Consider the following 115,343-nt stretch of genomic DNA (forward strand, 5'->3'; position numbering starts at 1 on the left):
CTCGTAGAATATAGTTTAGATCAGTATTTCTGCTTTCTAATTACCCTGATTTTAAAAAAAATAGATAACAAGATTCCTTACGGAATTTGTTTCGATATTATTGAATTTCCCAGATACAATGGATGTATGGAAAGGATCCATCGGGAATTTGCTCATTTCCCCTGTAGCTCTGTCTACGATAAAAAGTCTGTTACCCGAGCCATTGCTATCACTACCAACACACTAGCTGTTTCGATAACTGATTGGGCTTTTGGATAGTAGTTCAAAAGGTAGCCCCCAAAAGTTGTCATTGTATTCTCGTAGGCGAGGTTGTGGTTACGCAATGAGCTTCTGGGAAATCCCATAGTATCGAAGCATATTCCAAATAACCAATGAAAGGAGGTCCTTCCAAATGAACTTATTTGTCGGATTAGATGTCAGCTCTGAGAAACTAGATGTGTGCTTTTTATCAGACGATAACCAATTGACAATTCTTCTTGAAGCGAGTCTCGGAAATGACGTGAAAGGCGCTCATCAAATTAAACAAAAAATTTTAGAATTTCAAAATGTGTACTCGTTTTCTCAAATCGTCATAGGCATGGAGTCAACTTCTATGTACAGCTTTCATCCTGCTACATTTTTTAATGAGGATCGAGAATTAAAGCGTATAAATACCGTCGTTACCATCGAAAATCCTTTTCGCATCAAGCAATTCAGTCGAATATTTGATGAAGATAAAACAGATAAAAATGATGCGATGCGAATCGCTGACTTTTTAAGAATCCAAAGATTCACTACGTCTCCCATTAAAGAAGAGAAATATATGGCTCTTCAACGTTTAACTCGCACACGTTACCAATTAATTGGACAACTTGTAGAAACGAAACAACATTTTCTCGAAAATTTAACTTACAAATGCAACACGCTCACGCGTGAGTTAAAGAATAGCGAAACTCCTTCTTCTGTATTTGGAGCTACCTTAATCGCTTTAATGACAGAAGATTATGGGTTAGAAGAATTAGCTCAAATGCCTTTAACAGATTTCGCCTCTTTGCTTCAAGAAAAAGGTAACGGCCGGTTTAAAAATCCAGAAGGATTAGCGAAAACGATTCAACGAGCCATTACTATGTCTTATCGTTTAGGAGAAGTCGCTCAAGAATCCATCAATATTATCCTGAGTATTCTTGCTCGCGAAATTCGTGCACTCGAAGCCAGTATCAAAGACCTTGATAAGGCAATTGAACAGCTCGTAATGGTCCTACCAGAATACCAATGCTTGACGAGTATTCCTGGTGTTGGAAAAGTGTATGCTGCTGGATTACTAGCTGAGATCGGACAAATCCAACGATTTGAAGACCAAACGAAACTAGCTAAATATGCCGGATTAAGCTGGAAAATCAAGCAATCTGGAAATTATCAGTCTGAAAATACGCCCTTAACCAAACAAGGCAATCGTTATCTTCGCTATTACTTAGTTGAGGCTGCCAATTCAGTAAGAAGATATTTGCCTGAATATCAAGCATTTTATCAAAAGAAATACAAAGAAACACCCAAACATCAACACAAAAGAGCCATCGTCTTAACCGCAAGAAAATTTGTGCGTCTGGTGGATACGCTACTACGTAACCATCAACTCTACACGCCACCAAGGAGCGTGATAGAAAAATAACACTTTGTTATTGACGCAATCTTGGAAACGGCCCGAAAAAATTTCATTTTTGGTCGGGTCTATTTCCGTATGCTGAAAAAATCGCACCTAGAAAAAATCAGTCTTGTTTTACTCTTGACTTATTACCACTAGACTTTAAAATATAATTTAAAGCTATTAACTAAAAAGTGCTTTCTAACCCCCGAAACCTTTTAGAAACCCATACCCCTTTTCTGTTTATTTAATACAAGACTCTATCCAGTCTGTATCACTTCTAAACTTTTTGTTTATTCACATTCCAAACAATTTCACTTTTTACAAGGAATATCCTTTTCTTATAAAGATTATTAACATATTCTTTACAACTAAAAAGTAGTTTAATATTAACTTATAAATTTAAATTTATTTATGCAATAATGCATATTTGATAAATACTTTAAAAAACAGTTTGAATAAAATGCATTCAAAGAAAACCGTGCCACAAAACAGATATGGTCTAAGACAGAAATAATAAAAATTAAGATGATAGCTCGATTTTTCCCTTTTCCATAACTATCTTTATTTTTGTGTAAAACCATTCTTTCTCTGAATAATACGTACAAAAATAGATTGGATACCATGTAGGCACCAATCTATTTTAATTAAAGAAACTGTGTCAATTCTGAGTTCACAACACGTTGTGCAGTAATAATAACATTTTCAGCTGTTAGTCCATAAACACTATATAGTCCACCAGGTTGATTAGGAACAATTTGAACTTCATATTCAAATGCTTGTCCAAGAGCAGGATGAACTAAACTTAGAGTTGCAAAAGTAGAAGCATTAGAATTCACATTGAAGTTTACCTGTTCAATTAATACTAATGAACCGTCAAGTCTAAAAACTCTAGCTACTCCAGTAAGTGGGCCCGCAGTACGGTTAAGGATCTTCACCCTAACTTTATTTGCATTAGCAGGTTGATTTCCTACGTTTTCAATTGGTCCTGTAGTAAGAGCCATATAACACCACCTCCATTATATTATTATTATATTCAATGACAAGCATTAATGTTATAGTCTAATTACCCAATTTATTTAAAATAAAATAATGTTCGTTTTTATCTCGTTAATTAATAAAAACGAACATTTTATAATGAATGAATTCGCAAAAAAAAATAAATTCATATACTAAACTAAATCAACCTACAACAACCGTTTTTTTTACAGACAATTACTCTTCCTTCCGACTTCCTCACTTTCGCCTAATATTGAGCCGGGAATCTTACTACCCGCATGTTGCGAGTTAAAATTTGTATCCAGCCAATTCACAATTATTTCTTCCAACTCTGGATGAAGTGGCTTTCTTGCCCCTTCTTCATAATTCTTTTTAAAATCTAATGCTTTAAACTCACCTTCAAAAACTTTCAAACTATGATCCATATTTTTTATTACATGTACTTCAGAATCACCCTTCACATAATCACCGATCCGCTTCGCTCTTTCAGGATCAGCCTGAATATCTTTATCACCAGCGATTGCTAATACCGGGCACGTTACTTTCATTAAATCTTTATAAATGTCATGCTGAAAATGCTCTCTAAACCACTTTGCGTTCATCGGTTTAAAACCAACTTTAATCGTATCTTTTTCTGTATTCATCATTTTCTCTTTTATTTTTTCCATTTGCTTCTCTCCACGTTTCTCTACATTGAGAAGGCGCATTAATTTTCCTTTTATTCCTTTCTGCTCCTTTAGTTCTTTATATGCAATTTCCCTTTGTCTTTTCGTAGCCTCTTCTAATGATTCCGCAGCTCCGGTAAGAAGGATGAGCCCATTAACTGGTGTTCTTGCATTGACTACCGTTGCCAACATACACCCTTCACTATGACCAGCCAAAATGATATTTTCTGGATCAACAAATGGTTGTTCTTTTAAATACGTAATCGTAGACTCTATATCACTAACTAAATCCCACACTCCAGTCTTCAGAAATTCTCCGTCACTCTTTCCTACTCCGCGCTTATCAAAACGGAGCGTCACTACTCCAAGCTTCGCCATTACATGCGCTAAATCTTTATAAATATTTGACGCCAGCTTTAATGGTACGATCATTCCATCACGATCAATTTCTCCAGATCCAGCAATAATGACAACCGCAGCATACTTCCCATCAACTTTCGGCCTTGTAATCGTTCCATGCAAAGTAAATTCACTATTTATCACTATTTCATATTCATCAAAATTCATCATTTTTTCCTCCCTCTATTCTTTTATATCCAATTTAAATTTCAAACTCGCTATTATATTTTTATACTCTCTTACATCTTTCATCGGAGCGAAAACTGGATTCTCTGCAATACTTTGTAACATGCTTCGCTTTATAATCTCTTCATTTCTAACTGTTTTAGCGCCGAGCGGAAACTCTGCAAACCATCCATCAATCGCATCAAAATAGGAATCACCGTGTAAATGCAGACTATTTACTGTGAAGCTTGCCGCACAAACTGCTACATATTTCCGTAACATTTCTAATGCTCTTTCAAAATTGCCTTGCATACAATATACTTGCGCAGCAGCATAGTATACTTTTAAAGTCATATTGGGATGTAATGTTTCTATTTCATATATATCTATTAACATAAAAGCTCTATTTAAAATTACCTCTACCTTTTCAGCGCTTGAAGCATTTACTACTACATAATTCGGTATTGTCGCAACGAGTTGTATTAAATGTTGATACATACTAATTTGCATTATTTCATTTGCTTTTTCATTATTTCCAAGTATTTGATACGCCTGTGCAATTAAATCCTCCTCTGGAACGTTAGGACGTATCGTTTCGCCAAGCAATTGCAATACTTCATTCGCTTTATTGAGTATAAGATAGCAAGTTGCTTGAAACGATATCGCCTCTTTCACAAGAGAAACATCGTTACTTTCTTCTTGCACTCTGCTAAAGAGATGCATTGCCTCTTCTAACATTTCAATTCTTTTATCCGTATCCTCTGTTAACATATGGTGATTAATAAAAAGTAGTCCCATTTGAAGTAATAACGAAAAACAAGAATAATATTTTTTGATGATTCCTCTGCACTCTATCATTACTTCATCAAACGGTCTTTCACTAAAAGCTTCCGCTAGTCTATGATATAAATCCTTAATATCTTCCGGTTCCATTTGCGGTGTATAACAGATTAGTTCATCTATACTTATATTAAAGTACGATGCTAACAGTGGTAAAAATGTAATATCCGGATAACTTTGCCCCGTCTCCCATTTGGAAACAGACGCCTTCGTAATACCGATATACGCCGCTAACTCTTCCTGCGTAATTCCCTTTTCTTTTCTCTTATCCGCAATTACTTTATGAATGTTTATCTCCTTCACATCATCACCTCATACTTTTATTATATGCTTTTATTTCACACAAAATATGGATTTGAAGTCGACTTTCGTTAACAAAATCAACTGTTAGGAAACATTTCTCTAAAATCAAAGGCAGGAACATATTTGATATGTTCCTGCCTTTTTATTGTGGGGTACCGATACATGGCAATCTAGCTAAGATTTTGAAGTGCTTCAAAATCAAACATTTCATCTCACCACAGTTTTCTATGGGAATCCAGTGAACATTTTATTTACATAATTTTCGTTATTGGTAGTTAATACATCTAGAAGTCTACAAAAATATCCTCCAGTTAAGTACTCTGGAGGATATTCATATTTACATAATCATTCTTAAAAGAAGCCACACAAAATGAAACCTCTTTAGCTCCCAAAAGGCTTACTCTTATCTATTAATAACTGTACATCGTCTTGCTCCTCTACAGATTAAACGCTCGGCTTCTCTTAATGAAATTGGAACAAGTACAGCTTCATCAACATCGTCTTCTACATCAAAAACCGCAAATGCTTCCCCACCCACGATTAAAACACAAATGAATTCTACTTCTAAATCATCATGAGACCTAGGAATACAATTAGAAATAGTACAACGTTGAATCCCCCCTGCTAACAATGTTCTAGCTTCTTGCTCAGATATTCGAATAAAAACAAATTCCTCTATGGCTACATTTCCAAATTCCACTTCAATTTCTACTAGAAGAAAGAATCTGTTTCTAATTCTCACTATACAATTTGCTCCAATTGAAATAATATCTTCATTCATTCTTTTCACCTCCTTTAATACTATAAAATTCACAAAGAGGTGAAATGGTGTGGACAAGCAAACAAAAAAGTAGTTTTTTTGAAATGTGAGAAATCAGTTAACAACTATCATCAAAAAAACAGAAAAAATACCCTACACAACAGGAAGTTTTCTCTGTTTTTAGTCTGTATACGATATTCAAAATTAGTTAACATAACGTCTCATTATCAGTAGCAATGAAAAAGGAGAACCCTGCTCTCACAAGTGAAACTTCTTTTTTAGTTCTATGAATCTAGACATTTTTTATACATTCCTATCCTAACGCGGTTTTAGTGTTCTTGTTTGTTACTGGATTAGCAAAAAAACTGTATAAAATCTTTCATACTTTTAGCCGATGGGGGCCAACACACTGCCCCCCAATACGTGCTTTCTTAGGGTATTTCTTGAACCTCCATTAAACACTCTCCCGTCACTTGTCTATCTTTAAGAGTAACTTATTTAAAGTCCTCGCACCGAGCCTTTGTCCTCCTCCCAAAGCCAAACAAACAATTCAGATTACATGCCTATATCAAACTAAACATTCAATCTTTATCCAGTTTGTAAATAAAAAAGGACAATCAGCCCCATAATGGACTAACTATCCTATAAATTATTATCTAAATTCAATAAAGTGAAACTTTAATCAGTGGGGGTTTTGTTCATCCCCACTGATTATCAGCCCTCACCAATCGTGCTTTTACGGGCAATTAATCCCCACCTAATTTCTTTGCTTCCGCTGAATTTTGAGGTGAGGGTCTTACTTACTGCCCGGCGAATAGCGGGATAAAACCAGAACTTCTTTTCCTATGTATATTTACTTCGTTACCTCTCCAAACTGCGCTCTCGTCACTTTCGCCAAGTCATCAACTTTCAGCTCAATTTGTATACCAATTTTCCCGCCGCTCACTATCATCTTATCAAGTAATTGGGCGCTTTCATCGATACATGTAGAAAATAACTTTTTCATTCCAACTGGTGAACAACCGCCGCGAATGTATCCTGACACTTTCGTAATATCTTTAACAGGAATCATTTCAATTTTCTTTTCACTTACTGCTTTTGCGGCAGCTTTTAAATTTAGTTCCTCATCTACCGGAATAATAAACACATGATAATTTTTACTATTCCCTTGAGCGATTAACGTTTTATATACTTCTCTCACTTCTCGTCCAATTTTCTCGGCTACTGATACGCCATCAATTTTCCCATCGTCTGGATCATATGACATCATCGAATATTCAATTTTTTCTTTATCTAATATTCGCATCGCATTTGTTTTATCTTTTTTCATAACGTTCTCCTTAAAACTTTATTTCATATCATTAAGTTTTCCTTTATTATACACCCTTTTCCATTTCTCCTACATAACTTCACGTATTTTTCAAAACTAAAAATATTGATAATTCAAAAATCATCTGATATAATTTGGAAAAACTTACGTTAAGGAGAGATTTGTAATGCGAAATTTTAATACTTCTTTCCAACTTCATCATCATACGTAACGCCGTGTATCCGAAGAAAAGTTTTTCTTCGTGGGTACAGGGCTTTTCCTGTTGACCCACGAAGCGTTCATAAAGCTATGTGGGTATTTTTATACCTGCATAGCTTTTTTTAATTTAAAAAAGGAGTGATTATGATGGAAATGAGAAATGTAAAAGGAACGAAAGACTATTTACCAGAAGAACAAGTGCTGCGAAATAAAATTAAAAGAGCTTGTGAAGATACGTTTGAACGATACGGATGCAAACCTTTAGAAACGCCGACGTTAAATATGTATGAGCTTATGTCTTACAAGTACGGCGGTGGCGATGAAATATTAAAAGAAATATATACACTTCAGGATCAAGGGAAACGTGAGCTCGCCTTACGATACGATTTAACTATTCCATTCGCAAAAGTTGTGGCAATGAATCCGAACCTCCGCCTCCCTTTTAAACGTTATGAGATTGGGAAAGTATTTCGAGATGGGCCAATTAAACAAGGAAGATTTCGTGAATTTATACAATGCGACGTTGATATCGTCGGTGTTGAGTCTGTCATGGCAGAAGCTGAACTTATGGGTATGGCGTTTGAACTGTTCCGAACGTTAAACTTAGAGATAACGATCCAATATAATAACCGAAAATTGTTAAATGGTATTCTTCAGGCCATTAACATCCCTACTGAGTTAACAAGTGACGTCATTTTATCATTAGATAAAATCGAAAAGATTGGGATTGATGGTGTACGAAAAGATGTATTAGAGCGCGGAATTTCTGAAGAAATGGCTGATACGATATGTAATACCGTATTATCTTGTCTAAAGCTTACTATCGCTGACTTTAAAGAAACTTTCAATAATCCACTCGTTGCCGATGGAGTAAACGAACTACAACAATTACAGCAATATTTAATCGCCCTTGGAATAAATGAAAATACGATATTCAACCCGTTTTTAGCGCGAGGACTCACAATGTATACAGGTACTGTATATGAAATCTTTTTAAAAGATGGATCGATTACATCTAGCATCGGTAGCGGTGGTCGATACGATAACATTATCGGAGCTTTCCGTGGTGATAATATAAACTATCCAACAGTCGGTATTTCATTCGGTTTAGACGTTATTTATACAGCACTATCGCAGAAAGAAACAATCTCATCTACAGCGGATCTATTTATCATCCCGCTTGGGACAGAGTTACAATGCTTACAAATTGCCCAGCAATTACGTTCCACCACTTCCTTAAAAGTCGAACTTGAACTAGCAGGACGCAAATTAAAACGCGCCCTTAATTATGCCAATAAAGAGAATATACCTTATGTGCTTATTATTGGGGAAGACGAACTTAGTACAGAAACCGTTATGCTGCGGAATATGAAGGAAGGTAGTGAAGTGAAGGTTCCGATTTCTTCTTTAAGTAGTTATTTATAATACGAACCACCCTCGTTTGGGTGGTTTTTCTATTTTATAGATACCTAACAATTAGTTTACATAAAATTATTATAATCTATTAAAAATACAAATAAACAATATCCAATTACCTATTATTTTTGGTAATATATAGATATGAATTGTTTTAGGAGGATTAACTTTGAAAACCTACATTCAAGCACTAAAGTGGACTACAGGGATCTATCATCTTTTATTACTTCCTTGTTATTATGTATTTCCAAGTCTTGTTAACCTATATGGGTTACCTTTACTACTATTGATTGTTTTTCATATCACTACTATTTTATTAGCTAAAAAAGAAGGCATGAATACGTACCCTCAGTATATCGGTATTATCGTTACTCTAGTTGCCTTCTTTCCTTATATAGACATCTTTCTACATATGATAGCAGCCATTTTCCTTTTATTAGATGCTGCTTCTACGAATGCAAAAGAAGTGTATGATTCATAGATGGATAAAATGAAACTTTCATCCATTGAGTTTTGAAATAGGTCAGCAAAAAGGGTTTACTTTTTAAGTAAACCTTTTTTCATTTTTAATTACTTTCCTTACTTCAGAATAATAAAAGAATATTCTGTTTAATTTTTATAAATTTCTAAATATTTATAAAACATTCAAATTAACATACATTTTAGTTATGTAAAAAATCTAAGTTTTAAGGAGATGAATCCATGCTGAAAAAGTTGGTAGCAGGTGCATTATTAACTGTCTCGTCGTTAACTGGAGGACTGGGATCAGTATCAGCTAGTACCGAAAAAGATTATACGATTTCCTCTTTCGAATATGTAACTGTAGATGAAAAGACTGTTGATTCGTTTAACAAATTGAGTGCTCCATCAAAGGAAGACGTAAAAATAACGTTAGTTCTACCGAAACAAAATCAAAATGGAGACTGGTTATCTTATGGATTTTCGAGCAAAGAAAGTTTAGAGTCTTTTATTGAAAAAGATAAACAAAGGTTGAATCATTCAATCACTCCCCTTGGTGTTGGAGGAAGCGGACCTGGTAGTACAGACTTCTATAAACTTACAAATCAAGGTAGCGAGTATTTTTCTCTAAGTAGCGGTTATAAAAACTTGTCTGCTAGTTGGCAAAATCAAATTGTTTCTGTACGTACAGCAGCTCCTACTGCTAGCTACTCAACAACACTATGGGAACGTACTTCAACTGACGGATATGGAAAAGGTGTTGTTTTTAAACATGCTGATTGGTATGGTCAAACTGCAAACTTAAATAACTTTCCAACTTCAGCAGTTGAAGTTAAAAAGTAAAAAATATAGAAATAAAAGGTGTTTTCACGTATGGAAACACCTTTTATTTCTACAACTATTTCACATAACTCGTCTATATCAATTTCAACTCTTAACTATTATTTTTCGTATTCCTATTCTCCAAAACCTTCTCCATATTATGAGTTGCCCATTCCATCATTAATAGAATCACTGGACGTAGTGATTCACCAAGCTCAGTTAACGAATATTCAACTTTAGGTGGTACTTCACGGTATACTTCACGATGTATAATCCCATCAGCTTCAAGTTCTCTCAGCTGCAGTGTTAACATCCTTTGTGTGATATTTGGTTTTAATCTTTTTAATTCATTAAACCGCTTTGTACCATCTAATAAATGATACAAAATTACCCCTTTCCATTTCCCTCCAATCACCTCAACCATAGCTTCAACTGGACAAGAATATTTATTTAAAAATGGGTAATTTATATTATTTTCATTTGAACAATCCATAATAAATCCCTTCCCTTATCAATAGTATCTTTTTTGATACTATACCACATAAATGTGCGTACTTGTATCTGTGTTACTTTAAAAATATAATTTACTTACAAAAATAAATTCATGAAAAGAGGAACTTTTATGACAAATACAAATGAAATTACAAAAGAAAAGATTATGGAGGCTTTTCATTTCAGACATGCATGTAAAGAATTCGATCCTATGCACAAAATTTCAGAAGAGGATTTCAAATTCATTTTAGAAACAGGCAGATTATCTCCTTCTTCTTTTGGATATGAGCCTTGGAAATTTATTGTCGTACAAAATAAAGAATTAAGAGAAAAACTACAACCGTATTCATGGGGCGCTGGTGGGCAACTTGCAACAGCTAGTCATTTTGTTATTGTTCTTTCAAGAAACATTAAAGATATGCATTATGATGCAGAGTATATTAAATATATGATGAACGATATTATTGGATTGCCTGAAGACACTCAAAAAATTAGATATGAATTCTTCAAAAAGTTCCAGGAATCAGATTTTAACTTATTACAATCCGATCGTGCTGTATTTGATTGGGCATCTAAACAAACTTATATTGCTTTAGGTAATATGATGACGAGCGCAGCTCAAATCGGTATTGATTCTTGTCCAATAGAAGGATTTGATAAAGAGGAAGTAGATTCTTTACTTCGTCAAGAAGGCATTATACAAGGCGATAATCTTGAAGTATCAGTTATGGTTGCCTTTGGTTACCGTAAAGAAGAGCCAAAGCGTGATAAAACAAGACAGACTATGGATACAATTGTTGAATGGATTAAGTAATATAGCACAGACAAATAATGCTCCTAATAGCTGTATACTCATACTAAAGAAGAATGAAGTGTTTTCTTACGTATGAATTTGGTTTTTCATGGAAAGATATGTTAGTATGTATACAGTTTGAGTGCTCTATTTTTAGAGTCGAACAGGAGGAGAATGAATATGTCTGATATTGAAGTTGGCGAAGTGTTTACTCTTAGTGATGAGAATAACGAAGAGCAAGAAGTAGAAGTACTTGGAGCGATGGATGTCGAAGGTGCAGAATATATTGCAGTTGCCTTTGTTGAAGATATCCAAACAGAAACTGAGGAAGACATTGATATTTTCTTTTTAAAAGTAGAAGAAGATAATGAGTTTTCATACATTGAAAATGATGAAGAGTTTGATAAAGTATCTGCTGCGTTTGAAAAGATTTTGGATGAGCAAGAGCAAGAATAGTATGAATGAAAAACACGCGGGCGGATGTATATCCGCCCTCTTTTTATTTATTACTCATCCAGAGACTCACGCAGTAATTGCAGTACATCTTTCATCGCAAAAGGTCCATCTTTTTTAACATGTTCCGCAAATTCTGAAACGAGACGTAATGTTCTTACACTTTCGATTGGATGCTCTCCTGATGCACTTTCAGCTGAAAGCATAACTGCATTCGTTCCGTCCAGTACAGCTTGAAACACATCAGTCACCTCTGCCCTTGTTGGAATAGAATGATCTACCATAGATTGAAGCATTTGTGTTGCTGTAATGACATATGTATTCGTTCGATTACATTCCTGAATCATTATTTTCTGTAAAAGCGGAATGCATTGATACGGTAACTCTACTCCTAAATCGCCCCTTGCAATCATAATTCCATCTGCTTCTTTACATATATCTTGAAAATTCTCGATTGCTTCCATCGTTTCTATTTTTGCAATTATATTAGGTGACGTTTCTTTATACTGTTGTATAAAATCTCGTATTTCTTTTATATGACTAGGTTTTCTTACGAAAGAACACGCGATAAAATCAACATTCTCCTCTAAAAGAAACTGAATATCTTTTTTATCTTTCTCTGTAATAGCTGGTAAACGAACAGCCGCATCTGGTAAATTAACTCCTTTATGAGATGAGATATTGCCACCTGTTTTTACCTTCGTTTCTATTTTGTCCGTACTTATCTTTTCAACAATTAATTCAACTTCTCCATCATTAATTAAAATTCTACTGCCTACTTTTACATCATTCGCAATTCCTTCATAATCAACACTCGCTTCTGTATTACTCCCTGTAACTGATTGTGTATGTAAAATAAAAGAATCTCCTGCCTGAAGTGTAATTTGCTCTCCCTTCACTTCACCTAATCTTATTTTAGGTCCTTGTACATCACCCAAAAATTTAATAGAGTCATCTAATGATTTCACTAAACGAATGATGTCTTTATGACTTTCATGCGTGCCATGCGATAAATTCAGTCGAACAATTTTCATACCATTCTTTATTAACTGTGCTAACGTTTCTTTATTATTACTTGCGGGTCCAATTGTACAAATTCGATCGATTGTCATTTTTGTCACCATCCTTTTTTTAATAAGTTTCCCATATGAACTTAAAAATAACAGAGATTCTGACATGAATAGATTTAAATTTACACGAATTTCATAAAGTTAAACCTGTATCCCTTGCTGGCTAAGCATTAGAAGATATATTCGCTTTTTTGCAAATGAAGACATGTTGAATCGAAAGTAAAAGAAAAGTTAAGTATGGAATAAACCATTGAGAGTTTCGAAATTTTCATATATTGTATGAATTGAGTTCGAACTCAAAAATTTAAAAAGGTGGGAAAATTAGTGAATATGAAAAAATCTTTATCGGTGACAACTTTAGGGTTAGCGGTTTTAGGTTTTGGTTTTACTAATAACGCAAGTGCTTCAGAGGTCGATACTGTAGACAAGCAGCCCGTTTTAGTTGACTTTGATACAATTCAATCAACAAAAACATCTAGTGTTCCTAGTTTGACTATTGCAGCTGCACCTAAGAATGACTCCAACATTAGCGTATATACTCCCTTTTTTGGTAACCCCTATGCAGTTGCTAAATCGAAATCAACTACGACCGAAGACTATGTTTATGCAAAAGCAAGAACTTTCAATGGCGATGGCTCATTAGTGAATACGAAAAGTAATAGTGCAAAAAAATCATCCTTTGTAAGTGCTACAGCGACCAACACAAGCATTTATTATGGAGATGATTACGCTATCGGTAATCATACCTATAAATTAAGCGGTTATAATGATGTGAATCACGAAACAAAAGCTTTCTGGTAAGAAAGAGAAAAAAGATATGCATCTTGCATATCTTTTTTCTCTAATATTTTACATATATTGAGGTGCTATTTATGAAACAAATATATATTATTAGCGGTGTTTTACTTATTTCATTACTTACAATTTATATTTTGTTCAATACTTCATTCATACAACCTCATCCACCTTCCATAGAAAATAAACGAGAGCAACAAACCAATACTATTTCTTACGGATTGAAGGATAATCAAGGCCAACATATTAACAATGGTAGTACAATTACTAGTGAGGATAATAAAATTAATGTAACATTATCATTCGTACATACTATTAATGAAAACCGAAAATATGGATTAATTGTTCTAGAAGATTACGAACAAAAACCTTTTAAAATAGAAGATACTACTAATGAAATATCACACTATTTTTTTGATATGAAACCAAACAGTTCAATTACTACGAAAATCTCTTTACGCACTTCTCCTAATGCAAGTGAATTAACCTTTTTAATAATTAAAAAACCTGAATACAAATTAAAAGATAATAACTTAAATAAAGCAGCTATTTTAGAAGACATTCTAAGTATGCGATATTCAATGCATCCTCTTCAGAAAGAAAACGAAAAAATAAAACTCTCCCTTATAAATCCAGATGCTATTTTAAAAGATGGTCTTTACGAACCAGTATTTGTTACGAACCGTGAAGAGAACTTACAAACTGTCTTCTTTGAAAAGGAAGGCAAGCAATTAATTTTATCAAACGGTAATGAAACAAATGATGAAATGACTTACGCAATCGTGGCTTTTAAAGATTGGAAACAAGTTGAAATATTTAACAATAGAAAAGTCGTTTATACTAAGGTTGCACCTGAAACAAGACAAATCTTTAATTTCACATTGCCTTCAGTGGATCAGGAAAGTAATTTGCAACTCGTCGCTTTTCCATTTCCTTATAAAGTTAGCGAAGAAGATTATATCAGTCAACAAGCATTCAGTTCCTTTCGCATCGTAATTGAAAATGAAAATAAATAAGTTATACTGTGCACATTACAACAAACTAAAAAAGGCCTACTCACACGAGTAGGCTTTTGAAACTATGAAAGTTTCGTCAATAACTGATTTAAATCTTTTTTCGTTTTCGTCGTTAATGATTTCATTTTATTAATATCGATTTTTTCTTTCTCCGCTCCTACAATTAACGGATACATACTTTGACCGATTGTTTTAGAATCCGTCGGATGTGATGCTTCTAGCTCTTTTTCAATCACATCCCACTTTTCATTAATTTGTTTGCCAAGCTTATTCACTGTTTCCAATTTTGGATTAGCAGCTAACTGCTTGTCCAAGCTATCAATTAATGCTACAACTTCTTTAACATTCGTTTTCACAGCAACACTTTTCTTCGGATCTTTCGTTGTCTTTCCATTATTGTTTGTGCTTGTACTTGTGCTTTGATCTGTTGTTTTCCCGCTAGTCGTTTGATCATTCGTTTTTCCTGTCGTCTCTTTTTCTTTTGTTTTTACATTTTCGTTTTGAGTTGACGTTTTGCCGTTACTTTCTGTCCCTGATGATTCTTTCGTATTTTTTGCATCCTTATCTGTTTTTTCATTTGAAGAAGTATTTGTTTCTTTTTCAGTATCTTTCGTTGTTTTTGACGCTTCATCTGCACTTGTCGTTTTTGCTTCTCCATCATTTTGCGCAGTTACTTGCTCTTTCTTTTCCGTTTCTTTATCTGCTGAAGGACTACAAGCTGCCATAGTAAGCATTGTACCAATTGTTATCGATGCGATAGCGACCTTTTTCATTTTCATATAAATCCCCCTATGTTTTACATAATTTATCCTCCCCTTTACGATTCGATTCCCCCTTAAAAAATCCCTTTTCATACGAATTATCATCTTTCCGACAGTAATCTTCATAATAATACGTACAAAAACTGATAAACTCATTTTAATATTCGAGTTTCTTCTACTTCATTTTTCTACTCGCAAGTAAAAGAAAAAGAGTATATTGTCACATTAAGAATTACTATCTTCATATGACGATATACTCTTCTATCAAATTTTTATCTTTCTTGACATTTTATTTATACAAAAAAAATAAAATTTTCTTTCGTTTTTTGTTTCTCAACATTTGTTAACATAATATTTTTATGAATAACCACCATTCGAGTGAATGACTTGCCCAGTAACCCATTTCGCTTCTTCACTTACTAAAAAAGAAATTAAGCGCGCAGCATCCACCGGTTCTCCTACTTTACCTTGCGGGAACTTCCATACTAAATGATGCTTCAGCTCCTCTGTAATCCATCCTGTATTCGTCGGTCCTGGATCTACAGCATTCACTGTAATCCCCTTCTCCATCGCAACTGGTGCTACTGACTTTGTAAATGCTTCAATTGCCCCTTTCGTTGCTGCATATGCTAGTTCATCTGGCATTGGACCTACTGACTGTCCTGAAGTAAGATTAATAATACTCCCGCCCGTTTTAAGTGAATAATGTTTTATAAACAATGAACTTAATAGCATAGTAGCCCGAACATTAACTGTATAATGTTTATCCAACTGCTCTACATCTAATTCCTCAATTCTCGTATGAGTAGAATATACTGCATTATTAACTAGAATAGATGGATCACCTAACCGTTCTGATACCATATAAAACAAACGATTTGGCGAATAAGACTGCGATAAATTGATTTCTGCCATTTCACATCGAACATCGTAACTTTCAATTTCCTTTTTCAGCAAAAAGGGTTCTTGATCACTCATTCCCCATGGCATCGCTTTATCATACTTTGGCCAGTACGTGAAAAAAATGTCTATCCCTTTTTGAGCAAGCACCTTGCATACAGCTGCACCAATTCCATTCAGACGAGTTGCCCCTGTTACAATTGCTATTTTCTTCACCTTTTTCTCCTCCATCTATACACAGATCCCCTGCATGAATACAGAGGATCTATCTTCTTATTAAATATTTGACAGTATACGTTCAGCACCTAATTTTAACATTTTAATAAAGATATAATTTACAATCGTAAACATTACAAATAAAACGATAAACATAACCCACAGTCCGACATGAAGGAAGAAGTATAATACACTTACTCCCCCCACAATAATTAAAGCTATTAAAATATTAGCTAAAAAATTCCACAAAGTTGTATATCGACTTTTAAATAATTTCTGCTCTGTATCCCAATGAATATCTGCAGTTTGCGCGTCCCAGCGTGTTCCGATTAAATTAATTAATAACAACCCGTTCGCACTTAGTAAAAACCACAGTATCATAAAGACTGGAGAAATCCCAGCTACAACTGCCATCGTAATACCGAATACTGCTAAAATGATCACATTAATTAACCAAGCAGTGATTGCTTTCGCAAAAAAGATATCCGAAGCCTTTACTGGTAAATAACGATTCACAAACCAAGAGCTTCCATCTCGCGAAAATGACGTTGTTGCAATGACGTTACTACCCATTAAAAATAACGATGCACAAAGGCCAACACCAATTGCAAATCCCGTTGTCTCTGAATTGTTAATATACTCTGTAATAAACTTTAAATTTCCATCTTGCACAAATAAAATAAAGAACAACATAATTGGCATAACGAAAGTTTGTACAATGCAATTTAAGAAAAATTGTGGTGTACGGAATAACGTTTTAAATTCTTTTTTCACATACGCTTTTAAATGCGAACTTTGTACTGTTGATTTCTGTAAACCTTCCGCCGAAATAACTTGTTTCTTTGCTGTACTCGTTGAAAGTCCAATAACCCCTTTTAAATATGTACGCTCTGCTATGTAATAAAACAACACAAAGAAGACAAATGAAATAACTGCAAAGATTATTACATATAAAGGTCCCTTCCAATTTGCATTTTCTACTAATGCTACTGCTCCAAAATATGTAGTTGGAAAATAGTTTGTCATTTGTACTAAAAGAGAAGACTGGTTGTTTGCAAGGTAATCCGCAATTGCATCTTCAGAAAACGAACTTTTATTTTTCCACTGCAAAAATACGTTAATTCCTACAATAAATAGTATACTTACGATTCCAATAAATATATTTCCTCGGTCTTTATTTTTCGCTATATTTGTATACCTCATAATAACTGTCATCAGTAACGAAGCTAGTACTAACGGCACAATTGGGAAGAGTAAGTAAATGAAAATCATATATATGTAATATGTAATAAATGCGCCACTTTTTAAACCGTACGTAATAAAGATCGGTAATAAAATAAATGAACTCATTACGTATTGTGTAATTAATACTGTTAAAAATTTGGCTGAAATAATTTGCGCTGGTTTTAATGGTAATGGTAATAACATTTCAATGTCATTGCTGTAGTAAAATACAGTTAAAATGTTCGTAATACTCATTAAAAATACCCATATACTCGCAATCGCAAGTCCCATTGCGATAATCATTCCTGGATCTTGCCCTAAATGTATCATTCCCTCATACATTGCATGCGTGATAGAACCAAACAGTAAAAAGCCGACAAATAAAATAGCTGCAAATGAAAATACATACGCCCATCGCTTCTTCTTATCTGTTATAAAATCTGCATAATTTAATTTCAATAATACTTTCGTTAACGTCCAAATTTTACTCATTGCCCGTCATCTCCAAGAACATTTTTTCAAGTGATTCATTGGATTTAAAATGATCTCTCATTTCATCTAAATTCCCTTTAAACTGAAGGTTTCCCTTATTAATAATCGCGACGCGGTCACATAATTTTTCTGCCACTTCTAATACGTGTGTAGAGAAAAATACAATCTTTCCTTTATCCGCATGCTCTCTCATCATTTCTTTTAAAATATATGCAGATTTCGGATCAAGCCCAGTTAATGGTTCATCTAAAATCCATACATCTGGCTCATGTACGAGCACACCAATAATAACGATTTTTTGTCTCATACCGTGCGAATAACTTTGAATTTGATCAGATAAAGCATTATAAAGATCAAACTTCTTCGCTAAAGACTCTATTCGTTCTTGTCGTACTTCTTTCGGCACTTCATACATATCGGCCATAAAGTTTAAATATTCAATTCCTTTTAATCGTAAAAACATATCTGGACTATCTGGTACATAACCAAACGTCTTCTTCGCTTCCATCGGCTCTTCCATAATATTTTTTCCGTTAATCGTAATAGTCCCTTTGTCCACCCCGTGAATACCAGTAATCATCTTAATTGTCGTTGATTTACCCGCACCATTCGGTCCTAAAAATCCAAAGATTTCGCCGCTAGGTACAGATAAACTTAAGTCTTTTACTGCATAGGTAGACCCATTATAACTTTTTGACACATTCGTAATTTCAATCATTTCATCCAATCCTTTCCTTAATTACCAAATAACTATATTGATATTATAGCATAGTTCTATTTTAAGATTTTTACATTTTTCAGTATATTTAACCTTTAAAATAAATATACACCCCTAATCCAACAACTAAAACGACAGCTAGTATAATATAAATCATTGTTAAGCGTTTAATATTCCCCTTTGTCGCTTTGCTATAATTTGCATCACCATTCCGCCCAATTAACACCGTCGCAATGACAGTAATCACTACAAGTAATACAACGATCATGATCCAAGTTAGCATTTCTTCCTCCCCCTCCTTACAACCATTTTACAATATTATCCTCTTTATTTCGCAGCATATTTCCTCTTTTTACTATTATTATGAACCAAACTGGAATACTATTATTACCATTTCTATCCATATGTGATATATTTATAACATAACATGATTTATTTCTAACACTATAAGGAGGAACTATCATGAAAACAACTTGGATAAAATATTTAGGATTTCTCGGTTTCTTCGGTTTCCTCGGATTTTTTTATGAAAAAGGATTGTTTACTATGTTCTGTTTCTTCTCCTTTTTCACATCGTATAGAACAGTTCAACACGATGAACTGTTTGAACAAATTGTCAATAAATCGTGTCGCAATGCATTTATCGTTACGTTACTAACTACCACAATCATTATGTTTATTGAAATGTTATTTCCAAACCCTACGCTACAAGAGATTGATATCGCTCTTATTTTCGGCACACTCATTCTTACATTCGGCTTTTCTATGTTCTTTTTCGATAAACCAATTGATGAAATGGAAGATGCACCATGGCATTCGTAACGAGAATAAAAGAATACCGTGCCAAATTGAACATGACACAAGAAGATTTAGCGAAGAGCGTTGGTGTGCGACGTGAAACAATTAGTCATCTCGAAAAAGGTAAATACAATCCTTCCTTACAACTTGCTCACGATATAGCGAAGGCATTACATAGTACGATTGATGAGATTTTTATTTTTGAGGATTGATTAAAGACGTCCAGTCACAAGAATCACAAAAAAAATACCGTCATTCTTTCCAAGAAGAATGACGGTATTTCTCATTGATTATCCATATAAAACCGCATGAAATACGCCTAATAGCAAGTATTGATCCTGCATGTAATCTTCATCATATACATTCATCTCAATGTAATACATATCTTCCTCAAGACGAATATTCCAATCTGCAATTACATAGCCCTTTCGTAATAACTTTCCCATTCCAAATAAAGTTTTATGAACAACATATTCTTCTGCCTTATATGTAAAGGTAAATAAGAAATTTGCATCCAATAACTTTCCGTCACATACAAGTATTTCATGCTCTGCATCATGATTATCTTTGTACATTACTAAAATCCTTCTTTGGCGCTGCCTACTTACATCCTTTGCAATGACGCGAATATTGTCCTTACTATCCTTTATTTCATAAATAATATTACTACCAATTTTCGGAATAAAATCCAGCACTCTCATCAGCGTATTTTTATAATAGCCCCTTACTACACCTACTTGCTCACTTCCATTATAAACCTCTATCGGTGTCGTATCTGCTTTGCTATCACACGGTCGTTTGTAAGAGAGCTGCATCATTCGCTCTCCTCTTAAGTACTGATCAAACGTCACAGGATATTCTATCATGCGCAGTTCTTTATTTAGCTCATACAAATAGCGTTGAACACTCTCTATTAATGTTGCAGTAGCTATACGCTCTTGAAGTTCAAATTCTTGCCAGCTGGAAAAAACAGTCCATTGATTATGATCCTCTTCATAGAAGAAACCAAGAATTACCTCTTCACGGTCAGCCGTTTCATATTTCATAGGCACGTTCTGCCCATGTTGAACTTGTTCCATCCACTGACCTAAATAAATCCCCAGCTCTGCAACCTTCATACATGATTTTTGAAAAAATACGCTGTCACTCGCGCAAATCGTTACATCTCCTTCGATAAAGCCCTTTGAATAAGCATCATACCGTGGCTCATCCTTCTGCGGGAGATTTTTGTCTAACTCAAATAAAAACGTTAACATCCTTTATTCACCTCTAGTTGTTACACTAATCATACATGACATCGCATCACGCTAGGAAACTATTTATATACGCATATTTAATTCACGCATTATAACACGTGAATGACCTTGTATAGTAGCTCTATTTTTTTGTTCTATATCTTAGTATATGAATTTATATGAGCGATTTTTCAAATATATCTATCGCAACTTACAATATATCAACGATTTTTTCAATATATCTATCGCAACTTACAATATATCAACGATTTTTCAAATATATCTATCACAACTTACAATATATCAACGATTTTTTCAATATATCGATTTTTCGACAAATATCAGCACGATTAAAATGAAGCTACCTTTTCTTCCGCCACTTCTACAATTTCTAAAATTTGTAGAAGACTCTCCACTTCATAAGTCGGATTAACACTCGTCTTATTCTCTTTCAAACTCGGATTATACCAACACGTATCAATGCCGAAGTCTTCTCCGCCTTTCATATCAGAAGTTAGCGAATCTCCGACCATTAGTACACTTAATTTATCCGTAATCCCAAACTTCTCAAACGCATAATCAAAAATCTCACGTGCTGGTTTTTGATGACCAACTTCTTCAGAAATAATAATATGATCAAAAAAATTACATAAAGGTGAATTTCCGATTCTTGATTGTTGCACCATCGTATATCCATTCGTAATAATACCTAACTTGCAATCTTGTAGATTTTCACATAATTGTACTGCGCCTTCTATAAGATGTACTTCTTTCCCTAAGTTTTCAAGATATACATCACTAAATTGCTGTGCATCTACGTCTATATTATGAAGTGCAAATAATTGTCTAAATCGATTTACTGCTAATTCACTTAGCGTAATCATTTTATTTTCTAAATCTCTCCATAATCCATTACTAATCTCTTTATAGCTTGCAAGATAATCATTATACCCTGTAGGCATATCAAACTGTACAAACGCATTATGTAATGCGTGTCTTTCCGTTTCGGGGAAATCTAATAATGTATCATCTACGTCGAATAATATAACTTTGTATTTCATGATGTTCTCCTCAATTCCTATTTTAAAAGCTTCGTTCTCATTGTTTAAAATTTATTTAATTCTTTTAACTAAAGCACACTTTAATTCAATTTTTATATAACTAAAACTACACCTCTGCGTTTAATAACTTATAATCATTATTAAAATAGGCATGTATCATGTGTCCACCAAATAAATCTCCATCATGATATTCACAGTATATATCATTTTCTCTAATTTCAATTTCATAGAGCGTAATTGCTTTTGCGAATTTTTCTTTCGTTATATCATATTCTCCTGCATCTACAGCATCCCAATTTAAATGTTCATCATTCTCATCATACTCAGGCCAAAAATCATTTTTGTAATTTATCAATTTTTCTGCTATGGCTACTTTAGCCTTTTTATCAAATTCTTCTATGCATAAAAAAAGCTTCTCTGCCCTTTTAATCATCTCATTAACATCTACATATTCATTTCTAATATCCAATTGCCAATGTATTTCCCCATTTTTTTGCTGATATGCTTTACATGTCTCATTAAAGGTAAACAATCCTATTAATTCACTTTTTATTGATTTCTCCATCTCCTAATTTCCTTTCTATTATGATAACCCTCCATCAAATACATAGACATTTTCTTGCTTTTTCCCTATAGTTCATTATAGAAATCATTATAAATCACACGACTTTACCGTCACTTAACATAATAACACGATAGTAATATAAGTTTATATATTTCATTATGAGGCGCTTAACCTGCTCTTTATTGAATACACCATTATCTTCTATTTTCAACTACGCTATAAGTAAAAGGAGGCTAATCCGCTCAGCCTCCTTTTACTTATTAATCTTCTAGTAATAACTCTTTCATTTCCTCTAACGACTCTTTCGTAAAGCCAAGAGCCCTTTCAGCGTATGCTTCAACTGATCCGTATTGCTTTTGAATTTCACCAATCGCAGCTTGCAAGTATTCAGCACGTGCTTCAAACATTGCACCTAATATCGCTCTGCTCTCATCGTTTTGTAATTTCGCACCTAAAAAGGCCATCATTTTTTCATTTAGCTTTTCACGGAATCCGTTACTCAGTAAGTAGTCTTCCATTACTGTTTTTTCTGGTACACCTAGTAAAAGTAGTAATAATGCTGAACCAAATCCAGTACGATCTTTTCCAGCTGTACAGTGGTTTACTAACGGTAAGTTTTCCGGGTTTTGCGCTAAGTTTAAGAAGCTCACGAATGCCTCGTTACCACTTACGAAATCTTGATTCATTTTCACAAGATACTCACCTGGTTTTCCTAACATAGAAAGGTCACCAACTTGGAAAAACTCATTTATATTTAAGTCTTTCACTAAGTCTTGCATAACTGGTAAGCACACTTGACGAGCACCTGTAATCTCAGGATTTGGCTTATGCTTTACCTCAAAGTCTGTACGATAGTCACAAATTAACTTTAAACCAGACTTTTGTAAATACGCAATATCCCATTCTGTTAGTCCTGCTAATTCTTCAGAACGGTATAATTTGCCCCATTTCACTTTACGGCCTTCTGTCGTTTCATATCCTCCCATATCACGGAAGTTAAACGCGCCTTGTAATGGCAGTCTACGCTCAGCTACTGTTACTGCTTGTCCATTACTTCCTACTAATCTAAAATATGGACGTTCATTTTCACTCGGGTTTTCAATTGTATATGATAATTCTCCATTTACCGTTGCAAGTAATTCTCCAGTTTCTTCAATATGTTCTGGTGAAGTACTCCAATAAATACGAACTTCTTCTATATTATTTTCCCATTTTATTTGTAACGTATTATCTTCATTTCTCTCTACAGTTGCTTGTAGCCAATTTCTTTGCTGCTCCATTCTTTCACCAACGCTTTCTCTTATAATTGAATCTTACCCTATTGTATTATGGGAATATCCATTTTGTCGTTCTCATTTTTCTTTTTATCTTACAAACAGGCAAAAAGTTCTTTTACTTGTTCAAAATTTGTACATAGATTCCCTCGAAATACGTATGCGATTTGTTCTTTTCCGTTAAGTATTCAAGGAAATATCGCCAGTTCTCTTGATATTGCTGTATGGTACGGGGCCCGCGTCCTTCCACATGTTTGATATGAATAAACATATTAAAATACTCTTGTAGAGTAGGGCGAGTGTGTTCGGTAATTTCATTTGAAATATCTTTGATTCCTTCGTGTTTCTCCATACCCTTTCACACCTTTGCATATTTTATATCTAATTATATAAGGGAAACTGTAGAATTCTCCACGGTACTTATTGGTTGAAAAAATAACAGGGGAAGAGCTGTGAGATAAAAGGTGGTAACATTAAAAAATAAGATATCCAATAAAGTTGAGATATAATATATTATTCGTAATGAAAATATTATATAGTGAAATTAAAAAAGCTATAAAACGATTCATATCTGTGTTGTAAGAAAAAAATCACAAAAGGGGTGAAACATCATTCGAGATTATTTTATACTAGATATTTTTTTGTGTTCTGCACTACTGATTGCATTCATTGTGGGATTGGTTGTTTTTTATAAAAAGAATAGAAAGCGAAAGAAGAGGGGATTCTGGCAAGGGATAGTAGTTCTGTCTATTTTCGTTGTCTCTTCAGTTTATTTGTTAGCTTCTACTCTTCTGGAATTAAATTATTATCTAAAAGGAAATGTTAGTAAGGTAGAAGGTGAATGCTATATCACTGTAAATGAAAACCACTATAAATCTTCAAGAGTAGACATTGAAATTGATGATTTGTTCTTAATAGCAGATCAATTAGAACTCCCAGACATAGAAGAGGATTATTACATGTGTAAAATAGAATATTTACCATTTTCAAAGGAAGTTACCCGTCTGGAGTATGAATGATGTTTAGAAATACATAGAATGATAACGTTAGCCGCTACGTTTCTTTTTACGAAGTGTACACTCTTCTATCATGGTCAGCACTAGATATTGCAAAGCAACATGGATACTAATCAGAATCAAATGATACGAATAGTGATGAACAAATGAAAGGTAAGCGGCACTTATCGGGATTCCAAGAAAGAGAGAACCCCACTTGTTTTTGGTGAAAAAGTAAAGGGATGTAGCAACTAAAACACCGATTAAGATCGCTTCCCAGTAAACATACCAACTTACGTCACGAACAAATATGTCTAAAAAGTAATACATGGATACTCACTCCTTTTAATAAACTTTCGATAGTTTTTTTCGAATCCTGCCAATTGGATAGATAAGCGTATTGTGTTGGAGGTATTTAGGTTATCTGAAAGAAAACTTATGTCAGTGGATTCACATAATGAATGCATGACTTCTAATTTTCCCCTACAAATACTTCGTATTATGTACCTTTCTCCATGGTTCAATATCTAAACTATGTTCTTCATTACGCTATCAGTCATAGTAATGACTGATAACGTAATTTTACTCATAAAAATGCCTATTAAAAACTTTAAGTAAATTTCATACATATAATTAGATATACACTATTTTTGAGCCCTAAGCTCCCGCTAAATGAGTTCGAGAGAGTGCATTCTTCCTCCTTTAAAACTTCCTCACATACCGCTCAGTACAACTCAGCAGCTGACATCCGTTCTTTTCAAAAACATCCTTCATCCACTCATTTTGCATATTTGTCTCACCAATATAATAAGATGCACCTATTTCCTTTAAGACAAACATCGCACCTGCAAATAACGCAGCTTCATATCCCTTATTACGCATATTTGGAGTAACTGCGAAGTACATAAGTTTCCCTTCTTCTAACGTACCTCTTTCAATATGCGGGATTACAATTCCTATCGGCTTTTTATCGACACTCGCTGTTAAGCAATGTTCTTTCCATTGCTCACCAATTTCTTGTAGCATCATATGCACAAATTGATCATGAGCGACTGGTTCTCCCGTTGCTTCATTCCACAGTGAATAAAAAGCCTCTTCTCCAACTTCTTCAATAAGCTTAAAATCAATTTCACTTTCTACATCTTCTACTTCGTATATATCTTTAAATACAATCATGTTTTCCGTAACATATTCAAATGAATACGTTTCAAAACATCTTTTATACACATCATAATTTGGACTTTTTGAAGAGATTTCAAAATGTAGTTTTTCTAATCCATCTTTTTTAGCTTCAGCAACGCAATATTGCATCATTTCCTCTAATTGCTCTTCTGTAAAAATCTCTGCATTATTTTCTTTTATCATAATAGAAGAAGCACTTCTTCTTATTTTAAAATATTTTTCTAACTGTTCTATCGTCGTCATATTCTTCCCTCATCTATATCATACTCGAATTTCTAATCGTTCTCCTTGCATGAGCAGGATTGTCCTTGAATATATAGAATACTAGAAAAGATCGCATCTTTAAAGTGCGGAGGAGGTTCTCCAGTGGATATTACAGCATTGCAACAACAGTTAGAGCTTATACAACAAAATGACTATACGCAACTGCAACATATAGACGTAAATGAGTTAACTTTGAACATGCTTCAGTATATCGGAACGACTGATAGCTACGTTCGTTACCAACTTATATATAAATGTTTTGCACATTTCATTCATCATGAATTCCTTATGGATGATCAACTGAAATTACTTCTGCAAACTTGTTTAAGTGATGAGTATTTATATTGTGACATTTACTCCCCACATACAGATGGGGTTTTCACACGTTCTTACACTGTTTCGTTAATTGCGTTAATACTCCAATTCGCTAATTCGCACTACTTTTGTACAGAGGAGGATATCGAAGAAATAAAAAATAAACTCATTACATACACAAACTTAGAAACGGATTTTCGGGGCTATATCGAAAATAAAGGATGGGCTCATTGTCTTGCTCACGTATCTGATGCTTTTACTGAAATTGTTCATAATACGTATACCACTTTTGAATGGTACGAAGAATTAATTCATTGTTTATTAAATAAAATCTTTATTCCATCTGACCTTTTTCATAATAACGAAGATGAACGCATTGTTACTCCATTACTAGCAATGCTGTATCATGATTTTCCTCAGAACGATTTAATTTCTATTATTCAAAAAAAAATAAAAAGGCTTCCTCAAATTAGAAAACGCCTTTCGCTTAATGAGTATTGTATTTTATGTGCCAATATTAAAACCTTTTTACGCACATTATTTTTCAGAACGAAAGATGACCATAACTTAGCCTTTACAGCACGTAAAACAGAAAGAATGTTAAAAGAACTTCCTAACTATTATTAAATACAAGGAGCAATGACATGGGTTATATTGAAGACATGAGAAATCTAGTAGGAATTCATCCACTTATTTTAATAGGATCACACGCCATTATATTAAATAAAAAAGATGAAGTATTGCTGCAGCTCCGTACAGATTTTAACCGCTGGGGCATTATTGGCGGTGCCTTAGAATATAATGAAACATTAGAAGATGCTTTAAAACGAGAAGTATTTGAAGAAACTGGACTTATTATTAAAAATCCAGAACTATTCCGTACATACTCTGGACCAGATTACTTTCAAATCTATCCAAACGGCGATCAAGTACACGGTGTACTCGTTGTTTATATTTGCCGAGAATTTCATGGTGAACTTGTATGCGATCAAAGTGAATCAAAAGAACTACGCTTCTTTTCACTTGATGAATTACCTAATAATCTTCCCCCTGTTATTGAGAGGATTATTACAGATTATCAAAAAAAATAAGGGGACGCTTAACGTTCCCTCTTAAATCCAATCCGTTTTTTAATTTCCGCTAAATTTACCTTTGCAATAGCGCGTGCCTTCTCAGCACCGTTTTCTAATGCTTCATATAATAAATCCGGCTCATTCATATACATTGCGTACTTTTCACGAGGTCCAGCTAACTCTCGCTCTACTACGCGAAACAACTCTTTTTTCACATCGCCCCATCCGATTCCAGTCTCATATTTTTCACGTAATGACTGTATTTCGTCTTCTGTCGCAAATTCTTTATAAATTGTAAATAAGGTTTCTAGTTCTTTCGGTTCATTTGGAAGTGAAGAATCTGTTTTGATTTTAAATATTAACTTTCGTAGTTTTTCTTGCTCTGCAAATAATGGGATTACATTTCCGTAACTTTTACTCATTTTCCTTCCATCAAGACCAGGTAAAATAGCTCCTTCTTCTTGTATGACATACTCTGGAAGTGTAAATGTCGTGCCAAATGTATGATTAAAATACGTCGCAATATCACGCGCAATTTCAATATGCTGAATTTGGTCTTTTCCGACAGGTACATGAGTAGCTTGAAATAATAATATGTCAGCTGCCATTAAAATCGGGTACGTGTATAACCCCATATTCACTCCCGCATCGACCTCTAACCCTGCTTCTTTATTTTGTTCCACCTTCGCTTTATACGCATGAGCACGGTTCATAAGACCTTTCGGAGTTAGGCAAGCTAAAATCCAAGCTAATTCTAGAATTTCCGGTACTTCTGTTTGTCGATAAAAAATAACATCTTCTCCAAGTCCAAGTGATAACCAAGTAGCTGCTACCTCTTTCGTATAACTGCTGAACTTTTCTGAATCATGCACAGCATTTAATGCATGATAATCAGCTATAAAGTACAATGCTTTTCCTTCATTATTCTTTGACATTTGTAATGCAGGTTTAATCGCACCAATATAATTTCCTAAATGTGGATAACCTGTCGGCTTAATTCCTGTTAACATTATTTTTTCACTCACACTAACTCCTCCTTTCTCAAAATAAAAAGAGCCTCTCATCCTTAAAAAGGACGAGAGACTCCCGCGGTACCACCTTAATTAGCTATCATTAGCTCACTTCATACTTCAATAACGTGAAGTAACCGTCTTTACCTACTCATTTCAGTTAGAAGCTCCAGAGTCCATTCCATATTCATCCCTTACTGATTCTCACCACATATCAGCTCTCTGAAAAGTTTCGAATATGTACTCTTCTCTTTCATTGCTTTTTCGTTATTTTTTACAGTTTATCACATTTCACTTCCAAACAAACCAAAATTTTCTATTTTATATAGAAGGAATTTCCACTTCAATTGTCTAATATTATATAGGTTTGCAGAAATATTCGAAACAACTTTGGAGGTTTTTTCATGGTAAAATATATATCCATTTTAGGTTCCGCAGGATCCATCGGCACATCTGCATTAGATGTCGTTTCAGCTCATCCTGAACATTTTAAAATCGTCGGTTTAACCGCAAATTATAATATCGATCTTCTTGAGCAACAAATCAAAACGTTTCAACCTCGTATTGTAAGCGTTGCGACAAAAGACTTAGCAGACAAGCTTCGTACGCGTATTTCAGCAAATACAAAAATCACACACGGGACTGATGGCTTAATTGCAGTAGCTACTCACCCTGATTCAAATCTTGTATTAAGCTCTGTTGTAGGTGTTTCAGGATTACTTCCAACAATTGAAGCATTAAAAGCGAAGAAAGATATCGCTATTGCTAATAAAGAAACTTTGGTTGCAGCTGGACATATCGTAACTGAACTAGCGAAACAAAACGGATGTCGCTTAATTCCAGTAGATAGTGAGCATTCAGCTATTTTCCAATGTTTAAACGGAGAAAATAATAAAGAGATTGAGAAGTTAATTGTAACAGCTTCCGGTGGTGCATTCCGTGATAAAACACGTGATGAAATACAAACATTACAAGCAAAAGATGCTTTAAAGCACCCAAACTGGTTAATGGGCGCAAAACTAACGATTGATTCTGCCACATTAATGAATAAAGGGTTCGAAGTAATGGAAGCGAGATGGCTATTTGATATTCCATATGAAAAAATTAATGTAATGATTCATAAAGAAAGTATCATTCATTCTTTAGTAGAATTTATTGATGGATCAGTTATGGCACAGCTCGGTGCTCCTGATATGAGAATGCCGATTCAATATGCGTTTCACTATCCTACTCGGCTACCTTCTTCCTATGAAAAATTAAATTTATTAGCAATCGGTAGTTTACATTTTGAAAAACCAGATTTAGAGAAGTTCCCTTGTCTACAATACGCATATGAATGTGGCAAAATCGGTGGTACTACTCCCGCTGTATTAAATGCAGCAAATGAAATTGCGAATGCGCTATTCTTAAAAAATGAAATTGCCTTTTTCGATATTGAAAAAACAATTTACAAAACAATTGAAGCTCATCATAACGTAAAAGATCCTTCACTAGATGCTATATTAGAAGCGGATCAATGGGCGCGCCAATATGCAAATGAATTGTTAATAAAAAAGCGCTAAAACAGTTCCCACTGTTTTAGCGCTTTTTTTCACGTATTCAACTTAACAAATCTATAACCGTGTGTAACTAACACTTTTAATATCGCATATCCTGGAATGGCTAAAATAATGCCCATAATCCCGAATAAGTTTCCGGCAGTTAAAATGATAAAAATGATAGTAATCGGGTGAATATCTAACTTTTTACCCATGACTTGCGGAGAAATAAATTTACCTTCTGCTAATTGTACAACCATCATAACAATAATTACTTTTAACACCATTGCTGGCGAGTCGATAAATGCGATAATTAACGCTGGTGTAATCGCGATAATTGGTCCTACGTACGGAACGATATTTACAATCATCGCTAAAATCGCAAGTAATACCGCATATTTAATACCAATAATAAGATAACCAATTAATAGCATAATACCGATAAATAAGCTGACGATAATTTGACCTCTAATATACGAGCTAATCGCATAATGCATATCATCTAGTATTCTCATTGCTGCTGGTTGTCTTTGCTCTGAAATAAACTTTAAAAAGTGATTCGGCAATTGCTCACCATCTTTTAAAAGATAGAACAATATAAATGGAACCATTACAAATGTCAAAACAACCTCTGTAACAGTACTCAAAAATCCAGTTACATTCCCAGTTACTGATGATAATGACTTTGTAAAATCAACTGTGTATTCTTTTACCATATTCGCAACATTAATATTTAAATTCTCTTGAATTTTACCGAGTAAATTACTTTCCCCGAATCTACGTGCTGCTTGTTCAATCTCATGGCCAAAATACGGTAAGTTATCAATTAATGCATCAATTTGATCTTTAATAATAGGGATAACCGTTACAACTAAAAATACAAATAATCCTAGTACGATTAAATATATGGAAGCTATCGATACGATTCTTGAAACACCTTTCTTTTCTAAAAGCGAAACGAATGGATGTAAAATATAAAATAGCACGCCTGCTAATAGTACTGGGAAGAAAATTGTTTTTAAAAATACGATAAACGGTGTAAAAACAAATGATATTTTTGTTAGCAATAAAATATTAATGAACAATAACGCAAATCCAAGTAATACCGCCAAATAATTTTGTTCTCTAAAAAACTTTCTTAACTTATCTCTTTTTCTTATATTTATTTTCTCCAACGAAACCACCTCTTCGAATGATGAAAAGCCCTTATTCAGGGCTCTTCATCATAATCTATATATCTATTTCTTTGTAGCTTTCACTACAAATGATACAATAAAAATTAACACGATTGCACCTAATAATGCTGGCACGACATGAATCCCACCAAATGATGGACCAAAGGATCCAAATAATCTACCGCCTAACGAAGCACCTAATAAACCTGCGATAATATTTCCGAACATACCACCTGGGAAATTTTTACCTGTTATAGAACTAGCAATTGCACCTATAATAGCACCAACTATTAATGTGATAATCCATCCCATTTTTAGTCCTCCATTTCTATTATAGTTTGTATGATTTAATACAAACATATGTATTTATCATTGCTAATCATATTTCACTATAGAAATATATTTACTACTATTTTACATATGGAGATACATATATTATATGCAAAAAAGAAAAATATTGTCAAACTCACCCATAAAGCAATTATATTCATATACCATATTTAAAGGAGGCTTCATTATCTATGATTCTTAAGTTAAATTCCACTTCTTTTGAAGTAGCAACATCCATTTTACAGGTTCAAATTCCAGCTTATAAAGTTGAAGCAGACTACTTAAATAGTACTGCCATACCTCGTTTATATGATACTGTAAACGATATTCAAAATTGCGTTGAAACATTCTATGGATATTTTTCTGAAAATAAACTTGTCGGTTTTATTTCTTTTGTACAAGAAGAAAAACTAATCGATATCCATAGGCTAGTTGTATCGCCCGATTTTTTTCAAAAAGGAATAGCAACGAAACTCCTAATTTATATATTTAACATGTTTCCCTCTTCAATGACATACATTGTACAAACAGGTAAAGCGAATACCCCTGCTATTACTTTATATAAAAAACACGGATTCATTACAGTATCAGATACAATACTTCCTGACGGTATGATTCTTACGCAATTAAAAAAGACAGAATACACAAAATAATTTGACTTGTTCGCTCCTTTATGTTATTTTTTACTTTATAAAACCTTTTGCTGAGTCCAAATTTTGGAGCGGGGGAACCATTTTTGTAGCTATGCTACTTGGGGCGAATCTTTTTTAAGTAGGGAAACTCTCACTTCCCGAGTCCGACAGCTAACCTCGTAAGCGTAATGGGAGAGGAAGGTGCTTTTTGCCTATGTTACACATTTTGCCTCCTTAATTATAAATATGGGATCGATATCAAATAGTCACCTATATTTATAGAAAAGGAGAATGTATTATGTTACGTTTATCTGATCACGCAATAAAAATGATGGAGCAAAGACTTCGAATTGAAAAACAACGCACATATCAAGCAAATAAGGTTGTAGATAACTTACATCACAAATACTTCTTTCAGCATATTTTTCAACCGAAAAGATGAAGAAAATGTTTATTTAATATTAAAAAACACAAGGTGTGTCTTACAAAGACATTCCTTGTGTTTTTTATATTCTTTATAAAATTCTCACTACATTTAAGCTTGCTGTAATCGCACCTGCTATAGTAGTCACATGCCCTACACCTAACGGGCCATTTTGTAATATTAATGTTGAATTGGCACTCGTCACATTCACAAGAAGTGTATTTGAAATGGCTGGTTCGATTACTACAGTTGATGTCGTTACGTTTTGTATAAAACTCCCTGTTAGTTGCGTTCCATTTAATAGCAATCTAACAGATACTGTCTCATTCCCACCAGTCGCATCCCCTTGAAAATAGTAGCTTACTAAATATATTCCTGGCGTCGCTACTGTGACTGTCGTAGCACTAGTTAAAGATACACCAGTTCCATATACAGTGGATCCAGAATTAATTGGGATGTTGGCATTTGCTGCAATTGTGCTTGTTGATGTAGAAAAGAAATATCCGCCACCTGTCGATATAGCAGATGATCCTGTTGCTCCAGTTAAGCCTGTTGGACCCGTGGCACCTGTTGGGCCCGTTATCCCCGTTACCCCTGTTGCTCCAGTTATTCCTTGGATTCCTTGGATTCCGGTCGGTCCTGTTGCACCAGTCACTCCAGTCGCTCCGGTTGCTCCGGTTGCTCCCGTCACACCTTGTGGCCCTTGGATTCCTTGGATTCCTTGTGGACCTGTTGCTCCCGTAGGGCCGGTCGCTCCCGCCTGCCCCGTTACCCCTTGTGGACCTTGGATTCCTTGTGGACCTTGAGGACCCGTTGCTCCCGTAGGTCCGGTTGCTCCTGTTGGACCAGTTTCTCCTTGTGGTCCTTGAATTCCTTGTGGACCTTGGGGACCCGTTGCACCAGTAGGTCCGGTTGCTCCTGTTGGACCAGTTGGGCCCGCCTGGCCAGTTATTCCTTGTAGACCTTGAGGGCCGGTTGGACCGGTTGGGCCTTGTGGACCTTGCACTCCTTGTATCCCCTGAATTCCTTGGGGGCCGGTTGGACCAATTGGACCTTGTATTCCCTGAATTCCTTGAGGACCCGTTGCTCCCGTCTGGCCGGTTGGGCCTTGTGGACCTTGCACTCCTTGTATTCCTTGAGGACCGGTTGGGCCTATACTTCCTTGTGGTCCCTGAATACCTTGTATTCCTTGAGGACCAGTTGGACCGGTTATGCCACTCGGACCTTGTACGCCTTGCACTCCTTGAGGACCGGTTGGACCACTCGGACCTTGGATTCCTTGTAGCCCCTGTAAACCAGTTGGACCGGTCGCTCCCCTTACTCCTTGCTCACCTTGTATGCCTTGTAGACCTTGAGGGCCGGTTGGACCGATTGGCCCCTGTGCCCCTTGCACTCCTTGTGGACCAGTCGGACCGGTTGCTCCTACCGGTCCCTGGATTCCTTGTAGACCTTGCGGACCAGTCGGACCGGTTACTCCTTGTATCCCTTGTGGACCTTGAATGCCTTGATCACCCGTTGGACCCGTTGCCCCCATTGGTCCCTGTACTCCTTGCAAACCTGTTACACCAGTTGCTCCGGTCGGTCCCTGGATTCCTTGTACCCCTTGAATTCCAGTCGCTCCTGTTGCTCCGGTCGCTCCTGTTGCCCCTGTTGCTCCAGTCGGACCAGTTGGACCCCCTGGTGATCCTGCTGGACCGGTTGGACCAGTTGGACCTCCTGGTGGACCAGTCGGACCTCTTTCTCCTTGTATTCCTTGAACACCTTGTATTCCCTGTGGGCCTCGTTCTCCCATAGGTCCTTGATTACCTTGAGAACCTTGTGGTCCAGTTAAACCAGTTGGGCCGGTTGGACCGATTGGACCTTGTACGCCTTGTATTCCTTGCGGTCCAGTTGGTCCACCTAAAGCACCAGTTGGACCGGTTGGACCAGTGGGCCCCGTAATACCTGGCGGTGGAAAAGGAATAGGTGCTTGAAACTTACTACACTTATCTTGATTCTTCACAAGCATCTCCCCCGTTATAACTAACGTATCAAACTATTTTTAATACATTTAAACTAGCTGTTATCACACCAGATAATGTCGTTACATGCCCAATAGCTAATGGGCCATTTTGTAAAGATAAAGTTGCATTTGAAGAAGTAACTTCAATGACCATCGTATTCGAAACTGCTGGTTCTAATACAAAAGTACCTCCTGTAACATAAAGAATAAAACTCCCTGTGACTTGTGTTCCATTTAAAGTAAGCCTCACTGAAATCGTTTCATTCCCCCCAGTTGGATCGCCTTGAAAATAATAGCTTACTAAATAAATTCCCGGCGTACTTAACGTTACAGTTGTTGCATTTGTTAAACTGACATCAGAACCAAAAACTGTAGATCCAGAATTAATTGGTATTAACGCATTCGCTGCAATTGTACTCGTTGAAGTAGAAAAGAAATAACCGCCCCCGCTAGGTAAGCCAGTCGCTCCTGTCGCTCCCGCTATTCCCAAGAAACCTATTGAACCTGCACTACCAGTTGCTCCTGTCGGTCCCACCACACCACTTGGGCCCTGACTACCTTGTGCTCCAACTGGGCCTATACTACCACTAGCACCTGTCACCCCACTTGCTCCAATTGGGCCTTGCAACCCTTGAATCCCTTGTATACCTTGTATTCCTTGCGGACCCGTTGCACCTGTAATTCCAACATTTCCTTGTGGGCCTTGACTACCTTGCGCTCCTTGGACTCCTTGTGGGCCTGTTATACCGACTTCCCCTGCACTTCCTTGGGGACCGATAATTCCTTGTGCACCTGTTGGACCGATTACTCCCAGCGGACCTTGTATTCCTCGAGAACCTTCTGCACCCGTTGGACCGGTTATACCTTGGTTACCTTGAGGACCTTGTGCCCCTTGTACTCCAACTGCTCCAACTACACCTTGGGAACCTTGCGCTCCTCTTACACCTTGAGGACCTGTTGGACCGGTTATACCTTGCACTCCTTGCGCTCCAATTGGTCCTATCCCACCGCTTACACCTGTTGAACCAGTCGCACCCGTTGGACCTGTTGGACCTCCTGGTGGACCGGGTGGTCCAGCTGGTCCAGTCACCCCACTAGATGGACCAATTGGACCAGTTGTTCCCGTCGGACCGCCCGGTGGTCCTTCTGAGCCTTGAATACCAATGCTACCTGTCGCTCCCGTTATACCTCTTATTCCTTTTATCCCTTGAAAACCTGTTGCTCCCGTTATACCTTGTATTCCTTGCACACCTTGTGGTCCTTGTAAACCTATTGCACCTGTTATCCCCTTTATTCCACTTATACCTTGGGCACCTTGCATTCCAGTAGAACCAGTTGGACCCACTTCCCCTTGTATTCCTTGAGCTCCTTGCGGGCCTTCCTCTCCAGTAATTCCTTGTATACCTTGGAAGCCGTCTTCTCCTTGTATACCAATAGCCCCTTGCTCTCCTTGTATTCCTTGAACACCTTGAGGGCCTTGTGGACCAGTTACACCCGAGACTCCAGTTATGCCTCTCTCTCCTTGCATTCCTTGTGCCCCTGTTTGTCCTCGCTCGCCTATTTCTCCTTGTATTCCTTGTGTGCCTTGTATACCTTGACTACCAGCAGGACCCGTAGCTCCTTGTATTCCTTCTAATCCTTGTACTCCAATATCACCAATTAGACCTTGGTTACCGATTAATCCTTGAGCACCTTGGAGACCAGTCGGGCCAGTTATACCTTGCTCTCCTGTATCACCAATAACCCCTTGTATTCCTTGTGCTCCTGTTGTCCCTCGGGGACCTTGTATTCCCCTGATACCTTGAGGACCTTGGGGCCCAGTTGCTCCCGTCGGTCCAGTCACCCCTGTAGGACCAACAGGACCTTCATGCCCTCCAGTTGGACCGATTGGACCACTATTACCTGTCGGACCCGTTGCTCCTATAAGCGGAAGAGGCAGTGCCACTCCAAATTTTTTGCACTTTCTATGATGACGCACAACAATCCCCCTTCCCCAAAATAATTACACCTTTTATATGAAATGCATTTTTATAACAAAAGTACACATTTAACCTGAATTTTATTAAAATAAAGAAGCCTATCATTTGTTTGAAATGATAGGCTTCTTTTATAAAAACAGTTTATTTTCTATCTTTAATAATAAAAGTAGTCGGCACCATTCTAGCTTTATATAAAGAATAATACTTCGTAGACGGCTCAGTTAGTTCTCCATCAAACGAGCTTGATGGTTCAGGCTCTTCTATTCTCTCAATTTTAAATCCCGCTCTATTTAACTCATTTATGTATGTACTTATTTTTCTCTTATATAATGTCGCTTGTACATTTTCTCCTTTAAATGTTTCAAACGTAATGGGCGTTTCCTCATGATAAGAAGACTTTATAACAACTTCTTCTGTACCATACTGTAAACTTGAACATACTGGGTGCTCCCAACTAAAAATAAAACTTCCTCCTGGCTTTACATATGAATAAATCAGTTCCAACGTTTTTCTTAAATCTGAAGTCCAACCTAATGCATAAATGGAATATACAATATCAAAATACCCTTTCGGAATATCTCCTTCCTCTTCCATTGCTCCGCATACTAACTTTGGATTCCATTCCTTTAACGTCTTATTCGCTATTTCAATTTGTGTACTCGAAAGATCAAGCCCCCATAATTCCTCTGCCCCTTGTTCCGCCATATATTGCAACGAATGCCCACTTCCACAGCCAATATCAAGAACCTTTTTCTTTCTGATTGAATCGAACAAACGAATCTCATCTTCAGACGCCGTATACGGACCATATTTAGGTAAACAATCCACTTGAAAGAAATAAGGTGCAACTGTATCCCAACACTTTTTATTTAAAGCTAACATTTGCGTACCTTTCATATTCTACATTCCCCCATCCATTTTTCTTTCTCTAATATTAATTACATATCATAACCAGATCGCCCTTTTCTCTTCGCCCGGTAGTTTTTCACTTTCGCAATCGTACCGCATGCTCTTCCTCCTTCTTCTCCAGCATACATACCGCACCATCTTTTACTTCCATTTCGCGAATGATCATAAAATACCCAGCGACAATCTGGACATGCTTTTAACCTTCCCCATACATTTTCTTGAATTGACATTAACACAATGCTTAACACTTTTGTATACACATTCTCTTCATATACCGGTTCATATGTAATATCTTTCATATCATCCTTTATATGTACATGAAATGGGTATTTCTCTAACCATTTTTGCAATGATCCTTCGCCTTCAATTGTCATCCGAATATCTTCTCGAAAACCTCTTAATTCCTCTATCGTATGAAATGGAAACTCTTCATCAAAATATTCTTTCATAAAAAGCTTTATGTCTTCTTCTGTTTGCAGCAAATCAATTGGCTCTCTCGTATCGTTTGGTATTCTCCATGTATTTAAAAATTCCCGAATATGTTCTAGTTCATTTGGAGCGTTTTGATTCAATTCGATCCACCTTCTTCTTAAAATTTACTTTTTTCTGACTTTATGTATAATTATAGTATAAAATAGTTAACCATCAAATGATTTTACTGGTTACATAATTAGGAGGATTTCTATGAAAAGTTTCTCAACACCGATACGTTTCATGCTTATTTCTTCATTTTTTATGTCTTTTGGGTATTTTGCAGTATACGCATTTTTAGCTATTTATCTATTAACCTTTCTTCATTTTTCTGCTGTCCAAGTAGGAACAGTGTTGACGGTTATGACAATTACATCACGAGTTATCCCATTATTCTCAGGGTTAATTGCTGACAAAATAGGCTATATCATTATGATGATATCCGGTTTATTTTTGAGAGGAATCGGATTTATCGCTTTAGGAATATGCTCTGATTTCTATACAATTTCTATTTCTTCTGCACTTATTGGCTTCGGAACTGCATTTTACGAACCTGCTGCGCGCGCCATATTCGGTTCACAACCAGCTCATTTGAGAAAAAATTTATTTACATATTTAAACCTTAGCTTTAATTGCGGTGCAATAATCGGACCAATTGCAGGAGGGTTCTTACTCTTACTCGATCCACTCTACGCTTTCTCTCTAACAGGATCTCTTATGCTGTTATTCGCTTTTATCTTTTACTTACTTAAAAATCACTTCCAAGTCACTACTGAAAACACGTCTATTACATTAGGAATACAGGCCATCTTACAAAATAAGTCTTTCCTTCTGTTTTCCTTTATCATGATTTTCTTCTATATTATGTTTACTCAGCTTACTGTCGCACTTCCACTTCATATGAAAAACATTAGTAATAGCAATCAACTTGCTACATTAGTCATTACGATAAATGCAATAACAGGCGTCCTATTTATGGTGTTATTCCGAAAACTCTTTCTCAAATACAACACCCTTTCCTTTATTAAATACGGTGTTTTACTAATGAGTATTTCCTTTTTACTCATTCCTTTATTTCAACACCCATATTGGCTCTTTATTTGTGTAATTTTATTTACAATCGGTGAAACACTTGTATTACCAAACGCTGATATCGCTATTGCAAATTACAGTAATGAATCATATACAGCCACTTTCTTTGGATTTTATCAACTATCACTCGCATTTGGTTTTATCATTGGTAATTATACCGGTACATCTTTTACATCCAACTTAAGCGGAGTGTATACACCATGGCTTATTTTTGGCGGAATAGGGCTTACTGGTTTTATTTCACTACATATTTTGAATATAAAAAAAGTGGCCTCTAAAGAGGATAGATATATACCTATGTAATACAAGCGTCCTATAATAAAAAAAATCGACCATCATATGTGACAGTCGATTTTTTTATTCTTCATATTCAAGATGATTATACCTTTTACAACCAAACAAATAGCACCCACCTATAAAATCCGTTTCAAATTCTAACCCTGGAACATATCCTGATTTAATACGCTCTATCATTGTTTTATAATCATTATTCGCTTCTGTATATTCCTCAATTAACTCTTTCTTATCTTTCTCTGTCCAGTTGTCTTCTACTTCTTCATTCTCGACATCTTTTATTTCTGCTGTTTTCGCTTCGATAGATTCCCGTATCACTTCATTTATACGCGAGAAATGATTCACTTTATATAGAGCATAAACAAATCTACTAATCCAATTAGGACTTTTCCAGCATTTTTTGTATCCCTTTTCGAACCATTCAATTGCTTCTTTATAGCAATTCAACTCAACATATAAATCTGCTACATGAATTTCCCCTAAAAAATTATCAGACTCCCTGTTAAAAGTATCTAACTTCTCTTTTGCTTCTGTCGTTCGTTCTAAATCAATTAAACATTTTACATAGCTATACATGATATAGTCCGAATCCCCTGCAACTCGCAAGAAAAATTCTGAAGCTTTTTCCAGCTCTCCAAGGTTATAATGCGCTACAGCTACATTATGATATGCTTCATCTGATGGTTGAATCGAAATAGACTTTTGTAATGCTTCTTTCGCTTCTGTCCATTTTTCTTGTTTCATGTAAATGTCCCCTAAGATGTTATAAGGAAAGTATGAAGATGGATTCAACTTAACAACTTCTCTTATTAATTCAAGAGCTTTATCATCATTCTCTTCCTCATAAAAATACATCTAGGCAAGATTATTGAGAGATTGTACGTCTCTAGATTCATGTACTGCTTGTTGAAACAGTTCCATTGCTTCCTCATATTTATTTTGTTCAAACATTTCAATTGCCTTCTCATTAATGTTCAAATAACTACCTCCGAAGTAAATGAATTCATCTATTCCCTATCATTATAGTAAAATGTAAAAATTATAATTTCTATAAAAAATTTCTTTTTCTCGTCTACATTTCGATTGAAATAGAAGCTAAAACACACGAATTTACAACAATAAGTAAATTTTTCAGTCTCTCTTACATTGGATATACAGCCTTTTTTAATTTACATATTATGGTAAAATAAAAAGAGTACTAGCTAAACATTTACGCTCCACACTAGCAGTCTAACAATGCCAAAATCAAAAATCACATAGAATCGGAGGGGATGTTATGAAAAGGAAATTACTTGTTCTTCTATTCACCGGAATCATACTATCAGGATGTTCAACTATAGCAGAGAATTCTTTAGAAAGCGGGAAAGGCAGTATGGAATTATTAACACCAACGATCACAGCAAAAGATAATGAGTTAGAAATTAAGACCGAGGGAATTGATGAAAATAAAGTAACTTTTATTTATGTTGCTAATAAAAAAGTGTTAGAACAAAAGCTAAAGAATGGTGAATCCTACAAGCTTAACATTAAAGATATCGAACACGCTCATCGGACAGACTACAAACCAAAAGTTCAACTTTTGCAAACGAAAGATGATAATGATGATGGAGAAATAGTAACCTTCAAACAAGTTAGATATACAGTTAAGAAAAACTAAATTTATAGTTATTTCATTATAAAGTGAAACTTTAATCAGCCCTCACCAATCGGGCTTTTACGGGATAATTGTAACGAACGAAAATATACTTTTAACAGTAGATAACTGTAAGGAGTGTTAACATGAAAAAACGATGGATTTCTTGGTGGATTGGTAACATATTTTGGATTATCGTTTTTGGAATATGGGCCGCTATTATTTGGTTACGAGAGGTTGATGGTGCTGGTGTTATTCAAACACCTGAAATTAAATCCATATCACTTATCGTTATATTAATCGCGTTTATCATACCGGTATTTTTTCAAGTTATATGGCTAATCATTAATTTGAGGATGAGTAGAAAAAATAATTATACGATTTAGTTTTTCAATTAACAATAAAAAAGAGAGGAATCTACATCAAAATAGATTCCTCCCTTTTACATTTGGACTTATACTGCGCTTTTAATGCCGCACTACTCCTCTTTTTTACGATGCATGTTCATCTTTCTTTTTCATTAACGCTCTTTTCTTCATCGCCTTCGTTAAATATCCACCCTTAAACGAGCGAATTTCATACGAAGACATAAACGCTTTCGGTGCAATTTCATTAATGATTTCTAAAAGCTCTTTCTCCCTAGAACGCTTTGCGACGATATCTAAGCGATAACGTATAGAATTAATACCTTCGCCCTCAAATACTGTAACGCCAAATCCAGAGTGACGTAATTCATCTACTAATTCATTACAACGGTCTAGTAAACTAACTTGATACGTAATATAACCAATTGCTAATTTATTCTCTATATAACCGCCTAATAACAGTCCCGCACTAAAGCCAATGACATAGGCAACGATGTTCATCCAATTTGATAAATCTTGAAACACAATACCTAAACTGACAATGTAAATAGCTCCTTCTAACAATCCAACACCAGCAGCGGATCTTGTTTGATTCTTTACAAGCAAAATCGTACGGATTGTTAATATTGGAACGTAAATAATTTGAAGCACAAAAATAAGTAGCGCTTGTAACATTGGTATCCACCTCTTTCAAAAAGTCTTTTGTCATAATAACATACATAACCTTTAGAAATCGATGGGTTTTTTAAAATTTTTTTATTATTTTTCATACTATTGAAAAACACAAAAAAGAAGCGTATTATATTTGTCGTTAATTTGATTACTTGTATCATATCGCTAAACTAAAAAAGGAACCTGATTAGGTCCCTTTCATCATAGCTCTATATTTTTCGAAGCATGTTCTCTTTGCTTCTCTTCTTCTTTCACTAACTGCATATTTGCATACGCTAAATTTGCAATCATTAAAAAGTGACCACCTAAAATACCTGTACCGAATGCCCACATTTCCATTTCATGCTCAATTTCATACATGATGATAGCTCCTAAAATAGCAGCTGCAAATCGGTTTAAAACTCCTAATCCAGGAGCCTTTTCCTTCATTACGATACTTTTTCCGAGTTTCTCCACTCTGCGAGCTAATAACCAAAGACAATAGGCGCTTACTGCTAATCCAATACCGAACCCTGTCACTTGTTTTCCAAACGGAGTAATCGTCCACATAAGTAGTAAACCACTAAAGATCACATACAATTGTAATCGATATACACGTAAGGCTTCTTGAATCAAAATATCCGCTCCTAAGTTCTCATTTTTTGTACTTTAGAAGAAAAGCAGCAACTTACACAGTTGCTGCTTTCTCTTCTTCTTGTTCTTGTTCCATCTTACGAATTTCAACACGTTTAATTTGGTAAGCGTCTTTTTCTAACACTTTAAATTCATAACCTTCCGCCTCAACGTGTTGTCCTTCTTCGATTTCATGATTTTGCATCATAATCCATCCACCGATTGTATCCACATCATCTTCTTCGATGTGTAATCCAAATAAATCTTTCACTTCTGAGATAAGCACTTTTCCATCAACAATAATATGTTGCTCGTTCACATGTTGAATTGGTGGTGCTTCATCTTCATCATATTCGTCACGAATTTCGCCGACGATTTCCTCCAAGATATCTTCAAGCGTTACAATTCCAGCTGTTCCTCCGTACTCATCATATAAAACAGCCATCGGAATTCGCTTCTTCTGCATTTGAAGTAATAAATCGTGAATTGGAGTCGTTTCCATCACTTCAATAATCGGACGCATATACGAGCGAATAGATGATAAATCTTTTTGATCCTCGGTCATATATCGAATAAAGAAATCTTTTACGTTGACCATACCGATAATATCATCTTTATCTTCTCCAAAAATCGGATAACGTGTGTATCGCTCATTTTGGATTACTTTCATGTGTTCTTCTACTGAATCTTCCAGGTAGAAACCAACGATTTCTGTTCGCGGTACCATAATCTCTTTTGCAATGCGATTATCAAATTCAAAAATGTTATTTACATACTTGTATTCAGCTTGATTAATTTCGCCACTTTCATAGCTATCTGAAAGGATAAGACGTAATTCTTCTTCTGTATGAGCTACTTCATGTTCTGAAGCTGGCTTTAAACCGAATAAACCAGTTATCACACGAGCTGAACCGTTCAATACCCAAATAAATGGATACATTACTTTATAGAACATCATTAATGGACCTGCCAATAATAACGTTACCCTTTCAGCCTTTTGAATTGCCATCGTTTTTGGAGCTAATTCCCCTACTACAACGTGTAAATACGTCATAATCATAAAAGCAAGACCAAATGTTAGTACTGATGAAATAGAAGGATTTAAGTTCCATTTCTCAAATAACGGGTGTAATAACTTTTCAATTGTCGGTTCACCTAACCAACCTAATCCCATAGCTGTAACTGTAATACCTAATTGACAAGCAGATAAATATTCATCTAAATTTGTTGTTACCTTTTTCGCTGCTAAAGCACCGCGTTTTCCTTCCGCAACAAGCTGATCGATACGGCTTGAACGTATCTTTACAATCGCAAACTCTGCTGCTACGAAAAATCCAGTAAATGCGATTAAAATCGCAACCATGACTAAATTAAATATTTCCAATGAATCCCCTTAGTTAAAAAACTAAGGTGTCCACCTCCTGTATACTATAATGTTTTCTTATTTGTTTGTTAGAAAACATAGCCCGATACAAAAATTAAAGAGGTCGGATTTCACTTATTCTATAATAATAGAGCAAGTGTCTGTATTAAAGCTGTCGTTTGACCAGATAAAGATTTCGATATTTTTTCACGTTGTGAATCAGTCAATCCATCTAAAAGCGGCTTTAACTCAGTAAGCTCCACTTCTAATTGATGAATATGGTCTGTCACTTCATTCACTTGTTTCGAAACGTGTTCATTGATACCGAGCAGCTTCTTCTTCTCCTCGATTTTCTCTTTAATCTCACAAAGCGGCATATGCATTTCTTTGCACTTCTCAATAAATTGTAATGTCTCAAATGCTGTTTCGTCGTAATAGCGATAATTAGATTGAGATCGCTCCGCTTTTAAGATACCTAGATTCGTATAATAATCAATCGTTCGTTTCGACACGTGAGCCATGAGAGCCAACTGTCCGATTCGATACACCTTCCCAACGATCTTCCCCCCTTGTTTATATTACTTACATCATACAACACATAAACTGTACAGTCAAACGTGACGGTTTATTATTCACAATTTATACAAAATTCCAATCTCCTCCTATGATGATTCAATACGAGTAATCTACACTTATACAATAAAATTACTAAACTACTACCTAATCACTACATTGTCTGCCACTTTTAACCTTTCTTATTTAAAAGCATATCCTACTAATAATGATTGCTTGTATAGGAGGGAATTAATATGAAAAAGACAATCATTTCTCATTTTTATAATGAAGAATACCTACTTCCATGGTGGCTTATGCATCACACGAAAATATTCGATCACGGCATTTTAATTAATAGAGGGTCTACAGATCGTTCCGTAGAGATTTGTAAACTATTAGCACCCCACTGGGAAGTACGAAATTCAAGATTTCTTGAGTTTGATCCAACTAATACTGATATTGAAGTGATGGAAATTGAAAGAGAAGTTTCAGGTTGGAAAATCGTTTTAAATACTACTGAATTCTTTTGTTGTAATAATACTGAAGAATTTTTTTCATCTCTTCATACACTAGGCCAAAACATGTATGCGATTAGAATGATTTTAATGATAGATAATCATAATTATAATTATTCAAAGCCTAGATATTCTATCCCCTTAGTAGAACAGCGATACCACGGTGTCTTCCCTTATAACCCAAATCTCGGATGTGCTTGGAGATTTATTCACAATCATCTAGACGGTGCATATTTACCTGGTAGACATCATTCGCGGCACGGATATATAATTTATGACTATCCTTCATTTATTTTAAAATTTTATTTTAGCCCTTGGAATGAACAATCAAAGGCAAGAAAATTACAAATTACACCTACCCTTTCAAAAAGGGGTGTTCAAATGGGACTTCAAACACATTACGGTCAATCTCCTGAAGTACTGGACATACGTTTTTTAGAGCTTAGTAACCTAACACAAGACCTCCGTCATAACCCTGAATATCAAGAATTATTTCCAAAATTCAAACCGTAATATTTTCTGCATCGTCATCACCTCAAACATTTTCATTCACTTAATCAAAAACAATCTCATTTGCATAAAACATGAATACTGTATAAATAATAAATTTTTATTTTAGGAGGAAAAAATGAAAGCTGTTATTCTTGCTGGTGGGTACGGTACAAGAATTGGGGAAGAAACACATTTAAAACCGAAACCTATGATTGAAATTGGAACAAAGCCCATTCTATGGCACATTATGAGTTTGTATAGTCATTACGGGATTACTGAGTTTATTATTTGCTTAGGCTATAAAGGATATGCAATTAAAGAGTTCTTTCTAAATTACAACTTACACATGTCTGATTTCACAATACAGTTAAACGATAATACAATTACTAGCCATTCTCATCGTGTAGAACCATGGAAAGTTACACTAATCGATACTGGTGTAAATACCGAAACGGGTGGCCGAGTGAAAAAGATTCAAAATTATGTCGGAGACGAACCTTTCTGCCTCACTTATGGTGATGGATTAAGTAATGTAAATATAAAAGAACTTATTACATTCCATAAAAAACATGGAAAAATGGCTACTGTTACTGCCGTACAACCTCCTGGTAGATTTGGTTCTCTCATATTAGATAAACAGTCTGTAACATCTTTTCAAGAAAAACCATTAGGTGATGGCGGATGGGTTAACGGTGGATTTTTCGTTTTAAATCCTGAAGTTTTCAATTACATTAGTGGAGATAAGTCTGTTTTTGAAACAGACACTTTAGTTCAGTTAGTAAACAAAAATGAATTGGCCGCATATCAACATTCTGGTTTTTGGCATCCGATGGATACATTGCGCGATAAAAATAAATTAGTCGAGCTATGGGAAAGTAATAACGCTCCGTGGAAGGTTTGGTAATATGGCTTCATCATCTTTTTGGAATAAGAAAAAAGTATTTATTACAGGACATACTGGATTTAAAGGCTCCTGGCTCACCCTTTTCTTAAGTTCTTTAGGTGCAGAAGTAGTAGGCTTTTCTTCTCATCCCCCATCCATTCCTAACATTTTTGAACAAGGTAACGTAGCAAAAGAGTGCACGACAATGAAAGGCGATATTACAGATTACCATTCTTTATTTCATGCCATGAAGCAGCATAAACCTGACATAATATTTCATTTAGCAGCTCAGCCAATCGTAACCGCTTCATACAAAAATCCTATCGATACATTCAAAACGAATGTTTTAGGTACTGTCCACGTGCTAGAAGCAGCAAAGTCCGTCGAAAGCGTACGTGCCATTATTAATGTGACAAGCGATAAATGTTATGAGAATGACGGTAGTGGCGACCGAGCGTTCGTGGAAAATGACCGACTAGGAGGTTTCGATCCTTATAGCGCTAGTAAAGCTTGCGCTGAAATAGCGGCAACATCCTATCAAAAATCATTCTTCCGCACTAATACCCAGAAACTCGCCTCAGTCAGAGCTGGTAACGTCATCGGCGGTGGTGATTGGGCAGAAGACCGATTATTCCCTGATATCATTCGGGCATATTTGCACAATCATACTTTGTGTATTCGAAACAAATATGCCGTCCGTCCGTGGCAACATGTTTTAGATCCTCTACATGGCTATATCCTTTTAGCTGAGAAACTTTGGAATGATGCTAAATATGCAGAAGCGTGGAATTTCGGCCCAATGAATGAACCTAACAGAACCGTTCATGATGTCATTGAATCTGTAATAAAATTATGGAATAACTCACTAACAATCATTTCCTCCTCTACAAATACTCCTTATGAATCACCTGTTTTAACACTCGATAGTACAAAAGCAGTAAACAAACTCGGCTGGACTCCTAAGTTATCAACAGATGATGCTATCGCTTGGACTGTTGATTGGTACAAAAAATATGCATCTGGTGAAAATATAGAATCTTTCACACGACAACAAATCGATGCATTCAAAAATTTATAAGGAGGCTATAAAATGGAACAGAAAAAATGCCGTTTTTGCCACTCATTACTAACCAACACTTTTTTAGATTTGGGCGTTTCCCCTCTTGCTAATTCATTTGTAGCTCCTGAAAGCTCATATAAAATGGAACCTTTTTATCCGCTGCACACATTTGTTTGTAACTCTTGTTTACTCGTACAGCTAGATGAATTTGAATCCCCACAAAATATTTTTCATAACTATTTATACTTCAGCTCTTACTCCTCAAGTTGGCTACTACACGCTAAACAATATGTAGAAATGGCGATTAAGCGTTTCAACTTAACGAAACATTCAAAAGTGATTGAAATCGCAAGTAACGATGGGTACTTATTACAATACTTTAAAAAAGAAAATATCGAGACATTGGGAATTGAACCCGCGAAAAACGTAGCAGAAATTGCTATCAAAAAAGGAATTCCTACTCATGTGAATTTTTTCAGTAATGACTTAGCAAAAAAATTGCCACAAGCTGATTTAATCGTCGCAAATAACGTATTAGCACATGTTCCAAACTTGCATGATTTTGTTGCCGGTTTAAAAACGTTATTAAAACAAGATGGCACGATAACAATTGAATTCCCACACTTATTAAACCTCATATCCTTTAAACAGTTCGATACTATCTACCATGAGCACTTTTCCTACTTCTCACTTATAAGCCTTCAAAAAGTTTTAAGTTATCATCATTTACAAATTGTTGATGTAGAAGAACTTTCAACGCATGGTGGTTCCTTACGGATTTTTGTAAACCATCGAAGTGCCCAATCAACTATCCATTCCAATGTTACAAAATTAATTCAAAAAGAAGTCGACCACGGGTTAGATACTTTAGATTGCTATCTCCTTTTTTCTAAACGCATCGAACAATTGAAAATAAATATTTTAAAGTTTTTTATTGAAGCGAAAGCTTTAAACAAACAAATTATCGGTTACGGTGCTCCAGCTAAAGGAAACACCCTTTTGAATTATTGCGGGATAGGTAAAGAATTTCTAGCTTATACAGTAGATAAAAATCCTCACAAACAAAATCTCCTTTTACCAGGAACTCGTATTCCAATAAAATCTCCAGCAGAAATTAAACGTACAAAACCGGATTACATTCTTATACTTCCTTGGAATTTGAAAGACGAAATTATGAAAGAATGCTCTTTCATTCGTGAATGGGGCGGTAAATTTTTAGTGACGGTTCCAGAAATTGAGGTGATCGAGCCATGAAGAAAGTTGTTGTAACAGGTGGTAGTGGCTGGATAGGTAAATATGTTGTACATTCACTTATACAAAAGGGATATGAAGTGCACGCCACGTATAATAAAAATAACCCCTCTCACCTCCCTTGCCATTGGCATAAAGTAAACTTGCTTCGCGATGACGAAGTAAAACAATTCATTTCGGATGTTCAGCCTAGCCATCTCATTCACCTTGCTTGGGAAGCGGTGCCACCAGCATGCTATGTATCTATTAATAATTACTATTGGCTAAAGTCTAGTATTTCATTGATTCAACACTTCACAACATGCGGCGGAAAGCGTGTTGTCGTTGCAGGTACTGGCGCAGAGTACGAATGGTTTAACGGCGTATTATTTGAAGATTCACCGCTCCTTTCCTATAAAACCCCGTATTCTTTATGTAAAAATGCACTGCACTCCTGGCTAGAAACGTATGCACAACAAACAGGCCTCAGCATGTGTTGGGGCCGCATTTTTCATATGTATGGACCTCACGAACAAGGTAATCGGCTCGTTTCTAACATTATCACTTCCTTATTAAAAAACGAGGAAGCACTATGTACACATGGAAAACAATCGAGAGATTTCCTCCATGTGAGTGACGTCGCTGACGCTCTCGTAACAATATTAGAACACAGCGTTACAGGCACCATCAATATCGCTTCTGGTCAATCTGTACAAATTAAAAAGTTAGCTTCTATCATTGCTAAAAAGATAGGAAAAGAACATTTAATTAAACTAGGTGCAATCCCTTTCTCTAAAGATGAACCTTTATTTGTCGGGGTTAATGTAGAACGTTTAAAAACTGAAGTAAACTGGAAACCAACATACGATCTAAATACAGGAATTGAAGAAACAATTTTATGGTGGAAATCATTTATACAAAAACATAACGATATGCATCATTAAAACGTAAATCCTTCGTTCCTCTCGCTAATTCCTTATACCATTCTCCTAATCTTTCCGACGTAATAATATGATGCGTCCCCATTCCCCCATGCTTACTAGCTTCAGAAAGAGTCGGACCAATTTGTAACTTTCTCTTTCTCATCGCATCGTTCCACGGACTAAACCCAAACCATAATATACAGGCAAGAGGTGGATAAATCATCGATTCATGCGCAGATAAATGTCTTCCAACCGTATAACTTCCATGCTCATGATTATGAATAAATCTACCTCTTCTCCATAACGGCCAATCTTCTGGTAAATAACCATGAAATCGCTGTTTCATTAAAGGTATTCCAAAGTTAAGGTCCGGATAGTTGTAGTTAGGATCATCAACCATAATAAGCCCGTCCAGCCAATACATCCTCCCCCCCAATTCATTTAGCGATTTCCAAAACTGATTTTTATCTTGCACGCAAAGAAACTCAGTCGTATTTAAAATCATTTTCCATCCTTGTACTTCTTGTTCTATCCTCATCACTTCATGATCTGTCGCATATGCATCAAACTCTGGATTTACAGAATCTCGCACCTCCCAATGCGGTGCGAATTTTTTACAAATCTCAACGGAACGATCTGTTGAACCTTTATTAATTAAAATACCATGATCAAAAAGTTTCGTATGATGCATAAGCCACCATGGCAATAAATACTCTTCATTGTAAAAATGTGAAATAACGGTTGTAGTTATAATAATCTCCTCCTCTTTCTCTATTAATCTACTTTTTATCCTACAACCAATATACTCATAAGCAAAAATATGTTTCCTAATTATTGATCAAATATTATTATTAATATTTTTGTAAGTTTTCCTTTGGTACCCAGCCCTTCTCACCATCTCTTCCTTCGCACCAAACCCATCCATTCAATTCTTCTAATCCGATCAATCTTTCTCCAATACTCACATTTAATTCTTTCGCAGTATATTGTTTTATAATAATTCCTGTTCCATTCATATCTTTTCTTATAATTTGCTCCGGAACCCATCCTTTCCGGTTATACTTCTCTTCGTGACAAAACATCCAGTTTTCCCAGTTTTCCGGACCAGCGTAACTCTCTATCATTTTCACTACATCCCCCTCTTCTAAGCGAATTGGATTAGGATAATTGCTAACATGTGATTTTATAACGATATATTTCATAACAACCTCCAATAATCAGAAAATTAAGTTATAATATCATTATAACTTAAAGAGGAGGAATGCACGCATGTACTACAACACTTCATTCGAAAACGATCAACCTGTAGGCCGTCTATAAACTAAGACGGGCAATCATATAACACATACACTACGCCTCGTCTTAGGGAACTCATAATACCCTAAAAATAGACGGAGGTACTTTACATGAAACAAACAATTTTAGGAGCTATATATTTATCACTAGCAGCAAGTATATGGGGCGGTATGTATGTTGTTAGCAAATACGTACTCGATTTTATCCCACCACTAACACTCGTTTGGCTACGCTTTATTATCGCTTTTGTTGTTTTGTATGGCATTTTAAAACTAGCTGAGAAAAAGCAAAAGAAAAAAGTAACCATTCGCAAAAAAGATTGGCTCCTCTTCGCTTGGATTGGATTTATCGGCTATTTCATTTCGATCACATGCCAATTTATCGGAACAAAATTATCCGACGCTCATACAGGCTCGTTAGTTACATCAGCTACACCTGCATTTATGGTTATATTTGCAGCGCTCATTTTGAAAGAGAAACTAACTGCTCGTAGACTTTTATCTACTATAATAGCGACAATCGGTGTCATTATCGTAATCGGATGGGACATTGAAATCGGCTCTTATTTTATCGGAACAATCATTTTAGTTGGAGCTGCTATTACGTGGGCTTTACTATCTATTCATGTAAAAATCGCTTCAATCCAATTTTCATCCTTAGTTATTACAACGTACGCAATTTTCTTTTCACTCTTTTTTATTACACCTTTTATGATATGGGAACTACAAGCGGCCTCTATCGGAACAGTAAATACGTACGTCATATTAGGCGTATTATACTTAGGAATCGTCTCAACAGCAGGTGCCTTTTTCCTTTGGAATAAAGGATTGGAATTAATGGATGCAAGCATCGGTTCCTTATTTTTCTTCTTCCAACCTATCGTTGGATCGTTACTTGGCTGGCTCTTATTAAATGAGACATTAAATAGTAACTTTTTCATTGGTGGTATTCTCATTATATGTAGCGTTTTCATTACTACTTTTGAAAAGAAATAAAAAGCAGGCAGAGATTCTTAGTCTCTGCCTGTTCGCATAATTGGATCTTGGTCGTGAAAACCAATACAAATCGGTATATATCATAATACTTCGCTTCTATTTGCTCTACTGCTAACGAAAAGACATCCTCTTGCATCTCTTCTAAATACTGAAATATATCCACACTAAACACTCCTCACTCTTTACGCACTCCAATGCGATGGACGGGACAATAATTTCGGTAATTTCGTATGCTTATCCCCTCTCGCAGCATTAACTTGAACTTGCGTCAGAAAAATACTATTAGTAAAATCAGCCCCGCGAATATCTGCATCTCGCAAATCTGCTCCGATGAGATCTGCTCCTCTTAAATCTGCTCCATTTAAGTTAGCCGCAATTAAATAAGCTCCTCTTAAATTTGCACCTTGTAAATTTTTCTTTTTCAGATTCGCTCCCATAAGGTCTGCTCCGCGGTGAATGATTCGTTTCTTACGCGCAGTATTCATTTCCTTCCATACTAGTTCGCTCGTTTCTAAAAGGAGAATGTTCACCTCTGCCCTATGCATTGGAACATTTATTTTCATTAACTCATCTGGATTTAAATTCGAAAGTCGCTCTGTCTCCTCAATTGCGTTCTCCAGCTCTTTATGAATTGGCTGTGTTGCCTTTAAAAGAATCGCCTCATTCAAATACCAAAGCATTTCATGAAGTTGATGCATAACTGGAAAAGCATCGTACATTTTTCTTGCATGCTTTGCATCTTTCCGCCAATCAATCCCTTTAAACGTACCCTGAGAAATCTTCTGTCCAGCACCGAAACACTCAAATACTGTACAACCTTTATAACCTTTTCCTCTAAGATTTTTATGTATACTACATTTAAAATCTGATTGTAAGTTGGAACATGGTTTACCACCATCTTTATTCACTGCAAAATCTACCGATGCTGCGAACGGTAATGCAACGCAACATAGACCGAAGCATTTTTCGCAGTTTGCTTTTAAATGATCGTTATGATTAGTCAAAATCTATACCCCCTGTTGTCTTTTGACTATTTCATAATATTCCAACTGTAATAAATAATCAATTTTAAAATAAACCAGCATCTTTCGTTTCAATTCATAACTTTATCATTCGATTTCCTTTCAATTGAAAAGGACTATTTCTATTTAATGAATTATAATTAAATTATAAATTTTCTAACTAAAAAGGAGACTTATTATGGCACTAGAAATGAAAACAAACTGTCAAATTTGCGATCAATCGCTCGAACAAGATTATGAAGCATACATTTGTGTATATGAATGTACATTTTGCGCACCATGTACAGAAGAAAGACATAACGTTTGTCCAAACTGCGGCGGCGAATTAGTACGTAGACCGAAAAAGAAATAATAAAAAGCAAAGCGATATCGCTTTGCTTTTGTTTAGGCATCTGAAATTATATATTTAAAAACTTCACACAAACAGGCTCTGGCACAACAACATCAGATTGTAAAAGTGTTAACTTACCTGTAGATTCATCTCTTGAAAATAACACAAGATTATGTGACTTTTCATTTGTAGCAACAAGAAACTTTTCAGTAGGATCTAATACAAAGTCTCTTGGCCAATTTCCTTCTGTAGATGTATGTTCCACAAATGTAAGCTGGCCTGAGTTTTGATCTACGCTATAAACAGCGATACTATTATGACCACGATTACCTGCATATACAAAGTGGCCGTCAGAAGAAATATGGATAGCACTGCCTTGACTATTTTCATCAAATTGTTCTGGAAGAGTAGAAATATACTGTAATTCTGTAAAGGATCCTTCTTCCGAGTTATATGTTAGCGCAATAACCTCTGAACTAAGCTCCGTCATTACATAAGCGTATTTTCCATTTGGATGAAAAGCAATGTGTCTTGGTCCACTTCCCGGATTCACAGACAGGCTATTCACTTCTATTAATGTACTATCTTTTACTTCATACGTAATTATTTTATCTATCCCTAAATCAACGCCCACTACATATTTTTCATCAGGAGTGTACCCCGCGTAATGTGCATGTGGTTTTTCTTGTCTTTCTTTATTCGGACCTGAACCTTCATGTGCCATAATAGATGAAGCAGGATTTACAGTTCCATTTTCTTCATTTATTTCAAAAGACTCAATCGTTCCTTTATGGTAATTCGCTGTAACTACTGTATGATTCCCACTATCAACACTAATATGACAAGGAGAAGCACCTTCTACTACTTGTCTATTTTTCGCTTTTAGTTCTCCAGTATGACTATCAATGGAATAAGCAGCTACACCGCCAGATTCGCCTTCCTTAACAACAGAATAGAGATATTCATTATTTCGGTTAATCGTTACATATGTAGGGTTATCCAGCTTAGCGGCAAGTGTTACATTACTAATTTTTTTTGCTTCTGTGTCTAAAGTAAACTTATATATTCCTTCGCTATTTTCTTTCGTGTAAGTTCCAACATATCCAATAAACTCTTTGTTATCCTTCATTTTCATAACCCTCTCTCCCTATATTTTTCATTCATCATACTTCTTAAAATATTTTATGTTGAAAGAGTATCCTAAAAAATCGGAGTACCTCTTTATACGTTACCATATTTTCTTGGTAAATAGCTTTTAAACCCACTTTTTTTGGTACGCTGCTATACTTTCATATTCTTCTTCCAATTGACGGGACAGACGAATATAGATTGGCGTTAAATCTTTATATTTTTCCACACTTTCCATGTTTGGCTCATGATGAAAATCTGCACCTACCATTTCAGAAACTACGGATAATGTATCTATTTCACCTAAACTATATAAACCGAGGATTGCAGCTCCTAAGCAAGAACTTTCAAAACTTTCCGGAACATATACGTCTTGATGGAAAATATCTGCCATCATCTGTCTCCAAAGTTCCGATCTTGCAAAACCACCTGTCGCTTGAATTTTTTTCGGTTCACCAATTAGCTCTTTTAAAGCGAGAAGAACTGTATATAAGTTATAAATTACTCCTTCTAAAACAGCACGGATCAGATGTTCTTTCTTATGATGCAATCCGAGTCCAAAGAAAGATCCTCGTGCATTTGCATTCCATAAAGGAGCTCTTTCCCCTGCTAAATACGGGTGAAATAATAAACCGTCAGATCCAGGATTCACTTTTGCTGCTATTTCAGTAAGTACTTCATATGGATCTTTTCCTAAACGCTTCGCAAGTTCAATCTCTGAAGTACCCAATTGGTCACGAGCCCATCTGAAAATCATACCACCGTTATTAACTGGACCACCGATTACCCAATGGTCTTCAGTTAACGCATAACAAAAGATTCTCCCTTTTGGATCTGTTACAGGACGATTTGTTACAGCACGAATCGCACCGCTTGTACCAATTGTAACAGCCACAACGCCAGGATCTATTGCATTTACCCCTAAATTAGATAGTACTCCATCACTCGCTCCTACTACAAAAGGCGTAGAAACAGGTACATTCATCTCTTTGGCCAGCTCTTCATCTAATCCTGTTAAACTGTGCGTTGTTGGAACAAGCTTTGAAAGCTTTTCATCTGTAATTCCCGCAACATATAAAGCCTCTTCATCCCATTTTAAAGATTTTAAATTAAACATCCCTGTTGCTGATGCTATAGAATAATCAATTACATACTCTTTATATAACTTGTAAAAAACATATTCTTTAATAGAAATGAATTTATAACTTTTTGCGAATAACTCTGCCTTCTCATTCTGTAGCCAAACTAATTTCGAAAGTGGTGACATCGGATGAATTGGTGTCCCAGTACGAAGGTAAATTTCGTGACCATTCATATCATTCTTTATTTTCTCCGCCCAGCTTGCACTTCTATTATCTGCCCAAGTGATACATCTCGTTAACGGCTTTCCCTTTTCATCTACAGCAATGATACTATGCATTGCCGAACTAAAAGAGACACAAAGAATATCACTTGGCTGTACACTACTTGATCGTACAGTTTCTTTAATCGTATGTATTACTGCACGAAAAATTTCTTCTGGGTCTTGTTCTGCTGTTTCAGGCGTAGGAGAATATAAAGGATATTCAATTCCATGACTAGCAATAACAGATCCATCAGTAGAAAATAGAACTGATTTTGTACTAGTTGTCCCAATGTCTACACCAATCATATATTTTGAGCTCACCATTTCTTCCTCCTAACAAAAAATTGTTACAGTATCCCACCATAAAAATACATTCCTTTTATCTATTGATAACGTTGTATGCCACAATTATCTAAATAGAAACATCTTTATCTTAAACAAACATATCGATTAGTAAAACGCCTCCAAAAGCGATAAATGAAAGTAACGTTTCTAATACTGTCCATGTTTTAAATGTTTCTTTCACTGTTAAACCTAGGTATTCTTTTACCATCCAAAAACCAGCATCGTTTACGTGTGAAAACATTAATGCTCCTGCACCTGTTGCAATAACGAGTAATTCTAAGTTCACACCTGTTGTATTTTCAACGATTGGCGAAACGATACCCGCTGCTGTTGTTAAGGCGACTGTCGCTGACCCTGTCGCAATTCGAATTAAACCAGCTACTATAAATGCTAATACAATTGGAGATAGAGCTAAATGTTCAGACATTTGAGCAATAGCATTCCCTACCCCACTATCGATAAGAATTTGCTTAAAACCCCCGCCAGCACCAATAATCGCAACAATTGAACCGATTGGTAATAAGCTATCTTCTGTTATCTTCTTAATAGCTTTTTTATCGATACCTTGACGAAATCCAAGAAAATAGAACGCCGCAAAACATGCAATCAATAGTGCAATGATAGGACTACCGATTAATGTGATAATCTTCATCAAAGTATTAGAAAGAGGCACATAAGGAGCTGCTGCAGCTAAAACCATTAACATAACAGGTAACAATATAACTAAAAATGAAACTCCTATTCCTGGTAATTTCGTTGATTTTGTATTTACACGAATCAATTCTGGCTCATTTTCAGGAATTACACGTTTGTGAATCCATTTCGCAAATATAGGACCTGCAATAATCGCTGCAAAAAATGTAATAATGAGTGAATACATTAGTACCTTCCCAAGATTCGCTTTATAAATACCAATTGCAACTATGGCCCCTGGATGCGGAGGAACAAGACCGTGCACGACAGATAGCCCAGCAATTGCTGGTAATGCTATTAATAAAATATTTTGTTTCGTTGTTTTATGAATTGAAATTACTAACGGCAGTAATATTAAAATACCTACTTCAAAAAACACCGGGATTCCAATAATAAAACCTGCAATTAACATAGCCCATGGTAAGTTTTTTATCCCAAAGGATTTAATAAAGAACTCTGCCACTTGCATTCCAGCACCTGACTCTGCCATCATTTTCCCTAAAATTGTACCTAATACTAAAATACCTACTAAATGCCCTAGAACACTTCCCACTCCTGTTTCATAAGCACTCACTATTTTATCCATTGGCATTCCAGACATAATTGCTAAAAACAAACTTGCAACCGTTAAACTAATAAACGCATGCCATCTCCACCACGACACCCCTAAAATAACAATTACGATTGATAATAATGTAATCATTAAAAGGTACATATTCATACTCAGTTCCACCCCTTTATGTAAACCCTTTCAAAATTACTATACAATTAAGAGAACCTATATCGTTCTTTCATGAGTAAGAATTTATATATCGATATACAAATCATATTCACAAAATAATAATTTATACAAAAAGAATCTCCCTTATCAGAGATACATGTTAACTACTCTCTCTGATAAGGGGATTTCTCTTTCATAATTATAGTGTTATTTTATACATGCTTCATACGAGCATATTTTCCTTCTTCAAAAGTGAATGACACTTTCTTCTCTGCTGTTTTCACGTAGTAAGACTACAAACTCAGGATCCAGTTTAAACGATGAAGTTACTTAGGATTTGTCCTCTCATGAAAAGCAATTTTCGGAAAGCCCCTTCACTTTTATGCATTATAATTTAGGAGCTTTCGCCCAATCCGCAGCAAACTTCTCAATACCTTGATCTGTTAATGGGTGCATAGCAAGTTGCTCGATTACTTTATAAGGGATTGTTGCAATGTGAGCACCTGCCATCGCTACACGAGTTACGTGATCTGGATGTCTAACAGAAGCCGCAATAATTTGTGTATCTAATTGATGAACATCGAATAATTCAGCAATTTTAGCAACTAATAATACGCCATCTTCAGAAATATCATCTAAGCGCCCTAAAAATGGAGAAACATACGTTGCACCTGCTCGAGCTGCTAAAAGTGCTTGGTTCACGGTGAAAATAAGTGTAACGTTCGTTTTTACACCTTTTTCAGTAAGATAGCGACAAGCTTCTAATCCTGCTAGCGTCATCGGAAGTTTTATTGTAACTTTTTCATCGCCGCCGTTAATCTTAATCAGTTCCTCTGCTTGAGCGATCATCTCTTCAGCTGTAACAGCATCTGGCGTTACTTCTGCCGAAACAGATTCAACTTTCGGCACTGCCTGACAAATTTCTGCAATACGGTCTTCAAACTTAATGCCCTCTTTTGCTACTAAAGAAGGATTTGTTGTAACACCAGCTAAAACTCCAAGTTTATATGCTTTTTTTATGTCCTCAAGATTTGCAGTATCAATAAAAAATTTCATGATCCATTCCCTCCAGTTTTTAAACGTTGATGAGTTACATGTTTAATATGCTTATCCCGTAAAAGCCCGATTGGTGTGGAATAAAGCCCCTACTTATTAAAGTTTCACTTTATTTCTTTTCTACTGCATGTCCGCCAAATTCATTGCGCAGAGCTGCTACAACTTTTCCTGTAAATGTATCATTGTCTAATGAGCGGTAGCGCATTAATAGAGACATTGCGATAACAGGAGTTGCTGTTTGAAGGTCTAATGCTGTTTCTACTGTCCATTTTCCTTCACCAGAAGAATGCATAACACCCTTAATTTCATCCAGTTTTGCATCTTTAGAAAATGCATTTTCTGTTAATTCCATTAACCAAGAGCGAATGACTGAACCGTTGTTCCATACTCTTGATACTTTTTCATAATCGTAGTCAAATTCACTTTTCTCTAGAATCTCAAATCCTTCACCAATAGCAGCCATCATACCGTATTCAATTCCGTTGTGAACCATTTTTAAGAAGTGACCACTACCAGCTTTTCCAGCATATAAAAATCCATTTTCTACAGCAGTATCGCGGAAGATAGGTTCAACGATGTCCCAAGCTTCTTGATCTCCTCCGATCATATAACAAGCACCATTACGAGCGCCTTCCATTCCGCCAGAAGTTCCTGCATCCATAAAGTGAATGCCATCTTTCTTTAATTGTTCATATCGGCGGATAGACTCTTTATAATGTGAATTACCTGCTTCAATTAAAATATCTCCTTTTGATAAAAGTGGTGTAACCTCATCAATAACAGAATCAACAACAGCGTGTGGTACCATTACCCAAAGAATTCTTGGTGATTGTAATGACTGAACAAGTTCACTTAAACTAGATGTACCTGTTGCCCCGTACTCTTTCATTTCTTCCACTGCACTTGCATTTAAATCAAATGCTGCTACTTCATGTTTATGATCCATTAAATTTTTCCCTAAATTTAATCCCATTTTACCTAACCCAATTAATCCTACTTGCATAATATAATTCCTCCTCAGATTATCTTTTATTAAAAATTCATATCACTACGATTTTGAATACCATTCAGTATTGATAAATCTAGAAAGGTATTCACAGTCATAGCTTAAGAATTCAACACATTTTTTGTAATTTGAACAACATTTTCTATCGTAAATCCAAATAGATTCATGACTTCAGCTCCAGTACCTGAAGCTCCAAATGTTTCAATTGATAGTACTTTTCCTTCTTGCCCTACATAACGTTCCCAACCGAGAGATACACCCATCTCAAGAGATACTCGTTTCGTTATAGAAGACGGAAGAACGGATTCTTTATATTCGTTCGATTGGCGATCGAATAACTCCCAGCTCGGCATTGCAACGATGCGAACAGAGACATTGTCTTCTTCTAGTTTTGCTTTTGCACTAGCAGCTAAAGATACTTCAGAACCTGTCGCAATTAAAATTACATCCGGATTTTCATTTGTTTCCGTTAATACGTAAGCTCCTTTAGAGAGATTCTCTATGTTCGCTTTCGTTTCATTAAACACCGGTAAATTTTGACGACTCAGTACTAAAACGACTGGACCATCCGTTTGCTGTAATGCATACGCCCACGCACTTGCTGTTTCATTTGCATCTGACGGGCGGATAACTGTTAAACCAGGAATTGCACGAAGAGCTGCTAAATGTTCAATAGGTTCATGCGTTGGACCATCTTCTCCTACAGCGATCGAATCATGTGTAAATACGTAAGTAACAGGTAACTTTTGCAGTGCAGCAAGTCGAATCGATGGACGAAGATAGTCATTAAATACAAAGAATGTACTTACGAATGGTTTTACCCCTCCATGAAGAGCCAGTCCATTCGCTGCCGCGCCCATTGCATGTTCACGTACACCGAAGTATATATTGCGGCCAGCATACGATTCTACTGCATATACTGCTTCACCTTTTATATCTGTCATCGTAGACTGAGAAAGATCTGCACTTCCACCGAAAATAGAAGGAATCGTTTTCACATAATGATTAATAGCTTCCCCACTTGCAACACGAGTAGAAATCGTTTTTTCAGTATCAAAGGATAGAATGTCTTTCGCTTCGATTAAAACCTCACCTGTAATCGCTTTTTCTAATTCATCTGCTAGTGCAGGGTTTGACTCTCTGTATACGTTGAACTGCTCATTCCATTCATTCTCTTTTTCAATACCTTTTTGTTTCAGTTCATTAAAATGAGCTGTTACTTCTTCAGGCACAAAGAAGTCTTCCTCATAATCCCAACCATACACTTGTTTTGTCGCTGTCGCTTCTTCTACCCCAAGCGGATTACCATGTGCTTTGTTCGTTCCAGCAACTTTTGGACTTCCATAACCTATAATGGTTCTAATTTCTATAAGAGTAGGTTGATCCGTATTGTCTTTCGCTAATTGAATCGCTTTTGTAATCGCATCAACATCGTTTCCATCCTCAACTCTTACATATTGCCAATGTGCAGATTCTACTCTTTTCTGAATATCTTCAGAAAAAGCAATGTTTAATTCACCATCAAGTGAAATTTCATTTGAATCATACAGTACAATTAACTTGCCAAGTTTCATGTGCCCTGCCATTGACATCGCTTCATAAGCGACACCCTCCATTAAGTCACCGTCTCCAACTAAAGCGTACGTATTATGATCTATAATAGAGTGACCATCCTTATTGAACTTCGCTGCCAAATGCGCTTCTGCCATTGCCATTCCGACAGCATTCGCAATCCCTTGTCCTAACGGTCCTGTCGTCGCTTCAACTCCAGAAGTGTGACCAAACTCCGGATGTCCTGGTGTTTTACTATTTAACTTTCTAAAGCTTTTCAAGTCATCAATTGAAACGTCATATCCAGCTAAATGAAGTAAGCTATACAGTAGGCTCGATCCGTGTCCCGCTGATAAAACGAATCGATCACGGTTAAACCATTTCGGATGATTAGGATTGTGACTTAAATGATTCGCCCATAATGCATAAGCCATCGGTGCTGCTCCCATCGGAAGACCTGGATGACCTGAATTTGCCGCATTAATAGCATCAATTGATAACGTACGAAGTGTATTCACTGCTAATTGATTTATGTTTTGTGTCATAGTAATCGTCCCCCTACATGCTTTCATGAAAGAAAGTACTTATTTTTCCGTTTCTTGATCTAACCACCATTTAAATCCACTTTCTTGCAATAATTCATTCGACGCATCTGGACCATATGAACCAGACTCATATTCATGAAGTGGTAATAAGTTTTCCTCGAATGCTTCAAGAATTGGTTGTACCCATTCCCATGACAATTCAACTTCTTTCCAATGTGCAAAGAATGTAGCGTCTCCACTCACAGCATCATGAATGAGTCTTTCATACGCTTCAGGTACTCCCACATCTGCTTGCTCACAAGTAAAGTTAATACGCATCGGTTCAATTTCTCCATTTTTTAATGGATTTTTACTATTTAACTGTAATGAAACGTTCTCACCTGGGCTAATTTCAATTATTAACAAGTTAGGTGCTGCATTTGGATTACTATCTTGATATTGCTGTTTTAACGTATTTTTAAATTCGATTACAATACGAGTAGACTTTTCTTTCATTCGTTTACCTGTTCGTATATAAAATGGAACGCCAGTCCAAAACGGATTATCGATCCACAATCGAGCAGCAACAAATGTGTCTATGTTAGAAGAAGGATTTACTCCTGGTTCCTCTTTATATGCTACAACTTGCTCGCCTTTTATCTCTCCTGAAGCATATTGTCCGCGAATGATATGGTTTTGAACGTCTTCTTTTTTCACTTTACGAAGCGTCTCCATTACCTTTCGCTTTTCCTCTCGAATTTCACATGCATTAACCTTTTCCGGCAGATTCATAGCAGTCATCATTAATATTTGTAACATATGATTTTGAACCATATCTCGAATGGCTCCTGCCTGATCATAATATCCTGCTCTTTCTTCAACCCCAACTGTTTCACTAGCTGTGATTTGTACATTCGCTATATGTTCTTTATTCCAAATAGACTGGAGAACAGGATTTGCAAATTCTAGTGCTTCAAGATTTTGAATCATCGGTTTACCTAAATAATGATCAATACGGTATATCTCGTCTTCTTCAAACGTGCGACTAAGCTTATCATTCAGCTCACGAGCAGATGTAAGGTCGTGCCCAAACGGTTTCTCAATCATTAGGCGTTTCCATCCATCCGTTTTATCAAGTCCGCTTTCCTTAATATTTAAAGCGATTGTCTCGAAAAATTCAGGAGCAACGGAAAGATAAAACATTCTATTACCTTTTATATGTAGTTCTTCTTCCCTTTCGCGAACGACTTGTAATAATCTCTCATAGTCTTCCGGCTTACTCACATCTAATGGACAATAGCGAAAATTATCTAAAAAACCTTCGAGATCTGAAGTCCCTTCTTCTCTATGGCGAGAAAACGTCTCTATTGATTCTTTTATTCTTTTTTGAAAATCTACATGAGATACTTCACGTCTCCCAAGCCCGATAACAGATATTTGCTTTGGAAGCTTTTGATCTCTATATAAGTTATATAGTGCGGGGTAAATTTTGCGTTTCGCTAAGTCCCCTGTCGCTCCAAATAAAACAAAGGTCATTGATTCCAATTTCAGTCCCCCTCTTGTTGTATAATCCTTGTCAATATTTTAAAAATGAATTGTACAGAATCCCCTGTTTTTATAAAAAAACAAAGAGTTATCAAATTCCAATTCCTTTTATACCTTTCGCTTTCTAATTGTCCCCAATATTAATAGTGGCAATTCAAAGCATTTCTACCACAGATTACTTATTTATCGAACCTAACAAACAAATGTATATTCGATTACTTTTAGTAATTAAATAATCTTATGTCTATTATATTAACCATATAAATTATTATCGTCAATAAAAATGTCTTGCATTACATACTATTTATTTCGTAATGCTTTTCTAAGTGTATTCCTAATTACCATTCATTTTCAAAGATAATGATTGATATAACAAATGTCAGTTTCATCAAAATCTTCAATCATTTTTTCATTAAACTCACGAGCAGACGTTACATGATAACCAAAAGGCTTCTCTATAATAAGACGACGGTTCAATCCTTTTGTAGCCCACAATCCACTTTTCTTAATATTTAAAGCAATGACATCAAATACTTCTGGTATAACAGATAGGTAAAACATGCGGTTTTCAGGAATGTTTAATTCTGTTTCACGCATCTTTACAAGGCGCAACAAATCTGGATAGTCCTCTATATTCGCTGTATTTAATTGACAATAACGAAATGTACTAATAAATTCTTCTACTCCTGATTCGTCATCAGTAGATATTCTAGAAAATGTAGCAAGGGATTGTTCTACCTTTGTTTGAAATTGCACATCTGACATTACCCTTCTGCCGATACCGATAATCGAAATAGATTGCGGTATATTTTGATTACTAAATAGCTTATATAAAGCAGGATAAATTTTGCGTTTCGCTAAATCCCCCTGTCGCTCCGGATAAAGTGAAACTTTAATCAGTGGGGATTTTGTTCATCCCCACTGATTATTAGTTAAACCAATCGGGCTTTTACAGGCAGTTGCCCCCACCTAACTTCTATGATATCGCTGAATTTTGAGGTGGGGGTCTTACTGCCTGTTAATGCGGGGTAAAAGAAATGTCATTGAATCCATTTGTTCTCTCCCTTTTAAAACAATTGCTAGAATAGAATATATAAGTTCATTCGCTACTTAGCACAATACTGTCTCTAAAACCTCATACTTTACCAATGTTTCTTCAATACAATTTTCCCAAGAGCACGTTCTGACTCACTTATGTGGTGTGCTTTTTTTACACCTTCTACATGTAAAGGCAACACATGCGTGACAACAGGTTTAATCTTCCCGCTCTCAATTAATTCTGTAATAAGAGAAAGTTCATATCCGTTAGGTTCAGTAAATATATGGTCACTCTCAATATTTTTCTCTCTTGATATCTCGGTTTGCGGAATTTTCATACCTTTCGGACCATAAATAGACGCTAACTTTCCATTTGGTGCAAGTACTTTATAACTATTCTTTAGTACATCCCCACCTAACACATCAAATACAATATTGTAATTATGCAAAAGCAAAGAAAAGTCTTCCGTTTTGTAATCGACGACAGTATCAGCGCCTAGATTCTTTACAAATTGCATGTTTTTCGTACTAGTCGTAGTTGCAACATGTGCACCGAAACTTTTCGCTAGTTGAATAGCAAACGTACCAATCCCGCCAGATCCAGCATGAATTAAAACCTTATTACCTTTTTGAACATTTGCGAACTTCACTAAGCTTTGCCAACTTGTCAAACCTACTAGAGGGATTGATGCCGCTTCTTCAAAAGATAGATTTCTCGGTTTTTCCGCCACATATTTTTCATCTACAGCCACGTACTCTGCGTACGTGCCGTTTCGTTCAATATCTGGACGACTATATACCTCATCCCCCACTTTACATACTGTTACGTTTTTTCCTATAGCAGCAACTACACCTGCAACATCCCATCCTAAAACGAGCGGGAAGTCATAAGAAATTACGTCTTGAAGTAACCCCTCACGTATTTTCCAATCCACAGGATTTACACCAGCTGCATATACTTCAATCAGTACATCGTTGTCTCCCAATAGCGGTGTCTGCATTTCAATCTCTTGTAGTACACTTTTATCTCCATATTGCATAAGTCCTATTGCTTTCATTCTTTTCACTCCTTTACAAGGCTGGGAAATGCGGCAGCACTTCTTCTCCTAGCTCATCCAATACTTCGTCAGCTGGACGTTGACCATCAAATAGAGCAAGGAATAAATGATTCACACCAATACTTTTATATACATCAAGTAATTCAATTAGTGCCTTACGCCCTGTACGGTAACCTAAACGTATCGGTGTAGGACGTTCATTTGGATCTTCAGATAAATCTAAATGCATCGGTTGGATAAATGGTTTGAATACATCTGGATGATAATCCTCTACTCGTTCTCTCCATTGTCCAATTGCTGCTGCCTGATGCACTGGACTACGTGGATAATACATCCATCCATCTCCATGTTCAGCAAACCATTCCATATTTTGCTGACTAAAACCTGTAATGAAGGTTGGAACACGTTTAGACGGTTTTGGAACTAAATTCGCACCATGCACTTCTCCTAGCGTCGACTGGATAGACGGGAAGTTTTTATACAAAATCTCTTCCAAGTAAGCAAATGCTTCTCTAAACTTTTCACCTCGTGTTTCATGACTAACACCTAACGCTTTGAAATCGGCACGTCTGTCACCGGATGAAACGCCAAGCATAATTCTTTCTGGAAATAGTTGATCTAATGTAGCAATTTCTTTTGCTACACGCAATGGATGACGAAGTGACAACACTGTTGCCGACGTTCCAAATGCAATTTTCTCTGTCTTGCTTGCTAAATACGTCAAATAAATCATCATATCGTAAATTTGACCTGTTGCAGGATCACCAAAATCAGGGTCTTGCAGCAAAACATCGCGAAGCCATACACCTGTAAAACCATATTGTTCTGCTTTTTGCACTAACTCTACTTGTTTTTCCATCGTTGGAGCATGAAACTGATAATTTTCAATCGGAATGTGGACTCCTAACGTAAGCTGATCTTTCGCAAACATACGATTATATCCAAAATGATTCGCAAACTTTTCCATGTGTTTCACTCACTTTCCTTCATTCATATAAATCTATACTTTTCATATTTCTTCTCAAAATTGATAGGCAATACTGTAATACCACATTGTTGCCGATTGTCATCGTTATAACTTTCTTTGTGCTACGAGTGTTATTATAAATCGGCCATAACATGAATAACAGTACGTACTTTAAAGTGATGTAGGCACTTTTAAGTACCTATACTACATGCTTGCTTATCACTTTCAGCACTAATTCATGCTACACAAAATAACAATTCCCTTTCCTTCAGCAACTTCCAAAGTTGCTTTTGCATATGCGCTACACTATTTCATGCAATCTCCTTCTCTTTATAAAAATTCCTCAAACAAAATGATTGACTTGGAGTTAACTTCAAGTCATACACTTGTAGTGAAAGGAGTGTAATTACAAATGAACGATATATTCACAATATCAGATGTTGCAAAGAAAACAGGATTAAGTACAGATACAATTAGATACTACGAAAAAATTAACCTTCTTCCCCCAGCTAATAGAAATGGGAATAATAATAGGCAATATGTTCAATTAGATATCGATCGAATACTTTTCATTAATCATCTAAAAAGAACACAAATGCCATTAAATAAAATACAAGAATATATGAAATTTTCACGAGAAAAAAACGATGAAGCTTGCAAAACAATACTTGAGGAACATCAAAAACAAATCACAATACAACTAACGAATTTGCAAGCAACTTTAGATATTATAAATTATAAAATTACTCACTTTGAGCGTATAAAAACAGGGAAATTTAATAAAGGAACGGAGATGGAGTTACACAATGAATAATAATAATGAAAACACAATTCAAAAACCAATTTATTCTGGATTCGGTGCAAGAACTATTGCCAAAGAGGCTCTAGGTGGAAAAGATTTAAGCGGAAAGATAGCTATTGTAACTGGAGGATATTCAGGATTAGGACTTGAAATCACGCACGTACTTGCGGAAGCGGGCGCTACAGTTATCGTACCAGCCAGAAGAATAGAACAAGCTCAAGAAGCTACTGCAAATATTCCGCGGGTGGAATTGGAAAAACTAGATCTTATTAATCCTGATTCTATAGATGCTTTTGCAAATAGATTTCTTAGTACTGGACGTCCACTACATATTTTAGTAAACGGCGCAGGAATAATGGCTAACCCATTAAAACGCGATGTACGAGGATATGAATCCCAGTTCGCAACAAATCATTTAGGTCATTTCCAATTAACAGCAAGACTTTGGCCCGCTTTAGTTCAAGCAAATGGAGCAAGAGTTGTATCAGTTAGTTCGCGCGATCATCGTATTTGTGGTGTTGATTTTAACGATCCAAACTTTACAAATCGTCATTACGACAAATGGCAAGCTTACGGACAATCCAAAACAGCAAATGCATTATTTGCGGTCGAATTAGATAAACGTGGTAAAGAATTTCATGTACGTGCATTCTCTGCCCACCCTGGAACAATCGTAACAAGTTTATCTCGAAATTTAACTGATGAAGAAATGCATTCAATGGGAGCACTGGACGAGCATGGAAATCGAGCTTTAATAAAATACGATGAAGAATTTAAAAGTATCCCAGAAGGGGCCGCTACAATTGTATGGTGTGCCGCAAACGATCAACTTGATGACAAAGGTGGCGTGTATTGCGAAAATGTTGATATTGCAGAAGCTGTTTTTGCTGACAATCCAGGGCCATCAGGAGTGAGACCTTGGGCTAGTAATACAGACTATGCAGACATGCTTTGGGAATTAAGTGAAACGCTAACCGGCGTTCATTTTTTAACTAAATCATAATATTATACTTATTTTTTGTACTTTGCTATGCTATAACCACAAACAGGAGGTATAAACAATGAAAGCACAAATTATCCATTCTTTTGGGGATTCATCTGTATTTCAATTAGAAGAAGTTTCAAAACCGAAACTTTTACCAGGTCATGTTCTAATCCATGTAAAAGCAACAAGTGTAAATCCAATCGATACAAAAATGCGTAGTGGTGCCGTTTCAGCAGTCGCTCCTGAGTTTCCAGCTATATTACATGGAGATGTAGCTGGTATTGTTATTGAAGTAGGAGAAGGTGTTTCGAAATTCAAATCTGGGGATGAAGTATACGGTTGTGCCGGAGGTTTTAAAGAAACTGGTGGTGCACTTGCAGAATTTATGCTTGCTGATACGCGATTGATTGCTCACAAACCTAAAAATGTAACAATGGAAGAAGCAGCTGCTCTACCATTAGTTGCAATTACAGCTTGGGAATCTTTATTTGATCGTGCAAATATTAAATCTGGTCAAAATGTACTCATTCATGGAGCTACTGGTGGCGTAGGACACGTAGCCATTCAACTAGCTAAATGGGCAGGCACTAAAGTTTTTACAACCGCTTCTCAGCAGAAAAAAATGGAAATAGCTCATCGTCTGGGAGCTGACGTAGCCATTAATTATAAAGAAGAATCTGTTCAAGAATATGTACAAAAACATACGAACGGAAACGGATTTGAAGTTATATTTGATACAGTAGGCGGCAAGAATCTTGATCATTCTTTTGAAGCTGCTGCGGTCAACGGAACTGTCGTAACAATTGCAGCTCGTTCAACCCATGACCTCTCTCCTTTACACGCAAAAGGACTCTCTCTGCACGTTACTTTTATGGCTTTAAAAATATTACATACAGATAAACGTGACGCTTGCGGGGAAATTTTAACTAAACTAACGCAAATAGTAGAAGAAGGACACCTTCGACCATTGCTAGATTCTAAACTTTTTACGTTTGATGAAGTTGCACAAGCACATGAATATTTGGAGACAAATAAAGCAATTGGGAAAATAGTGTTGAAAAACGTTTGGTAACTTGCACTAAATAATACAAATAACAGCGGGATTGCTTCGCCTTATCTTTGTCTTAAGAGGCGTGCCACAACCTTAAAAACTTTCCATCCTTTACAACAAGTAAAAAAAGAACAGCCGAATTTTTCTTATAATAGAAATTTCGGCTGTTTGCATGTCGCAATTTGCTTTTTATATATTTCCATTAATAGATAAAATACAACTCATTTGCCTTACCATCTTTACCTTCAACAGAATATTATGTTGTTTTTAATTTTTTAAAACACACTACGTACTAATCCCCCGTCTATTCGCAACGCGGAACCATTAATTGCTGAAGAAAGTGGGCTGCTTAAGAAAGTGACAAGATTGGCAATTTCTTCTGGTCGAATAAGTCTTTGAATAATAGAGGTTGGTCGATTCTCTTTCATAAATCGCTTCTCAGCTTCTTCTATTGTCAATTGCTCATTAGGATAAAGACTATTTAACATAGTCTCCACTCCTTCCGTTAAAGTCGAACCAGGCATGATAGTATTAACAGTCACATTCGTTCCTGTCGTCAGCTCAGCTAAACTGCGAGAAAGTGAAAGTTGCATCGTTTTAGTCGCACTATAGTGAGCCATTTCTTGAGATGGCATAATAGCTGCTTCGCTAGCAATAAAGATGACTCTTCCTTCTTTTCTTTCAATCATTTTTTTCAAATATGAGCGAGTAAGTCGAACACCACTCATAATATTGACTTCAAACAATTTAAACCAATCTTCATCAGGGATATCAAAATATTCTACAGGTTCAAAAATTCCTAAGTTGTTAATAAGAATGTCTACTTCAGGGTACTTTTCAATCACATTTTGGCACCCTTGTTCTGTTCCTAAATCAGCTACTACAGGTTGAAGGATAGCATCAGGATACTGCGCTCGAATTTCTTTTATCGTTTGATTAACATTTTCTTCACGGCGTCCATTAATAAGTACAGTAGCTCCTTCCTCTACTAATGAAGTGGCAATTGCTTTTCCAATCCCTGCCGTAGATCCAGTAACCAGTGCTGTTTTTCCTTTTAATTGCATATGCATGTAAATCCCTCCAAATTCATGTGCTACATGATTGACTTACGTTGGAATAAATAATTACGTTTATATTGTGGTTCACTTCTCTTATCTTTAACAGAAAATAAGCAGATCCACCCTTTTTTCGAAAGCGTATAAACGAAAATTATGTAGCTATTGCACTCTGTACTGAATTAAAAATCGAAATTATCATCATTTAGATCTACTCGATAATTCTGATTCTAATCATTGTCATGTTAAAAAATCACATCAACAGCAGAGTAAAGCTAAAACCAACTAATAAATACCATTATGATATATATTAACGATAAAGAAAATTACGCACTTTAAAGTTCCATAGGAACAAAAAAGTGCCCTATAAACTATAATTTCTAACTCTTTATATTTGCTAAAGTAGTATCTTTTTTTATCATAGAAAAGGTTGTAAAATCACACATTCTTACATACAGTTATAGGATTATTTTTATCCTAATTAACTAAAAACCATATAACACATTTGTAAAATAAAATTCTAAAAAAACCTTGCAGAAAAATTCTACAAGGTTTTTGCCTATACACACAAATTAATCACTATATTAAAATAAAAGGGTTTATAATTCATCAAAATATTATTAAATATAAGCTGCTTTAAAGGCTTGTTGGACAGCTTGTACTTCTAATGAGTCTTTACCATATAAGTTCGTTGCTACACGAATACAAGCTTCTTTTAATTCTTTAAAGTCAGAAGTCATATTTAATTCATCCGTATTTGCATAATAGAAAATATCAAACATTTTATCTTCTCCAATGCCATGTACGTTTACTCCATTATGGTTTCCACCACTAGCAATCAAGTAAGCTACTTTATTAATAATGCTAGAGTTCGTGTGTACACCACCATGATCGTGGTCAGCATCAATAGGTAAGTTATTATAATGTCTATAATCCTCTGGATATCTAGAAGAGATGGATGATGGGTTTTTCATATCTCTAAAAATACGACCTGATTGTTCTCCCATTGTCCAATTGAACTTTCCGTTATTGGCATATTTTTCAACTGCTACTCCTAAAATATCAGATAACGCTTCATTAATTGCACCAGCTTCTCCTGCGTACTCAAGTCCAGACTCATTTCTTGTAACCGCATGTGTAAACTCATGTCCTGCCACATCAAATGCTCTAACAATTGGATCTCCATATACCAGCATAGCCCCATTACTAAATGCATTAAACCACTGCTTAGGATTCCCTTTATTCGTACCATTTGTGTTCCAACCATGAACGACAGAAATTACTTTTTGTCCGTTATTATCAAAGCTGTTACGGCCATATTTTTCTTGATAAAAATCATATACTTTCGTTGCTAAATAATGGGCACTAACTGCTTTAGGATCTGTAAAATTTGTAGAATTACTTGTTACTAAATCATCGAGATAACCCCATACATTTCTTCTATAATTATTATAATCTTTATAATTAGCAGTATATGTTTCAATTCCCTTACCACGAGAATAATCTGCAAGCATGTACGTTCCATCACTTCGCTGCGTAATTCCAAACATACGATTAATACCTAAGTCATCTTTTCCTGTACCTGTTAATTTTGAAGGATCTTGTGATTTATTTACTGTCACAGATTGGACAATACTACTATCTACTTGTATACCTAATTTTTGAACGAGTTCTTTTAATAGATTACCACCAAAAGCATCAATTAATACTGTACCAGATACATATTCAGGTGTAGATGCACTAAAAGTAATTTGATATGCGTTTGTAGCTTTATTTGTATTTTCATCTACATATACTACTTGTTTAATTTTTGGTTCTTCAATAAATGTAAGATCATTTCCATAGATGTTGAAAAGCTGTTTCTTTGCATCCTCTTCTGATAAAGTAATAGGTTGTTTCAAATCTTCCTGTTGTTGTAGATCTTGGGCACTATCCCCCGAAACGCTCGTAAGTACACCATCATCATTAATATGTGCTGTTAGTTGATATCCGTATACATCACGTCCTTCATACGTTTGTTGAAGACGTACCAATGTAGTACCATCATAAGATTTACGACTTTGCGTAACATTATAATTAACTTTGGATTCCGTATTAACTTGCTTTGATGATAATGCTTGTTCTGTTTTTCCTTTTAGTGCATCCTTTGCTACATTTTCTGCCGATTTTTGAGAAGGTGCTGTTAAATTACCTGTTCGGAACGTATCTTCCTTTGTTTCCATTTTTAAATCTTCTTTTGCCGCATGTACTCCTCCATAAGGCATAATCGCCGATAACACCACTCCTGTAGTTAAACCTACCTTTACGAAATTCTTCATATTTTTACTCCTTTATAATCGTATTATCAAATTAAATAAATGTATTTTACAATTTTAAGCTTAGATAAAAATTGTAACTATAGCCAATCGATTTTACATACCTCTATATACATAGGCTAATAGATTGGTTTGCTACTTTTTAGATTCAATTCATTTCTCAAAAATTACTCATTATATAAGCTATCTTTATATTTATTTATATACGTTATTTTTTGTGGTTCTGATAACATATTTATTGCCATCCACACATTCTTTTTCATTTCTACTTTTTGCATTGGTATCTCTTTTAAAAACGGATTGCCTATAATCGCTTCCATTTCTTCATCAATTCTTTGTATAAGATTTTTTTCTGGATTATTTTGCAAATAAGTATTTTTCAATCCCCATTTTGTCATTATAAATTCATTTGTTTTATTCATAGGATTAATAATAGTAGCTTTACTAGTTAATCGTTTTTTTACTTCATCATGATAGATTTTAATTCTATATCCTTCTTTTAGTGGGATGATATCTTTTACAACGGTTACATTTGTTCCTTCCATTTCCTTCGTATAAATTTTTTCACCTTTCTCATTAAACACCTCTATTGATGCATATTTTTCACCTGCATAATAGCTATGAGGCATTTTAGTAGTAACCGTAAAAACAGCTCGCTTTTGCTCTAAGTCTGTATTTAATTCGGCAAACTGATCATCTCCTAATCCTAGGAATTGAATCGTTTCATTTACCAAATTGCTCACTTTCATTTCGTTAACATCAATCGTTAAACTATTATCCTTTTCCTTTACATAGGCATAATACGTACTGAAATGGTACATACTATCCGTTTTCCCACCTGAAATCTCAACCGTATAGATTCCATTTGGTACGTCTTGTAAATTGATATCTGCTGTTTCAATTGTTTTTTCTTGAATAACTGTATTCCCTTCTTTTAATTTAATCTTTCCTCCTTTCAATGTATCTATTTCATTTGTATTTAAATGGATATGCAAATTCCCTTTTAACCCAAGTGAAGCAATTTGCTGATTCGTAACTATTTCAAAGTTAGAGTTTATCGGAATATCAGGATCAATTAGAGCTCTCGCCTTAGCTAATTGTGATTCAGGCACTATATACGCTAAAGAAGTAACTGCCGGATAACCTTTCGCCCTATTCATCTCTATTTGTTTATGATTAAGCTTAAAGCCCCATCTTTCAAAAACGGGTGTAAAATCAACTTGTACATTCTCGCTATAATACTGATTCATTAAATCTGGTAAAGAATGGTCACCTTTTTTAAAAGCAGCATTACTAGCTAGTTTTCGATAACCTTGATACATTTTTGCAAAAGCTTCATTGCCAGCTTTTTGTTTCGCCATCGTTAAAAGAATAAGTTTTTGTCGTAAATCTAAGTCATCATAATTTTTATTTTCTTTCATTAAAGCATTGTATAAATTCCGTTCTACCTGTTCCTTCTTCCCAAAATTAGATAACCAACCAACTTGATCTGCTTTTTTGCCGTATTTACTATATTGATATTGAACACCAAATAGATTATTAGAAACTTCTCCTGTAAATATTCCTTGATTATCAAAACCAGCTTGGTATCCATGAGCGATTTCATGTAAAGTTCCCCAACTTAGTTTATCTAACCACATCTTTGTACTATCTGTACTATTGGCTGTCCAATTTACGCCATAATAGGCACCGCCAGCACCAGATATATCTGCTTTTAAGAAATAACGATTTTGACTTTTTTTATTTTCAACCGTTGAGCCATCTAAACCAATAATTGAATCATACATCGCAAAAATATCTTCATAATATGCAATTAACTCATCCAACGATTGAAAATCTTTTAAAGATCTTACTAACTCTTTATCTTTTTTAGGTACAAATAATTGAAAACTCTCCCCTTGAATTAACGCATACTCTCCATCAAATTGATCCCATGTACTAAAAAATTGAGATACATTTCCTTGTTGTTTATAAATCGGAAGAGGTTTAGTAGCACTTTCATTCCCTAGTTGGTACTCAAGTACAGCGTGCTCTTCACCATACGGAGTATCTATGAAAGGAACTAAAGGCGTATCACCTTGGATAGTAACCCATTCATTTCCTACTTGTATGGATTTTTCATTTTTTGAGTCATTAGACAATAAACGTAATGTTAATTTGTCTTTAAAATTAGGATTCGTTTGTCTTACCTTTAATGGTGTATTTCTCTTCAAAATAAATCCTAAATCTTGTCGATCGTGATATTTCCCCTTACTTATGCCCGCCTGAAATATCCAAGTAGGCTCTTCTAAACTAGTAATTTCTTTTACATTTGTTCGTTCATCAGCATGCAGGTGTATATTTCCTATGAGGAAAAATATTGTATACATTATGCCTATAACAAGTAATCTTTTCATTTGCATATCTCCTTTTCTATTTTTCATATACAAAATACAATAAAACCCTCCTTCTTCACTTATAACTGTCGTCAGTAAGTTACTTATCAGTGTAATTATTATAGTTACATTAACTCGTGATTATCAATCATTAAATGTATGTAATTTTGCATATGTGAATATTTAATAACAATTCCCAAAGTATCGTATAATTATCAATATTTTTTCAGACATTATTCAAAAAAAACACGAAGACCCTTAAGTCTTCATGTTTTTTATACATGTTATTAAACTTGTGATTGAATTAATTACTAAAATCTTTTTAATCGCGAAAAATCAATTATTTTTAGGCTGATAGCCATACGTAAACTTTTATGATTTACTCATCCTTTTTGTTCTGTAATATTAAATTTTGAAACCAATTCCGTTAATTCTTCCACCTTTTCTTTCATTTTGTTGGATTGAATTGATATTTGTTCAATTGATACGGCCTGTGATTGAATTGAATTTACTGTTTGAAGAGTCTCCTTTTTCACATCCGTTGCAGTTTCAGAAACTAGCGAAAGAGAAGCATTTACTTCTTCTGTACCAGCAGACATCTCTTCTGTCGCTGCGGATACTTCTTGAATTTGACTTGTAATCTTATCAATATCTCTCATAATAGACAAGAAGGTTTGATTCGCTTTGTAAGCAGCTTCTTTTCCTTCTACTGCCTTTTGTTGTCCTTTTTGCATGACATTAACTGTATCTTGGGTATCTTTTTGAATGGATTTTATTAAATGATTAACTTCTTTTGCAGATTCTTTAGATTGCTCAGCCAAGTCTCGAACTTCTGCGGCAACCACTGCAAATCCTTTCCCATTCTCTCCAGCACGTGCCGCTTCAATAGCGGCATTTAAGGCAAGAAGATTCGTTTGTTCGGCAATATTAGTAATTGCAGCGAGAGCTGTATCAATCTGTTGTGTACGTGTAACAAGTTTATTTATTACTTTTGATGTTTCCTCGACAACATCATGCACACTATTCATTTGAAGAATAGAGTGATTTATCACTTCACTACCGATATTTATTCGTTCTGTAGTCGTTACTGCTACCTCAGCGACTACTGCTGAAGATTCAGCTACAGTTTGCACCCCTGTTGTAATTTCTTCCATTGAGGATGAGCTCTCCTGAATACTAGATACCTGTCCTTCTATTTTTGTTTTTACTTCTAAAACAGTCTGTACAACCTCATTTGAAATACTAGACGCTCGATTTGTATCTTGTAATACGCCCTCCGTAGTAGAAATAACCTCTTGTGTTGTCATCTTAACATTCGCAATTAATTGTTGAAGGTTATCTAACATACTATTAAAAGACTGAACAATATGCCCTAATTCATTATTTGCTTTATAAGGAGTACGTGTTGTTAAATCTCCAGCTGCTACTTTTTCCATATCATTTTGTAGTAACACAAGTGGTTTTCGGATAGTTAATTTAATAATATATCCAATTAATATAATTATTAAAATTGCTAAAAGCGAAATACTAACAAACATTATCATTGTATTTTGAGCACTATTATTATTTTCCTTCTGTAAAAGCTCTGCATTATTACTATTATATAAAATTAATTCACGAATTGATTTTATTGATTTTTGCATATTAGGTTCAATCTCTTTTAGGTAATATGCATATGCTTCCTCATTATTAGATTTCCCTAATTCTTGCGCTTTCTTCATTTGAGTTCTTAATTTATTAAATGTTTCATAAAACGTGTTATATAATTCTTTTTCTTTAGTAGAAATAACTTTAGCCTCAAACTGCTTTAAAAGATGATCATTTTCCTGACGAATTCCGTCCATTTCTCTTATTAATTCATTCATTCTTTTTTCATCTTTTGATACCATAATTTCCATAAAGTTCATATTAACATGATAAAAATTAGATTCTACAATACCAATCCACTCAATTGGTAGTAAATTATCCTCATACATATTAGAGGAAGTACTTTTCCCTCTTTCTAATCCCCAAAACCCTATTAGGGATAATACTATACATGCAATACTTGATATAGTTATTAATATGTTTAGTTTTGTACCAACCTTACTGTTTCTTAATAATTCCAATTCACTTTCTCCATTCTAATATATAGTTTAAGTAATGTATTTTATACCAAGAATCCAAAAATTACGATGTTTATTTTGTAATATGCAATTTTGCATATCATCCACTACTGATTCAAAATAACCTAACATTGTAATTTTGGTTTTCCAAAAATTCATGATTATGAACACACCCTATTAATTCTTGAACTTCTCATCCAAAATATCCAAAAATATTGTGGCACCAGGGGAACCCATCATTGATATATAAATTACACTACCATACAAGACTAGCTTAAAAATATTTTTCTTATTGCTCATTTTTCTATTTCCTCTCTATTAGAAGTACTCCTAGCACATCACACTAATAAAAACGATAGTATTAAAAAATAAGGAAAGACATAACACCTATGTCTTTCCTCTAAAATTGTAACACTCAATATACTCTTAGCTCTATTTGATTTGCCAGTTAAATCCTCACATTTCTTTCTTTATAATATCTCCTAACTCTGTCCAACTTGTAATACGTGGGATGTTGAGATGTTGATTGTAAGAAGTAGTTTTTGCATACACATTTATCGGTTTTCCTATTAACGTTTCTAAGACTGCCGGCTTATCATCAAAGAAATAGTTTAATTTTATTTCTTGTATGAAGTGTATTTTTTCTTCATCCTTCATTCCATAGAAAAAGCGATCTTCATGTACCGGAAAACCTTTTTCTATTAACCATTTTTTTGTTTGCTCTCCATGCTCTTTAGGTCGCGCCGTTATATAGTAAATTTCATGTCCCTGTCTTTCTAATTCTTGCAATGTCTCTACTGCATACGGAAACGGTGAACAAGAAGTATAATAAATTTCATCCAGCAAACTATTCCACATATGACTGCCTTCCTCCGAAGTCATGCCAAATGCTTCATGAATTTCAATTGTTTTTAAAGAATGAAATATATCCAATCCTACTTTTTTGTTTAATTTTTTATTATATAAATGAAAAGCATGCTGCCTTAAATCAATTAACGTATCATCGATATCAAATCCAAACTTCACTCTTCATCGCTCCATTCTGCCATCCATTTATCGGAACATATAAGTAGTTTTTATTCTCCTTATATGTTCCGATATTCTGGATAGCCAATAAATCTATAATCTTTTCCAGCCTGGGTAAATGATATATCCTTAAATTCAATTGCATCTTGCATTTTAGTAATACCAGTCCCCTCTACAAAGCTAGGCGCCAATCTGCCCCCAATAATTTTTGGTGCGACATATAATATAAGTTTATCCATCAATTTATTTTCAATAAACGAAGCATTTACCTCTCCACCACCTTCAATAAGCAGGGAGGAAACTCCTTTTTGCCCTAAAACATCAAGCATTTCATGTAAGTTTATATGCTTTTCTCCGCTAGTAACAAATACTTTAACTCCTGCATTTTCTAATGCTTTCTTTTTTTTCGCTGCATGATTACTTGTTGTAAATATCCAGGTAGGAGCTTCTCCATCTGTAACAACGTTAGCTTCCATCGGTATGCGTAATGTCGAGTCCAATATTATTCGAATTGGATTTCGTCCATTTGGAATACGCGTTGTCAATGATGGATTATCCTTTTGAACAGTATTCGCTCCTACTAAAATAGCCACATTTTCGTTTCGTATTTGGTGTACTTCTTGTCTTGCTTCTGTAGATGTAATCCACTTACTATCCGATGAAGACGTAGCGATTTTCCCGTCTAATGTAACTCCTGATTTAATCGTTACAAATGGACGCTTTGTCAAAATATATTTATTAAAGACTTCATTCATTTTTTTAGATTCTTCTTCACACACTCCTACAAGTACTTCAATACCTGCATCTTGTAGAATTTTAATTCCACGTCCAGAAACAAGCGGGTTTGGATCAAGTGTAGCAACTACTACCTTCTTAATTCCTGCTTGTACAATTGCTTCAGCACAAGGCCCTGTTCTACCATGATGAGAACAAGGTTCAAGAGTTACATAGATTGTACCACCACGTGCCTGTTCTCCAGCCATACGTATCGCATGTATTTCGGCATGTGGTTCTCCGGCCTTTATATGTGCTCCGACCCCTACAATTCGATTATCATTTACAATTACAGATCCAACCAATGGATTTGGAGTCGTTTGTCCCTTCATAGCCTTGGCATTTTCTAGTGCTAGCTTCATATACAATTCATGCTCAAGCATGTAAGTGTCCCCCTTCAAAATGTCCAGAACGCTGAATCTTCGTTTGCAAATATTTCTCATTAAACTCTGAGACATCACCCCATAACGGTTCACGACTCGTAACATTTAATCCAGCTTTTTGTAACGCTTCTAATTTTTTTGGATTATTTGTAATAAGTTTTACAGGTTTTGAGCGTAGCGCTTTTAATACTTCAATTGTATCATCATAGTTTCGAACATCATCTTCAAAACCTAGGTTCAGATTAGCTTCTACTGTATCTAACCCATTTTCTTGCAAGAGGTACGTCATAGCTTTACTAAACAAACCAATTCCTCTTCCTTCATGATTCGCTAAGTAAAATAAAGCACCTGAACCATGTTCTGTAATCATTTGTAAAGACTGCTTTAATTGAAATCCACAGTCACAACGTTTACTACCAAAGATATCACCGGTGTGACAAATACTATGCATACGAATTAGGGCATCTTCAGAATTCTCAAAATCACCATATACAAGCACACTAGATTGCTGCATATCAGCTAAATTAATAGATGAGAGTTTTTCGATAATTCCTTCTACACTATTTGTAACCTCACTACATTGTAACCAAGAATACCATTGGAAAACTTTAGTCTCCCCATATAAATTAATTGGTAATTTGATAGGGCCTACTAAAGAAATATCCTTTCCATCTTGATGTATAAATTGAATTTTATCTTCTAACATATGAATTGTATCTGTTGTAACCATTAGGTACCTCCTAGTATTGAGAATCTCTAAAAATTCTCTTCCATTGTTATATTTTTTATTGTTTAACTTACACAACGTAAGTGTTTTTACAGATGCTATTCTTTTTTCTCTCAGCTTATATGCAATATGTATCATTACAACTTTGGCCATTTAAAGAAAAGCGTTTCAGTTACATAAAACAACTTAGTTACTTTGTGTAAGTGAGTATACATTCGTAATTACTTTACGTCAAGTAATTAATTATAAAAATATTTGTTACTAATAGTAAGATGTTATATAATTTGTTTTAGGAGGTGAAGGAAAATGAATGATTCTACATTATGCCCTCGCTTTGAAAAAGGAATGAAATTTTTTAGTCAACGATGGACAGCACTCATTATTTACCAACTTTTCTCTGGACCTCAGCGCTTTTGTACGCTTGAATCTTCTCTTCCTGTTAGCGGAAGATTACTTTCAGAAAGATTGAAAGAATTAGAACTAGAAGGAATTGTCGAACGTAAAGTCTTTCCTGAGACACCAGTTCGTATAGAATATTCTTTAACTCAAAAAGGATTTGCTTTAGAAGCTATTATTCGCGGAATAGAAGAATGGTCACAGGAATGGATAGAACTTGAGGAATAACATAAAAGCTTTTTCGTATATAGTTTTAAGTAATCAAATTACAGATACCTATTATTAAAACGCTAGTTTTTCAAGCATTTATGAAAACCTAGCGTTTTTTAATAAATAAAATAAAATTTAAGAAATGAAACAAGATGATCAAACCGATCACCTTGTTCCTTTAAAGATTAAAATAGTGATTTTAACAACTTTTATTAATACATACTCGATTAACAGAAATAATAAATAGAATTTTTGTAACTAAACAGTTTTATTTTCGCAATACAGTTAGCTTATCCCGCTATTTGCGGACAGTAAGACCACCACTGATTAAATTTCCATTTTATTACATTTGAATATTACTTATGAAATTTCACACGCTCTTCAAGTGGTTGGAATTCTTTTTCACCTGGTGCAGCTGTTGGATTACCAAATGGCATTTGTGCAATTAGTTTCCAATTAGCAGGAACATTCCATTCTTGTTTTACCTCATCGTCGATTAATGGATTATAATGTTGTAAAGATGCCCCTAATCCCTCTGCTTCTAAACCTGTCCACACGACTAATTGGTGCATACCTGATGCTTGGTGTGACCAAATTGGGAAGTTTTCAGCATATGCAGCAAATTTTTCTTGAAGCGATTTAACGATAGACTCATCTTCAAAGAATAGTACTGTTCCATAACCAGCTTTAAAAGAATCCATTTTTTGTTGCGTTCCTGAGAAATCTCCATCTCCAACTACTTTTCTTAATGTTTCAGTTGTAATATCCCATAATTTATCATGAGCTTCACCAAATAATACAACTAATCGCGCAGTTTGAGAATTGAAAGCTGATGGAGTATATTTCACAGCAAACTCCACAATTTCTTTAATTTTTTCATCCGATACTTGTACCTCTTTGTTAATTCCATAGTAAGTACGTCTTTCTTTCAGTGCAGTATAGAAATCTTTTGTCATAATTCATTTCCTCCTAAGTTTTAATATTCTTCAAAATGATACATTGCGAAGATAATATGAGTTGAAATGAGTTCATTTTTGAACCATTGAACACCATAACACCAATTGCTAGTCATTCTGAATCTAAACCACTGCTTCTTGCTTCAGTTTCCCTAAAAAAACACTTATAGCATCATTGATACAATCTAGTGATCATTCGGTATTATTTTACCCATTCTCTATTCATGTATCCTGCTTGTTTCATATTTACACAAATATGAAAATAACCTTAAATTGCTGGTCAAAAAAGCCAGGTAGCATGAATAACACATTACCTGGCTTTTTACATTTTTAATTTAAATTCAACTAAACATTACCAATGAATAGTAGTAAAAACTATACCTGTCACTTATTTAATAATTAACATCTCATAAGGATGTTGTTCCATAAATCTATTCTCCCAAGGAATCTCTAATGATGTCCAATTTGAACCACCGTCTACTGACTGATACACTCCTTTATTGCTAAACAGATAAAACGTTCCATCACTTGTTGCCTTTAATACTGGTATGATTGTGCCTTTAGGAGTTGGTAAACCTACATTCATTTCTGCCCAAGACTGATTTTTTTCTTTCTTATAAATAAATGATTCACAATTTCCATTATTGTAATCATGCGCTACGTGTGGATTTGAAGATGTCGCGATAATAATATTTTCTGGATCATTTGGGTTAACTGCCATTTGATATGCGTAATGATGCTTTAGCCCGCTACACATATAGTTCCAAGTCTTACCTCCATCATTACTCTCCGCATACTCTTGACCTGGTTCTTTCAAGAATGAATCACCTAACACCCCGTATAAACGATTTGGGGCATTGCGATGTGATGTAAGAATGTGAATATCTTGAGGATAGTTCCCCTCTTTTTCCTCAGTCCATGTCTTACCTCCATCTACACTTTTAATTAATCCGCCTACCTCAATAGTCGTATAAATAGTTTCTGGATTATTAGCATCAATTTCAATATGTTTTACATGGTGTGTATATGTTCTTTGAGGAAAGAACCATGATGCATAAGATGGCATTTGTCGATAATCAGTTAGCAGCTCAAAACTGTCTCCTCCATTTTTGGATACGAACATTGCGCTCGGTTCAGTTCCTACATATACAATCCCGTTACCGTCATCCCCCTTCGCTGGAGATACAGAAACTGCTGTAATAGCTCTCATATGAATAGCATTTGCTGGGAACACTTCACCAAAGGAAGGTAACGCACCAATCGCTTCCCATGAACTTCCTCCATCTTTACTTCTCCATAATCCCCTGTCAAAGGTACCACAATACATTCTTTCTGGATCGTATGGATCTGAAGCTAACGCAACCGGATTCGCACCTACAAACTGCGATTGGACGCTCCATGTTGAGTCTTTTTTTTCTGCAATTACAAGTTCTCTATCAAACGCTAATATGAATTTTCCCATTACTAAAATCTCCTCGCTTCATGAATTTTCTACTATGTTATTTAAATTTTGAACATTACAAGTTAAGAGGTTAATTTTGTATGCTATAGCATACAAAAGATAAATTTTATAAGCAATATGTGATTAAAAACTTACATTATATAATTTGTTAACTTCACATCAGTATAATGAACAAGATGTCCTGTTAACTCATATAAGTCCATATGCCACCTCTAAATAAATCACAATTTACATGCTATAGCATATATAATATAGAATCCATTATTTTATGTCAAACTTTAATACTGTTAATCAGTTCTTTAGCTCGCCTAAAGTAATTTAAAAGTCATAATATAAACAGAAACATTTTATTGTCTATTCAATAAAAAAAGAGTGCAATTTTTGCACTCTTTTTACTCATTTCTATTAGAAATCAAAGTTATCAGGATCTGGACCAACGCGGTGATTTTGATTTAATGCATCGATTTTTTCCATATCTTCTTTCGTTAATTCAAAGTTAAATACATCGGCATTTGCAATAATACGGTGCTCTTTCGTTGATTTTGGAATTGTGATCACTTCATTTTGAAGATCCCAACGTAAAATCACTTGTGCTGTTGTTTTACCATGTTTCTCAGCAATTGCCTGTAATGTTTCATTATCTAATAATTGACCTTGCATAAGTGGTGACCATGCTTCCATTTGAATACCTTGTTCTTTACAGAAAGCTTGTAATTCTTTTTGTGTTAAACGAGGATGGTATTCTACTTGGTTGATCATCGGCTTAATTTCTGCATCTTTTATTACATCTTGCAGATGGTGAATTTGGAAATTACTTACGCCAATTGCACGTACACGCTTTTCTTTATAAAGTGTTTCTAACGCTCTCCATGTATCTTTATATTTCCCTTCTACAGGCCAGTGAACAAGATATAAATCTAAATAATCTAGCTTTAATTTTTTTAAGCTCTCTTCGTATGCAGCAATCGTTTCTTCATATCCTTGATCTGCGTTCCATACTTTTGAAGTAATAAATAATTCTTCTCTTGAAATACCAGTTGTTTCAATACCGGCACGAATCCCCTCACCTACAGCTGCTTCATTTCCGTAAATTGCAGCTGTATCAATGCTGCGGTATCCTGCTTTAATTGCTGATTTAATCGCTTCTACAAGTTCTGGTCCTTCTTCTACTTTAAATACACCTAAACCAAACCAAGGCATTTCCACACCATTACTTAATACTGTTTTACTTTGTAAATTTTTCATTTTATTTTCTCTCCTTTTATTTTACTTGATCTCTTTTTTCTAATGTCATACTCCATGCTGTTAAAATAACAGCACCTACTACCATAATGCCGCCTACCCAAGCTGTATGAATTAACCCTAACGAGTTCGTTACAATACCTCCTAAATAAGCACCAAGAGCAATCCCAGCATTAAACGCTGCAATATTAATTGCCGATGCAACATCGACAGCACTCGGTACAAATCGTTCAGCTAACATTACGACATATACTTGTAACCCTGGAACATTCATAAATGCGAATAGCCCCATTAAAATAATTGTGATTAACCCAGCTACCTTAAATGGTGCCGTAAATGTTAAAACAAATAGTATAATCGCTTGAATAAAGAACATGTAGAATAGCGCTCGAATTGGATTATGATTCGATAATTTTCCGCCAATCACATTCCCTATCGCAATGGCGATTCCATACACTAATAAAATGATAGTAACCGTATTTGCTTTAAATCCTGTTACCTCTTGTAATAACGGAGATAAATACGTAAATGTTACGAATGTTCCCCCATATCCTAATGCAGTAATAATGAAAACTAGTAACAGTCTTCCGTTCGTAATCAATTTAAACTGATCGCGGAATGATACAGACGCACCTTTTTTCATATTAGATGGAATGAGAATACTATTTGCAATTAAGGCGATAATTCCAATTACTACAATTGCTAAAAATGATGTTCTCCAGCCAAATTGTTGACCAATAAATGTTCCAATTGGTGCACCTGTAATAGTCGCAACTGTTACACCAGTAAACATAATCGCAATCGCGCTAGCCCGTTTATTTTCTGGGACAAGTGCCGCAGCAATTGTTGAACCAATTGACATAAACACACCATGCGAAAGTGCAGAAACAATTCGCGCAATAAGTAATACCGTGAAGCTTGTTGCTACCGCTGCGATTCCGTTACCAATAATGAAAATAATCATAATCCACATTAATAACGTTTTTCGTGACATATTAGCTGTTAATGACGTTAATACTGGAGCCCCAAACGCTACGCCTAACGCATATAAAGAAACTGTTAAACCAGCCGTTGTAACCGACACATGTAAATCTTCCGAAATAGATGGTAATAAACCGACACTAACAAATTCAGTTGTCCCAATCCCGAACGCACTAATTGCTAACGCTAACAACGCAAATATACTTCTTCGATTCGTCTGAACTTCTGAAGACGATGCTGTATATGAATTCAATTGAGTTTCCCCTCTTCCCTATAATTCCTATCATAATAGTGCGATAAAAAGGCCCTTTTATCTTCTAAAAAACATATTTAATCTCTACAAACGCTATTATGAATGGTTTCATTCTTTTTTTAAAGAACGCACTTTAAAGTACTATAGGTACTTTTTAGTACCGTAAAGCTTGTCTCTCTCTTACATGTACTATTATGAAATATATTCAATACAATGAATAGTACGTACTTTAAAGTGCTGTAGGTACTAAAAAGTAACATAGTTAGTTACCAGTACCATAAAGCTTGTTTCTCTCTTACATGTGCTATTATGAATGATAATCACCCTAATAAAAAGTACGTACTTTAAAGTACTATAGGTACTAAAAAGTAACATTTATATAACCTAGCTTATTTTGCTCAAAAATTGAAATCTACATTCCATGAAAAAGACTTTCAAATGAAGAAATACACTTTCCCGTAGAGGCAACTTTAGAGAATATTACTTAAACATATAAAGGATCATGTTCATTACCACAGACAAATAATAAAAAGGCAAAAACGAACAGAAATGTGTTCATTTTTGCCTTTTTTATTTAATGATTAAAATGTACGACTTTTGGAAAGGAAATCTGCATTAGCTCCTGTTACACCACTTTGTCCCCAGTTCCCTGGAATCATTTCACGAATAAGAATTAGCACTTTATCCAAAGGTGCATGAGTATATTTAGATGTTACTTGTGTAAGTTCGTTTACCCACTTATCCTTTGTCTCTTGATCAAATGTATTCCATATATCAATCTTAATAATAGCCATTCCATTAACGTTACGACCTAGTGTATCGTAAGACTCTTTTGTCTCCCAATCGGACACCCTACTTTTCACAGCAAAGGTAGCATCACTTGCTACAGCCCCAGCTTTCCCCCAATTTTCTTTCTCAAGTTCCGTTATCAACACTTGAATTTTGTCAGGGACAATTTTTAATAGTTTTATTGTAAGTTCCGTTACACTATAAATAAATTCCTTCTTTTTTTCTGTTGACATGGTTGGCCAAGTATTTAGCTCAATTAATGGCATAGTGTTGCCCCCTAAAATTAATTATCTATTGACTCGTTACAACTATTGGTTCAAATGATTTTTAACTGCTCTTACTACCAATTCATGATCTTCTTCTGGTGGTAATCCTGAAACTGTTATCATTCCAATAACCCCTACGTTTTTTATTCTGATAGGAAAGCATCCACCAAACGCAGCATATTCTGAAGTATCTAAAAGATATTTTTCATTATATGAAATTCCAGTTATTTCACTTTGTATCTGCATATAATACGAGCTACGATCATGCAGGGAAACGACTCGTTTTTTACGCTCAATCCATTTCGTATTTTCCGCATTTGTCCCTGTCATCTTGAAATGAAATAATTGCACACCATTTTTCGTTATATCAACAGCAATCAATTTCCCCTCTCGCTTTGCTGTTTCAACGATAAATAAACCTAGTTGCAAGGCATCTTCATTTGTAAAAGAGGAAAATTGAAGTGTTTCCTCCTCTGTTAAAATTTGTTTACTTATTTCATTCAAATTTGAAGTGCTCATATCTTTAACCTCCATAATTGTTTTATGCCACACCGGCATTTTTTTCGAAATTATTAGGCCATATAGTACAACCCTTCAATCAATCTGATTCTAAATAAACTGCTGTAACATCGTTGGTAACTAGTAGTACCGTAAAGCTTGTTTTCTTCTTACTGGTGCTATTATGAATGATATTCAAAGTTATAAAAAGTACGCACTTTAAAGTGCTATAGGTACTTTAAAGTACTATTCTACTTATCCCTATCTTACAGAGACTATTATGAAATATATTTAACATCTTAAAAATGTATGTACTAAAGAATAATATTTTTAATCACTAACTTTTTTGATCAATCGTTATAATCCAATTTCATCAAAATTTTTATCAATTATTACACTATCCAACAATAGGAGGAAACAAAGATGGATGAAAATATATCCAAAAGCTGAAAAGCAGTTGAGTCCCTTGAGGGAATAGTTATAATTCACTACTTATAGAAATAGACATACAAAAACGCCATCCTTTCCTATAATTCTAAAGAAAGAATAGCGTATTCTTTTCAAAAATGAGTTCTTTTATTGAGAAACTTTGATTCTATATCATACATAAAAGGGCAACCAGTGCTAAAACAGCTGGAAGACCTTGTTTCACAATAATTGATTTATTAGATGTGAAACCTCCAAAAATAGCTGCTATCACCACACAAATCACGAAAAATAATTGCACCATATAACCAATTGGATTGAGCCCAAGTACAAGTCCCCAAATGAGACCAGCCGCTAAAAATCCATTATATAAACCTTGGTTTGCAAACATAATGGCTACGTTTCGATCTCCTTCTAAATGCTTCGGTAATTTGAAAGCACGTTTCGCTACTTTTGAATCAATAAAAAACATTTCAAGGATCATGATAAACAAATGTTCTAATGCTACGATCCCGACTAAAATAGCTGCGATTATTTCCACACTATTCTGCCCCCTACACTCTCTATTCTTTCATATTCTCTACATTTTTTTGCATCTGTAATAGAACATGAATAAGTATTTTGCGTTCTTCTCCACTGATATTTACGAACATTTCCTTCATAAAATGTTCCTTTTCTTTCTTGTCAAAATATTAATTGATATATCAATTATTGATACATCAATTAATATACATCTCTCTTTTTATTTTTGCAAGTTTTTTTGCTCAATTGGTTTTATTTTGTTCCAGCAACTTTAAACCAATTCAAAACATCAGTTCGCATTTCTAGAAATCATAATTACTTTAAGTTCATTCTGACAATCCTATTTAACTAAATATATAAAAGAATTGAGTTATATCTCCATCAATTTATAAAAATTATTTTTTTCTAAAAACAGATACTTTACGTTTTTTATAGTAATAAAAATTTTTTTGTTTCAGAGGCAATCCATTTTGTTAGCTTGATGGGCATAGGATAGCACCCATATGACGAACCAATTATCTTTCAAGAAGACGGCTAGAAATCTGGATTTGGCACAGGCGTTGCCTACTTCCGTGATCCAAATGGTACTAATTTAGAGCTTATTGCTCCAAAAGGTCCATTTAGACGTGACTAATTAAAATATATTAATACTAAAAAACCACCTTTCTGAGAGGTGGTTTTTTGTTGCTAATGGTCAAGATTAATATTGGGGTCTGATTGACACCTATTCCTTTTCCATATCTTTCATCATACCATCGAAAGAATAGTCTTATAGCTATTTCAAATATTTCGGCAGCACTATATCGCTAGCAAGCTAAAATTTCATGGTACTCCCCAAAAAAATCTGCTGAATCATAACCAAAAGTTCATTTTATCATTTCGAGGTAATTCGAAATTCTTAAGTTGTTGGGCACAGGGTACAGCTGAAAAACAGTGTATATTCATTAACTTCAAACTAATTTTGATGTAACAAAATTGTATTTATACCTTTTTAACAAATTCAGATTTTAATTTCATAGCTCCAAAACCATCAATTTTACAATCAATATCATGATCTCCATCAACTAATCGGATACTCTTTACTTTTGTACCAATTTTTACAACTGATGAAGTTCCTTTTACTTTAAGATCTTTAATTACTGTTACAGAATCACCATCGTTTAAAATATTTCCATTTGCATCTTTAATTACCTTTGTATCTTCACTATTTTCAGCTTCTAATTCTAAAGTCCACTCATGAGCACATTCTGGACAAACAAAAAGATTCCCATCTTCGTAAGTGTATTCTGAATTACATTTTGGACAATTTGGTAAATTAGACATATTTTTATTTCCTCCACTCGTTTTCGTGTATTCTATTAAATAAATATTATTTTAAATTTCCCTTTTTCGTTTAAATATACGGGAAATATTCTCTTCTTACTGTTTGATACTTATTTGTTGAATGTATAAAAAAACTACTTGTTCACACCTTGTAAAAAATCTTCTCCACATTCTCCAAAGCAAACTTTCTTCTTCTCTATTTTTTAATAAAATGATGAAAAAGTAGATTAAATCAAACAAACTTTGTATGTGAAGTGAAATTTTTAAAAATCTAATGCATTTACTTTATTCTTTATTGTATTGATTTCCTGAGATTGCTGAGAAAGCCCTGTACACTCATGAAAAGCAAAATGCTTACACCCTATACATTTTTTTGTATTCAGATGTCCTAAAGCACAATTAATTGCTTCCCCGGTATGATCAAAAAAGTTTTCTTTCCCAATTTCAGCATACAATCCATTCTTATCTAGATTGGCTTTTAGCTCTGATTGAATTCCAGAAATAAGAAGTACGCCACCTTGTTTTTTGAAGTGCTGAACAATATTCCTAAAGTAAGACTCTCCTGTGGTATCAATAAAAGGAACTTTTCCCATACGTAAAATTAAAACTTTAGGTTTATAATGAATAGTCGCTAAAATATTTTGTTCAAATGTTTGAGCAGCCCCAAAGAATAATGGCCCTTCTATTGTATAAATACTAATTTGTGGACAATCATGAGCTTTATTTACCACATGCGATAACAATTTTTCATTCTTTTTTGTATGATCAGGAAGCACTTTAGATATAACAAGCATATTACTCATACGTTTTGTAAACAAAATAACAGCTAAAATAAGACCAATCTCCACAGCTGTTGTTAAACTAGTAAATACAGTAAGTAAAAATGTTACTAGTAATACAAGGGAATCTCCTGTCTTCATTTTGAGTATGTGATAAAAATGTTTTTGTTCGCTCATATTCCAAGCTACCACCATTAAAATGGGAGCCATACTAGCAAGAGGAATATGTGAAGCATATGGAGCTAACAGTAAAAGTGTCAATAACACAAATCCCCCATGAATAATACCCGACATCGGAGATACAGCCCCACTCTTAATATTAGTCGCTGTACGAGCAATTGCTCCAGTTGCTGGAATCCCGCCAAATAACGGGGTAACAATATTTGCAATCCCCTGACCGACAAGCTCTTTGTTACTGTTGTGTTTACTATTTGTCATACCATCTGCCACGACAGCGGATAAAAGCGATTCAATTCCACCGAGCATCGCAATAACAAATGCAGGACCAATTAACTGTTTTATACGTTCTAATGTGATTTCTGGTATATCAAACTGAGGAAGTGTATTTGGAATCGTGCCATATGCTGTACCAATAGTAGGTACATGACCTGAGAAAAATACAGTTGCAATTACAGTTGAAATAACAACACCTACTAATGAACCAGGCACTTTTGGTAAAATCTTTGGTGTTATGACTATAACAAAAAAGCAAATCAAAGCAGTTATAACACTATAAAAATTGGTAGTACTGATATGAGTGAAGAGTTCCTTCAAATTCGCTAGAAATTCCTCATGCTTTTTTATACCTGTTAAACCTAAAAAACTAGCAATTTGTCCCGTAAAGATAATAACAGCAATACCTGAAGTAAAACCAATTGTTACAGGACGTGGAATAAACTTAATTAAAGAGCCTAGTTTGAAGATTCCCATAAGACATAAAATAATTCCAGCTAACAAACCCGCGAGTAGTAAATTTTCGTATCCATAGGTAATTACAACTCCTAAAAGAATCGGAACAAAAGCACCTGTAGGTCCTCCAATTTGATACTTCGAACCACCAAACAGTGAAATGAGTATTCCAGCAATACAGGTTGTATAAATCCCATACTCTGGCTTAACACCAGAGGCTATAGCAAAAGACATAGCAAGTGGAATCGCAACAACTCCAACAATCATTCCTGAAAGAAGATCCTTTTGAAAATGTGCTAATGAATATCCTTCAAACCTTCCTGTAAATAACTTTCTCATTACAAACCCTTCTTTTCTATTTTTAATAGATCTGGATTACAAATGTATTTCTCGGTCCCTTATACAGAAAATTGTCCTTTTCACAAAAAGAAAAAACATCCTAATATTTACTATATGTTTTACTTAAATGACACTCCAATTCACCTATATCTCCACCTTGTTGTACATAGGATTTCAATCTTTCTGCTAAACGTTCTCCGGCTCGACTATCTAGCTTCTTTGTATCAATAAACGATCTAATCCTTACCTTATCTGGAGTAATATCTCTACGAAACATTTGTCCTGGAATTTCACTCCAAAAACGATTCCATTCATCCAGTAATCCTATTTGATCAAATAAAAAACCTTGAATTCCACATAACCAAGCTGTACAAGCAGTATTTCTTTTTCGACATCCAACTCCATCTTGTAAATGTTGGCATGAAAAACAACAAGAATTTCCACTTTTTATACAAACTTCACAAACGTAATGAGCTCCTAATGAGCGAAATGTTTCAATTCCATGTTGGATGATATCTTCTTTCTTAACCTCAATACTCAACCTATCCCTCCTTAGCCATCATTTCACTTTCTGCTCCATCTAGCTCTTCTAACATTGAAATCGCATCAATTAAATGGTTGTTAAAAATCTTCCGTGCAACCACCAATAAATCCACAATAATAGGGTCTCGTAAAGAATATAAAACTCTTTTTCCATCTTTCCTACCAACAACAATATTTTTTGAACGTAGTACACTTAATTGCTGAGAAACAGCTGAGCCTTCCTTATTTAAAATATCTTGAATTTCGTTTACGCTTTTTTCACCTTCTGACAATAATTCTAAAATACCTATTCGCAAAGGGTGTGCTAAGGCTTTAAAGAAATCTGCTTTAAATTGTTGCATTTCGTTTCCCATTGAAATCCCTCCGTTACTTTTCCTCAATTTCAAAAAGCATCATATACATCTTCAAATGTTTGAATATGTATATGATACTTTTAAAACCTCGAATTTTCAATACAAATTTTACAATATTAAATAAGCATCAAATAGAGAAATATACTATTCAAATTCAGGTTCAAAATTTATTATCCAAAATAAAAGCGCCTAACATATTAGGGATATATAATACGTTAGGCGCTTGATATTTAAAATTTTCCGATTTAAGTCTTGATAATATTGGATGAGTATATGACCAAAACGCTAGATGACTAATATGAATAAACTTATTTGTAAAATTAATTCCTTAGAATATTTTAAGAGCAAGTTTTGAAAAAAACTATTCAAAACTTGCTCCTTATTTTCTCAGATCCAACTATTTTGATACTAAAACCAACAGTAGTGAATTAGAATAATGACTTAATACTTGCTAAGACAGTAAGTACACCTACAATAATAACAAATACGTTGCTCATTTTCCCTTTGTATTTAGCTAATACTGGCACTTTTTGAATCGCATACATCGGTAATAGACATAAGATAGCAGCAACTAAAGGACCGCTTAGAGAATCAATAAGTCCAAGAATACTTGGATTTGTATAAGCAACAAACCAGCACGATAATACAACAAAAGTAAGGATTATTGTCTTAATTGTTTTTTCTTCAATATCTTTTCCACGTGATTTACCGAACTTAATAATCATGTCACGCATTACTTCAAATGCTCCTATATAATGGCCAAGGAAAGACTTTGTAATAGCCACAAAAGCAATAATTGGAGCTGCAATAGTGATTACAGGTGAATTAAGCTCATTAGCAAGATATGAAAGAATTGATAAGTTTTGTTCTTTTGCCATTTTTATATCATCTGGAGTCAAGCTCAATGCGCTACTCCAAACGAAGAACATAACAACAGCGAATGTCATGATATAACAAACCTTTTGTATTTGCGCACATTTAGCATCAGTGGCTTCGATTCCATACGTAGCTCTCTGTTTCACAACAAATGATGAAATCATAGGTGAATGATTAAATGAGAATACGATGATTGGTAGAATCATCAATATCGTCCCAAAATAGCCTGTTCCTGTTGAAGCAGTTGAAACAGCTGAAAAACTAAGCATTGACGTATTCCACTGTGGAATTAAAGATATTGCGATAAACAGTAGAGAAACTATGAAAGGATACACTAACATACTCATTACCTTTACAGTAATATCTTGACCAAAATTCAGTATAGCGATAAGACCAAGAACTAATACAAGTGATAAAATAGCTCTTGGAGGTTCTGGCATGTGCAATTGATGCACGATAAAACTACTTGCAGTGTTTGTAAGCGCAACCGAATACATTAGTACGATTGTATAAATTGAACCGAAATATACGATGTTAAAAATGATACTCGCTTTATTTCCGAAATACTCTCTAATTGTACCTGTGATCCCCTCATCAGCAGAATTAGAAGCGTATATCATTTTAGCAAGTGCCCTATGTGAGTAGTACATAACTGGATATGCAAGCAATGTAATTAGTAGTAAAGATAATAAACCACCTGAACCTGCATTAATCGGTAAAAAGAGCACCCCTGCTCCAATTGCAGTTCCAAATAGACTGAGTGCCCATGTAGTATCCTGCTTATGCCACTTTTTCGGATCTGCATATTGCTCATTTTTTAGTGCGGTATTTTCAGCTTGAACTTCTATTTTCTTTGCAGTATTCCCGTTCATATAATAACTCCCCCTTGTATCTATTCCTGCATCTCTCTTTGCACCTAACAAATATTCCCTTTTTGGAAAATGAATTCCTTACAAGTTGCCCCACATTGTATGTCCTTCATCATAATGAATCCAAATTGAAACATTCGCTAATTAGCGTCCTAATATAATTGTTAGCGTTCACAAAAAAGTTTACTCGTAATATCCGCTCTTTATATAAAGACCCCTTAAGAGAACAATATAGAATAGACTTCATAAATACGTTGCAACATTTCTAATAACAGTGTATTACTTTAATGGTTTCTCTTTTTTACTTTTAAAAGTAATTTTAGCTAAACCGGCCTCTCTTCATTTGCGAGGCGTTTCTTTCTCAATTCTATACATTACTTTCATAACTTCGGTAGCACTGATGATATTGCTTACACAAGCCACTGAAGCACATTACATACATTTCGCCTCTAATCACACACCTTTCTTACTAATAATCGCATTTTTTATATTTTCTCCAGAGATAATAAAATTTCTCTCGACGCCCTCATTATAACGTGTATATTTATAAAATTAATATTTTTATATTTTCAGAAATATTAAAGAGGAATAATTTTATATGGATAATATTTTACAGTTAGCATGTAGCCATTGTTTTTATCGCTTAAAGCTGAATTAGTTAGTAAAAAAATACAATAATACATTGTTTTTCTAGGTGACTTATTATAAAGATACTTATATCCCCTTTTATCAAAAAATTTTATTTTAAACATAAAAGATATTCTAATAAATAATTAATGTAGGTAAAAAGAAAAAAATCCCAAAATACAAAAAACCAAATTTCAGGATATATATTGTTAATATTGAATTCATATACAATTTAAAAAGCTACACTGAGCAAAAAACAAAAAAGCTGCCCCATATGGACAGCTCATTTACATAATTATCGTTATCAGGACTACACAAACAAATCACTTCAATATCATCTTAATTGTAGTTTGTTCGGCTCTTCTTCAGGGATATCTCTATGTTTGTAATGAATCGTTTTTACATCATTTCCTTTTATGCGAAAAGTAATTGTGTCCTCTCCATAAGGCGGATTGTGTGCACCCTCAAAAGTTTAAATTTTAAAATCCCTCATTAACTAGCTCTTTTATCGAGTTTAATTTTGAAGAAAGCTCGATAAACCATTCTTCATCCCCCGTTAATAATGCAAGATCTATAAGATAAAGGATTTGTTCCTTATTTATTACCTTTGATTCAGGGAGTTTGTTAACGTGTTTACTAAAGAGTAAAATCGCTTCGTTTATTGTGTACTGGCCGTCACGTTTCACAATACTAACTGTAACTATATCCTCTACATCATCAAGTGATACAATATAACCAACTATTAATTCACCTTCATTTGATATTCCACGAACCCAATCTCCTACTTTTAAAACATGATTATTATTTGACATCATACCGTTTCACCTTCCTATAAATATTTTTTGTGACGATAAAAAAGATATAAAAACAAATTATACTGTAATATTTTTCATTACATTTAAGTGTTAAGAACTCACGGCTATATAATAATTAAGCCGCTTAACGCTCTTGATTGATAAGGTCAACAACTTCTTTCATTGTATAATTCTTTAAGTATTCACCTAGATGCTCTTCAGCACCTAAGAAAATAGCGAAAAGAACTTTTCGCATGTTCGAACCTACAACACACTGATTGTTTGATTCTGGACACTTCGGCTGCAAAGCACCTTCAGAGGTTATCTGATAAATATGCCAAAGATTAATTTCATCTAAATCGCGAGCGAAAATAAAACCGCCACCAGTCCCCTCTTTCGATTGTATAAACTTATGTTTTTTTAACAAACTTAGTACTTTGCGAATGCGTACTGGATGAACACCTGCACTTTCTGAAATAGCATTACTTGTTGACATCCGGTCTGGCTGTAAAGCTAAATAAGTTAAACTGTGTATGGCCAAGGTAAAGTCGCTGTTCATGATTTTCCTCCTACGATTAAAAATATTGTTTCTCATATATTAACATACTGTAGCCATAAATATTACAGATTGGTTAGAACGTTAAAACATGTGGAATGCTTCTTGCCATAAAAAATTAATTCCCTTATATTCTATCCCGTCCCACCTATATCTGATAACTTCATTTAGCTTTTTAAGTTAAAAAGAAAATTAAACACTCCACTGTTTCTTCACTTGTTCTTCTGCCAACTGTTCAATTTTTGTCCAAATCGTATCTTTACTTACAATAACATTTGTTTGATAATTTCTATCTTTATAATTAACTGTAACACATACTTCTATCATCTTCTGCTTCCTCCTTTCAAGAAAATTTCTTATTTATATTTAATACCTGAAAAATTTTGAATTTAGTTATAATCTCTAGCATATAACTTCATTTTTTAAATAATTAAGTTTAAAAACCCCACTGTTTCTTCACTTGTTCTTCTGCCAACTGTTCAATTTTTGTCCAAATCGTATCTTTGTTCACAATGACATTTGTTTGATAGTTTCTATCTTTATAATTAACTGTAACGCATACTTCTATCACCCTCAGTTTCCTCCTTTCAAAAAATTTCTCTTTCATACTATTACTTATTAATTAGCCAACTTTTGCAGTTCAATGTTTAAAAATGTTCGGACACTACGTGGTAAAAATTTGCGAATTTCTTCTTCGTTAAAACCAATTTGCAATCTTTTTTCGTCCAGCATAATCGGGCGACGCAACATTAGTGGATGCTCAATTATTAATGTATAAAATTCATTTAGCGAGAGCTCATCAATATTTATATTTAAGTCCTGAAAAGTTTTGGATCTAGTTGAAATAATTTCAGTAGCCCCCTCTTCAGTTAAACGAAGAATCGATTTAAGCTCATCAACTGTCATAGAATTTGATACGATGTTTTTTTCAATATAATCAATTTGATGCTCTTCAAGCCATGCTTTCGCTTTTCGGCATGAAGCACAGCTTGCTGTTGTATATAGAATTACCATATTTAACTCACTCCTGTAATGTTATTAAACGTACATTTTAAAGATCGCTTATTGAAATGTATTAAAAAAAATTACAGTTTAGAATCAAATTCACATAATGTTAGTTATTCAGCAATGTTTCATTTATCTCTATTATTCATGCTACATTTTACAGACGTTAACATCTCACTTTTAAAAATCTTACTGTAATTTTAAACTTTACAGTTCAATTAATCAACTGTTAAGTCTTGGATTAATTTTAATAACACAACAAATTATTCTCATGTAAAATTCCCCATAGCATGATGGCTCCTTCAAAGCACATTTCACGCATTTCTTGCTTACAAGTGCTATTATGGATTATATTCATCCTAATAAATAGTACGCACTTTAAAGTGTTATAGGTACTAAAAAGGAACATATGCATTTTCAAGTGCCATTCTGCTTATTTCTCTCTTACATCGGTTATTATGACCGATATTTAGCACAATAAATAGTACGCACTTTAAAGTGTTATAGGTACTAAAAAGAAATAATTTTAGTATTACAACGGATGTAGGCTCACAACTGTAATCTAAATTCATCAAAGGAGTTTTTTTATGAAGACATATAATATTCCTGTAGAAGCGACTTTAGAAGTTATTGGTGGAAAGTGGAAGGTTGTTATCCTTTGTCATTTAAAAAAAGGAACAAAAAGAACGAGTGAATTAAAACGTTTAATGCCTGGTATTACGCAAAAAATGTTAACGCAACAATTACGGGAACTAGAAGAAGATGGTGTAATCCAAAGGAAAGTATATGACCAAGTACCACCGAAAGTAGAGTACTCTTTAACGGATTACGGTTCGTCTTTAGGAGCTATACTTGATTCCCTCTGTTCCTGGGGAGAAGTTCATCTTGAAAAAACCGGGAACACATCCATGCTGATTACTGCTGATGAATCATAACTGTAGAAGACATAAAATAGGTTGAGACAATACTTGCCTCAACCGTTTTTTATGTCTCTTTATAATTTTTTGCCGTAATGACTGTTTCAAACTCAAAGGTTTCCGGTAAATGATCTGCGTAAGAATATTCAAAAGTTCGTCCATCCGTTAAGTAAGCTACTTGCTCAACTCGCATTAGGAAATCCTGATTTGTTAAGTTCATAAACTGCTTTTCCCTATCATCTGGGCGAATTCCTTTAACCCTGACAACAGATGTCCCTACTTCAAGACCAAGTTTATTTTGAATATGTGAGTATATCGACTCCTCTAAAACAGAAGCCTCAACACCTGGGATAACCGAAATTGGCATCCATGTATGCTCCATAATCGTCGGAATGCTGTGAATGATGCGAAGGCGAATGATTTTATAGACGAAATCACCAATTGAAACTCCCAATTTCTCAGCAACTACTTCATCAGCACCTACAATCGCAAACTCGATAATTTTACTTTCTACCTCACTACCGTAAACAGCTTTCGTACCTGTTAAAGTTTGAATCATTCGTGCCTTTTCCTGCTGATGCCAATCTTGTACCACTGTTCCACTTCCGCGCCGACGGATAATGTAGCCGTCTCTTACTAATAGATCTAGCGCTTTTTTAATCGTAAGTGCTGAAACATCGAATTCTTCAGCAAGGACGGAGCTACTCGGAATTTTTTTGTTGATTTTATATTCACCGTCTAAAATTTGCTGTTTAATCTTTTGATAAATGCCGAGGTATTTTACTTGTGTTGATCCGCTTGCCATTTCCATACCTCCTTTATACCGCAAACTCTCTTCTATTCATTCAAATGTAAAGCCTCAAGTTTGTAAACTGAAGGTGATGGGGCAGCAAATCCGTTTTCCAAGATTTCAATATTCGTTACTGCTTCTTCATCTTTCACAAGTTTTGGTGCACCATTTACAATTGTGGCATACGCTGCATCATAGAAACGACCGTAATCACCAAGCGGTGTTTTAATTTGTTTTTCAATCCAGTCACCATTTGCATTACGATACTTAGCAATTCCATAATACATCGGTGAATCTTCACCAAACCCTGCACTCTCAGGCATAATCCCCGCTTTCAAATCATTTTCTTGCTGATCTTCACCGTATTTAATAAATGATCCATTTGTTCCATGAACGATAAAGCGTGGATAATCTTTCGCTACGACATGGTTCGTTTTCAGTTTAATTTTCAGGTGATTTCCGTAATGTAGACCAACATCGAAATAGTTATCAACCGCACCTTCCATTTCATTATTACGAATATCATATGTTACCGTATCTGGACGGCCAAATAATGAAATCATACGGTCCATCGTATGAATACCTAAACTGTAAAATGAACCTTCTTCTTTTGGAGCTTCATGAGTGATTGAACCAGGACGGAAATAATCAATATGTGATTCAATCTCAATAATATCACCAAGGAATCCTTGCTCAACTACTTGCTTTACAGCTAAAAAATCACCATCAAAACGACGGTTTTGATAAGGCATAACGACTACACCTTTCTCTCGTCCTAAAGCTAATAATTCTTTCGCATGTTCTACTGTATCGCAAAATGGTTTTTCAACGATAACTGATTTTCCGGCTAGTATAACTTTTTTTGCTAATTCATAATGCGTATGTGCTGGCGTACAAATCGTCACAACTTGAATTTCTTTGTCATTCAACAATTCGTCTAAATCAGTAGTGAAGTAAACACCTTTTTCCTCATATGGAGCCGCTAATTTTTCATTTATTTGACGTACAAAAATTGTTTTTACTTTTATATTATTACGTGTCTTTAGATAAGGTAGGTGATAACGGTTAGCTGATTTTCCAAATCCAATAAAGCCCATTGTTAATGTCATGTTCTTCAACTTCCTTGCTCATAAATTTTCGTTTCTACATTTATTATATATTTTTATCTTTAAAAGTATATAGTTTTAATTTCAAAATTATATATCAAAAAGTCGAGAAAGAAATCATTTTCTGATTCCCATCTCGACTTTACGTTATAGACTTATATCCTATCATCATTTTATTTATACTCAATGACTTGAGAGCTACTTAGTTATATACTCTTATTCATACATATAAGAACGTGTCATCGGAATTGTATCATTAATCCCTTTTGTAAATACAAATTGATGTAAATCAATATTACCTGTAAAGAACGAAGCTGCACATGCATTTAAATATAAACGCCACATGCGGATAAATCGCTCATCTTTCGTTTTGCGAACTTCCTCTAGTACATTTTCATAATTTCGAGCCCAATGTTGTAATGTATTCCCGTAATGTCTACGTAAGCTTTCCACATCAACAATGAAAAATTGTTCGTTTGTCATGTTCGTGATTAATTCGTTAACAGCAGGAACATACCCACCAGGGAATATATATTTTTCAATCCAACCATTCGTAGCACCACCATTAGCCGGAGAAGTAATACAATGCAGCAGAGAAATCCCGCCATCATTTAGTAGTTTGTTAACTGTTTCAAAGTATTGCGTAATGTTGTCTTTTCCTACATGTTCGATCATACCTACACTAACAATTTTATCAAATTTACGATTCTTAATATCGCGGTAATCAAGTAAAGATACTTCAACTAAATCCGTAAGTCCCTCTTGTTTAATTCGCTCGGAAGTCTTTGCAAATTGTTCCTCGCTTAATGTTACTCCCATCGCTTTCACACCGTACTGCTTAGCGGCAGCTGTAATGAGCTCACCCCACCCGCAACCGATATCTAATAGCGTATCACCTTTTTGAAGGTTCAACTTTTTCAAAATATGATTCACTTTATTATGCTGCGCTGTCGTTAAAGAATCTTGTTCATTTTGGAAATACGCACAAGAATATGTCATTGTCTCATCAAGCCATAATTTATAGAAATCGTTCCCAATATCATAATGGTGAGCAATATCTTCTTTATTTTTTTGTTTTGAGAAATTCCATTTACTTTTGAAATATTGCAACTTACTATCACCTAAAAAGCTATCCTGCCTTTTATAAATAGATTGAATTGCTTTTTCAAGATTACCCTCTATTTCAAGGTCTCCATTCATATATGCTTCACCGAATGCAATAGAAGGATCCTTAGCAATTTCTTTTTTTGAGAGCGGCTTATGGAATGTTATATGAAATTGAGGTTCCCCTTCGCCATATTGTATTGTTTCTCCATTCCAAAGTGTAATTTGAACTGGATCTGAAAACAGATTTTTAAGTATTTTTTTATAAAAAAGTTCTTCAACCATAAAAACATCTCCTACTAAAAAATTGAACAAAAAACTATACTAGTTAATAAGTTTTTTTGAACATAGCTTAAAATCGTTATGACTTCTTGCTACGAGTGTCATTATAAAACGGTTATATTATGAAGCATAGTACGTACTTTAAAGTGATGTAGGCACTTTTAAGTACCCATGACTGAAACAGGTCCTCAAAAATTTTACTTTCCATCATAACAACTTTCTAAAGTTTTAAAACGAAAAACACCACCTCGTCATTAGGTGGTGTTTTCAATATTACATATAGAGATTTCACTTAACTTCTGTGTTTTTTCTATCTATGCATCGTTCTCCCCACGCGGTTAATTGATTTAATACATTTTGTAAAGACCACCCATAATCGGTTAGGGAGTATTCTACTCGAGGGGGAATTTCTTTGTAAATTTCACGTGTAATCACACCATCTTCTTCCAGCTCACGTAGTTGCTGCGTTAACATTCTAACAGAAATTTCAGGCATCAAACGTTGTAACTCACTCGTTCGCTTCTTCCCTTTTGTTAAGTGACATAAAATAACGACCTTCCACTTTCCCCCGATAATTTCTAAAGTTGCTTCTATAGGTATATTATATTGTTTCACGCGATCTCCTCTCCTTTTTTATAAATTCCTTATCTATTGTTACGTAAAAATAAATAATTTTCTATACGGCACATTTTAGTTCCTACAGCACAAAAAAGTACCTATATTACAAAAAAGTAATTATGCTGCTTAAAAATCTCCCTCTATACAAAAAGAAAAAACGAACGTATTCTCGTTCGTTTTTTCTTTCTTTATTCAGCTGCGGTTATAAGCATAGACGTGTTACCATTCTTTTCAAGATGATTTTCTCCCCAGTTACAAAGAGTATCGAGTATAAAATCTAAAGAATGACCGTAATCAGTTAAAGAGTATTCTACTTTTGGTGGCACTTGGTTATACACTTTTCTCTCGATTACACCATCTTCTTCTAATTCACGTAATTGTTGCGTTAACATCTTTTGTGTAATACCAGACATTAATTGTTTTAATTCGCACGTTCTCTTTTTGTCTTTCTTTAAATGACAAAGGATAACTACTTTCCACTTTCCACCGATAACCTCTAAAGTTGCCTCTACAGGAATATTGTATGTTTTCATATAAAAATCTCCTTTAATAATTTTATAAGACAAATAAGCTAAAATATTTAAATATTACTTTTAAGTATCTATAGCACCTTAAAGTACGTACTTTTTATTGTGTTAAACATGTTTCATAATAGCATACGTAAACAGCAGATGAGTAGTACGGCACCAAAAAGTACCTGTATTACTTTTTAGTATCTATATCACTTTAAAGTACGTACTTTTCATTATGTAAAATACATTTCATAATAGCATTTGTAAGAGTTGAGTGAGTCATGCAGTGTTAGAAATTACCTGTTAGTACCTGTACTTTAAAGTGAGTATTTTTATCATACATTTTGTCAGACGATGAAATGACATGTTTTCATTTTCATATCCATTCACAATGAATAAATAATTTTCAAATACATTTTAGGAGGATATCTATAATGAGTAAATTACTAAAAGAAAAAATCGGGTTTGGTACAGCACCACTAGGAAATATGTACCGTAATATCCCAGAAGAAGAAGCAATCGCTACAGTGGATGCTGCTTGGGAGAATGGCGTTCGTTACTTTGATACAGCTCCACTTTATGGATCTGGATTAGCGGAAATCCGTCTTGGTGAAGCACTGTCAAAAAGAAATCGTGATGATTACTTTTTAAGCACCAAAGTAGGTCGAACGATTTCAGATGAACTAGAAGATCCATCTGCACGTGATTTAGGTGAAAAAGGCGGACTTTTCGAATTTGGTCGCAAAAATAAAATGATCAATGACTATAGCGCAGATGCAACACTTCGTTCTATCGAGCAAAGTTTGAAACGTTTAAAAACAGATCGTCTAGACTTTGTTTTCATTCATGATTTAGCACAAGACTTTTATGGTGATGAGTGGATTTCACAATTTGAAACAGCTCGAACAGGAGCATTCCGTGCGCTAACACGTTTACGTGAAGAAGGAGTTATTAAGGGCTGGGGGCTTGGAGTAAACAAAGTAGAATCAATTGAACTTATGCTTGATTTAGAAGAAGCGAAACCAAATATATCCTTACTAGCTGGTCGCTATTCATTATTAGACCACGAACGTGCATTGCAACGAGTAATGCCTGCAGCTGTAAAGCATAATATGGATATTGTTGTTGGTGGCCCATATAGCTCAGGTATTCTTGCTGGCGGCGCTCACTTCGAATATCAAAAAGCATCGCCAGAAATTATTGCAAAAGTTGAGAAAATCAAAGCTCTTGCAGATCGTCACGAAATCAGCATCAAAGCTGCTGCACTACAATTTTCACTAGCCAATCCAGCAGTTGCTGCTGTTGTTCCTGGTGCAAGTAAACCGGAACGCATTGTAGAAGACCAAAATGCCTTAAACACAGTAATTCCAGCAGCATTCTGGGAAGAAATGCGCGAACAAAAATTAGTAGCACCTAATGCACCACTACCAATCAACGTAAAATAATAATATAACTTTAATCAGTGGGAGCATCCCCCACTGATTATTTACCCGTAAATACCGGGATGAAAAGGAGCGTAATGAATATGGCACATACTACTACATCTATGGAAATTTTTGCTTCACCGGAACAAGTATGGCAATTAATCGGAGGTTTCAACTCCCTTCCAGACTGGTTACCTTATATACCTAGCAGTAAATTAACTGAAGGCGGTCGTGTACGTCATCTAGCTAATCCAGATGGCGATACAATTATAGAACGATTAGAAGTATTCAATGATAAAGAGCGCTACTACACATATTCAATCATGAATGCACCATTCCCAGTCACTAATTATTTATCTACAATCCAGGTTAAAGGAGGTACTGAAAGGAACACATCGTTAGTAGAGTGGTCTGGTACGTTCACTCCTGTTGAAGTTAGTGATGAAGAGGCAATTAATCTGTTTCATGGCATTTACAGTGATGGACTGAGAGCATTGCAGCAAGCATTTCTAGATTGATTCATGTAATTGATTGAGACAAAAAAGTAAATTAACAGTCAAATATTCGATTTTTTTAGTTAAATTCATTATAAAAGATAAACAAATACAAATTTCATGCCTGCTTGTTAATGACAAGAAATAAAAAATACTACCTCCAAATGGAAGGTAGTATTTTTTTATTAATCAGGAAAAACAATCAATCCCTCTTCTTTTTCCTCCTGTTTTAAATCTTCTTCTGGGAAGGTTACAGTTGAATTTTTATCACCTGTTCTTTTTGTTTCTTCACCTGGAAATACGAAAGTTGAATTTTCTTTTCCTTCATTTTTTTCTACGTTATCTGGAAATACCATAGGATCATTGGTAGTCAAATCACTATGAAATCCAAGGTTAGACAAAATCGCTTTTAAATCTGGTAAAACCCCTATTTTATCAGATGATGGGTTATTAGACTTTGTGCCTGTATTAGGATTACTTAAAATTGCTCTCAATTCTTTTGGTGTATATGCCTTACCTAAATGTTCCTTAGCAATCCCTTGAATCGATACAGCAGCCCCAGCAATTATAGGCGAAGCGCTAGAAGTACCACGGAAATTAGAAGTATAACGATTAATTATGTTCTGATCTGTAACTTTTTGTCCTTTACTATTTTGATTTTGATATGTATCTAATGTATCAACATACTCTCCCCAACCATATACATCAATTCTACTACCATAGTTAGAGAAAGCTAAACGTTTATGAGGAACTCTTGCAGTAGATGCTCCCACTATAATAGCTCCTGAATCTTTAAAGTCTTGACTGTTTCGATTTAAAATCTGTTTACCATTACGGTCTTTAAATTCATCTAAATCAATCCCACCATTACCAGCTGCTTCTACAATAATAATGCCTTTATCTGTACCTTTGCGAATTGCGTTAAATATACTCGGGTATACTTCTACTGGTAAAGGGTCATCTCCATATCCATCATATTTAAAGGATTCTTCTATTAATAAAACATCTCCAGCCTGTAAAGAATCTACGGCACTTAAAATAGCATCTCTTACATCAATTCTCCCATTGTCTCGGATCACTGAAATTACTTTTGCCTTTGCTTTTGGTGCAATTCCAATGTTCCCAATCCCATTGTCAGCTGCAGAAACAACACCTAGAACTGAAGTACCATGAGAAAGATCATTACTCATTTTTCCAGACATAAATTCAATATTTTGACCGACTAAATCTTCATGATTTAATAACCAGCCTTCTTCCAAATCTACAAAAGTTGCCCCCTGACCATTCCCTCCTTTAATTCCCCAAGCATAAGGAGCATTAATTCCTAAAGGTGCCTCTTCAAGATATCCCTGTCTCGAAAATCTAGGTTCATCATAAGGATTGACTGATGATAATACAGGGAATCTCGAGCCAGTTGTTGTATTTATACTCTTATTAGAACGAACTTGTATTTTACTAGAATCGTCATTAGCAGCATGTACTGTATTTGTTACAAATGTCGTACCTACCCCAGCAAAAGTTGTAATTGCAAGTGATGATATCAACATACCTTTAAAATTTTTCATTTTTCCACCTCTAGTTTTCTATTAGAAATAACATATTTCATAATGTGTATGAACCGAAAAGCATTTTATCTTATTATAAAAATTAATAGATCTTTATAACTTTTTGATTTACATAAAAACTCCCTTCATTCTTGTAATTCAATGTGTACATTTCAAAATAACAAAATCACTGTAACTATTATAGTTACACCTTTATTGATTTTCAACTACGAAATATAAATTTTTAAAAATAAATTTATATTACTTTAAAACAGAACTCGCCTTTTAAGCACATAAAGTGAAACTTTAATCAGTGGGGTTTTTGTTCATCCCCCACTGATTATTAGCCCTCACCAATGGGGCGTTTACGGACAGTTAATGCGGGATAAAAACGCAAAATATCTGTCCAAATTACAGCGATCAATAAGTTTATGGACTGCGAAAGAAATACGAAAAAGCAAAGCACTAAGTGCTTTGCTCCTTATAAAATCCCTTTTAACTTTTCACCAATTAACTTCGCTACATACTCATAACCTTCTGGCCCAAAGTGTAATCCATCTTTTTCATCATTTTCTACAAATCTTTTATAATCCCGTTCTTGAATCATTTCAGCATACAAATTTAGAAAATAGCTTCCTGTTTCTTTTGCCACTTCCTCTACCACGTCTGCATACTGACTCAGCACTCTATTTGTTCTATTATGCTGTCTTTCTTCATCAACTGGTGCAGGACTAATCAGTAGTACTTTATCTGATGAAACTTGGTTCACAATCTTCTCTAAGTTTTCTTTATATGCTTGTAATGACACTTGAGAAAAAGAAACTGCATCATTCGTACCAAGAAAAACTGTTACGAAATCTGGTTTATATGATATTACATCTTCTTCAATTCTATTTAACGCATCGAATGTATTATCACCTGGAACACCTGCATTCTCTACTTTCCAGTTCGGCAACATTTCTTGCAAACGTGGTGTTAATCTTGGCATTCCATCAAAAAATGTTTCATCAGCTGTAATACTATCTCCAAAGCATACTAACGTTTTCATTAAGCTACTCTCCTTTTACGTATGAAACAACTTTCCTTCTATTGCTTTTATATATCTTTCAGCAGAACGTTCAACCGCCTCATTTGCATTTTCTTTTACTACTCGATGAAAAGCATTGTATAAACGATTAAACTGTAACGGCTTCACTCGATTCACCATTTCTTCCACTTTTCTCGCTGGTAGTGGAATTAAGTTTGGATAGCTGTACATGAAGCTTCCCCACCGCTCATCTGCTACAACTTGAATAATATCACCTGTTAACAAAATTCCTTTTCCGTCATTACCTTCTTCCCAATGTAAGACAGATCCACCTTTAAAATGTCCCCCTAAACGATGAATGACTAATCCATCAGCTAATTGTAAAGACTCACCAGACCAATAAATAATACGACTACTCGGACGCATCACCCACTCTTTATCATCTTCATGTATATAAATTGGTACATCAAATGTCTCTGCCCATTCTACTTGCGTTGAATAATAATGAGGATGAGACAATGCAATCGCATCTAATCCGCCAAGCTCTTTTATTTTCGTAATTGTCGTTTCATCTAAATACGTAATACAGTCCCACAGTAAACGATATGACTCTGTTTTCACTACAAATGCCGTTTGACCGATCGCAAATCCTGGTTTTGTTGTAATACTATAAAGTCCATCTTCCTCTTCGATTATTTCATTTTTATATGTATCACCAATTTGTAAGCTTTCTAGTGTCGTCCAAGATTGTCCTTTTGGATTCACATATTGCCTCTCTTCATCACAAATATGACAACTCACCGGTTCTTCTACACTCGCTGCATACTGCACGCCACACGTTGTACAAACGAAATTTTTCATCATAATTTCCCCTATCCCTATATTTTTATTAAGCTGACTTTTGTTGATAATGATCTGCTTTTTTATTTTCAATCATTAAACTTATAAAAGTAAGTAAATAGACAACTGTAACCGATAATGGAATTACAGTAAATCCTTTTTCTGCAAAAAGAATCCCGCAAACTGACGTTACAAATACAGTCCCTACCGACAATAAACCATAACTTTTACTTTCATAAATCTATACGTACGGGATAAAATGAACACCTATTAACATTGCTACTACAAAAGGTAACCATTCTGGAAATTGAAAATAGGCAAGTAATACAAGTGGAATATTCAATACATTTATCCCACCAATTAATCCAGCCAAAATCCCTAACGGATTTCCTTTCGCAAACATATCAATTTTCAATATAGCAGCTATCATTAAGCCAAAAGGAAACACACAGCCCATACCGATTAAATATACCCACACTACTTGTTTTTCAGAAAGAACAAATCCCGTTATACTCATAACTACCCAAAATAAAACGCCGGCTAATATAATCGGTAGGCCTCTCTTCGTTTTTATTGCTAAATCCTTTTTCGCTTCTGCAACATTCATCTCACCATCTCCCCTAAAAATATTAGTGCTATATAGTCGTCTTAACTTCGCCCATCCAATAACGCCAAGCTGCTAAGTAACCTTCTAAATCTTTCGGGTGGTGCCGTAAACATGTATCTATACGCAAATATAAGCCTATGACTATTTCTTCATATAAATCACGGGCTTTCTTATGAAATACACATTGTTTCATCGCATAATGAATTGTTTCTTTTGTTAAATCTTCTGGAGTCGAACAAAACGCGTAAATTAAATCGTATATAGGATCTCCTAACACTGGTAAAGGATCAATTACACCGTGCAGTTTATTCTCTTGAAATATAAAATTATGAAATCCGAAATCACCATGCAATAAAAATGGCTGATTTATTCCAGCGTCCCTATTCGCTAACTTAAGAACCGTTCTATACTCTTCTTCACTTATGTAACGCCTTACATTTTCATGAGCTTCTATCACATTTGTTGTTAAAAATTCACTCCAAGATTGAACGGGATTTTCTTTCCATCCCCAGCCATCAACCTCTGTAGCTACTTCATACTCATTGATAACTTCTTTTACAAGTTTACAAAGAACACTCCGTTTATAGCCTAGTTTGCAAGAAGTTGTGCCCTCAAGGAATGAGTAAACAATATAGCGATTTAAAGGTTCCTTATATAAAAGCTTTGGAAATAATTCGTCCTTTTTATAAAACTGAAGAAAATAAGCTTCTTCACGTATGACATCCGATTCATTCAACTTTACAACGTATTGTTCATCTAACAAATATATAGTACTTGCCGTTCCCCCGTTTAATGCTTTTACGCTATTTGGATAATGTGAAATAACTTTTTCCTTAACTAGTTGTGCAGTGATTATTGAAATGTCCATTCTCTCACCCTTTAATTCGGAAGATTCCCTTAATTCAAAAGACAACTTTACTATTATTTGACAAACGCAAGGGAAATCCTCCCAACCATCCTAATATAACAAACAACAATTTTTTTTTATTACAATGGCTTTCTTCCATATCTCATTTATGATAACGTGATTTTATCACTCTAAATGCTCTTCATATACTCTAATAATTTCTATTGCAGGGTCTATGTCTTGTAATTTATGAGCCAAACTTTCTACACCAAACACTTCTGTAAACGTATGACTGCCTACAATTAAATTAATCCCTTTAAATTTCGCATGTTGCACTGTATATAATGTTTTTTCACCTATTATGTACGTGTCACACCCTTTTTCTAATGCACGTTCAATCAAATTTGTATTGTTTCCTGCACCGGTTAAAATCGCAATCCGTTTTACTGGTTTATCGTGATTTCTCCAGCTCTTCACTTTCTCTTCCATTTTTTCTTCAAGTTTTCCAACTAAGTTTGAAAAAGGAATCGCTTCTTTATATTCTCCTATTCCCGGTAGTTCTTCTTCCTCATACGTGGAATATTCCAGTATTTTATCTATCCCAATTCCGTTAAATAACGATGTACACGTGCCAAACTTTACAAAATCTAACGGCAAGTGAATCCAAAAATGATTCATTTCATATTGCTTCAATTTCTCAATACAAGCCTCTTCCATACCAAATAAAAAACTCCATGGTGCATGATGTGTAACTATCATATCGACTCCATTTTTATACGCTTCTTCAATCGTCTCTAATGTCAAATTTGTTGTGTAACCGATTTTGTGAAATTCATCTTTACTTATATGAGTAAAACCATATTCATCATCGCCGTATTTATGAAGGTCCTCTCCAAATAGTGATGTTATATGTTCGTTAAACTGCTTTATATTCATTTTATTTCTCCCTTCATTTACTTTTATATTTCATAAATAAGGAAATACTAAATTACAACGTTACATACATATAGGAGGACACATATGAAACCTGAATTTTTAAAAGCTGTACATGATGCCATTGGAAATATTGAACACATTCATATAGAAGAAAGCGGTGCTGACAGCTTACTTATTCATCATGATGATGCACAGCAATTACAACAAGTTGCTGTGGCGTTAGAAAATAATAATTTCCGCTCCGCTTTAAGAACAACTGGAAATGCTTCGTACATTGAAGTATTGAACAGATAATAAAAGTCCGGATGTATTCCGGGCTTTCTTTTTATCCCGCTATTCACTGGGCAGTAAGAGCCCCACTGATTAAAATTTCACTTTATATCGAAATTTCAAACTCTTTCACATACACCGCTGTTCCAGCAATATCTATTTGTAACTTTTCGTTTTCTATCCCTTTCGTTACATAAACAGTTACACGACCATCTTTATTTATTTCCTGTCCTTGCTCAACGATTAAACCCAATTCATGTTCAAAATCTTTCTCTAAATACTCCGCATAATACGCTCCCATTACACCTGAAGCTGTTCCTGTCACTGGATCTTCAATCGTCCCAGCGTAAGCTGATGAAAAATGACGGCCGTGCATTTGTGCTAGTTCATCATAAGTTTCTAGACAAATTGGGTGAATAGAAGCATTAGGTATTTCTTTTAATACTGATGGAAATGCAGCATTATTAGGTTTCATTCTCTCACATGCATTAAGATTTTTAATCGGTACAATTACAGTCCAATTACCAGTACTTCCATATACAATCGGTAAACTTACATCTAAATCATTTACTTCTAAACCGATACTATGAGCTAATTCTTCTTTTGAACCTGTAAATTCTTTAAACTGAGGTGCTGCCTGTCTCATTTTAATAAAGGGTTCTCCATTTTTATTTACACCTATTTGTATCGGTAAAATCCCAGCCTTCGTTTCAATCGTAAGGTTACTTTTCTCTTCTAATAAACCTTTTTCGCGCAAGGCATATATCGTCCCTACTGTCCCATGACCACATAAATCCATTTCAAAACCAGGTGTAAAATAGCGCATTCTTATATCTCCTACTTCTGAGGAAAGAACAAAAGTTGTTTCGTTATATCCAACTTTTTCAGCAATAATTTGCATTTCCTCTTCCGTTAATCCATCTGCTTCTAATACAATACCTGCTGGATTTCCCTTATTTGGTTTATTCGTAAATGCGTCGTAATGAAATACGTTTATAGTCTTCATTTTCTTTTCCCCTTATTTGTCCATTTCTTTATTTTTATAATCAATAAGAAAATTGATCTAACCAACTTTCATAATCATCATTTTGGAACGGACGGATCATCAGTCTCTCTGTCTCTACCTGTAATAGCGGTAGCTTCATTTATATCTCTTCCCTCAATTGTTTTTCGAATATTCTTTATTATCTTACACAAAATACAAAATCTAGTAAATCATTATGTTTTTGATACATAAAAACCCAGTCATGCCTTATACATAACTGGGTTCTCCATCGTTTCATAATTTTCTATTTCACAAGAACTACATCTCGTAATTCCCTCTTCAACACTTTTCCTAAAGCGTTTTTCGGTAACTCATCTATGAATACCACTTCTGGAATTTTGTAACTTGCTAACTTCTCCTTACAATACTGAAGAATACTTTCTTCTGTTAATGTTGTTTCGCCATCCTTCACAATGTAAGCTCTTGGAACCTCTCCCCAAAAGTCATCTGGAACTCCAACTACTGCAACTTCTAAAACACCATGTATTTCATGAATAACATCTTCTACTTGATCTGGATATACGTTGTCACCACCGCGTATAATAACGTCTTTATATCTTCCCATAATATGCAGGAATCCATCGTCATCTATCATGCCAGCATCACCCATGTTAAACCAGTTATCTTTTACTACCTTCTTTGTCGCCTTTTCATTATTCCAATACCCTTTAAACATGTATGGACTTTTCACATGAATCTCTCCAACTTCATTTGTTGTTAGTTCATGTCCTGTTTCCGGATGAACAATTTTCACCTCTACATTTTTCAAGGTTTTTCCTACAGAAGACATCTTTTCTTTTCCCATCATTGGATGCCATGAGGTTACAACCCAACCTTCTGTACTACCATAGCCTTGCACCATATATATTCCTTTTTCCATATATTTTTGAATGAGTGTTTCTGGCACTTTTGTACCACCGCTTTGTGCTACTTTAAAGGTTGAAATATTACGTTCTTTTTTATTTAATTCATCAAGCATGTAACTATAAACAGCTGGGAACGCAAGCATCGTAGTAATTTTCTCTTCTTCAATCTTATCCCAAATAAGAGTAGGGTTCGAATCAGCTAAGAAAATCATTGTAACGCCATGATAAATACAATTTAAAATAGAAAGCACGCCACTCATATGGAACAATGGATGCACAGATAAAAAGCGTTCACCTGCTGGGATTTCTCTTTGTCCCGCAATTTCAGCAAAATAATGATGTAAGTTTTTATGTCCAATTACACATGCTTTCGCCTGTCCAGTCGTTCCTGAAGTAAATAAGTAAATGGCATCGTCTTCTTCATGAACTTCTACGTTCGGTTCTGTCGTTGGCTGTTTTTGCAACTCTAATTCAAATGAACCAAAGCCTTCTTTTGTCGTTTGAATTACATAAGGGATTTCTTTAACAGCATCAACATTTAATAACACTTCACTAAATTCTTCATCAATAACTAACACTTTTAATTTCGCTTCTTTTACAATCGTTTCTAATTCATATACAGTAAGCTGATGATTTAGCGGAATAAATACCGCTCCAATTTTTAAACTTGCCATCATAACGCTTGGAAATGGGTGATTATTTTTGCATAGTATTCCTATACGATCTCCTCTTTGCACACCATTATGTAACAAATAATGTGCAAGCTGATTTACTCGTTCATTATATTGCTGAAACGAATATCTTTTCTTCCCCCCTACAAGCGCTTCCAAATTTGGTGACTGCATTGCTCTCTTTTGTAATAATTGTCGCATCGTTCTCAAGTAAAACTCCCCTTTATATATGTTAGGTTTTTTATTTTACCAGATTAACTATTAATTTACTAAAGATTACACTTAGTGAATATAAGAAGAATATAAAATAGCCATTTACTTCACAAGTAAATGGCTATTTTTCATTATATATTAGAATACTTCTTGTTCATTACATATTGCACATACTCAGGTGCACTTTTATCAATCTCTTCATCACTTAGTTTATATTCTGCACCATATAAATAAAAGGAAGGTATAAATTCCATACCTGTATATAGGCATGTAGCTTGGAATGGTTTCGTCAACTCATCCATTGTAATCCCACTATTTTCATAGTCTTTTTCTAATCCACCTATAGAAATAGCTACACCAAATTCTTTCCCCTTCACTTTATCTCCTTGTGATCCGTACGCAAATCCATATGTTAATACATCATCATACCATTTTTTTAATAATGGTGGTGTGCTGTACCAGTAAAGCGGAAATTGAAATATATATCTGTCATGTTCTACTAATAACTTTTGCTCTTCTTCAATATTAAACTCCCAATTTGGTGCCACCTTATATAATTCATGCACCGTAATTTCATCTGAATGTTTCTCAAGTTCTTCTATCCATCTTTTATTAATTTTTGATTTTTCAATATGAGGGTGTGCTACAATTACAAGTGTTCTCATCATTTTCCAGCCCCTTTATAAATTAATCAATCCTTTACGTATTAGTATGAATGAGTTACATATAATTGAAAAGTACGTACTTTCAGGTACTATAGGAACCTTGCAGTACCTTTGGAGGTGTTATATGAATCAAAATGATAATTGCCCAATTGCAACAACACTCGATGTAATCGGTGGAAAATGGAAAGTTCATATTTTATGTATTTTGTCGGATGGAAAAATGCGAACAAATGAAATTAAACGAGAAATCCCAAACATTACACAAAAGGTTCTTACACAACAACTTCGGCAACTTGAAGCTGATGGGATTATCTATCGTACCGTATATCAAGAAGTACCACCAAAGGTTGAGTACACACTAAGTGAATACGGAAAATCTTTAATGCAAATAATGGATAATCTGTTTGAATGGGGAAAAGATCATCAAATTAAAAGATTACATGACTAAAAAAGCACTATATACTTTGTTTCATCCTCTACGTTCATATTTTTTATTTTTATAAAGTTTATTTTCATCATTTTTTAGCTAACTTGTTTTCTTAGATTGATGGACGTGACCCCACATCCATCAATCTAAAAAGATACAATTAGAAAAATGAGATTTCTATAAATTTTCGCATATAAACACTACTTCCGCCTCATTAAACGCTCGCTCTACTTTTTCTAATCTCAATTGTACGTAAGCTATAAAGAAGCACCCCTAAACCGAGAATTTTTTCATTATTAGACGCATTAGAACCTAAGGTAATAGTAGGTACATTTAAACCCATAAACCTTTCACTCCATTCTATAGGCATATATCCCTGCTTACCAATTGCTAATGTACGTCCATCTATTGTACGGAGAGTACTTTGAATAAAATCAAACTCAACTTCTACATCTGACAATTTTGTGGCTTTATCTGTCATCAAAGTACCTCGTATCATAGTAAATCCTTGTATCATTTTTTCTTTAAACATACCAATTTGGTTATAATTCGAGTCATAAATTACCCAATCATATCCGTCCACTTCAGTATGAAAATAAGCTAGAATTTCCCCGCTACTCGTTTCTAATCCGTAAACATCTTTATTATGTAAAAAAGGTATTACTGAAAAAAGAATATTTGATGAAACCACCTTTGTTCCTGCTATATACTTACCATCAGGATGATATAAACCAAATTGCTTGTTTCGTTTAGGTAATTCTAATACAACTAAAGTATCAACATCCCAAAATGTTGCATTACTTTTTATCATATTCTTTTGTATCAACTTTCCTTTTCTTAACTGCCAAAATCCAATTCCAAAAAAGATAGAAGCAGCGATAACAAAAAAGATAAACTGCCCCCAATTAATATGTCCCCAATCTTCATATACAGCGCATAAAGCAAGAATAAAAATACCCGTCCCAATTAACAGTTTCATCTTTCCTTTTCGCTTATAGTAATCAAATAATTCCATTTCTATATCCCCCCTTATTTTTGTTCCCCAACTATTAATATATCAAAAACATAGAATGCCCTCTATTCAAAAATATAAGTTCTTCCACTGTCCAGTTCATTG

At 34.9% G+C, this 115,343-nt stretch carries 114 protein-coding genes, 5 pseudogenes, 1 riboswitch and 1 other annotated feature; of the genes and pseudogenes, 36 read left to right on the top strand and 83 right to left on the bottom strand.

Annotation, left to right across the window (positions count from 1 at the left end):
• Nucleotides 1-391 precede the first annotated feature (391 nt).
• Nucleotides 392-1,648: an IS110 family transposase gene (locus V6946_RS16900; RefSeq protein WP_256426878.1), complete on the top strand. Its 1,257-nt coding sequence runs from the start codon at nt 392-394 to the stop codon at nt 1,646-1,648.
• A gap of 620 nt (nt 1,649-2,268) precedes the next feature.
• Here the strand turns inward: V6946_RS16900 and V6946_RS16905 are convergent.
• The 5 genes from V6946_RS16905 to ybaK all read right to left on the bottom strand — a co-directional run bounded on the left by V6946_RS16905 (nt 2,269) and on the right by ybaK (nt 7,082).
• Nucleotides 2,269-2,625: a hypothetical protein gene (locus V6946_RS16905; protein WP_001229415.1), complete on the bottom strand. Its 357-nt coding sequence runs from the start codon at nt 2,623-2,625 to the stop codon at nt 2,269-2,271.
• A 201-nt stretch (nt 2,626-2,826) separates the two neighbouring features.
• Nucleotides 2,827-3,855, bottom strand: a complete 1,029-nt coding sequence (locus V6946_RS16910) for a S9 family peptidase (RefSeq protein ID WP_006922549.1) — start codon at nt 3,853-3,855, stop codon at nt 2,827-2,829.
• 12 nt (nt 3,856-3,867) lie between these two features.
• Nucleotides 3,868-4,992 carry a transcriptional regulator gene (locus tag V6946_RS16915; RefSeq protein ID WP_149149811.1) on the bottom strand — a complete coding sequence of 375 codons (1,125 nt, stop codon included), beginning with the start codon at nt 4,990-4,992 and terminating at the stop codon, nt 3,868-3,870.
• Nucleotides 4,993-5,395: 403 nt separating this feature from the next.
• Nucleotides 5,396-5,773: a hypothetical protein gene (locus V6946_RS16920; RefSeq protein ID WP_001001282.1), complete on the bottom strand. Its 378-nt coding sequence runs from the start codon at nt 5,771-5,773 to the stop codon at nt 5,396-5,398.
• Nucleotides 5,774-6,605: 832 nt separating this feature from the next.
• On the bottom strand, nt 6,606-7,082 hold the full coding sequence (gene ybaK, locus V6946_RS16925; protein ID WP_000710857.1) for a Cys-tRNA(Pro) deacylase: 477 nt from the start codon (nt 7,080-7,082) through the stop codon (nt 6,606-6,608).
• Between the two features lie 345 nt (nt 7,083-7,427).
• On the opposite strand from ybaK, the gene V6946_RS16930 reads away from it, so the two are divergent.
• The 3 genes from V6946_RS16930 (at nt 7,428) to V6946_RS16940 (ending at nt 9,998) form a co-directional block, all read left to right on the top strand.
• A complete protein-coding gene (locus V6946_RS16930; protein ID WP_000425991.1) occupies nt 7,428-8,705 on the top strand; it encodes a histidine--tRNA ligase in 1,278 nt (425 codons plus the stop codon).
• Nucleotides 8,706-8,865: 160 nt separating this feature from the next.
• Nucleotides 8,866-9,177 carry a hypothetical protein gene (locus V6946_RS16935; RefSeq protein WP_000860724.1) on the top strand — a complete coding sequence of 104 codons (312 nt, stop codon included), beginning with the start codon at nt 8,866-8,868 and terminating at the stop codon, nt 9,175-9,177.
• A gap of 221 nt (nt 9,178-9,398) precedes the next feature.
• Entirely contained in the window at nt 9,399-9,998 is a 600-nt protein-coding gene (locus tag V6946_RS16940; protein WP_000914421.1) for a hypothetical protein, read from the top strand.
• Nucleotides 9,999-10,089: 91 nt separating this feature from the next.
• On the opposite strand, the gene V6946_RS16945 is transcribed toward V6946_RS16940, so the two are convergent.
• On the bottom strand, nt 10,090-10,470 hold the full coding sequence (locus tag V6946_RS16945) for a helix-turn-helix domain-containing protein (protein WP_000340659.1): 381 nt from the start codon (nt 10,468-10,470) through the stop codon (nt 10,090-10,092).
• 129 nt (nt 10,471-10,599) lie between these two features.
• Here V6946_RS16945 and V6946_RS16950 point away from each other — a divergent pair, with 129 nt between their 5' ends.
• Both V6946_RS16950 and V6946_RS16955 read left to right on the top strand, forming a co-directional pair.
• Entirely contained in the window at nt 10,600-11,283 is a 684-nt protein-coding gene (locus V6946_RS16950) for an NAD(P)H-dependent oxidoreductase (protein WP_000185709.1), read from the top strand.
• A 153-nt stretch (nt 11,284-11,436) separates the two neighbouring features.
• Nucleotides 11,437-11,718, top strand: a complete 282-nt coding sequence (locus V6946_RS16955) for a DUF1292 domain-containing protein (protein WP_002005464.1) — start codon at nt 11,437-11,439, stop codon at nt 11,716-11,718.
• Nucleotides 11,719-11,768: 50 nt separating this feature from the next.
• Here the strand turns inward: V6946_RS16955 and V6946_RS16960 are convergent, their stop codons facing one another.
• Nucleotides 11,769-12,827, bottom strand: coding sequence for a pyruvate kinase (locus V6946_RS16960; RefSeq protein ID WP_000151083.1), 1,059 nt, complete (start codon nt 12,825-12,827; stop codon nt 11,769-11,771).
• 282 nt (nt 12,828-13,109) lie between these two features.
• Between V6946_RS16960 and V6946_RS16965 the strand changes: the two genes are divergently transcribed.
• Both V6946_RS16965 and V6946_RS16970 read left to right on the top strand, forming a co-directional pair.
• Nucleotides 13,110-13,586, top strand: coding sequence for a hypothetical protein (locus V6946_RS16965; RefSeq protein ID WP_001056353.1), 477 nt, complete (start codon nt 13,110-13,112; stop codon nt 13,584-13,586).
• Between the two features lie 71 nt (nt 13,587-13,657).
• Nucleotides 13,658-14,596 (top strand): hypothetical protein, encoded by a 939-nt coding sequence (locus V6946_RS16970; protein ID WP_000810153.1) that lies wholly within the window; start codon nt 13,658-13,660, stop codon nt 14,594-14,596.
• Between the two features lie 62 nt (nt 14,597-14,658).
• On the opposite strand, the gene V6946_RS16975 is transcribed toward V6946_RS16970, so the two are convergent.
• From V6946_RS16975 to V6946_RS16995, 5 genes are all read right to left on the bottom strand, one after another.
• Nucleotides 14,659-15,375, bottom strand: coding sequence for a hypothetical protein (locus V6946_RS16975; RefSeq protein WP_000782545.1), 717 nt, complete (start codon nt 15,373-15,375; stop codon nt 14,659-14,661).
• A 339-nt stretch (nt 15,376-15,714) separates the two neighbouring features.
• On the bottom strand, nt 15,715-16,473 hold the full coding sequence (locus tag V6946_RS16980) for an SDR family oxidoreductase (protein WP_000716965.1): 759 nt from the start codon (nt 16,471-16,473) through the stop codon (nt 15,715-15,717).
• A 60-nt stretch (nt 16,474-16,533) separates the two neighbouring features.
• Nucleotides 16,534-18,189, bottom strand: coding sequence for a putative ABC transporter permease subunit (locus V6946_RS16985; RefSeq protein ID WP_006922545.1), 1,656 nt, complete (start codon nt 18,187-18,189; stop codon nt 16,534-16,536).
• Nucleotides 18,182-18,907: an ABC transporter ATP-binding protein gene (locus V6946_RS16990; protein WP_000570206.1), complete on the bottom strand. Its 726-nt coding sequence runs from the start codon at nt 18,905-18,907 to the stop codon at nt 18,182-18,184. The genes V6946_RS16985 and V6946_RS16990 overlap by 8 nt, the downstream gene beginning before the upstream one ends.
• An 88-nt stretch (nt 18,908-18,995) precedes the next feature.
• Nucleotides 18,996-19,190: a hypothetical protein gene (locus tag V6946_RS16995; RefSeq protein WP_000958863.1), complete on the bottom strand. Its 195-nt coding sequence runs from the start codon at nt 19,188-19,190 to the stop codon at nt 18,996-18,998.
• A 179-nt stretch (nt 19,191-19,369) separates the two neighbouring features.
• Between V6946_RS16995 and V6946_RS17000 the strand changes: the two genes are divergently transcribed.
• Entirely contained in the window at nt 19,370-19,729 is a 360-nt protein-coding gene (locus V6946_RS17000; RefSeq protein ID WP_000859224.1) for a DUF3796 domain-containing protein, read from the top strand.
• Entirely contained in the window at nt 19,717-19,917 is a 201-nt protein-coding gene (locus V6946_RS17005) for a helix-turn-helix transcriptional regulator (protein WP_000896323.1), read from the top strand. Before V6946_RS17000 ends, V6946_RS17005 begins: the two co-directional genes overlap by 13 nt.
• A 78-nt stretch (nt 19,918-19,995) precedes the next feature.
• Here the strand turns inward: V6946_RS17005 and V6946_RS17010 are convergent, their stop codons facing one another.
• From V6946_RS17010 to V6946_RS17025, 4 genes are all read right to left on the bottom strand, one after another.
• Entirely contained in the window at nt 19,996-20,961 is a 966-nt protein-coding gene (locus V6946_RS17010) for a hypothetical protein (protein ID WP_000955103.1), read from the bottom strand.
• A gap of 329 nt (nt 20,962-21,290) precedes the next feature.
• Entirely contained in the window at nt 21,291-22,001 is a 711-nt protein-coding gene (locus tag V6946_RS17015) for a YjjG family noncanonical pyrimidine nucleotidase (RefSeq protein ID WP_006922542.1), read from the bottom strand.
• 106 nt (nt 22,002-22,107) lie between these two features.
• A complete protein-coding gene (locus V6946_RS17020) occupies nt 22,108-22,566 on the bottom strand; it encodes a DUF2262 domain-containing protein (RefSeq protein ID WP_000415679.1) in 459 nt (152 codons plus the stop codon).
• 260 nt (nt 22,567-22,826) lie between these two features.
• A complete protein-coding gene (locus tag V6946_RS17025; protein ID WP_366981524.1) occupies nt 22,827-23,846 on the bottom strand; it encodes a tyrosine-protein phosphatase in 1,020 nt (339 codons plus the stop codon).
• Between the two features lie 665 nt (nt 23,847-24,511).
• Here V6946_RS17025 and V6946_RS17030 point away from each other — a divergent pair.
• Entirely contained in the window at nt 24,512-24,859 is a 348-nt protein-coding gene (locus V6946_RS17030) for a hypothetical protein (RefSeq protein ID WP_231392295.1), read from the top strand.
• 678 nt (nt 24,860-25,537) lie between these two features.
• Here V6946_RS17030 and V6946_RS17035 read toward each other — a convergent pair.
• Nucleotides 25,538-26,260 (bottom strand): GNAT family N-acetyltransferase, encoded by a 723-nt coding sequence (locus tag V6946_RS17035; protein ID WP_366981522.1) that lies wholly within the window; start codon nt 26,258-26,260, stop codon nt 25,538-25,540.
• A gap of 123 nt (nt 26,261-26,383) precedes the next feature.
• Here V6946_RS17035 and V6946_RS17040 point away from each other — a divergent pair, with 123 nt between their 5' ends.
• Both V6946_RS17040 and V6946_RS17045 read left to right on the top strand, forming a co-directional pair.
• On the top strand, nt 26,384-27,223 hold the full coding sequence (locus tag V6946_RS17040; protein ID WP_006922537.1) for a DUF2785 domain-containing protein: 840 nt from the start codon (nt 26,384-26,386) through the stop codon (nt 27,221-27,223).
• Between the two features lie 17 nt (nt 27,224-27,240).
• Nucleotides 27,241-27,687: an NUDIX hydrolase gene (locus V6946_RS17045; RefSeq protein ID WP_006922536.1), complete on the top strand. Its 447-nt coding sequence runs from the start codon at nt 27,241-27,243 to the stop codon at nt 27,685-27,687.
• A gap of 8 nt (nt 27,688-27,695) precedes the next feature.
• Here V6946_RS17045 and V6946_RS17050 read toward each other — a convergent pair whose 3' ends face one another.
• Nucleotides 27,696-28,694, bottom strand: a complete 999-nt coding sequence (locus V6946_RS17050; RefSeq protein WP_006922535.1) for a tryptophan--tRNA ligase — start codon at nt 28,692-28,694, stop codon at nt 27,696-27,698.
• A gap of 43 nt (nt 28,695-28,737) precedes the next feature.
• Nucleotides 28,738-28,945: a binding site (T-box leader), on the bottom strand.
• A gap of 138 nt (nt 28,946-29,083) precedes the next feature.
• On the opposite strand from V6946_RS17050, the gene V6946_RS17055 reads away from it, so the two are divergent.
• Nucleotides 29,084-30,241: a 1-deoxy-D-xylulose-5-phosphate reductoisomerase gene (locus V6946_RS17055; protein ID WP_366981521.1), complete on the top strand. Its 1,158-nt coding sequence runs from the start codon at nt 29,084-29,086 to the stop codon at nt 30,239-30,241.
• A 29-nt stretch (nt 30,242-30,270) separates the two neighbouring features.
• Here the strand turns inward: V6946_RS17055 and V6946_RS17060 are convergent, their stop codons facing one another.
• Together V6946_RS17060 and V6946_RS17065 are read right to left on the bottom strand one after the other, a co-directional pair.
• Complete coding sequence (locus V6946_RS17060) at nt 30,271-31,392, bottom strand: AI-2E family transporter (protein ID WP_000411484.1); 1,122 nt, start codon at nt 31,390-31,392, stop codon at nt 30,271-30,273.
• 63 nt (nt 31,393-31,455) lie between these two features.
• Complete coding sequence (locus V6946_RS17065; RefSeq protein ID WP_000539731.1) at nt 31,456-31,704, bottom strand: GlsB/YeaQ/YmgE family stress response membrane protein; 249 nt, start codon at nt 31,702-31,704, stop codon at nt 31,456-31,458.
• Between the two features lie 209 nt (nt 31,705-31,913).
• On the opposite strand from V6946_RS17065, the gene V6946_RS17070 reads away from it, so the two are divergent.
• On the top strand, nt 31,914-32,375 hold the full coding sequence (locus tag V6946_RS17070) for a GNAT family N-acetyltransferase (protein ID WP_000601229.1): 462 nt from the start codon (nt 31,914-31,916) through the stop codon (nt 32,373-32,375).
• 38 nt (nt 32,376-32,413) lie between these two features.
• A riboswitch (cyclic di-AMP (ydaO/yuaA leader) is annotated at nt 32,414-32,556 on the top strand.
• Between the two features lie 96 nt (nt 32,557-32,652).
• Nucleotides 32,653-32,796 carry a hypothetical protein gene (locus tag V6946_RS17075; RefSeq protein ID WP_000945243.1) on the top strand — a complete coding sequence of 48 codons (144 nt, stop codon included), beginning with the start codon at nt 32,653-32,655 and terminating at the stop codon, nt 32,794-32,796.
• A gap of 73 nt (nt 32,797-32,869) precedes the next feature.
• On the opposite strand, the gene V6946_RS17080 is transcribed toward V6946_RS17075, so the two are convergent.
• From V6946_RS17080 to V6946_RS17095, 4 genes are all read right to left on the bottom strand, one after another.
• Nucleotides 32,870-34,786: a collagen-like protein gene (locus V6946_RS17080; protein ID WP_366981519.1), complete on the bottom strand. Its 1,917-nt coding sequence runs from the start codon at nt 34,784-34,786 to the stop codon at nt 32,870-32,872.
• A gap of 22 nt (nt 34,787-34,808) precedes the next feature.
• Nucleotides 34,809-36,758, bottom strand: coding sequence for a BclA C-terminal domain-containing protein (locus V6946_RS17085; RefSeq protein ID WP_366981517.1), 1,950 nt, complete (start codon nt 36,756-36,758; stop codon nt 34,809-34,811).
• 142 nt (nt 36,759-36,900) lie between these two features.
• Nucleotides 36,901-37,656 carry a bifunctional 2-polyprenyl-6-hydroxyphenol methylase/3-demethylubiquinol 3-O-methyltransferase UbiG gene (locus tag V6946_RS17090; protein WP_006922531.1) on the bottom strand — a complete coding sequence of 252 codons (756 nt, stop codon included), beginning with the start codon at nt 37,654-37,656 and terminating at the stop codon, nt 36,901-36,903.
• Nucleotides 37,657-37,697: 41 nt separating this feature from the next.
• Nucleotides 37,698-38,240: a CGNR zinc finger domain-containing protein gene (locus V6946_RS17095; RefSeq protein ID WP_006922529.1), complete on the bottom strand. Its 543-nt coding sequence runs from the start codon at nt 38,238-38,240 to the stop codon at nt 37,698-37,700.
• A gap of 112 nt (nt 38,241-38,352) precedes the next feature.
• On the opposite strand from V6946_RS17095, the gene V6946_RS17100 reads away from it, so the two are divergent.
• Nucleotides 38,353-39,534 carry an MFS transporter gene (locus V6946_RS17100; RefSeq protein ID WP_366981515.1) on the top strand — a complete coding sequence of 394 codons (1,182 nt, stop codon included), beginning with the start codon at nt 38,353-38,355 and terminating at the stop codon, nt 39,532-39,534.
• 54 nt (nt 39,535-39,588) lie between these two features.
• Here the strand turns inward: V6946_RS17100 and V6946_RS17105 are convergent.
• A pseudogene (locus V6946_RS17105) lies at nt 39,589-40,503 on the bottom strand (tetratricopeptide repeat protein).
• Nucleotides 40,504-40,801: 298 nt separating this feature from the next.
• On the opposite strand from V6946_RS17105, the gene V6946_RS17110 reads away from it, so the two are divergent.
• Both V6946_RS17110 and V6946_RS17115 read left to right on the top strand, forming a co-directional pair.
• On the top strand, nt 40,802-41,182 hold the full coding sequence (locus V6946_RS17110) for a hypothetical protein (RefSeq protein ID WP_006922522.1): 381 nt from the start codon (nt 40,802-40,804) through the stop codon (nt 41,180-41,182).
• Between the two features lie 122 nt (nt 41,183-41,304).
• Nucleotides 41,305-41,544, top strand: a complete 240-nt coding sequence (locus V6946_RS17115) for a DUF3923 family protein (RefSeq protein ID WP_016122886.1) — start codon at nt 41,305-41,307, stop codon at nt 41,542-41,544.
• A 105-nt stretch (nt 41,545-41,649) separates the two neighbouring features.
• On the opposite strand, the gene V6946_RS17120 is transcribed toward V6946_RS17115, so the two are convergent.
• The 4 genes from V6946_RS17120 to V6946_RS17135 form a co-directional block, all read right to left on the bottom strand.
• Nucleotides 41,650-42,198 carry a DUF2179 domain-containing protein gene (locus V6946_RS17120; RefSeq protein WP_000938438.1) on the bottom strand — a complete coding sequence of 183 codons (549 nt, stop codon included), beginning with the start codon at nt 42,196-42,198 and terminating at the stop codon, nt 41,650-41,652.
• A 198-nt stretch (nt 42,199-42,396) separates the two neighbouring features.
• Entirely contained in the window at nt 42,397-42,810 is a 414-nt protein-coding gene (locus tag V6946_RS17125) for an ATP synthase subunit I (protein ID WP_000613876.1), read from the bottom strand.
• Nucleotides 42,811-42,862: 52 nt separating this feature from the next.
• The gene (locus tag V6946_RS17130; RefSeq protein ID WP_000402258.1) at nt 42,863-44,191 is read right to left on the bottom strand and encodes a hemolysin family protein; all 1,329 of its coding nucleotides are present in this window, start codon (nt 44,189-44,191) and stop codon (nt 42,863-42,865) included.
• 119 nt (nt 44,192-44,310) lie between these two features.
• Nucleotides 44,311-44,718, bottom strand: a complete 408-nt coding sequence (locus tag V6946_RS17135; protein ID WP_000285635.1) for a MerR family transcriptional regulator — start codon at nt 44,716-44,718, stop codon at nt 44,311-44,313.
• A gap of 261 nt (nt 44,719-44,979) precedes the next feature.
• Between V6946_RS17135 and V6946_RS17140 the strand changes: the two genes are divergently transcribed.
• From V6946_RS17140 to V6946_RS17160, 5 genes are all read left to right on the top strand, one after another.
• Entirely contained in the window at nt 44,980-45,753 is a 774-nt protein-coding gene (locus V6946_RS17140) for a glycosyltransferase family 2 protein (protein WP_000750973.1), read from the top strand.
• 115 nt (nt 45,754-45,868) lie between these two features.
• Nucleotides 45,869-46,636: a glucose-1-phosphate cytidylyltransferase gene (gene rfbF / locus V6946_RS17145; RefSeq protein ID WP_000648807.1), complete on the top strand. Its 768-nt coding sequence runs from the start codon at nt 45,869-45,871 to the stop codon at nt 46,634-46,636.
• 1 nt (nt 46,637) lies between these two features.
• On the top strand, nt 46,638-47,693 hold the full coding sequence (gene rfbG, locus V6946_RS17150) for a CDP-glucose 4,6-dehydratase (RefSeq protein WP_006922515.1): 1,056 nt from the start codon (nt 46,638-46,640) through the stop codon (nt 47,691-47,693).
• 12 nt (nt 47,694-47,705) lie between these two features.
• Entirely contained in the window at nt 47,706-48,929 is a 1,224-nt protein-coding gene (locus V6946_RS17155) for a class I SAM-dependent methyltransferase (protein WP_006922514.1), read from the top strand.
• Nucleotides 48,926-49,849, top strand: a complete 924-nt coding sequence (locus V6946_RS17160) for an NAD(P)-dependent oxidoreductase (protein ID WP_000758375.1) — start codon at nt 48,926-48,928, stop codon at nt 49,847-49,849. The genes V6946_RS17155 and V6946_RS17160 overlap by 4 nt, the downstream gene beginning before the upstream one ends.
• Here the strand turns inward: V6946_RS17160 and V6946_RS17165 are convergent.
• Nucleotides 49,818-50,618, bottom strand: a complete 801-nt coding sequence (locus V6946_RS17165; RefSeq protein ID WP_076774856.1) for a glycosyltransferase family 2 protein — start codon at nt 50,616-50,618, stop codon at nt 49,818-49,820. The two genes, V6946_RS17160 and V6946_RS17165, sit on opposite strands and share 32 nt — an antisense overlap.
• Before the next feature lie 61 nt (nt 50,619-50,679).
• Complete coding sequence (locus tag V6946_RS17170) at nt 50,680-51,030, bottom strand: SH3 domain-containing protein (protein WP_000875289.1); 351 nt, start codon at nt 51,028-51,030, stop codon at nt 50,680-50,682.
• Between the two features lie 204 nt (nt 51,031-51,234).
• Here V6946_RS17170 and V6946_RS17175 point away from each other — a divergent pair, with 204 nt between their 5' ends.
• On the top strand, nt 51,235-52,119 hold the full coding sequence (locus tag V6946_RS17175; protein WP_000814760.1) for a DMT family transporter: 885 nt from the start codon (nt 51,235-51,237) through the stop codon (nt 52,117-52,119).
• 182 nt (nt 52,120-52,301) lie between these two features.
• Here V6946_RS17175 and V6946_RS17180 read toward each other — a convergent pair whose 3' ends face one another.
• Nucleotides 52,302-53,123: a pentapeptide repeat-containing protein gene (locus tag V6946_RS17180; RefSeq protein ID WP_000181428.1), complete on the bottom strand. Its 822-nt coding sequence runs from the start codon at nt 53,121-53,123 to the stop codon at nt 52,302-52,304.
• 196 nt (nt 53,124-53,319) lie between these two features.
• On the opposite strand from V6946_RS17180, the gene V6946_RS17185 reads away from it, so the two are divergent.
• On the top strand, nt 53,320-53,493 hold the full coding sequence (locus V6946_RS17185; protein ID WP_006922510.1) for a DUF1272 domain-containing protein: 174 nt from the start codon (nt 53,320-53,322) through the stop codon (nt 53,491-53,493).
• Nucleotides 53,494-53,539: 46 nt separating this feature from the next.
• Here V6946_RS17185 and V6946_RS17190 read toward each other — a convergent pair whose 3' ends face one another.
• The 10 genes from V6946_RS17190 to V6946_RS17235 form a co-directional block, all read right to left on the bottom strand.
• Nucleotides 53,540-54,607 (bottom strand): lactonase family protein, encoded by a 1,068-nt coding sequence (locus V6946_RS17190; RefSeq protein WP_006922508.1) that lies wholly within the window; start codon nt 54,605-54,607, stop codon nt 53,540-53,542.
• Between the two features lie 120 nt (nt 54,608-54,727).
• Nucleotides 54,728-56,269, bottom strand: a complete 1,542-nt coding sequence (gntK, locus tag V6946_RS17195) for a gluconokinase (RefSeq protein WP_006922506.1) — start codon at nt 56,267-56,269, stop codon at nt 54,728-54,730.
• A gap of 109 nt (nt 56,270-56,378) precedes the next feature.
• Nucleotides 56,379-57,704: a gluconate permease GntP gene (gene gntP, locus V6946_RS17200; RefSeq protein ID WP_006922503.1), complete on the bottom strand. Its 1,326-nt coding sequence runs from the start codon at nt 57,702-57,704 to the stop codon at nt 56,379-56,381.
• Nucleotides 57,705-58,091: 387 nt separating this feature from the next.
• Nucleotides 58,092-58,760 carry a fructose-6-phosphate aldolase gene (fsa, locus tag V6946_RS17205; protein ID WP_000667676.1) on the bottom strand — a complete coding sequence of 223 codons (669 nt, stop codon included), beginning with the start codon at nt 58,758-58,760 and terminating at the stop codon, nt 58,092-58,094.
• Between the two features lie 109 nt (nt 58,761-58,869).
• The gene (gnd, locus tag V6946_RS17210) at nt 58,870-59,763 is read right to left on the bottom strand and encodes a phosphogluconate dehydrogenase (NAD(+)-dependent, decarboxylating) (RefSeq protein WP_001195911.1); all 894 of its coding nucleotides are present in this window, start codon (nt 59,761-59,763) and stop codon (nt 58,870-58,872) included.
• 104 nt (nt 59,764-59,867) lie between these two features.
• Nucleotides 59,868-61,862, bottom strand: coding sequence for a transketolase (tkt, locus tag V6946_RS17215; RefSeq protein ID WP_006922499.1), 1,995 nt, complete (start codon nt 61,860-61,862; stop codon nt 59,868-59,870).
• 39 nt (nt 61,863-61,901) lie between these two features.
• Nucleotides 61,902-63,386 carry a glucose-6-phosphate dehydrogenase gene (gene zwf / locus V6946_RS17220; RefSeq protein ID WP_006922498.1) on the bottom strand — a complete coding sequence of 495 codons (1,485 nt, stop codon included), beginning with the start codon at nt 63,384-63,386 and terminating at the stop codon, nt 61,902-61,904.
• A 351-nt stretch (nt 63,387-63,737) separates the two neighbouring features.
• Nucleotides 63,738-64,286 (bottom strand): glucose-6-phosphate dehydrogenase, encoded by a 549-nt coding sequence (locus V6946_RS17225; RefSeq protein ID WP_206704711.1) that lies wholly within the window; start codon nt 64,284-64,286, stop codon nt 63,738-63,740.
• Nucleotides 64,287-64,528: 242 nt separating this feature from the next.
• Nucleotides 64,529-65,482 carry an NADP-dependent oxidoreductase gene (locus V6946_RS17230; protein WP_006922496.1) on the bottom strand — a complete coding sequence of 318 codons (954 nt, stop codon included), beginning with the start codon at nt 65,480-65,482 and terminating at the stop codon, nt 64,529-64,531.
• Between the two features lie 13 nt (nt 65,483-65,495).
• A complete protein-coding gene (locus tag V6946_RS17235; protein WP_006922495.1) occupies nt 65,496-66,449 on the bottom strand; it encodes an LLM class oxidoreductase in 954 nt (317 codons plus the stop codon).
• 412 nt (nt 66,450-66,861) lie between these two features.
• On the opposite strand from V6946_RS17235, the gene V6946_RS17240 reads away from it, so the two are divergent.
• Genes V6946_RS17240 through V6946_RS17250 form a run of 3 tightly spaced genes read left to right on the top strand, consistent with a single transcriptional unit; the run spans nt 66,862 to nt 69,308 of the window.
• Nucleotides 66,862-67,263 (top strand): MerR family transcriptional regulator, encoded by a 402-nt coding sequence (locus tag V6946_RS17240; RefSeq protein ID WP_006922494.1) that lies wholly within the window; start codon nt 66,862-66,864, stop codon nt 67,261-67,263.
• The gene (locus V6946_RS17245) at nt 67,256-68,254 is read left to right on the top strand and encodes an oxidoreductase (protein WP_366981513.1); all 999 of its coding nucleotides are present in this window, start codon (nt 67,256-67,258) and stop codon (nt 68,252-68,254) included. Before V6946_RS17240 ends, V6946_RS17245 begins: the two co-directional genes overlap by 8 nt.
• Before the next feature lie 58 nt (nt 68,255-68,312).
• Nucleotides 68,313-69,308 carry a zinc-dependent alcohol dehydrogenase family protein gene (locus V6946_RS17250; protein ID WP_006922492.1) on the top strand — a complete coding sequence of 332 codons (996 nt, stop codon included), beginning with the start codon at nt 68,313-68,315 and terminating at the stop codon, nt 69,306-69,308.
• Nucleotides 69,309-69,562: 254 nt separating this feature from the next.
• Here the strand turns inward: V6946_RS17250 and V6946_RS17255 are convergent, their stop codons facing one another.
• The 7 genes from V6946_RS17255 to V6946_RS17285 all read right to left on the bottom strand — a co-directional run bounded on the left by V6946_RS17255 (nt 69,563) and on the right by V6946_RS17285 (nt 80,050).
• Nucleotides 69,563-70,357, bottom strand: coding sequence for an SDR family NAD(P)-dependent oxidoreductase (locus tag V6946_RS17255; RefSeq protein ID WP_048655677.1), 795 nt, complete (start codon nt 70,355-70,357; stop codon nt 69,563-69,565).
• Between the two features lie 605 nt (nt 70,358-70,962).
• Complete coding sequence (locus tag V6946_RS17260) at nt 70,963-72,660, bottom strand: M4 family metallopeptidase (protein WP_366981512.1); 1,698 nt, start codon at nt 72,658-72,660, stop codon at nt 70,963-70,965.
• A 164-nt stretch (nt 72,661-72,824) separates the two neighbouring features.
• Complete coding sequence (locus V6946_RS17265; RefSeq protein ID WP_033692501.1) at nt 72,825-75,053, bottom strand: putative mucin/carbohydrate-binding domain-containing protein; 2,229 nt, start codon at nt 75,051-75,053, stop codon at nt 72,825-72,827.
• A gap of 362 nt (nt 75,054-75,415) precedes the next feature.
• On the bottom strand, nt 75,416-77,140 hold the full coding sequence (locus tag V6946_RS17270) for a methyl-accepting chemotaxis protein (RefSeq protein WP_086388699.1): 1,725 nt from the start codon (nt 77,138-77,140) through the stop codon (nt 75,416-75,418).
• Nucleotides 77,141-77,593: 453 nt separating this feature from the next.
• Nucleotides 77,594-78,163: a 5' nucleotidase, NT5C type gene (locus V6946_RS17275; protein ID WP_086388700.1), complete on the bottom strand. Its 570-nt coding sequence runs from the start codon at nt 78,161-78,163 to the stop codon at nt 77,594-77,596.
• Between the two features lie 59 nt (nt 78,164-78,222).
• The gene (gene ribD, locus V6946_RS17280) at nt 78,223-79,320 is read right to left on the bottom strand and encodes a bifunctional diaminohydroxyphosphoribosylaminopyrimidine deaminase/5-amino-6-(5-phosphoribosylamino)uracil reductase RibD (RefSeq protein ID WP_366981511.1); all 1,098 of its coding nucleotides are present in this window, start codon (nt 79,318-79,320) and stop codon (nt 78,223-78,225) included.
• Entirely contained in the window at nt 79,313-80,050 is a 738-nt protein-coding gene (locus tag V6946_RS17285) for a GTP cyclohydrolase II (protein WP_000258856.1), read from the bottom strand. Before V6946_RS17285 ends, ribD begins: the two co-directional genes overlap by 8 nt.
• A 303-nt stretch (nt 80,051-80,353) precedes the next feature.
• Between V6946_RS17285 and V6946_RS17290 the strand changes: the two genes are divergently transcribed.
• Nucleotides 80,354-80,671, top strand: coding sequence for a helix-turn-helix domain-containing protein (locus tag V6946_RS17290; protein ID WP_001000102.1), 318 nt, complete (start codon nt 80,354-80,356; stop codon nt 80,669-80,671).
• 338 nt (nt 80,672-81,009) lie between these two features.
• Here V6946_RS17290 and V6946_RS17295 read toward each other — a convergent pair whose 3' ends face one another.
• The 7 genes from V6946_RS17295 to V6946_RS17325 form a co-directional block, all read right to left on the bottom strand.
• Nucleotides 81,010-81,609 carry a nitroreductase family protein gene (locus V6946_RS17295; protein ID WP_016123059.1) on the bottom strand — a complete coding sequence of 200 codons (600 nt, stop codon included), beginning with the start codon at nt 81,607-81,609 and terminating at the stop codon, nt 81,010-81,012.
• Nucleotides 81,610-81,997: 388 nt separating this feature from the next.
• A complete protein-coding gene (locus tag V6946_RS17300; RefSeq protein ID WP_197228986.1) occupies nt 81,998-83,071 on the bottom strand; it encodes a glycosyl hydrolase in 1,074 nt (357 codons plus the stop codon).
• A 405-nt stretch (nt 83,072-83,476) separates the two neighbouring features.
• On the bottom strand, nt 83,477-84,316 hold the full coding sequence (locus V6946_RS17305; protein ID WP_000793565.1) for an aldo/keto reductase: 840 nt from the start codon (nt 84,314-84,316) through the stop codon (nt 83,477-83,479).
• A 16-nt stretch (nt 84,317-84,332) separates the two neighbouring features.
• Entirely contained in the window at nt 84,333-85,547 is a 1,215-nt protein-coding gene (locus V6946_RS17310; protein ID WP_001089896.1) for an MFS transporter, read from the bottom strand.
• Nucleotides 85,548-86,128: 581 nt separating this feature from the next.
• On the bottom strand, nt 86,129-86,602 hold the full coding sequence (locus V6946_RS17315) for a tautomerase family protein (RefSeq protein ID WP_006924195.1): 474 nt from the start codon (nt 86,600-86,602) through the stop codon (nt 86,129-86,131).
• A 42-nt stretch (nt 86,603-86,644) separates the two neighbouring features.
• Nucleotides 86,645-87,160, bottom strand: a complete 516-nt coding sequence (locus tag V6946_RS17320) for a heme-degrading domain-containing protein (RefSeq protein ID WP_139849025.1) — start codon at nt 87,158-87,160, stop codon at nt 86,645-86,647.
• Nucleotides 87,161-87,695: 535 nt separating this feature from the next.
• Nucleotides 87,696-88,067, bottom strand: coding sequence for a DUF1304 domain-containing protein (locus V6946_RS17325; RefSeq protein ID WP_000402472.1), 372 nt, complete (start codon nt 88,065-88,067; stop codon nt 87,696-87,698).
• 480 nt (nt 88,068-88,547) lie between these two features.
• Here V6946_RS17325 and V6946_RS17330 point away from each other — a divergent pair.
• Nucleotides 88,548-88,682 (top strand): annotated as a pseudogene (locus V6946_RS17330) (VOC family protein); the annotation flags it as partial.
• 347 nt (nt 88,683-89,029) lie between these two features.
• On the opposite strand, the gene V6946_RS17335 reads toward V6946_RS17330, so the two are convergent.
• The 11 genes and pseudogenes from V6946_RS17335 to spxA form a co-directional block, all read right to left on the bottom strand.
• Nucleotides 89,030-89,371, bottom strand: a complete 342-nt coding sequence (locus V6946_RS17335; protein WP_000067658.1) for a zinc ribbon domain-containing protein YjdM — start codon at nt 89,369-89,371, stop codon at nt 89,030-89,032.
• A gap of 263 nt (nt 89,372-89,634) precedes the next feature.
• Nucleotides 89,635-91,398 (bottom strand): SulP family inorganic anion transporter, encoded by a 1,764-nt coding sequence (locus tag V6946_RS17340; protein ID WP_006924201.1) that lies wholly within the window; start codon nt 91,396-91,398, stop codon nt 89,635-89,637.
• Nucleotides 91,399-91,498: 100 nt separating this feature from the next.
• A complete protein-coding gene (locus V6946_RS17345; protein WP_000021461.1) occupies nt 91,499-91,939 on the bottom strand; it encodes a hypothetical protein in 441 nt (146 codons plus the stop codon).
• 1 nt (nt 91,940) lies between these two features.
• Entirely contained in the window at nt 91,941-92,294 is a 354-nt protein-coding gene (locus V6946_RS17350; protein WP_006924203.1) for a metalloregulator ArsR/SmtB family transcription factor, read from the bottom strand.
• 428 nt (nt 92,295-92,722) lie between these two features.
• Nucleotides 92,723-94,042: an aromatic amino acid transport family protein gene (locus tag V6946_RS17355; RefSeq protein ID WP_001014168.1), complete on the bottom strand. Its 1,320-nt coding sequence runs from the start codon at nt 94,040-94,042 to the stop codon at nt 92,723-92,725.
• A gap of 958 nt (nt 94,043-95,000) precedes the next feature.
• Nucleotides 95,001-95,138, bottom strand: a pseudogene (locus V6946_RS17360) (DUF3888 domain-containing protein); the annotation flags it as partial.
• 7 nt (nt 95,139-95,145) lie between these two features.
• Nucleotides 95,146-95,481, bottom strand: a complete 336-nt coding sequence (locus V6946_RS17365; protein WP_000987462.1) for an IDEAL domain-containing protein — start codon at nt 95,479-95,481, stop codon at nt 95,146-95,148.
• Between the two features lie 124 nt (nt 95,482-95,605).
• Nucleotides 95,606-96,019 (bottom strand): Rrf2-family transcriptional regulator SaiR, encoded by a 414-nt coding sequence (gene saiR, locus V6946_RS17370; RefSeq protein ID WP_001083465.1) that lies wholly within the window; start codon nt 96,017-96,019, stop codon nt 95,606-95,608.
• Between the two features lie 189 nt (nt 96,020-96,208).
• Nucleotides 96,209-96,343 carry a BA3454 family stress response protein gene (locus tag V6946_RS17375; protein ID WP_000573516.1) on the bottom strand — a complete coding sequence of 45 codons (135 nt, stop codon included), beginning with the start codon at nt 96,341-96,343 and terminating at the stop codon, nt 96,209-96,211.
• 109 nt (nt 96,344-96,452) lie between these two features.
• Nucleotides 96,453-96,587: a BA3454 family stress response protein gene (locus tag V6946_RS17380; RefSeq protein ID WP_000573515.1), complete on the bottom strand. Its 135-nt coding sequence runs from the start codon at nt 96,585-96,587 to the stop codon at nt 96,453-96,455.
• Nucleotides 96,588-96,634: 47 nt separating this feature from the next.
• Complete coding sequence (gene spxA, locus V6946_RS17385) at nt 96,635-97,030, bottom strand: transcriptional regulator SpxA (RefSeq protein WP_000236189.1); 396 nt, start codon at nt 97,028-97,030, stop codon at nt 96,635-96,637.
• A 578-nt stretch (nt 97,031-97,608) separates the two neighbouring features.
• Between spxA and V6946_RS17390 the strand changes: the two genes are divergently transcribed.
• The gene (locus tag V6946_RS17390) at nt 97,609-97,956 is read left to right on the top strand and encodes a helix-turn-helix domain-containing protein (RefSeq protein ID WP_000860832.1); all 348 of its coding nucleotides are present in this window, start codon (nt 97,609-97,611) and stop codon (nt 97,954-97,956) included.
• Between the two features lie 49 nt (nt 97,957-98,005).
• Here the strand turns inward: V6946_RS17390 and V6946_RS17395 are convergent, their stop codons facing one another.
• From V6946_RS17395 to V6946_RS17415, 5 genes are all read right to left on the bottom strand, one after another.
• A complete protein-coding gene (locus tag V6946_RS17395; RefSeq protein ID WP_006924206.1) occupies nt 98,006-98,743 on the bottom strand; it encodes a GntR family transcriptional regulator in 738 nt (245 codons plus the stop codon).
• A 32-nt stretch (nt 98,744-98,775) separates the two neighbouring features.
• Complete coding sequence (locus tag V6946_RS17400) at nt 98,776-99,837, bottom strand: oxidoreductase (RefSeq protein WP_006924208.1); 1,062 nt, start codon at nt 99,835-99,837, stop codon at nt 98,776-98,778.
• Nucleotides 99,838-100,050: 213 nt separating this feature from the next.
• On the bottom strand, nt 100,051-101,223 hold the full coding sequence (locus tag V6946_RS17405; RefSeq protein ID WP_006924209.1) for a cyclopropane-fatty-acyl-phospholipid synthase: 1,173 nt from the start codon (nt 101,221-101,223) through the stop codon (nt 100,051-100,053).
• Between the two features lie 285 nt (nt 101,224-101,508).
• Entirely contained in the window at nt 101,509-101,835 is a 327-nt protein-coding gene (locus V6946_RS17410) for a helix-turn-helix domain-containing protein (RefSeq protein ID WP_006924211.1), read from the bottom strand.
• A gap of 191 nt (nt 101,836-102,026) precedes the next feature.
• On the bottom strand, nt 102,027-102,371 hold the full coding sequence (locus tag V6946_RS17415; RefSeq protein WP_006924213.1) for a helix-turn-helix domain-containing protein: 345 nt from the start codon (nt 102,369-102,371) through the stop codon (nt 102,027-102,029).
• A 413-nt stretch (nt 102,372-102,784) separates the two neighbouring features.
• Between V6946_RS17415 and V6946_RS17420 the strand changes: the two genes are divergently transcribed.
• Together V6946_RS17420 and V6946_RS17425 are read left to right on the top strand one after the other, a co-directional pair.
• The gene (locus V6946_RS17420) at nt 102,785-103,795 is read left to right on the top strand and encodes an aldo/keto reductase (RefSeq protein ID WP_006924216.1); all 1,011 of its coding nucleotides are present in this window, start codon (nt 102,785-102,787) and stop codon (nt 103,793-103,795) included.
• An 80-nt stretch (nt 103,796-103,875) separates the two neighbouring features.
• Nucleotides 103,876-104,292, top strand: coding sequence for an SRPBCC family protein (locus V6946_RS17425; RefSeq protein ID WP_149149829.1), 417 nt, complete (start codon nt 103,876-103,878; stop codon nt 104,290-104,292).
• A 161-nt stretch (nt 104,293-104,453) separates the two neighbouring features.
• Here the strand turns inward: V6946_RS17425 and V6946_RS17430 are convergent, their stop codons facing one another.
• The 6 genes and pseudogenes from V6946_RS17430 to V6946_RS17455 form a co-directional block, all read right to left on the bottom strand.
• Nucleotides 104,454-105,833 carry a S8 family peptidase gene (locus tag V6946_RS17430; protein WP_006924220.1) on the bottom strand — a complete coding sequence of 460 codons (1,380 nt, stop codon included), beginning with the start codon at nt 105,831-105,833 and terminating at the stop codon, nt 104,454-104,456.
• 460 nt (nt 105,834-106,293) lie between these two features.
• Nucleotides 106,294-106,860 (bottom strand): SGNH/GDSL hydrolase family protein, encoded by a 567-nt coding sequence (locus V6946_RS17435; protein WP_006924222.1) that lies wholly within the window; start codon nt 106,858-106,860, stop codon nt 106,294-106,296.
• A gap of 15 nt (nt 106,861-106,875) precedes the next feature.
• Nucleotides 106,876-107,703: a hypothetical protein gene (locus V6946_RS17440; protein WP_366981505.1), complete on the bottom strand. Its 828-nt coding sequence runs from the start codon at nt 107,701-107,703 to the stop codon at nt 106,876-106,878.
• 25 nt (nt 107,704-107,728) lie between these two features.
• Nucleotides 107,729-108,286 (bottom strand): annotated as a pseudogene (locus V6946_RS17445) (DUF7010 family protein).
• 28 nt (nt 108,287-108,314) lie between these two features.
• Entirely contained in the window at nt 108,315-109,154 is an 840-nt protein-coding gene (locus V6946_RS17450; RefSeq protein WP_006924227.1) for an aminoglycoside phosphotransferase family protein, read from the bottom strand.
• A 165-nt stretch (nt 109,155-109,319) separates the two neighbouring features.
• Nucleotides 109,320-110,069 (bottom strand): Nif3-like dinuclear metal center hexameric protein, encoded by a 750-nt coding sequence (locus V6946_RS17455; RefSeq protein ID WP_366981504.1) that lies wholly within the window; start codon nt 110,067-110,069, stop codon nt 109,320-109,322.
• Nucleotides 110,070-110,153: 84 nt separating this feature from the next.
• Between V6946_RS17455 and V6946_RS17460 the strand changes: the two genes are divergently transcribed.
• On the top strand, nt 110,154-110,363 hold the full coding sequence (locus V6946_RS17460) for a hypothetical protein (protein ID WP_000801642.1): 210 nt from the start codon (nt 110,154-110,156) through the stop codon (nt 110,361-110,363).
• A gap of 82 nt (nt 110,364-110,445) precedes the next feature.
• Here the strand turns inward: V6946_RS17460 and V6946_RS17465 are convergent, their stop codons facing one another.
• The 4 genes and pseudogenes from V6946_RS17465 to V6946_RS17480 all read right to left on the bottom strand — a co-directional run bounded on the left by V6946_RS17465 (nt 110,446) and on the right by V6946_RS17480 (nt 113,799).
• Entirely contained in the window at nt 110,446-111,345 is a 900-nt protein-coding gene (locus V6946_RS17465; RefSeq protein WP_006924229.1) for a PhzF family phenazine biosynthesis isomerase, read from the bottom strand.
• Between the two features lie 46 nt (nt 111,346-111,391).
• Nucleotides 111,392-111,484, bottom strand: a pseudogene (locus V6946_RS17470) (N-acetyltransferase); the annotation flags it as partial.
• Nucleotides 111,485-111,628: 144 nt separating this feature from the next.
• A complete protein-coding gene (locus V6946_RS17475; protein WP_081631386.1) occupies nt 111,629-113,122 on the bottom strand; it encodes a class I adenylate-forming enzyme family protein in 1,494 nt (497 codons plus the stop codon).
• Between the two features lie 143 nt (nt 113,123-113,265).
• Nucleotides 113,266-113,799 (bottom strand): NAD(P)H-dependent oxidoreductase, encoded by a 534-nt coding sequence (locus V6946_RS17480; protein WP_033692650.1) that lies wholly within the window; start codon nt 113,797-113,799, stop codon nt 113,266-113,268.
• 124 nt (nt 113,800-113,923) lie between these two features.
• On the opposite strand from V6946_RS17480, the gene V6946_RS17485 reads away from it, so the two are divergent.
• Nucleotides 113,924-114,247, top strand: a complete 324-nt coding sequence (locus tag V6946_RS17485; RefSeq protein WP_001072981.1) for a helix-turn-helix domain-containing protein — start codon at nt 113,924-113,926, stop codon at nt 114,245-114,247.
• Nucleotides 114,248-114,440: 193 nt separating this feature from the next.
• Here the strand turns inward: V6946_RS17485 and V6946_RS17490 are convergent, their stop codons facing one another.
• On the bottom strand, nt 114,441-115,241 hold the full coding sequence (locus V6946_RS17490; protein WP_006924244.1) for a hypothetical protein: 801 nt from the start codon (nt 115,239-115,241) through the stop codon (nt 114,441-114,443).
• Nucleotides 115,242-115,343 lie beyond the last annotated feature (102 nt).

The sequence above is a fragment of the Bacillus sp. PPSBB_2 genome (genome assembly GCF_045291115.1).
Classification (GTDB): domain Bacteria; phylum Bacillota; class Bacilli; order Bacillales; family Bacillaceae_G; genus Bacillus_A; species Bacillus_A cereus.

What these genes read in the sequence shown, in the direction of transcription:
- V6946_RS17065 (WP_000539731.1), bottom strand. Translation starts at nt 31,704, where the DNA reads ATGGGATGGATTATCACATTAATAGTTGGTGCTATTATAGGTGCAATT.
- V6946_RS17430 (WP_006924220.1), bottom strand. Translation starts at nt 105,833, where the DNA reads ATGAAAAATTTTAAAGGTATGTTGATATCATCACTTGCAATTACAACT.
- V6946_RS17250 (WP_006922492.1), top strand. Translation starts at nt 68,313, where the DNA reads ATGAAAGCACAAATTATCCATTCTTTTGGGGATTCATCTGTATTTCAA.
- V6946_RS17340 (WP_006924201.1), bottom strand. Translation starts at nt 91,398, where the DNA reads ATGAGAAAGTTATTTACAGGAAGGTTTGAAGGATATTCATTAGCACAT.
- V6946_RS17390 (WP_000860832.1), top strand. Translation starts at nt 97,609, where the DNA reads ATGAAGACATATAATATTCCTGTAGAAGCGACTTTAGAAGTTATTGGT.
- V6946_RS17175 (WP_000814760.1), top strand. Translation starts at nt 51,235, where the DNA reads ATGAAACAAACAATTTTAGGAGCTATATATTTATCACTAGCAGCAAGT.
- V6946_RS17100 (WP_366981515.1), top strand. Translation starts at nt 38,353, where the DNA reads ATGAAAAGTTTCTCAACACCGATACGTTTCATGCTTATTTCTTCATTT.
- V6946_RS17480 (WP_033692650.1), bottom strand. Translation starts at nt 113,799, where the DNA reads ATGAGAACACTTGTAATTGTAGCACACCCTCATATTGAAAAATCAAAA.
- V6946_RS17075 (WP_000945243.1), top strand. Translation starts at nt 32,653, where the DNA reads ATGTTACGTTTATCTGATCACGCAATAAAAATGATGGAGCAAAGACTT.
- V6946_RS17160 (WP_000758375.1), top strand. Translation starts at nt 48,926, where the DNA reads ATGAAGAAAGTTGTTGTAACAGGTGGTAGTGGCTGGATAGGTAAATAT.
- V6946_RS17230 (WP_006922496.1), bottom strand. Translation starts at nt 65,482, where the DNA reads ATGAAAGCAATAGGACTTATGCAATATGGAGATAAAAGTGTACTACAA.
- V6946_RS17365 (WP_000987462.1), bottom strand. Translation starts at nt 95,481, where the DNA reads ATGATGTCAAATAATAATCATGTTTTAAAAGTAGGAGATTGGGTTCGT.
- V6946_RS16930 (WP_000425991.1), top strand. Translation starts at nt 7,428, where the DNA reads ATGGAAATGAGAAATGTAAAAGGAACGAAAGACTATTTACCAGAAGAA.
- V6946_RS17265 (WP_033692501.1), bottom strand. Translation starts at nt 75,053, where the DNA reads ATGAAAAGATTACTTGTTATAGGCATAATGTATACAATATTTTTCCTC.
- V6946_RS17485 (WP_001072981.1), top strand. Translation starts at nt 113,924, where the DNA reads ATGAATCAAAATGATAATTGCCCAATTGCAACAACACTCGATGTAATC.
- V6946_RS16950 (WP_000185709.1), top strand. Translation starts at nt 10,600, where the DNA reads ATGACAAATACAAATGAAATTACAAAAGAAAAGATTATGGAGGCTTTT.
- V6946_RS16990 (WP_000570206.1), bottom strand. Translation starts at nt 18,907, where the DNA reads ATGATTGAAATTACGAATGTGTCAAAAAGTTATAATGGGTCTACCTAT.
- V6946_RS17110 (WP_006922522.1), top strand. Translation starts at nt 40,802, where the DNA reads ATGAAAAGGAAATTACTTGTTCTTCTATTCACCGGAATCATACTATCA.
- saiR (WP_001083465.1), bottom strand. Translation starts at nt 96,019, where the DNA reads ATGAACAGCGACTTTACCTTGGCCATACACAGTTTAACTTATTTAGCT.
- V6946_RS17405 (WP_006924209.1), bottom strand. Translation starts at nt 101,223, where the DNA reads ATGGTTGAAGAACTTTTTTATAAAAAAATACTTAAAAATCTGTTTTCA.
- V6946_RS17035 (WP_366981522.1), bottom strand. Translation starts at nt 26,260, where the DNA reads ATGACGACGATAGAACAGTTAGAAAAATATTTTAAAATAAGAAGAAGT.
- rfbG (WP_006922515.1), top strand. Translation starts at nt 46,638, where the DNA reads ATGGCTTCATCATCTTTTTGGAATAAGAAAAAAGTATTTATTACAGGA.
- V6946_RS17015 (WP_006922542.1), bottom strand. Translation starts at nt 22,001, where the DNA reads ATGAAATACAAAGTTATATTATTCGACGTAGATGATACATTATTAGAT.
- V6946_RS17090 (WP_006922531.1), bottom strand. Translation starts at nt 37,656, where the DNA reads ATGAAAGGTACGCAAATGTTAGCTTTAAATAAAAAGTGTTGGGATACA.
- V6946_RS17375 (WP_000573516.1), bottom strand. Translation starts at nt 96,343, where the DNA reads ATGATAGAAGTATGTGTTACAGTTAATTATAAAGATAGAAATTATCAA.
- V6946_RS17450 (WP_006924227.1), bottom strand. Translation starts at nt 109,154, where the DNA reads ATGGACATTTCAATAATCACTGCACAACTAGTTAAGGAAAAAGTTATT.
- V6946_RS16920 (WP_001001282.1), bottom strand. Translation starts at nt 5,773, where the DNA reads ATGAATGAAGATATTATTTCAATTGGAGCAAATTGTATAGTGAGAATT.
- V6946_RS17320 (WP_139849025.1), bottom strand. Translation starts at nt 87,160, where the DNA reads ATGCCGGTGTGGCATAAAACAATTATGGAGGTTAAAGATATGAGCACT.
- V6946_RS17400 (WP_006924208.1), bottom strand. Translation starts at nt 99,837, where the DNA reads ATGACATTAACAATGGGCTTTATTGGATTTGGAAAATCAGCTAACCGT.
- V6946_RS17315 (WP_006924195.1), bottom strand. Translation starts at nt 86,602, where the DNA reads ATGCCATTAATTGAGCTAAATACTTGGCCAACCATGTCAACAGAAAAA.
- V6946_RS17115 (WP_016122886.1), top strand. Translation starts at nt 41,305, where the DNA reads ATGAAAAAACGATGGATTTCTTGGTGGATTGGTAACATATTTTGGATT.
- V6946_RS17070 (WP_000601229.1), top strand. Translation starts at nt 31,914, where the DNA reads ATGATTCTTAAGTTAAATTCCACTTCTTTTGAAGTAGCAACATCCATT.
- V6946_RS17255 (WP_048655677.1), bottom strand. Translation starts at nt 70,357, where the DNA reads ATGCATATGCAATTAAAAGGAAAAACAGCACTGGTTACTGGATCTACG.
- V6946_RS17055 (WP_366981521.1), top strand. Translation starts at nt 29,084, where the DNA reads ATGGTAAAATATATATCCATTTTAGGTTCCGCAGGATCCATCGGCACA.
- V6946_RS17045 (WP_006922536.1), top strand. Translation starts at nt 27,241, where the DNA reads ATGGGTTATATTGAAGACATGAGAAATCTAGTAGGAATTCATCCACTT.
- V6946_RS16995 (WP_000958863.1), bottom strand. Translation starts at nt 19,190, where the DNA reads ATGCTAACTTGGATCATGATCGTTGTATTACTTGTAGTGATTACTGTC.
- V6946_RS16975 (WP_000782545.1), bottom strand. Translation starts at nt 15,375, where the DNA reads ATGAAAATGAAAAAGGTCGCTATCGCATCGATAACAATTGGTACAATG.
- V6946_RS17285 (WP_000258856.1), bottom strand. Translation starts at nt 80,050, where the DNA reads ATGGTTACAACAGATACAATTCATATGTTAGAAGATAAAATTCAATTT.
- V6946_RS17460 (WP_000801642.1), top strand. Translation starts at nt 110,154, where the DNA reads ATGAAACCTGAATTTTTAAAAGCTGTACATGATGCCATTGGAAATATT.
- V6946_RS17420 (WP_006924216.1), top strand. Translation starts at nt 102,785, where the DNA reads ATGAGTAAATTACTAAAAGAAAAAATCGGGTTTGGTACAGCACCACTA.
- V6946_RS17005 (WP_000896323.1), top strand. Translation starts at nt 19,717, where the DNA reads ATGGCATTCGTAACGAGAATAAAAGAATACCGTGCCAAATTGAACATG.
- V6946_RS16960 (WP_000151083.1), bottom strand. Translation starts at nt 12,827, where the DNA reads ATGACAATCGATCGAATTTGTACAATTGGACCCGCAAGTAATAATAAA.
- V6946_RS17170 (WP_000875289.1), bottom strand. Translation starts at nt 51,030, where the DNA reads ATGAAATATATCGTTATAAAATCACATGTTAGCAATTATCCTAATCCA.
- ybaK (WP_000710857.1), bottom strand. Translation starts at nt 7,082, where the DNA reads ATGAAAAAAGATAAAACAAATGCGATGCGAATATTAGATAAAGAAAAA.
- V6946_RS16910 (WP_006922549.1), bottom strand. Translation starts at nt 3,855, where the DNA reads ATGATGAATTTTGATGAATATGAAATAGTGATAAATAGTGAATTTACT.
- V6946_RS17490 (WP_006924244.1), bottom strand. Translation starts at nt 115,241, where the DNA reads ATGGAATTATTTGATTACTATAAGCGAAAAGGAAAGATGAAACTGTTA.
- V6946_RS17350 (WP_006924203.1), bottom strand. Translation starts at nt 92,294, where the DNA reads ATGGGAAACGAAATGCAACAATTTAAAGCAGATTTCTTTAAAGCCTTA.
- V6946_RS17020 (WP_000415679.1), bottom strand. Translation starts at nt 22,566, where the DNA reads ATGGAGAAATCAATAAAAAGTGAATTAATAGGATTGTTTACCTTTAAT.
- V6946_RS17190 (WP_006922508.1), bottom strand. Translation starts at nt 54,607, where the DNA reads ATGAAAATGAAGGATAACAAAGAGTTTATTGGATATGTTGGAACTTAC.
- V6946_RS16900 (WP_256426878.1), top strand. Translation starts at nt 392, where the DNA reads ATGAACTTATTTGTCGGATTAGATGTCAGCTCTGAGAAACTAGATGTG.
- V6946_RS16945 (WP_000340659.1), bottom strand. Translation starts at nt 10,470, where the DNA reads ATGGATTGTTCAAATGAAAATAATATAAATTACCCATTTTTAAATAAA.
- V6946_RS17155 (WP_006922514.1), top strand. Translation starts at nt 47,706, where the DNA reads ATGGAACAGAAAAAATGCCGTTTTTGCCACTCATTACTAACCAACACT.
- V6946_RS17415 (WP_006924213.1), bottom strand. Translation starts at nt 102,371, where the DNA reads ATGAAAACATACAATATTCCTGTAGAGGCAACTTTAGAGGTTATCGGT.
- V6946_RS17240 (WP_006922494.1), top strand. Translation starts at nt 66,862, where the DNA reads ATGAACGATATATTCACAATATCAGATGTTGCAAAGAAAACAGGATTA.
- V6946_RS17455 (WP_366981504.1), bottom strand. Translation starts at nt 110,069, where the DNA reads ATGAATATAAAGCAGTTTAACGAACATATAACATCACTATTTGGAGAG.
- ribD (WP_366981511.1), bottom strand. Translation starts at nt 79,320, where the DNA reads ATGCTTGAGCATGAATTGTATATGAAGCTAGCACTAGAAAATGCCAAG.
- V6946_RS17080 (WP_366981519.1), bottom strand. Translation starts at nt 34,786, where the DNA reads ATGCTTGTGAAGAATCAAGATAAGTGTAGTAAGTTTCAAGCACCTATT.
- V6946_RS17355 (WP_001014168.1), bottom strand. Translation starts at nt 94,042, where the DNA reads ATGAACGGGAATACTGCAAAGAAAATAGAAGTTCAAGCTGAAAATACC.
- V6946_RS16970 (WP_000810153.1), top strand. Translation starts at nt 13,658, where the DNA reads ATGAAACAAATATATATTATTAGCGGTGTTTTACTTATTTCATTACTT.
- V6946_RS17465 (WP_006924229.1), bottom strand. Translation starts at nt 111,345, where the DNA reads ATGAAGACTATAAACGTATTTCATTACGACGCATTTACGAATAAACCA.
- tkt (WP_006922499.1), bottom strand. Translation starts at nt 61,862, where the DNA reads ATGACACAAAACATAAATCAATTAGCAGTGAATACACTTCGTACGTTA.
- gntK (WP_006922506.1), bottom strand. Translation starts at nt 56,269, where the DNA reads ATGGTGAGCTCAAAATATATGATTGGTGTAGACATTGGGACAACTAGT.
- V6946_RS16955 (WP_002005464.1), top strand. Translation starts at nt 11,437, where the DNA reads ATGAATATGTCTGATATTGAAGTTGGCGAAGTGTTTACTCTTAGTGAT.
- V6946_RS17000 (WP_000859224.1), top strand. Translation starts at nt 19,370, where the DNA reads ATGAAAACAACTTGGATAAAATATTTAGGATTTCTCGGTTTCTTCGGT.
- V6946_RS16940 (WP_000914421.1), top strand. Translation starts at nt 9,399, where the DNA reads ATGCTGAAAAAGTTGGTAGCAGGTGCATTATTAACTGTCTCGTCGTTA.
- fsa (WP_000667676.1), bottom strand. Translation starts at nt 58,760, where the DNA reads ATGAAATTTTTTATTGATACTGCAAATCTTGAGGACATAAAAAAAGCA.
- gnd (WP_001195911.1), bottom strand. Translation starts at nt 59,763, where the DNA reads ATGCAAGTAGGATTAATTGGGTTAGGTAAAATGGGATTAAATTTAGGG.
- V6946_RS17305 (WP_000793565.1), bottom strand. Translation starts at nt 84,316, where the DNA reads ATGAAAAATTTACAAAGTAAAACAGTATTAAGTAATGGTGTGGAAATG.
- V6946_RS17435 (WP_006924222.1), bottom strand. Translation starts at nt 106,860, where the DNA reads ATGAAAACGTTAGTATGCTTTGGAGATAGTATTACAGCTGATGAAACA.
- V6946_RS17235 (WP_006922495.1), bottom strand. Translation starts at nt 66,449, where the DNA reads ATGGAAAAGTTTGCGAATCATTTTGGATATAATCGTATGTTTGCGAAA.
- V6946_RS17025 (WP_366981524.1), bottom strand. Translation starts at nt 23,846, where the DNA reads ATGGAGCAGCAAAGAAATTGGCTACAAGCAACTGTAGAGAGAAATGAA.
- V6946_RS17245 (WP_366981513.1), top strand. Translation starts at nt 67,256, where the DNA reads ATGAATAATAATAATGAAAACACAATTCAAAAACCAATTTATTCTGGA.
- V6946_RS17425 (WP_149149829.1), top strand. Translation starts at nt 103,876, where the DNA reads ATGGCACATACTACTACATCTATGGAAATTTTTGCTTCACCGGAACAA.
- V6946_RS17295 (WP_016123059.1), bottom strand. Translation starts at nt 81,609, where the DNA reads ATGACAAAAGATTTCTATACTGCACTGAAAGAAAGACGTACTTACTAT.
- V6946_RS17260 (WP_366981512.1), bottom strand. Translation starts at nt 72,660, where the DNA reads ATGAAGAATTTCGTAAAGGTAGGTTTAACTACAGGAGTGGTGTTATCG.
- gntP (WP_006922503.1), bottom strand. Translation starts at nt 57,704, where the DNA reads ATGAATATGTACCTTTTAATGATTACATTATTATCAATCGTAATTGTT.
- V6946_RS17300 (WP_197228986.1), bottom strand. Translation starts at nt 83,071, where the DNA reads ATGGGAAAATTCATATTAGCGTTTGATAGAGAACTTGTAATTGCAGAA.
- V6946_RS17290 (WP_001000102.1), top strand. Translation starts at nt 80,354, where the DNA reads ATGAATGATTCTACATTATGCCCTCGCTTTGAAAAAGGAATGAAATTT.
- V6946_RS17395 (WP_006924206.1), bottom strand. Translation starts at nt 98,743, where the DNA reads ATGGCAAGCGGATCAACACAAGTAAAATACCTCGGCATTTATCAAAAG.
- V6946_RS16905 (WP_001229415.1), bottom strand. Translation starts at nt 2,625, where the DNA reads ATGGCTCTTACTACAGGACCAATTGAAAACGTAGGAAATCAACCTGCT.
- V6946_RS17140 (WP_000750973.1), top strand. Translation starts at nt 44,980, where the DNA reads ATGAAAAAGACAATCATTTCTCATTTTTATAATGAAGAATACCTACTT.
- V6946_RS17335 (WP_000067658.1), bottom strand. Translation starts at nt 89,371, where the DNA reads ATGTCTAATTTACCAAATTGTCCAAAATGTAATTCAGAATACACTTAC.
- V6946_RS17440 (WP_366981505.1), bottom strand. Translation starts at nt 107,703, where the DNA reads ATGATGAAAAATTTCGTTTGTACAACGTGTGGCGTGCAGTATGCAGCG.
- spxA (WP_000236189.1), bottom strand. Translation starts at nt 97,030, where the DNA reads ATGGTAATTCTATATACAACAGCAAGCTGTGCTTCATGCCGAAAAGCG.
- V6946_RS17010 (WP_000955103.1), bottom strand. Translation starts at nt 20,961, where the DNA reads ATGTTAACGTTTTTATTTGAGTTAGACAAAAATCTCCCGCAGAAGGAT.
- V6946_RS17185 (WP_006922510.1), top strand. Translation starts at nt 53,320, where the DNA reads ATGGCACTAGAAATGAAAACAAACTGTCAAATTTGCGATCAATCGCTC.
- rfbF (WP_000648807.1), top strand. Translation starts at nt 45,869, where the DNA reads ATGAAAGCTGTTATTCTTGCTGGTGGGTACGGTACAAGAATTGGGGAA.
- V6946_RS17120 (WP_000938438.1), bottom strand. Translation starts at nt 42,198, where the DNA reads ATGTTACAAGCGCTACTTATTTTTGTGCTTCAAATTATTTACGTTCCA.
- V6946_RS16985 (WP_006922545.1), bottom strand. Translation starts at nt 18,189, where the DNA reads ATGAGTAAAATTTGGACGTTAACGAAAGTATTATTGAAATTAAATTAT.
- V6946_RS17475 (WP_081631386.1), bottom strand. Translation starts at nt 113,122, where the DNA reads ATGCGACAATTATTACAAAAGAGAGCAATGCAGTCACCAAATTTGGAA.